Origin of the sequence: Anaeromyxobacter sp. Red801, from assembly GCF_049201065.2 — a bacterium.
Classification (GTDB): domain Bacteria; phylum Myxococcota; class Myxococcia; order Myxococcales; family Anaeromyxobacteraceae; genus Anaeromyxobacter.
On sequence record NZ_CM181236.1, the window covers coordinates 1,235,165 to 1,348,423 of the forward strand.

A 113,259-nucleotide genomic window follows, 5' to 3' on the forward strand; every position below is an offset into this window, starting at 1 on the left:
GCACGTTGTCGGCGTTCACCAGGATGCCGCCCGGGGCGAGCGCCTCGGCGGCGCGCGCGTAGAGCGCGCGCTTGTCGCCGTCGGAGAGGTGGTGGACGGACAGCGCCGACACGATCGCGTCCCAGGGGCCGCCGAGCGGATCGCGCAGGTAGTCGCCGGTGCGGAACGTCACCCGGGCAGGCCGGCCGGCGAAGCGCGCGCGGGCGCGGTCCAGCATCTCGGCCGAGAAGTCGAGCAGCGTCACCTCGGCGGCCGGGAAGCGCGCGAGCACCTGCTCCGCCAGCAGCCCGGTCCCGGCGCCGACGTCGAGGACCCGCACCGGCCTGCCCTCCTCGAACGGCAGCAGGTCCACCGCTGCGCCGTAGAAGCCGTCGAAGCACGGGATGAGCTGCCGGCGGAGCGCGTCGTAGCGCGCCGCCGCCCCGTCGAACACCTGCTTCACGTCCATCGGTCGCCTCCGGGCGCGCATCATACGGCGCGGCGCCCGTGCGCGGACACGGGCGCGCACGCGCTCGGCGCACCCGCGGAAGTCCTGGCCCGCGGCCGGCGGACCGAGCGTAGACTCGGGGCCGTGGCCCCGCGTCACCACGTCCTGCTCGTCCCGGGGTTCTTCGGGTTCGCCAACCTGGGCGACTTCACCTACTTCGGCCACGTCCGCGACCTGCTCGCCGAGATCGGCCCGGCGCACGGCCTGGACGGCGAGATCCGCGTCGTCCGCACCGCGCCCACCGCGACGCTCCGGAGGCGCGCCGCCCTGCTGGCCGAGGACGTCGCCCGCGTCCTGGACGGGCCCGGCGGCGAGGTGAGCGTGGTGGGCCACTCCAGCGGCGGGCTGGACGTGCGCCTGCTGCTCAGCCCGGAGGTGTCGCTCCCCACCGACGCCGACGTGGAGCGGTGCGCGCGCGCGGTGCGGTCGGTGGTGACGGTGTCCGCGCCGCACTACGGCACGCCGGTCGCGCACTTCTTCAACAACCTGCTCGGCCAGCAGGTCCTCAAGATCCTCTCCCTCGCCACCATGTACACGCTCCGCGCCGGGCGGCTGCCCGCGGGCGCCGCGCTCCGGCTGGCGACGTTCCTGCGGCGGCCGGCGGCGCCGCCGAGCGGCGTGGTGGAGCAGCTCTTCTCGGAGCTGCTGGCGGACTTCTCCGGCGAGCGCCGGCGCGAGATCGAGGACTTCTTCTCGAGCCTCGGCGACGACCAGGACCTGGTCACGCAGATCGGCCCGGCCGCGATGGACGTGTTCAACGCCACCACCGAGGACCGCCCCGGCGTGCGCTACGGGTGCGTCATCTCCCGCGCCCGGCCGCCCGGCCTCCGCTCGGTGCTGGCGGCGGGGCTGGGACCGTACGCGCAGGCCACCCACGCCATGTACGTCGGGCTCTACCGCATCGCCTCGGGCACGCCGCTCGACCGCGAGCCGCCGCTCTCGATCGTGCAGGCGCGGCCGCTCCGGCTCGCCTACGGGCGCATCCCGGACGCGCGCGCCAACGACGGCATGGTCCCCACCCGCAGCCAGGTCTGGGGCGACGTCATCCGCGCGGTCTGGGCCGACCACCTCGACGTCATCGGCCACTTCTCGCAGCCGCGCCACGTGCCGCCGCACTTCGACTGGCTGGCCTCCGGGACCGGCTTCACCCGCGGGCAGTTCGAGGAGACCTGGCGCGCGGTGGCCGCGTACCTGGGCGGCGGCTCGCGGCGGGTGCGCGCCGGCGGCCGCTGACCGCGGGCGCCGGTCAGCCGACCAGGAACACGGTGCAGGAGCGCGCGCCGTGCGCGCCGATCACCAGCGCCTGCTCGATGTCGGCCGTCTTGGACGGCCCGGCCACGAACAGGCCGAAGCCGGGGCCGTCGAAGCGGATGCGCGCGTAGGCCTCGTGCAGGTCGTTCACGATCTCCGCGGCGGGGACCACGAGCGCGAGGTGCTGGGCGATCACGAACACCGCCCGGTGGCCGAGGTCCTCGCCGGCCACCCACACCGCGCCGTTCTCGGCCACCGCGAAGCGCCCCGGGACGACCGCCAGGTCCACGCCCTCGAGCTCGTGCGGATCGGCGACGTCCGCCGGGCCCGCTTCACCCGCCGTTCCCGCGCCCGCCTCCGGGACCCGCGACACCACCCGGCGCGCCTCGAGCCGCGCCGCGAGCGCCGCCACCGCCTCGCGCAGCGCGGCCGCGTCCGGCACCCGCTGGAAGGCCCCGCCCACCGCCTGCACCGCCTCGCCGAGCTGGAGCGCCAGGTCGGCGTAGGGGGTGCCGCGCACGGGCTCGGAGGGGAGCCCGGGATCGGGCGGAGCGGCGCGGCGGAGCGCGGCCAGGATCTCCTCGCGGCTACCCACGGCCGCCTCCCCGGGTGCGGCGCCAGGCGTCGCGGAAGCTCTCGGCCGGTGCAGCCGGCAGCTCGCGCTGCCGCCCCCACGCGTTCCAGCGGCCGTAGAGCAGCGCGCGCGGGAGGCGCCGGAGCGCGAGGCGCGCCAGGCGACCGGCCAGCTCGTACAGCGCGCGGTGCCCGAGCACCCACGCGCCGACGCGCATCGCCAGCCGCTTCGCGAGCGGCTGGCCGCCGGCGCGGACCACCTCGCGGCGCCGCGCCAGGAGCTGGTCGTGCAGCGGGATCTTCACCGGGCAGACCGCGTCGCAGGAGCCGCACAGGCTGGAGGCGAACGGCAGCGAGCCGTGCGCGGCCGGGTCGCGCCCGGGGGCGAGCACCGAGCCGATGGGGCCGGGGATGGTCCAGGCGTAGCTGTACCCGCCGCTGCGCCGGAACACCGGGCAGGTGTTCATGCACGCGCCGCAGCGGATGCACGCCAGCGCGCCGCGGAACTCCTCCTCCGCGAGCAGGCGCGAGCGGCCGTTGTCCACGATCACCACGTGCAGCTCGCCGCCCGGGCGCGGCGCGTGGAAGTGGGTCGTGTAGGTCGTCACCGGCTGGCCGGTGGCGGAGCGCGCCAGCAGGCGCAGGAACACCGAGAGGTCGGCGAGCCGCGGGACGATCTTCTCGACGCCCATGCAGGCGACGTGGAGCGGGGGCAGGTGCGTGCCCATGTCGGCGTTGCCCTCGTTCGTGCACACCACGATCCCGCCGGTCTCCGCGATCGCGAAGTTCACGCCGGTGAGGCCGGCCTGCGCCGCCAGGAACTTCTCGCGCAGGTGCGCGCGCGCGGCCTGCGTGAGGTAGGTGGGATCCGAGGCGCCGGCCGCGGTGCCGAGGGTGCGGTGGAACAGCTCGCCGATCTCCTCCTTCTTCTTGTGGATGGCGGGCAGCACGATGTGCGAGGGCGGCTCGCCGGCGAGCTGGACGATCCGCTCGCCCAGGTCGGTGTCCACCACCTCGATGCCGCGCGCCTGCAGGTACGGGTTGAGGTGGCACTCCTCGGTGAGCATCGACTTCGACTTCACCACCCGGGTGACGCCGCGCTCCGAGAGGATCCGGTGCACGACCGCGTTGTGCTCGTCGGCGTCGCGGGCCCAGTGCACCCGGAGGCCGCGGCGGGTGGCCTCGCGCTCGAACTGCTCCAGGTAGTCGGCCAGCCGGGCCCGGGCGTGCGCCTTCACGGCGGCGGCGCGCTCGCGCAGCGCCTCCCACTCCGGCACCGCCGCGGCCATGCGGTCGCGCTTCAGGCGCACGAACCAGAGCGCCTGGTCGTGCCAGTGGGCGCGCGGCTCGTCGGCCGCGAAGCGCGCGGCGCGCTCGGCGTGGCCGGTCACGCGGTCGCCTCCGCCAGGAGCTCCGCCACGTGCCGGAACCGGAGCGGCAGCCGGGTGCGCCGCGCCAGGCCGTCGAGGTGCATGAGGCAGGACACGTCGGTGCCGGTGACCACCTCCGCCCCGGCCGCCAGGTGGTCGGCGATCCGGTCGCGCCCCATCAGGCAGGAGACGGCCTCCTCGGCCACCGCGAACGTGCCGCCGAACCCGCAGCACTCGTCGGGCCGCGAGAGCGACACGAGCTCGATGCCCTGCAGCCGGGAGAGGAGCAGGCCGACCTTGCTGAAGCGCGGCTCCATCCGCTCGCTGGGGCTGCCCAGGCCGAGCTCGCGCAGGCCGTGGCAGCTCTGGTGCAGCCCGACCTTGTGCGGGTACCGGCCCGGCAGCTCGCCCACCTTCAGCACGTCGGTGAGGAACTCGCAGAGCTCGAAGGTCCCGCGCCGCAGCCGGTCGAAGCCCGGGGCGCCGGACAGGAACGCGCCGTAGTGGTTCCGGACCATCGAGACGCAGCTGCCGGAGGGCGCCACCACGTGGTCGAAGCCGCCGAACACCTCCAGGAAGTGCCGCGCCAGCGGCGCGGCGTCGGCGGCGAAGCCCGCGTTCGCCATGGGCTGGCCGCAGCAGGTCTGCTCCTCGGGGAACACGACCTCGACGCCGAGCCGCTCCAGCACGCGCACGGTCGCGTGCGCGACCTGCGGGTGGAGCTGGTCCACGTAGCACGGCACGAACAGCGCGACCTTCACCGGGACCTCCCGGGCCACTCTGCCCGGATCCCGCCCTTCGGTGAAGCGGGGATCCGGGAGGGCCCCTGCTAGTGCGGGATCGGCACCATCCCGGTGAACACGTACGCCTGGAGGAACACCACCACGCCCACCAGGCAGGCGAGCACCAGCGAGTGCCAGAACACGTAGCGGAGGATGATCCCCTCGTGGCCGTGCTGGCCGGTCGCGACCGACGCGACCACGATGCTCTGCGCGTCGATCATCTTGCCCATCACGCCGCCCGAGCTGTTGGAGGCCGCCGCGAGGATCGGGTTCATGCCGATCTGCTGGGCGCTCACCACCTGCAGGTTGCCGAACAGCACGTTGGACGAGGTGTCGGAGCCGGTGAGCGCCACGCCCAGCCAGCCGAGCAGCGGCGAGAAGAACGGGAACAGGTGGCCGGTGGAGGCGAACGCGAGGCCCATGGTCGAGTCGGAGCCCGAGAAGCGGGTGGTGAAGCCGAGCGCCAGCATGGCCGCGATGGTGAGGAGCGAGAAGCGCACGCGCTTCAGCGTGCCGAGGTAGGTGCGGAGGAGGTCGCCCGGGCCGAGCTTCAGGATGAGGCCGGAGACCACGCCGGAGAGCAGCAGGCCGGTGCCGGTGGCCGAGAGCATGTTGAGGCTGTACTTCGCCGCCTCGGGCGCGAGGACCTTCGAGACCGGGGGCGCCTTGTGCACCAGGTTGTGCAGGAACGGCACCTCCCAGGTCGGGTTGAAGATGCCGTTCATCCAGGTCTTCACCGACGGCAGGCCCCACGCGAACACGAACACCGAGAGGATGATCCAGGGGAGCCACGCCACCAGCCCCTCGGCGGCGGTGGGCCCCCGGCGCGCGGCGGCGGCGCCGACCGACTTGCGGGCGGCGGCCAGGGCCGCGTCGGCGTCGCGCTCGTCGTGGAAGCGCCACACCGACCGCGGCTGCCAGACCTTGAGCAGCACGTACATGGCGAGCAGCGACACCGCCGCGGCCACGATGTCCACCAGCGAGGGGCCGTAGAAGTTGGAGACCACGAACTGCGGGACCGCGAAGAACAGGCCGGCGACCAGGCAGGCCGGCCAGACCTCGACCATGCCGCGGAAGCCCGCCATGGCCCACACCAGCCAGAACGGGACGATGAGCGAGAACAGCGGGAGCTGGCGCCCGGTCATGGCGGACAGCGCCAGCTCGTTCAGGCCGGTCACCTTGGCGAGCGTGATGATGGGCGTGCCGAGGGCGCCGTACGCGACCGGCGCGGTGTTCCCGATGAGCGCCAGGCCGGCCGCCGGGAGCGGCTTGAAGCCCAGGCCGATGAGCATGGCGGCGCTGATGGCGACCGGCGTCCCGAACCCGGCGGCGCCCTCGATGAACGCGCCGAAGGAGAAGCCGATGAGCAGCACCTGGATGCGCCGGTCGGAGGCGAGGCCGGCGATGGTCTCCTTCACCACCTCGAACTTCCCGGTCCTGACGGTGATGTCGTAGACGAAGATCGCGTTCAGCACGATCCAGCCGATGGGCAGCAGGCCGAACGCCGCGCCGTTCAGCGCGGCGGCGCCGGCCATCGACGCGGGCATGCCGTAGACGCCGATCGCGATCCCGAGCGCCAGCACCAGGCCGATGAGCGCGGCCCAGTGGGCCTTGACGTGGAAGAAGGCGAGCGCGCCCAGCAGCGCGACCACCGGGAGGGCGGCGACCAGCGCCGAGACGATCAAGCTGCCGGCGACGGGGGTGTACGTCTGGGTCCAGCTCATCGGGCGATCTCCTTCACGGTAGGTGCGTCCGGGGGAACGGAAGGCTCCGGGTCTCGGGCGGCGCGCGGGGAGGCGCAGCGGTCCACCAGCCAGGCCAGCGGGCGGTACGGCACGCCGGCGTGCAGCGACAGGCCGATCTCGCAGGTCCGGCTGGAGGAGAAGCCCGCGGCGCAGCCGGCCGGGAGCGCCGCGGCGAGCGGCGCGAGCGCGGAGGCGTTCAGCTCGGGGTGCGTGAAGCCGCGATCGCCGGCGAAGCCGCAGCAGCCGACCTCCCGCGGGATCACCACCTGCTCGGCGCAGGCCTCGGCCACGGCCCGGAACGCGGGCCCGAGCCCGAGCTTCACCGCGCTGCAGGGCACGTGCACCGCCACCGGGCCGGGCACGCGGGTCAGCGACACGCGCGGCAGCACGAGCCGCTGGATGAGCTCGACCGGATCGTGGATCGCGATCCGGCCGCCGGCCGCCTTGCGCATGCGGTACACGCAGGGGCTGGTGTCGAACACCACCGGGTGGCGCCCGCCCTCGCTCGCCTCGAGCAGCGCGGCCTCCAGCTCCCGGCTCTTGCGGTCCGCCTGGGCGGGCCAGCCCTTCGACTCGAAGGGCATGCCGCAGCACAGCCCCTCCATGCCGGCGGGGAAGGCCACGTCGAACCCGGCCTTGCCCAGCAGCGAGAGCATGGCGGCGTGGACCTCCACGCCCTCCGCGTCGCCGCGCGCCGGGCCCATGGTGCGCGAGACGCAGCTCGGGAAGTACACCACCCGGTCGCCGCCGCGGCGCGTCCCGTCGAGGCGCGGCGCGCGGGCGGCGCGCGGCGTGGCCTCGTTCCAGACCGGCAGGCGGCCGGCGCTGAGCCGGTGCAGGCCGCGGGTCAGCCCGGAGAGCGCGGCGGTGCCGAGCACGGCGTGCGCCGCGGACGCGAGCCGCAGGCCGGCGCGCGCGCCCGCGGCCACCGCCGCGAAGCGGTCCGCGGCGAGATCCGCGGCCCCGCCGCCGTCGCCGTGGGCCTGGGCGCGCAGCCACTTGGTGTGCTCGCCGGTGTCGATGCCCACCGGGCAGGCGGTGGCGCACAGGCCGTCCACCGCGCAGGTCTCCTCGCCCAGGTAGACGTAGTCGCGCTCCAGCCGCTCGCGCGCCGCCGGGTCCTCGCCGGTGACGCGCAGCCGGGCGATCTCGCGCTGCGCCACGATGCGCTGGCGCGGGGTGAGGGTGAGGTCGCGCGACGGGCAGCGCGGCTCGCAGAAGCCGCACTCGATGCAGCGGTCGAGGATGGGGTGCGCGTGCGGGAGCGCCTTCAGGTGCCGGAGGTGCGCGTGCGGGTCGTCGTTCAGCAGCACGCCCGGGTTGAGCAGCCCGACCGGATCGAGCAGCCGCTTCACCCGCCGCATCAGCCCGGTGGCCTTCGCGCCCCACTCCAGCTCCACGAACGGCGCGACGTTGCGGCCGGTGCCGTGCTCGCCCTTCAGTGAGCCGTCGTATTTGCGCGCCACCATGGTGCAGACGTCGTCCATGAAGCGCGCGTACCGCTCCACCTCGCCCTCGGCGCCGAAGTCCGGCGTGAAGACGAAGTGCAGGTTCCCGTCGAGCGCGTGGCCGAAGATGATCCCGTCGTACCCGTGGGCCGCGAGCAGGCCCTGCAGCTCGACGGTCGCGTCGGCGAGGTGGCGGATGGGGAACGCCACGTCCTCGATGACCACGGTGGTGCCGATGGGCCGGGCGGCGCCCACCGCCGGGAACAGCCCGCGGCGCACGTCCCAGAGCCGCTCGTACTCGGCCTTCACCGCGGTGAAGCGGACCGGCGCGAGCACGGGGACCGGCGCCATGCGCGCGAGCAGGGCGTCCACCTGCGGGCCGAGCTCGGCGGGCGTGGCGGCGCGGGTCTCGATGAGCAGGGCCGCCGCGCCGTCGGGCAGCCCGGCCAGCTCGGGCGGCATGCCGGGCTTCGCCTCCACCGAGCGCAGCGAGGCCCGGTCCATCAGCTCGACCGCCGCCACCGGGCCGCCCTGGAGCAGCATGGTGGCGCGGGCGGCGTCGCCCACGCCGGCGAAGAGCGCCAGCGCGCTCGCCTTGTGCGCGTGCTCGGGGACGGTGTGGTAGGTGACCTCCGCGAGAAGCCGAGCGTCCCCTCCGACCCGATCATCAGGTGGAGCAGGACGTCCACCGGGTCCTCGAAGTCCACGAACGCGTTCAGCGCGTAGCCGGTGGTGTTCTTGATCCGGAACTTCTCGACGATCCGGCGGCGGAGCGCGGGGTCGGCCTCGATCTCGGCGCGGATGGACTGCAGCCCCGCCACGAGCTCCGGGTGCGCCGCGTGGAACGCCGCGCGCGAGGCCGGGTCGCCGGTGTCGAGCTCGGTGCCGTCCGCCAGCACCAGGCGCATCGACGCGACCGTCCGGTAGCTGTTCTGGGCGGTGCCGCAGCACATCCCCGACGCGTTGTTCGCGGCGATCCCGCCCACCATGCAGGCGCCGATCGAGGCCGGATCCGGGCCGAGCTTGCGCCCGAGCGGCGCCAGCACCGCGTTCGCGTCCGCGCCGATCACGCCGGGCTCGAGCGCGATGCGCGCGCCGCCGTCGAGCACGCGCATGCCGCGCCAGCCCCCGGTGACGCGCACCAGCACCGAGTCGGTGACCGCCTGGCCCGAGAGGCTGGTCCCGGCCGCGCGGAACGTCACCGGCGTGCCCAGCCGCGCCGCCTCGGCGAGCACGCGGCGGACCTCCTCCACCGTCCGGACCTCGACGACGAGGCGCGGGGTGAGCCGGTAGAAGCTCGCGTCGGTGCCGAGCGCGAGCCGCCGGAGCGGGTCGGTGACGAGCCGCTCGCCGGGGAGGTGTCGCGCCAGCGCCTCGTGGAGGCGGAGGTAGGGCTCGGGGAGCGCGCGCACGTCGTCTCGGTGGGCCATGGCGGGCGGACGCGCATCGCACCACGTCCGCGCGGGGCTGCGCGGGAGATCCCGCGACCGGCGCCGGGCGCGCCGCGACCGGTCGCCCGGCGGGGGCGAGCGGGGCGGCCCGAGGGGCCCGGCCGGGGCCGATCAGAACCCGAGGCGCTCGCGCACCTGCGCCAGGTGGCGGCGGCTCACCGGCACGTCGTGCCCGCCGCGCGTCCGGATCACCGCCGCGCCGGCCTCGACGTCGTCGCCGGGGCGGATCTCGTCCACGCGGTCCGGGTTCACGAGGTGCTGCTTGTGGCAGCGCAGCAGCCCGCCGCGCTCCTCCAGCACCTTCAGCGTGAGCTCGGTGAACAGCTCGCCCTGCGCGGTGACCACGTGCACGCCGGCGGGGCCGGAGCGGACGAGCTCGATCTCGCCGAGCGGGACCAGCTTCACCGCGCGGCCGGCGAGGCAGGGGACGCGCGTGAGCGGCGGCGCGAGCGGCGGCGCGGCGCGCGCGAGGCCGGCGCGGGCGCGCAGCCGCTCCAGCGTCCTGCGGAGCCGGTCGGGCGCCACCGGCTTCAGCAGGTAGTCGGCGGCGCTCTCCTCGAAGGCGCGCAGCGCGAACGCGTCGTGCGCGGTGACGAACACCACCGCCGGCTGGCCGTCCGGATCGAGCATGCCGAGCAGCTCGAACCCGTCCACCACCGGCATCTGCACGTCGAGGAACAGCACGTCCGGCCGCTCCCGCCGCACCGCCTGCAGCGCCTCGACCGCGTTGCCGCAGTCGGCCGCGACCTCCACCTCGCCGCTGGCCTGGAGCAGCGCGCGCAGCTCGGCCCGGGCGTTGGGCTCGTCGTCCACGATGACGGCGCGCATCACGCGGCACGCTCCTCGAACGGCACCCGCACCGACACGCGCGTGAGCGCGCTCGGCGTGCAGGAGACGGTGACCCCCCACTCGGCGCCGAGCAGGTTCTTGATGCGCCGGTCCACCAGGCTCATGCCCATCCCGTCGGCGCCGGGGCGCGGCGCGTAGGCGCCGGCGTCGTCCTCGATCTCGATCACCGCCGCGGCGCCCTGGCGGTAGGCGCGGATGCGGGTGGTGGCCTCGCCGAGCGTCGCGCCGAGGCCGTGCTTCACGGCGTTCTCGATGAGCGGCTGCAGCGTGAACGTGGGCAGCCGCAGGCCCAGCAGCGCCGGGTCCACCTCGGTGAGGACCAGCAGGCGGTCGCCGAAGCGGGCCTTCTCGATCTCGAGGTAGGCCCGGGCGTGCTCCAGCTCCTCCTCGAGCGTCGAGAGCGGGGCGGAGCGCTTCAGGTTCTTGCGGAACAGCGCGGAGAGGTGGCCGAGCAGCTCGCGGGCGCGCTCCGGGTCGGTGCGGGTCACGGCGTGGACGGTGTTGAGCGCGTTGAAGAGGAAGTGCGGGTCCACCTGCGCCTGGAGCAGCCGCAGCTCGGTGAGGACGAGCAGGCTCTTCTGCTCGTGGAAGCGGGCCCGCAGGAGCTGGTCGGAGAGCAGGTCGGCGATGCCCTCGCCGAGCGAGCGGTTCAGCCGGCGGAAGCGGGTGCGCGCGGTCTCGAGGAGCTGCACCGTCCCGATGGCGGCGCCGTCCACCACCAGCGGGATGACCACGGCCGAGTCGAGCGGGCAGTCCGGGGAGACCGCGCAGCGGTAGTGCGCGTGCTCGCCGTCGGCGAACACCACCTCGTGCCGCTCGATGGCGCCGCGGGTCAGCGGCGAGGCGATGGGCAGGCCGGGCCGGTGGTGGTCGGACCCGCGCCCCACGAACGCGAGCACCGTCTCGGTGTCGGTGATGGCGACCGCGCCCACCCCGGTCTCCTCCTGGATGATGGACGCCAGCTCGCCGGCCACCGAGCGGTCGAAGCCGCGCGCGAGCGGGCCGAGGGTCCGCTCGGCGATGCGGAGCGCCCGGGCGGAGGTGGCGGCCGCCACGCGGTCGTAGCGCTCGTGGCGGTCGCGCAGCAGCGTCATGAACAGCGCGGCGCCCACCGAGTTCGCCAGGATCATGGGCACGCCGATGCCCTGCACCACGTGCACCGACTCCTGGAACGGGCGGGAGACGGCGAGGAGCAGGCCCATGTGGAGGACCTCGCCGGCGGCGGTCACCGCGAAGGCGAGCTTCCAGGAGATGAGCCGGTCCGGCGCGGCCGCGGCGAGCCGGCGGTGCACCAGCCCCCCCATCAGCCCCTCCAGCGTGGTGGCGATGGCCCCGGCGCCGGCGGTGAAGCCGCCGAGGGTGAGCCGGTGCGCGCCGGAGAGCAGGCCCACCGCCACGCCCACCGCCGGCCCGCCCAGCATGCCCCCCAGCACCGCGCCCACGGCGCGCGTGTTGGCGATGGCGCCGCCGGCGAGCGGGAGGCCGAGGTAGGTGCCGAGGATCGCGATGCCGGTGAAGAAGAGCAGCAGCGAGAGCTTGGCGCGGGGCCGCAGCCAGTCGGTGCGGGCCGGCGTGAACGCCGGGGAGCGCGAGTACAGGTGGAACAGGACGAAGAAGACCGCCATCGCCTCGAAGAGCGTGAGCAGCAGGCGGCCCATCATCGCGTTCCGGTCCTCCGGGCCGCCGCGGCGGGCGGCGGGAGCCGGACGATAGCGCCCGGCACGCGCGGGGCGCAAACGAGGGCCGGGGAGCGGTCCGCCGCGAGCGTGGGAGCGTCCCGTTGCCGCGGCGCGCCCGCGGCGGCCCGAGGCCGGTTAACCTTCCGGTGCTTCGGGGGTACTCCCCGCGGCGCGCGATGCCGGCCCGCGGACCACGCGGAGGGGGTCGCGGGGCCGGCAACGACGACGCGGCGCGGCCTCCGGCCGCCCGGGAGACACGCACACCATGACGCGCCGGAACCTGATGTACGCCGCGGCGGCGGTCGCCGCCCTGGCCGCGCTGCTGGGCCTCTGGCGCTGGCGCGCCGCGAGGAGCGCCGGCGAGGTCCACTACGAGACGGCCCGGGTGGATCGGGGCCGGGTCGTGGCGAAGGTGACGGCCACCGGGACGCTCTCCGCCCTGGTCACCGTGCAGGTCGGCAGCCAGGTGTCGGGGCGGATCTCGGAGCTGCGCGCGGACTTCAACTCGCGGGTGCGCAAGGGCGAGGTGATCGCCCGCATCGACCCGCAGCTGTTCCGGGCCGCGGTGGCCCAGGCCCGGGCGAACACGGTCGCCGCCGAGGGGAACCTCGCCAAGGCGCGCGCCCAGGCGGCGGACGCCGACCGGCAGCTGGGCCGGACGCGGCAGCTCGCCGAGCGCAACCTCGTCGCGGCCGCGGACCTCGACACCGCGCAGGCGAACGCGGACGGCGCGCGCGCCGCGGTGCAGGCGGCGCAGGGCACGCTGGCCCAGGCGCGGGCCGCGCTGCAGCAGGCGCAGGTGAACCTGGGCTACACCGACATCGTGTCGCCCACGAACGGCGTGGTGATCTCGCGCAACGTGGACGTGGGCCAGACCGTGGCCGCCTCGCTCCAGGCGCCCATCCTCTTCGTCATCGCGGAGGACCTCGCCAAGATGCAGGTGGACACCAGCGTGGCCGAGGCCGACGTCGGCCGGCTGCGCGCGGGCATGCCCGCCAGCTTCACCGTGGACGCCTATCCGAACGAGGTGTTCTCCGGGACGGTCCGGCAGGTCCGCAACGCCGCCACCACCGTCCAGAACGTGGTGACCTACGACGCGGTGGTGGACGTGGCCAACCCCGAGCTGAAGCTGAAGCCGGGCATGACGGCCACCGTGACGTTCGTGTACGCGCAGCGCGACGACGTGCTCCGCGTGCCGAACGCGGCGCTGCGCTTCCGCCCGCCGGCCGGTCTGAAGCGCCCGGCGCAGGGGGCGCAGGCGCAGGAGGGGACCGCGCCGGCGGGGCAGGGGACGCGGGCCGGCGCGAGGCCGGATCGGAGCGGCGGGGACGGCGCGCGGGCGCGGCCGGAGGGCGGCCGGACGGTGTGGGTGCTCCGCGGCGAGGCGCGGGAGCCGGTCGCGGTCGCGGTGCAGACCGGGATCACCGACGGGAGCTCCACCGAGCTCGTCTCCGGCGACCTGCGGGAGGGCGACCCGGTCGTCACCGACGCGACCGGCGGCGGCGCGAGCGGGCGGCAGAACGGCGGCGGCCCCATGCGCCGCGGGCCGTTCTAGGGGGCGACGTGGCCGAGACCCCGCTCATCCGGCTCGAGGACGTCTGGAAGACGTACGCCATGGGCGACGTCGAGCTGCACGCGCTGAAGGGCGTGTCGCTGACCGTCGAGCGCGGCGAGTTCACCGCGATCATGGGGGCGTCCGGCTCGGGCAAGTCCACCCTCATGAACCTGCTCGGCTGCCTGGACCGGCCCACCCGCGGCCGGTACCTGCTGGAGGGGCACGACGTGTCCGGCCTGTCCGCCGACGCGCTGGCCGCCCTGCGCAACCGGACGCTCGGGTTCGTGTTCCAGAGCTTCAACCTCCTCTCCCGCACCAGCGCGCTCGAGAACGTGGAGCTGCCGATGATGTACTCGGGCACCCCGAGCGCCGAGCGCCACCGCCGCGCGCTGGAGGCGCTCGCGCAGGTGGGCCTCACCGGGCGCGCCGACCACCACCCCAGCCAGCTCTCCGGCGGCCAGCAGCAGCGCGTGGCCATCGCCCGGGCCCTGGTGAACCGCCCGCGGGTGCTGCTCGCGGACGAGCCCACCGGCAACCTCGACTCGCGCACCAGCGTGGAGGTGATGGCGATCCTCCAGGCGCTGGGCGCGACCGGGATCACCGTGGTGCTGGTGACGCACGAGAACGACATCGCCGCGTACGCGTCGCGCGTGCTGGTCATGCGCGACGGCAAGCTCCGCTCCGACACGCGGCAGGTGCCGGTGGCGGCGGTGCCGCCGCCCGCCGAGGAGGCGGGGAGCGCGGACGGGCGGGAGGGAGGCGCGGCGTGAACCTGCTCCAGACCCTGCGCGTGGCGCTGCGCGCCCTGCGCCGCTCCAAGATGCGCTCGTTCCTCACCGCGCTCGGCATCGTCATCGGCGTGGCCGCGGTGATCGCGATGGTGGCGCTGGGCGACGGGGCCCGCGCCCAGGTGGCGAAGACCTTCGAGTCGATGGGCTCGAACCTCCTCATGGTGCTGCCCGGCAGCACCACCGCGGGCGGCGCGCGCGGCGGCTTCGGCAGCCTCCCCACGCTGACCTGGGACGACCTGCGCGCCATCCAGAACGAGGTCCCCTCGGTGCGCTACGCCGCGCCGCAGCTCCGCACCACCGCCTCGATCCAGTCCGAGGACCTGAACTGGACCACCTCGGTGACCGGCACCGGCGCCGAGTTCTTCGCCATCCGGAACTGGCCGGCGGCGCAGGGCGCGCTGTTCGGGCCGTCGGACGTGGACTCCGGCACCAAGGTGATCGTGCTCGGCAAGACGGTCGCCGACGAGCTGTTCGGGGCGGGGGCGACCCCGGTCGGCCAGCAGGTCCGCGTGAAGAACGTGCCGTTCCAGGTGGTCGGCGTGCTCGCCGCGAAGGGCCAGTCGCCCATGGGCCAGGACCTCGACGACGCGGTGTTCGTGCCCTACTCGACCTACCTCGCGAAGATCCAGGGCGGCCTGAAGAACCTCATCCCCGGCGTCATCGCGGTGAGCGCGGTGGATTCCGCCTCGACCGCGCGCGCCGAGCAGCAGGTCCGCGCGCTCCTTCGCGACCGCCACCGCCTGTCCGACGGCGCGGACGACGACTTCTCGATCCGCAACCTGGCCGAGTTCGCGAGCGCGCAGAAGGAGGGCACCGCCACGCTCACCACGCTGCTGCTCGCCATCGCGGCGGTGTCGCTCGGCGTGGGCGGCATCGGGATCATGAACATCATGCTGGTATCGGTGACCGAGCGCACCCGCGAGATCGGCGTGCGCATGGCGGTGGGGGCGCGCGCGCGCGACGTCCTCCTGCAGTTCCTCGCCGAGGCGCTGGTCCTGTCGCTCGCCGGCGGCGTGGTGGGGGTGGCGCTGGGGCTCGGGATCTCGTTCTGGATGGCCCGGGCGTTCGGCTGGCCGGTCATGTTCCGCGCCGACGTGGTGCTGATCGCGGTCGGCTTCAGCGGGCTGGTGGGCGTGGCGTTCGGGCTCTACCCCGCCCGGCGCGCCTCCCGGCTCGATCCCATCCAGGCGCTGAGGTTCGAATGACGATCGTCCCCCGGCTCGCCGCCGTCCTCCTGCTCGGCCCGGCGCTGGCGCTCGGGCAGGCGGCTCCGCCCGCGCCCCCCGCCCCGCCGCCGTCGCCCGCCCCCTCCGCGGACGCGGCGGCCGCCCCCGCGCCGGAGGCGCCGGCGCACCGCGTCCTCACGCTCGAGGAGGCGGTGCGCACCGCCCGGGCGCACCAGCCGCAGCTCCGCTCGGCGCGCGCCGCCACCGACGCGGCCCTCGCTCGCGCCGACCAGGCCCGCGCGCCGCTCCTGCCGCAGCTCACCGGGAGCGCCGGGCTCGGCCGCACCACCGACAACTTCGCCGGGAAGCCGGGCGGCGCGAGCTGGAGCACGAGCGGCACGTTCGACGCGCGGGCGGTGCTGAGCCAGACGCTGCTCGACCTGGGGCAGCTCGCCCGCTGGCGCGCCGCCGGGGCGAGCGCCGACGCGCAGCGCGCCTCCGAGCGCGCCACCGAGCTCGACGTGGTGGCGGGCGCGCAGTCCGCGTTCTTCGTGGCGCGCGCCGCGCACGCGCTGGTGCGGGTGGCGCGCGAGACGCTCGACAACCAGGAGGCGCACCTGCGCCAGGTGGAGGCGTTCGTGCAGGTCGGCACGCGCCCCGCCATCGACCTCGCCCAGGCCCGCGCCGACCGCGCGACCGCGCAGGTCCAGCTGGTGCGCGCCGGGAACGCCTACGAGAACGCGCGGGCGCTCCTCGCCCAGGCCATCGGCCTCGACTGGCCCGCCGACATCGAGCCGTCCGACGAGGCCATCCCGCCGGTGCCCGGCGAGGACGGCCCGCTCGCGCCGCTGGTCGCCGAGGCGTCCCAGGCCCGCCCGGAGCTGGCCGCGCTCGAGGCGCAGCGGCGGGCCGGGGCGCTGTCGCTCGACGCCGCGCGCGCGGAGTGGCTGCCCACGCTCTCGGCGCAGACCGGCGTCTCGGACGCGGGCACGCGGCCGGACGCCGACGGCCTGAACTGGTCGGCCACGCTGAACCTCGGGTGGAACCTCCTCGAGGGCGGCGGCTCGCTGGCGCGGGCGAGGGAGGCGCGGGCCAACCTGGCGGGCGTGGACGCGCAGGAGTCGGCGCTCCGCACGCAGATCACCGTGGACGTGGACGCCGCGCGCCAGGGCGTGCAGACCGCGCGCGCGGCGTCGGCCGCGGCCGACGAGGCGCTGGTGAACGCGCGCGAGCGCCTGCGGCTGGCCGAGGGCCGCTACCAGGCGGGCGCGGGGAGCATCATCGAGCTGGGCGACGCGCAGGTGGCGGCCACCTCCGCCGGGGCGCAGGTGGTGCAGGCGGAGTACGACCTGGCGGCGGCGCGCGCGAAGCTGCTGCGCGCGCTGGGCCGCGGCTGAGCTCCTCGTCGGCCGCGGTCAGCCCGAGTGGCGCGCGATTCCGCGCGCCACCGCGTCCACCAGGTACGGCCGCAGGTCGGCCGGCGCGATGATCCGGTCGAGCGAGCCGACGCGCCGGGCGCGCTCCACGGTGTGGACCCCGTCGAACTCGTCCGCCACCTCGCCCACTTTCTCCGAGCGCACCGCCGCGACGATCTCGGCCAGCCGCCCGCGCGCGGCGCCGCCCGCGGCGGCGGCCTTCTCCGCCTCGACGACCCGCGGGTCCTTCCGCGTGCGGGTCTCCACCTCGCGCGAGAACACCACCGCCGCGGCGGGGGCGCCGCCGATCACCGAGGCGCGCGCGCCCTCCACCGCCACCACCTCGATGTCCTCGCGGAGCGCCTTCGAGAACACCACGAACGCGCCGCCGTGGTAGCGGGACACCACGCAGAACACGAACGGCCCGCGGAAGTTCACCACCGCGCGCCCGATCTCGGCCCCGTACTCGAGCTGGAGCCGCCGCATCGACTCCGGCGAGCCGTCGAAGCCGGAGAGGTTCGCCAGCACCACCACCGGCCGGTTGCCGCTCGCGCCGTTGATGGCGCGCGCCAGCTTCTTCGAGGACTGCGGGAAGAGCGTCCCGGCGGACCAGAGCTCGGGCCCGTCGGCCGGCACGAACTCGAGGCGGGGCAGCGGGCGGGACTCGATCCCGAGCAGGCACACCGGCCAGCCGCCCAGGTGCGCGTCCCACACCACCGCGGTCTCGCCGCCGCGCAGGTCGCGCCACCGCTCCAGCGGCGGGTGGTCCTGGTCCACCGCGGCCGCCATCACCCGCCGGATGTCGAACGGCTTCTTGCGATCCGGGTTCGTCGCGGCGTCGAACACGTCGCCCACCGTCTCGAACCCGGCGCCGCCGGCCGGGCCGTGCGGCGACGTCCGCACGTCGCGCGCGGCCGGGTCGGTGGTCGCGGCCCGCCGCGGGAAGCGCTCCCCCGGGACCACGTAGGTGTGCTCGTAGTGGCGGAGCAGGATCTGGATCGCCTCGCCCACGCTGCCGGCCCGGTACTGCGCCTGGCCGTTCGGGCCCATGATCCGGTCGTACCCGCCGATGCCCTGGTTGTCCTCGGCCGAGACGCTGCCCGAGTAGTCGAGGGCCTCCTTCCCGGTGAGCACCATGGCCGAGCCCGGCGTCATCACCAGGATCCCGCGGGTGTGCATGAGCATGGTGGCCTCGGCGTTCCAGTACGGCTGCGCGCCGACGTTGATCCCGCAGACCACCACGTTGATCTCGCCGCCACCCTGCGTGAACGTCACGATCCGGCGGAGGACGCGCGAGATCCAGTCCATGTTCTCGGTGCCGCTGTCCATGGAGATCTTCGCGCCCGCCGAGACCGCGAACCACTCCGCCGGGACGCGCAGCCGCTCCGCCAGGTCGAGCGCGGCCTCGATGCGCCGGCACTCGGGCTCGGCCAGCGCGCCCATCGAGCGGCTCGGGTCGCCGAGCAGCACCACGCGCTGCATGCCCTCCGCGTGGCGCGCCGTGAACGTCCGGACCACGCCCACCACCACGTTGGCGCCGTTCTGGCCGGGCGGGCGCGACACCGGCGCCAGCGCGCCGGAGGCGTCGAGATCGTGCTCCACGAACTCGCCCGGCGGCACGCCGGCCTGCGAGTCGCGCGTCGGCGCGAGCATGCGCACCAGCTCGAACGGGTGGACGAGGCCGCGCCGCCGGAGCTGCACCACGCGCAGGTGGTACTCGGAGAGCGGCTCCAGCGGGCGGTCGGTGGGCGCGTCCCAGCGGACCGCCACGGTCCGCCCGTCGGTGGTGACGCGGACGAGCGCGTCCTTCAGCTCGCCGGTGTCCGGGTGGGGGACGCGGGCCGCGAGCAGCACCATCTCGAGGCCGAGCCCCTGGGTGGCCGGGCCGATCCGCTCGGCCACCCCGCGCACCTCGTCCCGCGACAGGAGCAGCGGCGGCTCCACCGTGAGCAGCACCCGGTTCCACTCGAGCCGCTGGTGCGGCGCGCGCCGCGCCTGGAAGCGGCGCATGCCCGCGAGCGCCTCGTGCAGCATGCGCTCGAGGTGCGGGAGCTGGACCACGCGGCCGCGGGCGTCGTGCAGCGGGGTGAGGTCGCGCACCTCGGCCACCGCGAACAGCCGCTCGTCGCGCGGGTTGTCGCGCGCCACGCCGCGGTACAGGTAGACGTCCTCCGGCGAGGGCAGGCGGGTCAGCTCGAACTTGGAGAGCCGCGCGAGCTGCATGCGCCGGAAGATCATGGGGTGGACGCCGCGGTAGCGCGGCTCCTCCACGAACTCGGCCGGCCCGCCCCGGAACGTGAAGTGGAGCTGGCTGGCCTGCCGGCCCAGCCCGCGGGCCGGGTACGCCACCAGCACCGAGGCGCGGCGCAGCGGCCGCCGGAACCCGGCCTGCGAGAGCGCGGCGCGCAGCTCGGCCGCGATCGCGTCGGGATCGCCGCCCGCCCCCTCGCGCCACAGGTACAGGTCCACCGACGTCTGGGCGCCCTCCGGCGTGCGCTCGGCCAGCCGCGCCGCGGCGGCGGCGGCGCGGGGCAGCTCGGCGGCCGGCGCGAACGCGGCCACGAGCTGGATGCGCCGCGACTCGGCGGCGTACTCGGTGAGCGTGCAGGCGATCCCGTCCACCTCCTCGACGGTGGCGGGCGCGGTGGCGCGGTGGCGGTAGTAGCGGCGGGTGAGGGTCTGGGCGAGCAGCCGCCGGAAGTCGGGCCGAGCCCGGGCCATCCTCGCCAGCATGAGCGTGCTGAGCGGCTGCGGGCAGGCGATGAGCCGGGAGACCAGCGTCTCGCGCGCGATCCCCTCGGCGCGCGCCAGCTCGGCGAGGTCCGCCTCGGCCTGCGCGTACACCGCCGCGCGGACCTGATCCAGCTCGGGCTTCTCGAAGCGGCGGTAGCGCAGCTCGCGGGCGAGGTCGCCCAGCGCGGGGAAGCGCTCCTGGCCCACCGCGGCGAGCCGGTCGAGCAGCTCGCGCGCGCCGGCGTCCTCCAGGCCAGGCGGGACGCCCTCGCCGGCCAGGCGCCGCTCCAGGATCCCCAGCACCGCGGCGAGCGGCGCCTCGGCGCGGTCGTGCGCCTTCTGGATCCGCAGCAGCGCCAGCTCGAGGTCGCGCCCCGGGGCGTCGAGGGAGACGTGGTAGAGCGCGAGCGCGCGGCGGAGCTGCGCCAGGAAGCCGGGCGAGAGCCCCTCGCCGCGGGCCTCCGGCTCGTGGAGGTAGCGCCAGAGCTCCTCCAGCGGCGGCGGCGCGTCGGCGGCGGCGTCCGGCGCGCGGCCGCGCGAGAACAGCGCCTGCACGTCGCCGAACGCGGCGAGCGCGCGCTCCTCCTCGCGCAGCGCCCCCGGGTCCTCCGGGGCCACGCCGGCGGCGCGGTCGCGCCAGCCGGCGGTGAGCGCCCGCGCGTCGGCGTCGGAGAGGTCGAACCCGAGCAGCAGCCGGTTCAGCTCGCGGAGGCCGGCGAGGTACCGCTCGTGCGCGGTGGACGGCTCCGCCGGCGGCTCGCCGCCCAGCGCGAGCGGCGCGCCCAGCGCGGCGGGCGGGCCCTCGCCCTCGGGGTCGATGCGCAGCAAGGGCGCGCCGGCGTCGACCTGGCCGTTCGGCACCGCCAGCACCTCGCGGACGACGCCGGCGGCCGGCGCGGGCACCGCCAGCTCGACCTTCATCGACTCGACGCGGGCGACCGGCTCGCCCGCGGCCACGCGCTGTCCGGGCACCACCGGCAGCGCCACCACCATGCCGGGCAGCGGGGAGGTGATCACGCCGCCCGGGTCGCGGGTGACGAGGTGCGGGACCCCGTCCACGTCCACCAGGTGGCGGATGCCGTCCACCGCCGAGAGCACGCGCGCGCGCCGGCCGCCCCAGGCCAGGCGGCGCTCGCCGCGGGCCAGGCGATCGACCTTCACGTCCACCGGCGCGGCGCCCGCCGGCGAGACCCGGTACGCGTCCGGAGCGGTCTGGCGCACCTCCAGCCGGTGTCGCTCGCCGGCGTGGAGCAGCTCCACCGCGCGGCCCGAAGAGGGGCCGACCCGCGGCCGCCCGCGGCGCGCCTCGGCCAGGAAGCGCGCGCGCTCCAGGTCCAGCTCCAGCTCGTACGACTCCAGCGCGGCGGCGAGCAGCGCCACCTCGGGGCTGGGCGCGACCAGCCGCTCGCGCGCGGCGGCGAGGCGGGGCAGGAAGCCCACGCCGGCCGTCCCGGCGCGCACCTCGGCGCGGGCCAGCAGCGCCAGCAGCCAGGCCTTGCTCGAGCCGCTCCCGCGCGCCAGCGCGTCGGTGTCCGAGAGCGCCTGGGCGAGGCGCCCCAGGGCGCGGCCGCGGTCGGTGCCGAGGGCGACGATGGTGGCGATGGGCTCGGCGCCGCCGCGCGCCTCGTCGCCCTCCTCGACGGCGGCCTCGGCGTGCACGTCGGGGTCGGAGGGCAGCCGCAGCCGCTCCAGCCGCCCGGGCGCGGGCGCCGGCTGCGCCGACTCGGGATCGCGCGCCAGGAGCCGGGCCGCGACGCCGTGGCCGCGCGGCGCCGGCACCGGGCGGAGCGGCGCGCCGGCGGCGAGCCGGACCGCCTGCCGGACCAGGTCCACCCCGGCGGCGGCCTCGACCGCCGCGGCCGACCGAGGGAAGGCGTCCACGCCGGCGAGCGCCAGCCGGCGCGTGGCCGGGTCGAACAGCAGCTCCACGCTGGCGATCCCCACCCAGCGGGCCGCCGCCGCGATCGCGAGCCCGAGCATGCGGGCGCGCGCGTCCTCCTGGGCGCCGAGCGCCGGCGAGGGGGACTCGGCCAGCACCGCCACGTCCGCGAGCCGCAGCGAGGCGTCGCCCACGCCGACGGCCTGCGCCTCGCCGTTCCGGTCCCGCGCCACCACGATCTCGAGCAGCCGCGCCGCGGGATCGGCCGCGCCGGCGGCGGCGAGCGGCACGCCCACCTCGTCCGCGATCGCCGCGAGCCCCTCCGGCGTGCGCACGCGCTCGAGCACCGAGGAGGACGGGCCGAGGAACAGCACGCCGAGCTGCTCGCAGGCCTCGGCGAAGGCGGCCCGCTCCGCCAGCGGCGCGGGGCCGAGCCAGGCGGCCTCGGCGCCGGCCACGTGCAGCGCCAGCTCCGGCGACCCCTCCACCTCCACCGCGGCGTCGGCGTCGCGGACGAACGGCAGGCGCCGGTCGCGCGGGGCGTGGACCGCCACCGCGAGCGCCGACTTCCCCTCGCGCGCCAGCTCGCGGATGGCGCGCACCGCGCGCCGGCCCGCCTCGCTCCGATCCAGCACCGCCACCCGCCCCAGCGACACCGCCTCCGGCATGCTCCGCTCCTCGCGCCCGCCGCCCCGGAGGGCCCAGGCGCGGCAAGGGACGGGGCCGCGACGGCGCGCGGCCCGTCCCGGACCTCCGCCGCGGGAAGGATCGCCCATTCCGGCCCTCGGGGGGAAGAAGCGTGCGCGCCCGGCGGACCGGGTGGGCCGCCGGGCGGTCCCCTGCGGGCGTGCGGACGTGCGCAGGCCCCGGCCGCCGCCCGCGCCGGAGCGCGGGGGCGACCGGGGCCCGGTGCCGGCGAGCCGTCGGCGCTAGCGGGCGGCGGACTGCGCCGGCGGGATCGGCGCCGGGACGCGGTTCTTGATGGCCGGGATCGACTGCAGGAACGCGAACATGGCGGACAGGTCCGCGTCGGTGAGGTGCGCCGCGTTCGGCCACGGCATGGGCGGGAGGATCTGGCGGCCGCGGCCGAGGTGGCGCCCGGTGCGGAGCGTCTCCTTGAACTCCTTCTCGGTCCAGGCGCCGATCCCGGTCTCCCGGTCCGGCGTCAGGTTCGCGGCGAACGTCGTGCCCCACGGGCCGGACGCGGCGGTCATGGTCAGCGAGAACACGGCGCCCCAGGGCCCCTCGGGCAGCGCGGGGGCGGGCGGCAGGACGAGCTGCTCCGGGTGGCCGGAGAGCATCCGGGTCATGTCGGGCTCGGCGCCGTTCGGCCCCATCTTGAACGGCGTGTGGCAGTCGTTGCAGCCGGCGATGGTGACGAGGTACTTGCCGCGGGCGATCGCGGCGTCCTTGCCGGCGGCCTGCGGGGCGGTGGCGGCCGCGAGCAGCGCGAGGGCGGCGGCGGCGAGTGCTGCGGTGGCGATGCGCTTCATCGGTTCTTCTCCTGGTGATCGGGTGCTGCCGGGTGGGTCGTCGCCGGTCCGAGGTCATCCCGGACGAAGGCGGCGACGAGGTCGAGGGCCTGCGGGTCGGCGAGCTTCGTGCCGAACGGCGGCATCTGGAGGAGCGGGTCGCGCGAGGCCATGCGCCGGACGAGCACGCTCGCCCCGGGCTCGCCGGGCGCGATGCGCAGCGGCGCCTCGCCCATGCCGGGCGGGTGGGCGCGGCTGGGCCGGCCGACCGCGGTGGCGAGCGGCGCGCGCGGGTCGCCGCCGCGCACGCGCTGGGCGAGGTCGAGCCCGAGCGAGGCGAGCTCGCCGCGGGCGTCGTGGCAGCTCGCGCAGTTCGCGTGGAGGTAGCCGAGCGCGGCGCGGGCGCGCGGGGAGGGCGCCGCGATCCGGGGCGGCGTGGCGAGCAGGTCCTCCGGGAGCCCGCGCAGCCGGCCGGTGCGCGCCAGCGCGGGCAGGTCCACGTCGCCCGGCGCGGCCGGCTCGGCGTGCGGCGCCAGCGGGTCGCGATCCGGGGAGAGCTGCAGCGCGGAGAAGCCGAGCACCGGCGTCGGGCCGCCCTCGTGGCAGGCGCGGCAGTCGGCGGCGGACGGCAGGTCGTGGCGCACGCCCGGCGCCACCTCCGCCACGCCGGGCAGGCCGCGCTCCGGCGCGCGCACCGCGTCGCTGCCGTCGGGCAGCCAGCGGTAGGTCGCGTACGTCCAGGCGCCGTCGCGGCCCAGGACCATGTAGCGCGTCTCGACGCGGCGGCCGCCGAACGAGAACTCCTTCCAGAGCCGCGTGCCCGGCGGGAACCGCCAGGCGTCCGGGTCCGAGGCGTCGATCGCCTGGCCGGCCGGGAGCCGGATCCAGCGCGCCTTGGCGGCGCCGTCGCTCCAGAGCGGGTACTGCGGCGTGTAGCGGAGGACGCCCGGCGCGACGACCCCGTGCGCGGCGTCGGCGAACAGGCCGGTGGCGGAGAGCCGCTCCGGCGCGGCGCCCGCGGCGCGCGCGCCGGCCGGCGCCGTCCACAGGGCGGCCGCGGCGGCGCCCGCGAGCGCCGCCGCGACCTTCCCGATGCGCTGCCACTTCCCCCCCGCCATCGCGCTCCCCCGGTGCGTCTCGAAGACGGGCGGAGGATGCCCGGGCGCGCGGGGCGGGGTTCCTAAAACATCGCTCGGCCGTTCCTAAGAAGTGCCTAAGCCGCCCGGCGCCCGTCCGGGGCGCCGGGGCAGCTCACGGCGTCGCGTACAGGAACGTCGTGTCCGGGAAGCGCCGCCAGCGCTCGGTGATCACGCGCCGGAGCTCCGCGTTCTTCCCGGTGGCGGCGTCCACGTGCGCCTGCACCAGCGCCTCCGCCGCGGCCCGGTCGCCGCGCGCCTTGATGCCGAGCGCGAGCGTCTCCAGGCGCTCCACCGACGCGCCCAGCCGCGCCCGGTCGAGCTCGAGGCAGCCCGCGTCGTCGCCGTTCGCGGCCTTCGCGTCCGGGCGCCACACCAGCGCGCCGTCGTCGGCGAGCGCGGCGAGCTGGATCGCGGCGAGCGCCGCGTACGGCCGCAGCCGCCCGTCCGAGGTGCGGACGCCGCCGCTCACCTGGCCGAACGCCCAGACCACGTTCTCGAGCAGCGCCCGGTCCGCCTGCGCGGGCGGGATGACGCCGCGCCCCGCCAGCCAGCCGGCGAGGTACAGCGCGCTCTGCTGCGCCTTCAGCTCCTCCAGCATGGCCGCCAGGTTCCCGCCGAAGATCTGCGGCGCGGTCCGGCCGTCCACCGCGTACTCGTGCGACGGGCCGAGGTTGTGCGCCGCCTCGTGCAGCACGAAGCCCATCCGCTCGGCGTCCGGATCCGGCGTGCGCCGGGCCATGGTGTCGGGGCACAGCACCGAGGCCGCGCGCCGGCGCCGGATCTCGAGGCTCTCCGGGTCGGTGTAGAAGTTCGTCATCGCCACGGTCCGGCCGCGGCCCTCGTTCGCCACCTTCCCCCAGTTCGGCAGGGACTGGCCCACGGTGGCGCCGCGGGGCGAGCGCGCGTCGCCGGCGTTCAGCACGACGGCGATGAAGTCCGGCAGGTGGAACGCGACCGGGCGCGCCGCGTAGGGCGGCCCCGCGAGCCGGGCCAGCGCCGCCTCCATGTCCTGCTTCACCGGCTCGAGCCGGCGCTGCCACGCCAGCGAGCCCGGGTCGATGCGCGCGAGCGCGAGCTCGAAGCCGGCCTTCAGCGCGCAGGGATCCGAGTACGTCTCGTCGGGCGCCACCCGCAGGAACCAGCGCGAGTTCTCGGCGTTCATGCGGGCCCAGGCCTCGTCGGCGCGCTCCCAGCCGCCGTCGCGGAACGCGCGCGCCGCCGCCAGCAGGTACGCGTGGAGCGCCCGCTCGTCGTCCGTGGCCCGGATCGCCGCGGCGGCCCGCTCCAGCGCGCGGGCGACCGCCTCCATGTCCTCGGGCCAGGCCTTCGGGTACGGCACCGCCGCGAGCCCGCCGCGCGCGTCGCGCACCACCGCGGTGAACGGGTTCGTGAGCGCGGCCGCGGCCGGCGCGCGCGCCAGCTCGGCGCAGAAGCCCGCGTCCGCCTGCAGGTCGGCCGGGTACAGGCCGGAGCGGCGCGGCGGCACCGGGGAGAGCGCGCCGCACGCCGGGTCGCCCTCGGTGGCGGGCGCGGTGCACCACGGCCCCTTGTTCACCAGGAACGCGAGCCGGGAGGGGCCGTCGCCGGGCGGGATGCGCGCCGCCATGCCGAGGGTGCCGAGCTGCCGCGCGCTCAGGCGCTCGATGATGCGGGCCGCGTCCACCAGGTGGCGTAGCATCTCGCGCTCGGCCGGGCGCAGGCCCGAGAGGTCCGCCTCCACCACCGCGAACAGCCGCTGCGACAGCTCCCGCGCCAGCGCCGTCTGGCGCGCCGCGTCGCGACCGGCAGGCTCCGCCGCCGGCGCGGACGCCCGGGCCTCGACCCGCGCCCAGGCGGCCCGGAACGCCGGGGTGAACCGGCCGCGGCGGATCCAGTGGTCGCGCGGCAGCTCGTCCAGGCCGAACACCAGCGCGAGCTCCGGCGGGTCGATGGCGCCGTTCGCGTTCGCGTCGCCGCGCCAGTGCAGCGGCAGGCCGAGGTCGAGCGCGGCGCGGTTCAGGCGCGCGCGGGCGCCCTCGTCCGCGGCGCGGGCCGGAGCCGGCGCCGCGGCGGCGCGGGCGGGCGAGGCGGTGGCGGCGGCGAGGAGGGCGAGCGCCGCGGCGAGGCGGCCGAGCGTCTTCATGGCGGGAGCTCCGGGGCTGGACGGGCGAGGAGGTCGGCCCATGGAGGCGCCGGGCGACCGGGCGTGACCCGGCGGCGCAGCGCCGAGGGGAATCCCCAAAAGCCGAAGGGGCCCACTGGTCCGGGCCCCTTCGATTCACCTTGTTGGTAGCTCGTCATCGCGAGCGTTGCGGCCGGCTCACCCGGCCTCGACTGCATTCGATGTGTCCTGCAGTTGCTCCGCTGCTATGCGACCTCCTTGGAAGGTGCTGCGTGCTTCACCTCGCATCGTGGCGATCCTCCGGGTCCGGCTCAACGCCCATTAGGGGGCTCATGACCGCTCGTGAAATCGCAGGGCTGCGCCGGGTGTGGGCGCCGGGTGCGCGCCGGCGCGCAGCGGCCCGCCGATGCGCTACGCTGGACGACCATCCTCCCCGGAGCCCGCATCCATGACCTTCGAGCCCGCCCGCGAGATCGCCCCCGGCGTCCACCTCATCGACACCGGCTACGTCCGGCCCCGCCTCGCGGCCGCGTACCTGGTGCGCGGCCGTGACGCCGCCGCGGTGGTCGAGACCGGGACCGCCGGCTCCGTGCCCCGCGTCCTCGAGGCCGTGGCGTCGGCCGGGCTCCGGCCGGACGACGTGTCGCACGTGGTGGTGACGCACGTGCACCTCGACCACGCCGCCGGCGCCGGCGCGCTCCTGCGCGCGCTGCCGCGCGCGCGCCTGGTCGTCCACCCGCGCGGCGCGCGCCACATGATCGATCCTTCGAAGCTCATGGCCGGCGCCTCGGAGGTGTACGGCGCCGAGCGGGTCCGCGCGCTGTACGGCGAGGTGGTCCCGGCGCCGGCCGAGCGCGTGATCGAGGCGGCCGACGGCTTCACGCTCGACCTCGGCGACCGGCCCCCGCGCGCTGGACGCGCCCGGGCACGCGAAGCACCACCTGGTGCTGCACGACCCGCGCTCGCGCGGCTTCTTCACCGGCGACGCGTTCGGCATCTCCTACCGCGAGACCGACTCGGCCCGCGGCCCGTTCCTGTTCCCCACCACCACGCCGGTGCAGCTCGACCCGCCCGCGCTGAAGGCGACGCTCGCGCGCATGCTGGCCGAGGCGCCCGAGCGCGTCTACCTCACCCACTACGGCATGCTGGAGGGCGACGTGGCCCGGCACGCCGAGGAGCTGGGGCGCGCGCTCGACGAGCACGTGCGCCTGGCGCGCGCGGCGCCCGCCGGGCCGGGCCGCCACGCGGCGCTGCGCGACGCGCTCGCGGGGCAGCTCCTCGCCGGGCTGGCCGCGCACGGCGCGCCGCTCGACCGCGCCGCCGCGCTGGACCTGTTCGGCGTGGACCTCGACCTGAACGCCCAGGGGCTCGAGGTCTGGCTGGACGCGCAGGCGGCCGGGTAGCGCCGCCGGGTGCCCGCCGCCTCGCGGCGCGACGCTCCCGGGTCGACATCGACGTTGAGTGAACGCAGGACGGCGCGCGCGGCCGCGCCGCATCCATTGGCGGGTCGAGACGATTTGCCCACGCCTCACGCGCGTGCCCGGCGACTAGGGTCGCGCACGGTTCGGATCGTTTGAATTCCACCGAACGAGAGGGAGCAGGGCATGCAATCCACGTGGATGTCGAGGGCGGGCGCCGCGGCGATGGCGCTCGCGCTGGCGGCGGTGACGGCCCCGGCGTCCGCGGCGGAGAAGGAGGCCACACCGGCGGCCTCCGGCTCCCCGCGCACGCTCCAGGGCTACGTCGAGCAGGAGAAGGCCTTCTACGACTACCTGAGGAAGGTCCACCCCATCTTCAAGTACGAGAAGGACGGCCGGCTCGTCGGCAAGTACACGATCAGCGACCGCGAGGAGGAGTTCGTCGAGTTCGGCGGCGGCAAGGCCTACGCCGAGAAGACCGGCGAGCACGCCTCCATCACCTACCGCCTGGGCCAGGAGTCGATCCTCGACCTTCCCAACAAGTTCGTCGGCTCGAAGAAGTGCGGCGAGTGCCACCCCGCCCAGTACGAGAAGTGGAAGCGCTCCCGCCACAACCTGGTGGTCCGGTTCCCCGACGAGATGGTGGAGACGAAGGACCTGACCAAGCCGCAGTTCGGCGAGGCGCCCATCCTGCCCCCGGGCATCACGCCCGACGCGGTCTACGCGATCATCGGCACGCCGCGCACCAAGTACGGCTTCCTGGACGCGTGGCTGGTCCGCGGCACCTACCACGTCGAGGGCGGGCTGCTCCGCGACGGCACCGGCACGCTGGTGGCGGGCGGCAACCAGCACTCCCGCACCTGGGCCGAGTCGCTCACGCCCGAGGTGGCGAGGCAGATCGCGACCTGGGTCCCCGGCTTCCCGACCAAGCTCGAGGAGTTCGGCGACAACGGCAGCAAGACCTGGGGCCTCACGTCCTACGGCTCGAAGAACCGCAAGACGATGATGTTCCAGCCGGCCACCGCGTACTGCGAGGTGTGCCACTCGTTCAAGTTCGACTTCAAGAGCCAGGAGGAGCTGATCCAGGCGCTGGGCAAGCCGGAGGAGCTGCGCAAGCACACCATCAACAAGGGCATCAGCTGCGAGGAGTGCCACGGCGCCGGCGCGCACCTCATGGGCGCGCGCGCCTCGGCCTCCTCCAACTGCGAGCGCTGCCACCAGCGGTTCGTCTGGAACGCGGACGAGGCGGCCAAGGATCCGCGCCAGGCGTTCAACGCGTACTTCAAGAGCCGCTGCCCGTCGTGCGGCACCGAGGGCTCGCAGGCGTACTACACCGCGCACTGGGAGTCGGGCATGACCTGCTCCACGTGCCACGATCCGCACGAGGTGACCGCGAACGACTGGCGCGAGCGGGTCACGGTGCCGGGCCTGAAGAAGGAGTGCCAGGACTGCCACCAGGCGCAGGCGTCCATGTTCGTCCACAACGACGTCCACGGCGCGAACAAGTGCTCGAGCTGCCACATGCCGAGCATGATGAGCTGCGAGAACTTCGGCGCGATCCAGTACACGGACGTCGCCGGCTTCGACACGCAGCGCACCTCGCACATCTTCAAGATCCTGGTGGACCCGAAGGCGAAGACGCTCGACCCGCCGCCGGGGAAGGACCGCAACTGGAAGGAAGGCGCCTGGCGGCTCGCGAAGAAGGACGGCAAGCCGTTCGTGGACCTGATGTGGGCCTGCGGCCGGACGAGCTGGGGCGACGACGACCTGGAGAGCGCCGGCGGCTGCCACAGCCCGGTGCGGTCGGAGCTCTCGAAGGACCTGCACTTCACCAACCAGCAGCAGATCTACGACCGGCTGATGGGGTGGCAGAACCCGGTGAAGCAGGGCGTGGCGGAGGCGAAGCGGCTGCTCGACGCGGCGCGCCCGGCCATCGCGAAGGCGAAGCTGCCGGCCGCCAAGCTCGGCCAGGCCACGCTCATGGCGAACCAGGCGCAGGCGATCCTCGACACCGTCGCGGCCGACGGCTCGTCGGGCGTGCACGCGCCGAAGTACACCATCGAGAAGGTCAAGGAGGCGCAGGTCCTGGCGCAGGGCGCGCTCGACGTGGTGGGCGCGAAGGCGCCGAAGAAGGTGTCGATGCGGTAGCGGACCGCGGCGGTCGGTCGTGATCGCCCGCGCGCCGGACGCGGGGCCCCCCGGGGCTCCCGTCCGGCGCGTCCCGTTCTCCCCTACGCCGCGGTCGGCGGCGGGGGAGGGCCGGGTGCGCCGGCGGGCTCGTCGGCGAGGTAGCCCAGCACCTCCTGCGTGACGCAGCTCGCGTAGAGCTGGAGCCGTGGCCCGCCGGGCGCCGCCGGGAAGTCGAGCACCCGCACCACGCCCGCCAGCCGCGCGTCGTCCGGGAGCAGCTCGGGCAGGCGGTTCGGCAGGGCGCGCAGCCGCTCGGCCTCGAGCGCGTGGCCGGGGTAGCCCGGGTACAGCGCGAGGTAGAGCATGTCCGCCTCGACGAGCTCGTTGAAGAAGTGCGAGCCGAGCGACACGTCGGGGATCACGTTGCCCATCCCGATGATCTCGCCCAGGGCCGCGACCCGGTGGATCTCGGCGAAGCTGACCGGCACGCCGAGGGCCGGCGTGGTGGTGCCCCAGCGCCCGGGGCCGAGCAGGAGGATCCGCCCGCCGTCCGCGGCCGTCGGGAGCCGCGCGGCGCGGCCGACCACCCGGGCGACCTCGTAGCGGTCCTGGGTGGAGAGCGTCGAGTAGGCGTCCGGGTCCACGAACACCACCCGGTCGACGGGCGCGTGCGTGCCCTGGCCCACCACCGGCCCGCGGCTCGCGAGCAGCACCGACTCGGCCCGCACCTGCGGCGCGGGCGGCAGCATCCCGCCCTCCTTCACCTGCAGCGGCCGGCACTGCACCAGGTTGACCCGCAGCTCCCCGCCGGAGAGCTGGTTCGCGGTGAACTCGACGTCCACCGGGTACCGGTAGGCGTCGCGGAGGATCGCGAGCATGGCCCGCATCTCGGCCACGAAGGAGGTCGCCCACAGCAGCTTCTCGAACGTGAGCACCCAGCCGCCGCCCTCGCGCCGCTGCACCGCGAACAGGTCCACCGGCAGGTCCGGGCTGCCCCGCACCACCGCGTCGATGCGCTCGGCCGCGAAGCGGTTCGCCTCCAGGTCGATGACGTCCACGCGGCGCTGCGCGTACTCGGTGACCTCGTCGAGGCTCGTCTCCGGGCGGAGCTTGGGCGCGTTGAGCGCGACGACGCGGGTGTAGTCGTCGTCGGAGCGGTCCACCGCCCGCGTGCCCATGCCGAACACCAGCCGCAGCACCCCGGCCTGCGGGTCGATGAGGTGGCTCCAGACGTACGGGTTGTAGGAGAGCGCCACCCCCGCGCACTGCGGGTAGAAGTACTTCCCGTGCACGCCGCCGGAGACCCGCTGCACCAGGATGGCCATCTGCTCGTCGCGGTCGAGCAGCCCCCGGCGCTCGCGGTAGTGCAGCGCCTCCTCGCTCATGGCGCTCGCGTAGACCGTCTTCACCGCGGCGAGCAGCGCCTCGAGCCGCTCCTCCGGCGAGCCCTGGTTCGGGCAGAACACGCTCTCGTACTTGCCGGTGAACGCGTTGCCGAAGCCGTCCTCCAGCAGGCTGCTGGAGCGGACGATGATGGGCGACTGGCCGTACGACTCCAGCATGAGCACGAACTGCCGGACCGCGAAGTCCGGGAAGGTGCCCGCCAGGATCCGGTCCTGCGCCTCGGCGGCGCCCTCCAGGAACGCGCCGCGGGAGCGCTGCCCGCGCCGCGCCCGCCACAGCCCGTTCCGCACCAGGTACGTGTAGAAGACGTCCGAGCCCACGAACCAGGAGTCGTGCGGCTCGAGGCGCCGCTTCCAGCCGGGCTCGGTGCGCTCCAGCACCGCACGCGCCACCAGCATGCCCGCGGCCTTGCCGCCCACCAGCCCGGTGCCGACCATGCGCCGGCGGATCGCGAACAGGTCGTCGAGGTCGAGGTAGCGCGCCGCCAGCTCGGTGAAGCGCTCGTCGCGGGTCAGCATCATGCGCAGCAGCGTCCGGAAGGCCTCCTGGCCGTCCTCCCAGGTCCGCCGGCCGGCCACCACGTCGTCCGCCACCGCGCGCGCCTGCAGGAAGCGCCGCTCCCACACGTCGATGCGCGAGAACGGGTCGTGGCGGCGCTCGGTGGCGTCGGCGAGCGCCTCGGCGACCACCGCGCTCTCGGTGAGCGGCCGGAGGGCGTCGCCCTCCCAGCGGTGCGGCAGGTACATGGTGGGCGAGTGGCGCCCCTGCACCTTGAGCGGGTGGACGTGCAGCGCCGCCTGGTGGCGGAACACGTCCACCAGGAGCTGCGTGGTGCTCCGGATCGCGTCCACCGCCTCGTGCGAGTGCCCGTCGCGCAGCAGCGCGAAGTACGTCACGGTCTCCAGCTCGTAGAGGTACGGGCAGGTGACCATGAAGAAGTTGCCGAGCATGAGGTCGCTGTACCAGTCGGCGGCCAGCCCGGAGAGGCAGTCGAAGACGTAGTACGCGCCCTTGCCCTGGGCCTCGATCACGCGGTGGATGCTGGCGGTGAAGCTCTCGAAGCCGAGCGCGGGGCTGAGCCGGTGCACCTGCGCGCCGGCCGCGTCCGGCACGAGCTGCGCGTGGCGGGCGAACCGGAAGTAGACGAGCCTGCGCCCCTCGGCCAGCGCGCGCGCCACGAACGGCGCGACCAGCGGCGCGTAGTCCTCCACCGACTCGACCTGCCAGACCACGTTGTCCCCGGGGCGGAGCCCCTGGACCACGGCGTCGAGGGCGGGGAGGCCGGTGCTGGCGGGCGAGGAGGGCATGGTCGGGGCCGGCGCCCCGACTCTCGCATCTGGGCGGCGGGGTGTCGACCGGGACGTGCCGGCGCCGCGCGCCCGTGCGCGGCCGGCGTTCCCCGGTCCCCGCCCGCCCTCCCGCTCAGCCGGCGCGCGAGCCGGCCAGGTCGGCGCGGCCCGGGATCACGGACAGCGCGAACACGAGCGCCGCCACCAGCCCGTTGTTGAGGCGGGCCAGGCCGGACAGGTCCGGCATGAGCAGCGCCGCGGCCCCGAGCACCAGGGCCACCACCGCCATGGCCAGCCGCAGCCTGGGCAGGCCGCGCGAGGCGAAGGCGAGCACCGCGATGGCGAGCGCCGCGACGCAGGTGAGGAAGATCGACGGGCCGCTGTGGGAGAGCGCGAAGGCGGTGACGAGCAGCCAGGCGGCGAAGAACAGGTTCCAGCCGATGAAGCGCATGTGGCCTCCTCCCGTCCGGCACGGCGCGGCGCGGGCCGCGTCCGGACCCGCTCCGCGGCGCGCCGGGACCCCTCCAGCGTCCCGGAGGCGCGCGCGCGCGTCAACCCGCCGCCGCGGGGATCCCGCCGTGGAGGGGGGCGCCTCGCGCGACGGCCGGCCGCGTCACAGGTCGAAGCAGCCGACGAACAGGATCTCGTCGGCCCGGGCGCGGATCCGGTCCACCACGGCCTCGGGCGGCCGCTCGTCGAGGTCGATGGCGCAGCTCGCCGCCACCGCCTCGTCGAACACGGTGTTCCGGATCTCCTGGGCGTTGATGCCCGCCTCGCGGATGAGCGCCATCACGTTCGCGATCACCCCGACGCGGTCCACGTGCCGCACCACCAGCCGCGCGCGCGCCGGCGTCTTCCGCGCCACGTTCACGCAGTTCGGCACCTGGCCGCTGCGCACGAACGCCTCCACGATCCGCACCGTCTCGCGCGCGATGGCGTCCTGAGCCTGGGCGGTGGACGCGCCGATGTGGTGCGTGCCGTAGACCCCGGGCAGCTTCGCGAGCGGGCTGTCGAACTCGGCCTGGCCCTTCTCCGGCTCGCCGGCGAAGACGTCGGTGCCCACCCGCAGGCGGCCCGCCGCGGCCAGCTCGAGCAGCGCGTCCTGGTCCACCAGCTCGGCGCGGGCGGTGTTCACGAGCAGCGCGCCGGGGCGGAGCGCCTCCAGCACCTCGCGCGAGATCACGCCCCGCGTCTCGCGCGAGAGCGGGAGGTGCAGCGAGAGCGCGTCGCTGGCCCGCGCCAGCGCCAGGAGGTCCGGCGCGCGCTCCACCCCGAGCGCCCGCGCCCGCGCGTCGTCGAGCGAGCGCGACCAGGCCACCACCCGCATCCCGAGGGCGCGGGCCCGGCTCGCCACCTCGCGCCCGATGGCGCCGACGCCCGCCACCCCGAGCGTGCGGCCGAACAGCCCCTCCGCCTCGGAGAAGCGCTTCTTGTCCCACCGGCCGGCGCGCAGCGCGGCCACGTTGTCCGGGATGCGCCGGTCGAGCGCGACGAGCAGGCCGATGGCGAGCTCGGCCACGGCGATGGAGTTCTGGCCGGGGCAGTTGGTGACGTACACGCCGCGCCGGGAGGCGGCCGCCACGTCGATGGTGTTCACCCCCGCGCCGGCGCGGACCACCAGCGACAGCCCCGGCGCGCGCTCGAAGACCTCGGCGCTCACCTGCTTCGACCGCACCACCAGGATGGACGCGCCGGCGGCGGCGGCGGGCAGGTCCTTCGCCGGCAGGTCGGCGCGCACCTCGACCTCGAGCCCGAGCGCGGCGAGGTCCTGCAGGCGGTCGGCGGGGAAGGCATCGGCGACGAGGATCTTCACGGGTGGCCTCCGGTTCCGGGCGCGGGCGCGCGCCCCTGCGTGCGCGCCTCATTACCGCGGCGGCGCCCCGGCGCGAGCGCGCCTGCCGGGGCGTGCCCCGGAAGCCGCCGGGCGCCCGGCCGGACCGCGGCCCGTTGTGCCCCGGCCCGCCCCCCGGCTACCCTGCGCCGCATGCTCCGCCCCGCCGCCCCCGCCGCCGCCGTCCTGCTCGCGCTGCTCGGAATGCTGGGCCCCGGGGCCGCGCACGCCGAGGCCACCGGCGGCTGCCACTGCTTCCGCGACCGCACCTTCGAGCCGGAGCGCCCCGCCGCCGCCGACCCGTACATCCTCGCCACGGCCCGCAGCTCGCTCCTCTCGGCCGCGTACGGGCCGCCCAAGCGCGAGCTGGTCGCCGCGGTGATGGGCGGGCGCCCGGCCGAGGACCTGTGGATCGCGCACGGCGCCGCCGCCCGCACCGGCGCCGACGCCGCCGACCTGCTGGCGCTGCGCGATCGGTCCGGCGGCTGGAAGGCCGCGCTGGCCGGCAAGCCGGCCCTGGGCAAGGACCTGGAGGCGGCGCTCGCGCGCGGCGCCTCGGACGCGGAGCTGGCCGGCGTGATCGTGGACGCGACGCTGGTGAAGCGCCTGGGCGCGGATCCGGCGCGCCTCCGCGAGGCGCGGGCCGCGGGCGCCGGGAGCGAGGAGCTGATCGTGCTCACGCTGCTGTCGGCGCGGACCGGCCGGCCGGAGCTGGCGCGGCTGGTCCAGGTGAAGGCCGGGAAGGCGACCTGGGGGGGCGTGCTGCACGAGGCCGGCATCGCCCCGAAGGACCTCGACGCCCTGGTGCGGCAGTCCGTCCGCTGATCGCCCGGCGTTCGGGGGAGCGCGCTGGATCCGCGTCAGGCGGCGCCGCGGCATGCGGTCGCAGGAGGCGCCCGCGCGCGGCCGCGCGCGTGACATCGCGATCGAGATGATGCTCATATCGCGCTCAATCGAGGATCAATCTCGCGGTCAATCGGGGTCAGCGGGCCGCCCCGGCCGCGCCGTCCACCACGCCGGCGCGGCCATGGCCCGCCGGAGGCCGGACCATGCACCGACGCGGCTGGGTGGTCACGCTGGCTGGCATGGGGCTGAACCTCGCGCTGGGCATCCTGTACGCCTGGAGCGTGTTCTCGAAGCAGCTGGTCGAGCCGGTCGCGCGCGGCGGGTACGGCTGGACCAAGACGCAGGCCACGCTCCCGTACACGATCGCCATCGCCTGCTTCGCCCTGATGATGGTGCCGGCCGGCCGGCTGCAGGATCGCCTCGGGCCGCGGCTCGTGGCGAGCGCGGGCGGCATCCTCACCGGCATCGGCCTCATCGTGGCGAGCTTCGCGACGCCGGGCGCGCTCGCCCCGGCGCTGGTCGGGTTCGGCCTGCTCGCCGGCACCGGCTTCGGGCTCGGCTACGCGGCCGCGACCCCGGCCGCGGTGAAGTGGTTCCCGCCGGAGAAGAAGGGGCTCATCACCGGCCTGGTGGTGGCAGGGTTCGGCATCGCGCCGGTGTACATCGCGCCGCTCTCGAAGCACCTGCTCGCCACCTACGGCGTCAGCAACGCGTTCCGGATCCTGGGCGTCGCCTTCCTGGTGACCGCGACCGCGTTCTCGCAGCTCATCCGCAACCCGCCCCCGGGCTACGTGAAGCCGAGGGCGGCCGCGGCCGGGCCGGCGGCGCCGGCGCACGCGGACGTGGGCTGGCGCGACGCCATCCGCACGCCGATGTTCTGGACCCTCTACGCGCAGTACGCCTGCGCCGCCACCGCCGGCCTGATGATCATCGGCCACATGGCCAAGATCGTGGCGGTCCAGTCCGGGAACGCCATCCAGGCGGGCTGGTGTTCGTGGCGCTGCTCGCCAGCTTCAACGCCGGCGGCCGCGTCGTGGCCGGGGTGATCTCGGACTACATCGGCCGCGCGGTCACCATCGCGCTGGTGTGCGTGGTGCAGGCGCTCGCCATGTTCTTCTTCGCCGACCTCAACACCATCGGCGGGTTCGTGGTCGGCTCGGCGGCGGTGGGCTTCAGCTACGGCGCCTGCCTGGCGCTCTTCCCGGCCACCGCGGCGGACTGCTGGGGCACGAAGAACATGGGCGTGAACTACGGCCTGCTGTTCACCGCGTGGGGCGTGGGCGGGGTGATCGGGCCGACGCTGGCCGGCCGGATCGCCGACTCGACCGGCTCGTACGCCGGCGCGTACCACGTGGCCGGCCTGCTGCTGACGTTCGCGTTCGTGCTGGCGATGTTCAGCTACATCCAGGTGTCGGTGAACCTGCCCGGCCGCGAGCTGACCATCCGCCTCGGCAAGCGCGCCGCCTGACCGCGCGGGAGGCGAGGCGCGGCCGCGGGGCTCAACGCTCCCGCTCGCCGCGCTCGTCCTTCCGGCGCAGCCACCCCCAGCCCCACTTCTCGCTCCACAGCCCGGGGCCGGTGGCGAGCACGCCCAGCGCCGCCAGCAGGAGCGCGCCGACGATGGCCTTCGGGTCGATCTCCATCACGCCTCCGGGGGAAGTTCGGGTGCCAACGATAACGGGGCGGCCGCCGCGCCGCACGGGTACCCTCCGGGCGTCGAATTCGGGTTTCGCGAAGGGCGGCGCGGGAGTAGATTCCGCCCCCGCACCCGAAGGAGAAATCCGCACGATGTCCAGCTCGCCCGTACGCACCCACGCCGTCCTCGCCGTCCTCGTCGCCCTGGCCGCCTGCTCCCGCGGCTCCGCCGGCGGCTCCCTCGAAGCCAAGCTGCCCGTCTCGCCCGGCGCCCCCTGGGACGACGCCCGCGGCCAGCTCGAGAAGCTCGATCCCAACGCCCGCCTGATGGAGGGCCTGGGCGGCCGCACCGCCATCGCGCACACCCAGCTCGAGATCGCCGGCTACCGCTTCCAGGAGCTGTCGATCGCCGGCGCGGTGGCGCGCCCCAGCGTGCGCACCGTCACGCTGACGGCGCCGCCGCCCGAGGCGGGCTGCGACCGCGCGCGCGACGACCTCCTGAAGGCGCTCGGCTCCGACTGGACCGCGGGCGACCTGCGCCTCGGCGCCGTCACCGCGACCAAGGGCACGACGCGCTCCGCCCGGATCGTCTGCACCGGGTCCGAGCTGTCCGTGTCCATCGTCGGCTGAGCCGACCGCCTCCGGCGCGCCGCTCGCGGCCGACCGCTCGCCCCGGCCGTGTCGCGGGCGCGGCCGCGTGCGGTGACATGACGCTGGGTGAAGCCCCGCCTGAGCGTTGGAGCGTGCCGCACCGCGTCCTATCCGTCTCGGGTGCGGTCCCTTCGCCTCCGAGCGCGCCTGCGCCGCCCCGCCCGGGCGATCCCGTTCCGGTGGCGCCTCGTCGGCCTCACCGCGGGCGCGCTGCTGCCGGTCGCGCTGTTCGCGGCCGCGATGCTGAGCCGGCTGGCGGCGGGCGAGCGCGAGGCGAACCGGCAGCGCCTGGTGGCCGACGCGCGCACGCTCGCCGAGGGGGTGGACCGCGAGACCATCGCCACGTTCCGGGCGCTGCAGGCGCTGGGGGGATCGGGGCGGCTGGAGCGCGGCGACCTGGACGGCTTCCGGGAGGACGCGGTGCGCGTGCTGCGCACCCAGCCCACCTGGCACGCGGTGCTCCTGGCACGTCCGGACGGACACCGCCTGCTCGACACGCGGCGATCGCCGGCCCCGCCCGCGGCGCCCCCGCGCGACCCGCGCAGCCTGGAGGAGGCGGTCCGGACCGGCGAGCCGGTGCTGGGCGACGTCTTCGCCAGCCCGGACGGCGAGCTGCTCGTGGCGGCGCGGCTCCCGCTGCTGCACCAGGGGCGGGTGCGCTACGTGCTGAGCGCGCTCGTGCCCGCCGACGCGCTGCGCGACCTGGTGCGGGTGCCCGGCAACGGCGAGAACCCCTGGATCCGCACGCTGGTCGATCGGTCCGGCACGGTGGTGGCGCGGAGCCGCGCGCCGGAGCGCTTCGTGGGCCAGCGCGCGACGCCGCGGTTCCTCGCGGCCGTCCGGGACCGCGGCGAGGGCGTGTACCCGGACATGCCGCTGGACGGCGGGCGCTCCTACGTGGCGTTCGTCCACTCGTCCCACGCCGGGTGGACCGCCGCGGTGGTGGCGCCCGTCGAGATGCTGGACGGGGCGACCCGCCGGTCGGTGCTGACCATCGCGGCGCTGGGCGTCGCGGTGGTGCTCCTGAGCGCGGGCGGCGCGTTCCTGGCCTCCGGCCGCTTCACCCGCGCCATCGCCTCGGCGGCCGCGTCCGCGGAGGCGCTCGCCCGCGGCGACCGCCCGCGGGTGGAGGCCGCCGGCATCGTGGAGGTGGCGCGGCTGGGCGAGGCGCTCGAGCGCTCCGCCGATCTGCTCGCCGCGCGCGAGCGGGAGCGCGACCAGCACCTCGCGGTCGCCGAGGCCGCCCGCGCCGAGGCCGAGGCGGCCAGCCGCACCAAGGACGAGTTCCTGGCCATGCTCGGCCACGAGCTGCGCAACCCGCTGTCGCCCATCGTGACCGCGCTGGAGCTGCAGGACCTGGGCGGGCGGGGCGGCACGCGGGAGCACGCGGTCATCCGCCGGCAGGTGGATCACCTGGTGCGGCTGGTGGACGACCTGCTCGACGTCGCGCGGATCACCCGGGGCAAGGTGGAGCTGCAGCCGGAGCGCGTCGAGGTCCGGTCGTTCGTCGCGCGGGCGGTGGAGATGGCGACCCCGCTCGTGGAGGAGCGCTCGCACCGGCTCACGGTGGACGTGCCGGAGGGGCTCGCGGTGGTCGGGGATCCGCACCGCCTCGCGCAGGTGGTCGCGAACCTGCTCACCAACGCCGCCCGGTACACGCCGCCGCGCGGCCGCATCGAGGTCCGGGCGGCGCTGCGCGGCGGCCGGGTGGAGCTGCGGGTCCGGGACGACGGGCGCGGGATCGCGCCCGAGCTCCTCTCGCGCATCTTCGAGCCGTTCGTCCAGGCGCCGCAGGGGCAGGACCGCCGCCAGGGCGGGCTCGGCATCGGCCTCGCGCTGGTGCGGAGCCTGGTCGGGCTGCACGGGGGCCGGGTGGAGGCGCGCAGCGACGGGCCGGGCAGGGGGAGCACGTTCGTGGTGGAGCTGCCCGCCGCGCCCCGCGCCCCCGCCGCCCCGGCGCCGGCGCCGCGCCACGCCGCCCCCGGCGGCGCGCCCCTGCGCATCCTGGTGGTGGACGACAACGAGGACGCGGCCGAGCTGCTCGCCGACGTGCTCGCGCACGCCGGGCACGAGGTGCGGGTGGCCGCCGACGGCGGGCGCGGGCTCGAGCTGGCGGTGCGCCTCCGGCCCGACGTCGCCATCCTCGACATCGGGCTCCCGGTGCTCGACGGCTACGAGCTGGCCGTCCAGCTCCGGCGCCGCCTGGGCGACGCGGCCCCGGTGGTGATCGGGGTCAGCGGCTACGGGCAGCCGAACGACCGCGAGCGCAGCGCCGCCGCCGGGTTCCGGCACCACTTCGTCAAGCCGGCCGACCTGGAGGCGCTGCTCGCCGCCGTGGCGGCGGTCGGGCGGGATCGCGGCCGCGCGCCGGTGGCGCAGGAGCGGACCTAGCGGCGCCGCTTCGGTCCCCACGAGCCGACGCGGCGGGGCTTCGACCCGGCGCCGGCCGCGGGGGGCGCGCTCCGTCGCGAGGCGGACGCGGCGGGTTGCGCGCGCGGTGCCCGCTCGCCCGACGTCGCGGCGCGCTCGGCGCCCTGGCCGCCCGTCAGCCGATCGCGGTGCGCGGCGGCGCGGCGGCGGTTGCGGTTCATGCCCGCCGGGCGGGCGCCGGGGCCCGGGTTCGCCTGGGCCGCGTCCGCCCGCTGGAGCTCCGCCTGGAACGTGGCGTGCTCGCGCGGCACCTCGGCGCGCGGGATGGGGGCGCGGGTGAGCCGCTCGATGTCGCGGAGGAGGTCGAGCTCCTCCGGCGAGGCGAAGGCGGAGGCGCGGCCGCTCGCGGCCATGCGCGCGGTGCGCCCGACCCGGTGCACGTAGTCCTCCGGCACATGGGGCAGGTCGAAGTTCACCACGTGGCCGATCTCCGCCACGTCGATGCCGCGCGCCGCGATGTCGGTGGCGACGAGCACGCGGTACTGGCCGTCGCGGAAGCCCTCCAGCGCCATCCGGCGCTGCGCCTGCGAGCGGTCCGCGTGGATGCGTGCCACCTTGTGCCCGGCCCGCTGCAGCGCCTTCGCCACCTTGTCGGCGCGGCGCTTGGTGCGGGTGAACACGAGCGTGGACAGGTCGTCGTCCTCCAGCAGCGCCAGCAGGAGCGGCAGCTTCTCCCGCTGCTCCGGCAGGAACACCCGCTGCTCGGCCCGCTCGGCGAGCGTGCCGCTCCGCGCCACCTCCACCCGCACCGGGTCGCGCAGGTGCGCGCGCGCGAAGTCGGCCACCTCGCCGGCCATGGTCGCCGAGAACAGCAGCGTCTGGCGGACCTTGGGGACGCGGGCGAGGATGCGCTTCAGCTGGGGCGCGAAGCCCATGTCCAGCATGCGGTCGGCCTCGTCGAGCACCAGCACCTCCAGGCCGTCCAGGCGTGCGGTGCCCTGCTGCAGGTGGTCCACGAGGCGCCCGGGCGTGGCCACGATCACCTCGTGATCGCGCAGCGCCGCGCTCTGCGCGCCCATGCCCACGCCGCCGATCACGAGCGCGCCGCGGACGTGGCGCCCGCGGCCGAACCGCTCCAGCTCGCCGGCGATCTGGACCGCCAGCTCGCGCGTCGGGGCGAGCACCAGCGCGCGCGGCCCGGGCTTGCCGTGCGCGGAGGCCGGCCGGTCCTTCGACGGCGCCCCGGACAGCCGCTCGACGATGGGGAGGAGGAAGGCGGCGGTCTTGCCGGTCCCGGTGGCGGCGGCGCCGATGACGTCGCGGCCCTCCAGCGCGGGCGGGATGGCCTGCGCCTGGATGGGCGTGGGGTGCTCGAAGCCGGCGCGCTCCAGCGCGTGGAGCGTCTTCTCGGAGAGGTTCAGGTCTGCAAAGGTCGGGCTCAAGCGCGGCACCATAGCCGTTCGGCGGCCGCCGCGCATGGAGGATCGCGCGCCTCCGCCGCGCGGGGGATCAGGCGGGGGCGGCCTCGGAGCCGCCGTTGAAGCCGGCCTCCTTCACCCGCCGATCGCGCACGGCCGCCGCGAGGCCGTCCAGCACGCGGACCGTGTCCTCCCAGCCCAGGCAGCCGTCCGTGACGCTCTGCCCGTAGTTGAGCGGCTTCCCCACCTTGAGGTCCTGCCGCCCGGCCACGAGGTGGCTCTCGATCATGACGCCGACGATGCGGACCTCCCCGCCGGCCACCTGCGCCGCCACGTCCGCGCAGACCGGGACCTGGTTCTCCGGCTTCTTCTGGCTGTTCGCGTGGCTCGCGTCGATCATGAGCCGCTGCGCCAGCCCGGCCTTGCCGATCTCCTGGCAGGCGGCGTCCACGCTGGCGGCGTCGTAGTTCGGGGTGCGCCCGCCGCGCAGGATGATGTGGCAGTCCTCGTTCCCGTTGGTCGAGACGATGGCGGAGTGGCCGCCCTTCGTCACCGACAGGAAGTGGTGCGGCTGCTGCGCCGCCTTGATGGCGTCGATGGCGATGGCGACGTTGCCGTCGGTGCCGTTCTTGAAGCCCACCGGGCAGGACAGGCCCGAGGCGAGCTCGCGGTGCACCTGGCTCTCGGTGGTGCGCGCGCCGATCGCGCCCCAGGACACGAGGTCGGCGATGTACTGCGGCGTGATCATGTCGAGGTACTCGCAGCCGGCCGGCACGCCGATCTCGGCCACGTCCAGCAGGAGCTCGCGCGCGACGCGCAGGCCGCGGTTGATGTCGTAGGTCTTGTCGAGGCCCGGGTCGTTGATGAGCCCCTTCCAGCCCACCGTGGTGCGCGGCTTCTCGAAGTACACGCGCATCACGAGCTCGAGGTCCTCGGCGTGGCGCGCGCGCTCGTCCAGGAGCCGCGCCGCGTACTCCTTCGCCGCCCTGGTGTCGTGGATCGAGCAGGGCCCGACCACCACCACCAGGCGGTCGTCCATCCCGTGGAGGATGCGGTGGATCGCCTGGCGGGCGCCGTGGACGACGGCGGACGCCTTCTCGGTGCACGGAAACTCGCGGATCAGGTGCGACGGCGGGGCGAGCTCCTTGATCCCGCGGATGCGGAGGTCGTCCGTTCTGTAGGGCATGCGTTCCTCGGTGGCCGGAACGCACATCCTACCGCAGCCCGGGCGGGGGTGCCGCCCGGGCTGCGGAGGGGCCGCCGCGCGGTCGGCGCGCAGCCCCGCAGCGCGGCGAAGCCGCGCCCGCGGGCGCTAGAAATCGATCCCGACGCGGCCGGTGGCGCCGAACGTCACGCCGCCGAGCTCGTACTCGGCGCTCGTGTCCGGGCCCCCCTCGGACGGGCGGACGGTCACCGGGACGTTCTTGCTCGTCACGTCCCACCGCGCGAAGCCCCAGACGCCGATGAGGAAGCCGAGGCCGCCGCCCAGCTCGGCCCGGTAGGCGATGCCGGGGCGCAGGCCCACGTAGGCGAGCCACTCGGCGTTCGAGCCCCGGGTGATCACCGCGGGGTCCTTCAGGAAGTCGCCGTAGCGGCGGCCGCCCGCCTCGCCGAGCGCCTCGAGGCGGATCGCGCCGAGATCGAACCCGAGGCCGGCGAGCCCGCCGACCGCGGTGATGCTCGGTCCGTCCTTCTTCCAGGTCCGGTCCGCCACCGCGCCGAGCTCGAGGAAGCCGAGCTTGAGCGTGGCGAGCCCGCCGACGATCTGGGCGGAGTTCTTGAGGCGCGCGGTGTCGGACAGCGCGGCGTCGAGGCCGTGCTTCAGGCTGGTGGCGTCGGCGCGCTCGATGCCGTAGTGGAGCTCGAGCGAGAAGAACGCCCGGGCGGGCGCGGGGGCGGCGAGCAGGACGGCGGTTGCCAGGACGGATGCGAAGGCTGCGAGGGCTCGGTGCATGTAGGTTCCTCCCGGACGGACGGTGCGCCCCGGCCGGCGGGCGCGCCACCCCCCGTCCAGCCCGGGGCCGGGCGGCGCCCGGTCAGTCCCGCTGCGCGCCCGTCAGGTAGGAGAGCAGCCAGCCCTTCGCGCTGCGCTCCTCCAGCCCGCGCAGGTCGCGGCGCGCGGCCAGGTAGCGCGCGTCCTCGGCGTAGTCGGAGGGGTGCAGCGTGGGCACCGGCACCGGCCGCAGGTCGCGGTCGATGTTCACGAACGTGAAGCGGCACGAGTTGGAGAGCGCGCGGGCGCTGCGGTCCCGGCTGATCCGCTCGATGCCGGTCTCGATGCAGACCATGGCGCCGTCGGTGTAGACCACGCGGCTGGTGAGGTGGAGCTTGTCGCCGATCTGCACCGGGTGGAAGAAGTTCACCCGGTTCACCGCGGCCATGACCGGGCGGTCGAGCGCCACGCGCTCGGCGCAGATGGACGCCAGCTCGTAGGCGCGGCGCATGATGTAGCCGCCGAAGATCACCGCCGAGAGGTTCTCCTGCTCGGGGTAGGTGCGCTCCCAGGTCTCGGTGACCACGTCGCGCGCCCGGACGCCGGCGAAGCCGGGCTCCTCCTGCTCGCGGTGCAGCGCGGACAGCAGCAGGAACTCGTCGCGCGAGGGCGGCTCCACCAGGCTGTCCTGCTCGCGCCGGTAGGCGGCCCGGCGCGCCGCGGCGCGGGCGGCCCGCACCCGCTCCACGTCGTCGCCCAGCTCCAGCGGCGGGACCGCGACGCTGCGGGCGCCCGGCCCGTCGCCGTCGCGCGCCACCATGGTGAAGTAGCAGGAGGCGAGGTGGGCCTGGTCCGGCGCGGACTCCACCCGGATGCCGACCTCCATCGAGGTCCGGCCGACGTGGTTGATGCGCGCCAGGCACCGGACGTCGCGCGTCACGTCGGCCACGCGCCGGACCACGATCTCGTCGAGCGCGGCGGTCACCACCCGCGCCTCGGGCTGGAAGCGCTGCGCGTACGCCATGGCGGTGTCGGCGGCGAGCCGGTCGAGCACCTCCAGCAGCACGCCGAACCGGAAGTTCCCGGGGATGGGGTCCTTCAGCACCATGAAGCGGCGCCGCAGCGCGGCGTCGGTGGAGAGGGGGAGGACGTGCTCGCAGGTGGTGTCGGTGGGGCGCATGGGGCTCCGGCCCGGGCACGGCGCCCGGCTCGGATGCGGATACCGCAGGGCGCCCGGAGCGTCCAGCGCCCGGTGCCGCGGGGGCCGGCGGTGCGCATCACTGGAGGGGATGCGCGCCATCGAGAGGCTCCAGGCGGTCGGCCTCCGCCGCGCCGGCACGCCGCGGGCCGGCTTCCGCTGGGTCCGCCCGGACGGCCGCCCGGCGGCCGCGGCGGACGCCGAGCGCGCGCGGCGGCTGGCGCTGCCGCCGGCGTGGACGGACGTGCGGGTCAGCCCGGTGGCCGGCGCGAAGCTGCAGGCGATCGGCCGGGACCGCGCCGGGCGCTGGCAGTACCGCTATCACCCCGAGTTCATGCGCCGCCGCTCCGGCGCCAAGTACCGCCGGCTGCTCCGCTTCGCCGCGGCGCTCCCGCGGATCCGGGCGCGCGTGACCCGCGACCTGCGCCGCCGGGACCTGGGGCGGGCGCGCGTGCTCGCGGCCATGGTGCGGATCCTCGCCACCTGCCCGATGCGGCCGGGCAGCGAGGCCTACGCGCGCGAGCACGGGAGCTACGGGCTCACCACGGTCCGGCCGCGGCACGTGCGCGTCCTGGGCGACCGGGTGGTGTTCGACTTCCGCGGCAAGTCCGGCCGGCGGCAGGTGCGCGAGCTGGAGGACGCGCCGGTGGCGCGGCTGGTGCGCGCGCTGCTCCGGGTGCCGGGCCGCGACGTGTTCAAGTTCGAGGAGGACGGCGAGGTGGTGGACGTGCGGCGCCGCCACCTGAACGCCTACCTGCGCGAGGCGGCCGGCGCGCCGTTCACCGCCAAGGACTTCCGGACGTGGGCCGGCACGGTGCTCTGCGCGAGCGAGCTCGCCGTGCGCGAGCGGGAGATCGTCCCGGGCCGGACCAGCCGCCGGCAGCTCGAGGTGGCGGCGGTGAAGGCGGTGGCGGGCCGGCTCGGCAACACGCCGGCGGTGGCGCGCGCCTCGTACGTGAGCCCGGCGGTGCTGCACGCCTTCGGCCAGGGGAGGGTGATCGGCTGCTGCTACGCGCCGGAGGAGCTCGGGGTGGCCGTGACCCGCGGGCTGCACCGGGTGGAGGCGGCGCTGGTCCGCCTCCTGCGCGAGGAGGCGCCTGCCCCGAGGGCCGCGGCGCGGCGGGCGGACCGCGGCGGGGGCGCGCCCCTCACCCGCGCGGCCCGCCGGCCCGGGTTCGCGCCGCGCGATCGGCCCCGCGCGGCGGCGCGTGCTCCGGCGCCGTGAGGCGGCGGCGCGTCACGGCGCCGGCTGCCAGGCGCGCACCCAGTCCACCTCCATGAAGTCCTCGCTCGCCGCGGCGGGGCCGTAGCCGCCGGACGGGATCGTCCCGGCCCAGCTCCGGTCCTTCACCTCGCAGGTGAGGTAGATGGGCTGGGACCGGTGCGACACCGCCGCCGAGGTGCTCCAGAGCGGCTGCTGGTCCACGTAGAACGTGTAGCCCGCGGGCGTCCACAGGACCGAGAACGTCCGCCAGGCGCCCCACACCGGCCCGCCGTCGGGCGGCGGCTGCGTCCGGTGGGCCTTCTTCCAGTCCGCGCCGAACCCGTCCCAGTTGATGCCCGACATCACCAGGTCGCGCACGTTCCAGCCGCCCCCGTCCACCACGCGGTGCTCCACCACGTCGATCTCCACGCCGGCGGCGCCGGGATCGCCGATGGGCTGGCCGTAGGTCTCCGGGTACAGCCAGAACGCGCACCAGGTGCCGGGCACCTCGTGGAAGCGGATGCGCGCCTCGACGTAGCCGTAGGTCAGCTCGAACAGGCCGACCGTCTCGAGATAGCCGGTGTGGTGCACGCCGGCCTCGTCGGTGAACGTCGTGATCCGCAGCAGGCCGTCCTGCACCGTCGCGGAGGCCGGGTCGTTGAGCGCGTCGCGGCGGCGCCGGGCCTCGACCACCCAGCGGGCCGGGTCCACCGCCGTCCCGTCGAACTCGTCGCGCCACACGAGCGCGTAGCCGGGGAGCGGCGGCGACGGCGCCACGCCGGCGGGCGGCGGCGGGGCGGGGATGGGCGCGTCCGGCGGCGTCCACCCGGGCACGGGCGCGGACGGCGTGGCCGGCGGCTCGCCCGGCGAGAGCAGCCCGCACCCGCACACCGCCGCGAGCGCGGCGGCGATCGCCGGCCGGATCAGCGCGTCCACAGCGCCCCCGCCATGAGCGCCCCGCGCCCCTGCCGATCCTTCACGCCCGGCGTGCGCAGCCGGTCCAGCGCCAGCTCGTCCCGGTAGGTGACGAACAGCGCGCCCGTCCGCCCGCTCCAGCGGCCCACCGACCAGCCGAGCCGCCACGCGGGCGCCGGCGCCGCGTCGCGGGCGCGCTCCAGCACGCCGGGCACCGTCCGGCCGAAGCCCCCCATCACGTACCAGCTCCCCCACAGCGTGAGCGCCGCGCGCGCGCCGGCGTACGGCCCGCCCTCGAACGGCACGGTCGCGTACACGGCGGGTGCCAGGCAGAGCGGGCCCAGGCACCCCGCCGGCAGCTTGTACCCGGCGCTCGCCTCCGCGTGACGCAGCGTGAACCGCTCGCCGGGGCGCACCGGCCCCCAGTCGTGCACGTGCAGGAAGGCGCTGCCGGGGCGGGCGGACTCGAGGCCGGCGCCCCACAGCAGGCGCACGCCGCCGTCCTGGGACCACGGCGTCAGCTCCCCGCCGGCCCGGAGGAACACGGCGCGCCAGGGCGCGAGCGTGAGCACCGCGCCGGTGGACTGGCCGTCGCGGCCCCGGTAGCCCATGAACGCGGCGCCGGCCACCCGCGCGCCGCCCTCGGGGAGCGGCGCGACCACCGGGCCGCCGAACGCGCCGGTGACGGCCCCGGCCGCCCCGCCGTCGTCCGCGCCGGCGCGCGCCGCGCTCCACCCGAGCGCCCCCGCCGCCGCGAGGCCGAGCGCCATCCGCCCTGCGTGCACCCCCGGCCTCCCCTCCGGGCGCGCCTCCTCGCGCGCCCGCCCTCCGAAGCTTCGTCCCGGCGGACGCCGGCGGCACCTCCCCGACGGCGAGCCGGGGTACCTCCCGGCGGCGAGCCGGGGGAACGGGGAGAGGGCCGCCGGGCGCCCGCTGCGCAGCCGGCCGGCCGGGCGCCGCCGGGGGGCGGGGGCGGGCGCTCGCGCGAGCAGGTGGCGCGCCGCCGGTGGCGGCCCCAACGTCCAGGCGGGCGCCGCGCGCGCGGACGCCGGCCACCGGAGCACCGCCGCCATGATCGCAGCCCTCGCCGCCCTGCTGGTCGCCGCCCAGCCGGCGCCGCCGGCGGCCGTGCCCGCGCCGCCTGCGGACGCGGGGCCGTCCGGGCGAACCGCGCCCGCGGGCCTGGTGCTCGAGCTGCACAGCGACTTCGGGCTGCGCCGGTTCATCGCGCTCGAGTACACGACCGGCCGGCGCTTCGGCCTGGCGCTGAACGACGGGATCTCCGCCGCGGCCGGCGCGAGCCTGCTCCGCCTCGCCGGCGGCCGGCTCTCCACGCGCGTGACGGCCGGCTTCAAGCTGCAGCTCGTCCGCGCCTCGAACGGCTCGGCCACGTTCACCGCGTTCCCGGTGGAGCTGGCCGAGAGCCTGGAGCTCGGCCCGCTCCGGCTGGGCGCGGGCGCGTCGGTGCTGCTCGCGCCCAGGCTGCGCGGCCGCGGCTTCCTGGAGGGCGCCCGGATCGACTTCGGTCCCGCGCCGGGCGCGGTGCTGGACGCCGAGTGGCTGGTCTCGCGCCGCTCGCGGACCGGCATCGGCCTGCGCGCGAGCTGGCACCGCTACGACGGCGGCGGCGTGCGCCGGGGCGCGCCGGCCGTCGGCCTGGTGGTGCGGTCCGAGCTGGGGACGGGCGGGCGCTGAGCGCGGCCGCGCTCAGCCGGCGCGCTGCACGGTCTTCCAGGGCGCGGCGTGGCCGTTCTCGTCCACGCGCACCCGCTCGTGCCCCGGCCCGCGCCAGACGCTGCCCGCGATGACGCGCGGCGGGACCCAGGGGTAGCGCTGGCGGCTCTCCTCGGAGACGAACACCACCGGCGAGACCGGCGGCGCGTCCGGGATGGCCGCCGGCGTGCCCTCGTCGGTGAGCGGGATGTGCGGGTGCGGGGACCGGGGGCCGTGCGCCATGCGGCGGCCGCCGCCGCCCTTGCGGCGGCGCCGGCCGTTGGCGCGGTTGTCGTGGCGGGAAGGTTCCAACGGTGCTCCTGTCTCGGAGTCGCCGGCGCCGTCGTGGGCGCGGCTGCTCGGAAGATGCGTCCGGTGCTGGCCGGCGCTCGCGCCGGGGGCCGCGGCTGCCGCGCCGCGGATCGGGTCCAGGATCGCTTGCAGGCGATCGGCCGCTCCGCGGACCTCGCGCGCGGCCTCGGGCCCGGGGCGCCCGCGCGAGGCGGTCTACCCTGGGCGGAGGCATCAATAGCGGCGGAGCGCGGCCCGGTCAAGCCGCGGCGCGCCCCGCGCGCGTCGCGCCGGCGGGGGCTGTGGTCGCCCGACGCACGGTGGATCCGCAACGTTCCTGGCGGCCCGCCGGAGCGCGGGAGGGGGAGGGGGCGATGAGGAACGTGATCCTGGTGCTCGGGGCGCTCGCATCCGCGTGCACCACCACGCGGGTGCTGCAACGCGACGGGTGCTTCGTCCGGCGCACCGAGCGCGCGGGCAGCGCGAGGGAGGAGATCGGGCCCTGCGCGCGCCCGCCGCCGCAGTGGTCGTCGGACCGCGCCACGCGGCTCGCGCAGGAGTGCATGGCGTCGGAGGAGAGCCGCTGGATGAGCCGCGCGGTGGTCGCGTGGGGGCGCGGCGAGCCGCTGCCGGCGCGGGCCACCGAGGCCGAGCTGATGCGCTCGTGCGTGCTCGAGCCGGCGCGGCTGGCCGACCAGAGCGAGGCCGCGAAGGCGCGCGCCGAGGCCGAGCGCGACCGGGCCAGGCTGGAGCGCGAGGCGTCGGAGGCGGCGCTGCGCGGCGAGTCGGCCGCGCTGAAGGCGCGCCTCGACACCCAGGGCGAGGCGCTGCGGGAGCGGCTCGCCGAGCTCGCCGCCGACCGCGACGCGCTCCGGGCGCAGGCGGACGACGACCGCAAGCACATCAACGGCTCCGCCGACCGGCTCGCGACGTTCCTGGGCGACACGGCCACGCGCTCGGCCGAGTCGCTGGGCCAGGCGGCGCGGAGCGCGTCGGAGTCGCTCGGCGAGGCCGCGCGCAAGCCGGCCGCCCCGGCGCTCGCGTTCGCGGCGTCCACGAGCGACAGCGACGGCCGGGCTGGGAGCGAGCACCGGTCGAGCCGCGACGAGGCCGCCCCGCAGGCGCTCGCCCCCGCCGCGCTCCTCGGCCTCGGCGCACCCGCCTGCGCGGCCCCGCTCGCCGCCTGCACCGCCCCGGCCGTCCCCGCGGCGTCGGCCGCCCCGCCTCGGCGCGCCGCGCGGACGCCCGCGCGCCTGCCGCGCAAGCCGGCGCGGGCGGCGCGGGCCGCGGAGGGCGCGTGCGAGACGTGCGCGCCCCCTGCGGACGCGGCCCGCCCGCGCCCGGGCCCCGGCGCGCCGGGCGGCACCGTGGAGGCGGAGGCCGCCGCGTCGCCGGCCGCGCCGGCGGCGCCCGCGGGTCCCCGGCCGGCCGCCGCGCGCTGACCGGTCGCGCCCGCCCGGTGCGCGGTTCGGCCGCGCACCGGCGGGCCCCCGGGGCCTCCGGGCTCCGCTATCCTCCGGCAGGCGCGAGCGCGGCGGCCGACGCCCGCGCCGCCGGGGGAGCCGATGGCGCTCCGGATCGACGAGCGGTACGAGGTCGCGGCGCCGGTCGACGCCGCCTGGGACCTCCTCGTGGACCCGCGCCGGGTGGTGACCTGCGTGCCGGGCGGCGCGCTCGACGCGGTGGTGGACGCGCGCACCTACGACGGGCACCTGCGGGTGCGCCTCGCCGGGATCACGTTCGCGTACCGCGGACGCGTCCGCCTCGCGGAGGTGGACGTCCCGGGGCGGCGCGTGCGCATCGTGGGCGACGCGCGCGCGCGGGCCGGCGACGGCACGGCGCGCCTGTCGCTGGAGAGCTGGCTGGTGCCGCGCCCGGGCGGTCGCACGGAGGTGGTGGCGGAGGCCACGGTCAACGTGGGCGGCGCGCTGGTGGCGCTGGGGCGCGGCTTCCTCGAGGCGCTCGGGCACGAGGTGTTCCGGCTGTTCGCCGCGCGGGTCCGGGCCGCGCTGGAGGGGGCGGCACCGCCCGCGGACGAGCCGCTGCGGGCGCTCCCGCTGCTGGCCGGCGCGGCGCGCGCGTGGCTCTCCGGCGGCGGCCGCGCCCGGGGCTGACCGGCGCGCCGGATCAGGGCGCGCGCGGCGGTGCGGTCGCCGCGGCCGGGAACGCAGCTCCCCGCCGCGCTGGACGCCGCGCTGCTGCCGGGCCGGCGACATCCGGTCGCGCCGCTCCGGCCGACCGCCGAGGCGGCAGGGGAATGCCGCCCCAGCGCCCTCGAAATCCGCGGGCGTGGCGCGCCCGCGAGCCCTCGCCCGCCCGACCCCCAAGGCCGCGCTCCAAGGGAGCGCGCCCGTCCGCCAGCGCGTCTCCTAGGCTCGTCGCGCGCCCCGGGAACGGCGCCGCTGGGGCCGACCTGCGGTGCGCGGATCGGAGGAAGGCGCATGAGGACGGCACTCAGGATCGTGGTCGCCCTGGCGATGGTGCTCGGCGCACGGCAGGCGCTCGCCTGCCACCTGGACGGGAAGGTGGTCTGCTACGGGACCGAGGCGCCGGTGGAGGGCGTTCGCATCGTGGTGGGCGGGGTGGGCGAGGCGGTGACCGACGGGAGCGGCGGGTACCTCGTGTACCTGCCTGGCTACGGCACGTACACCGCCAGCATCGACCTGTCGGGCCTCCCGGGCAGCTGGGAGGTGATCAGCCCCGGGACCTCGGCGACGTTCACGGGCGAGTTCGTGACGCAGGACTGGGTGATCGACGGGCCGGCGTGCCACCGGGCGGCGTGCTGGCTCACCGGCGGCGGCGCCAAGTTCAGCACGCTGACCGGGACCACGATGGCCGAGCACGGGCCGCAGGTGAGCTTCGGCGGCAACGTGAACCCGTCGTGCAGCCCGATCCCGGGCGACGGCGGGCAGTGGAACCACGTGGATCACGGCAACAAGCTGTTCTTCCACGGTGAGTCCATCGTGGTGGACGACTGCGGGCCGATCTTCGAAGGCGGCTCCGAGTCGCCGGACACGCCGTACAACTACATCGAGTTCCACGGAACGGGCACCATCAAGGGCCTCCCGGGCAGCAAGTTCGGCACCAAGACCGACGTGTGCTTCACCGGGCGCGCCGAGGACCGCAACGAGCCGGGCAGCAGCGGGCAGCGCGACGGTGCGTACAAGGACCGCTACTTCATCAGCATCACCAACTGCGCGGGGCTCGAGTACCTGTCGCTGGAGGACGAGGGGGGTGGGCCGATCACGATCACCGACGGCAACCTCCAGATCCACGTGAGCAGCTGCACGCAGTGAGCGGTTCGCCGGGCGGCGCCCCGGTCCTCGGCGGCGCCGCTCGCACCCTCCCACGCCAGCGACGCGGCTTCCTGGAGGCGCTCGGGCTCGAGGTGTCCCGGCTGTTCGCCGCGCGGGTCCGGGCCGCGCCCGGGGCCGACCGGCGCGCCGGATCAGGGCGCGCGCGGCGGTGCGGCCGCCGCGGCCGGGAACGCCGCGGCCAGCGCCAGCAGCTCCCGCCGGGAGGCGCAGCGCAGCCGCGCGCGCGCGCTCGCGAGGTGGAGCGAGACGGTCGCGCGGGTCACCGCCTGGAGCGCGCCGACCTGCGGCGCGCCGAGGCCGTCCAGCGTGGCCCGCAGCACCGCTCCCTCGACCGCGTGCAGCGCGGCCGGGTCGCCGGGCTCGTCGCAGCGGCGCGCCAGGACGTGGCCGGCGCCGCCCTCGCGCCAGTGATCGACGAGCGCGTACTCACCGTGCAGCAGGGCGCCCCATCGCCGCCGGGCGCCGGCCGGCTCCTCCCGGACGATGGCCCCGGCGTCCCGGAGCGCCGCGATCGCGGCCGGCGCGATGCTGCGGCGCGCCCGCGGCCCCGCGCCGCCCCACGCCGCCTGCGGAGGGAGCCACCCCCGCAGCCGCCGGGCGGTGCCGAGGTGCCGGGCCACGGCGCGGAGCAGCCCCACGGTGCGCGACGGCGGGCGGACCCCCGCGTCGAGGCGCAGCCCGAGCGCGAGCGCGAGGCCGTCCAGCTCGCCGGCCGAGAGGATCAGCGCGTCGGGCGTCCCGTGCCGCAGCAGCGCCTCCAGGGCGCGGCGCTCCACGGCCGGCGGCAGCAGCGCGCGCAGGCGCCGCGAGAGCAGCTCCACCGGCGGCCGGGGCTGCGACAGCGCCCGGTAGCACTCGACCCCGACCACCTGCAGCAGCTCGGCGGCGGCCAGGTCGGGGCGCGACGGCGCCCCGCCGGGCACGAGGATCCCGGCGCCGCGACCCGCGGCGAGCCCGTCGAGGCGCGCGAACCAGCGCCCGTCGCCGGGCACCATGGGGACGAGCGCGTCCAGCACGTCGCGCAGCCACGCCTCCGTGCTCGCGGCCGGCGCGTAGCACGCGTGGATGGCCCGGAGGCCGCGGAAGCGCGCTCCCTCGGGGCAGGCCGCCGCGCCCCCGGCGGCGGGCGGCGCGGTGAACAGCACCAGCTCGTCCGGGCCGAGGTGGATCACGCCGGCGCGCGCCGGCGGCGGGACGAGCGCGAGCCCGGGCGGGGGCGGGGACGGGGAGGAGGGCTGGACGCGAAGGAGGTGGGCTCGGGGGGACATGGGCGCTCCGGGGGAAGGCGGCCCGCGGTCGTCCACGGGCGCGAGCGTGACCGTCCTGCACGTCGGCGGCGAGGGCGTGACCGCACCGTGACGAAGCGTTCGCGACGGCGCCTGCGACGCGAACAATCCGTCACGCGGCGGTCACCCGGACGCAGCGCCGCGGGGGCACGTTGCAGGACCATGGACGCGCTGCGCTCTCCCCGCGACCTCCAGCCCGGGAGGTGGCACCATCCGGCCATGACCGGCCTCGACCCCGAGCGCTTCCGCGTCCTGTTCGTCGAGGACGACGAGCGGCTCGCCGCGCTGACCACCCGCTACCTCGAGACGCACGGGCACACGGTGACCTGGGTGGCCGACGGGCAGCTCGGGCTGGCCGAGGCGCTGAAGGGCCAGCACGACGTGGTGATCCTCGACCTGATGCTGCCGCGGAGGTCCGGGCTGGAGGTGTGCCGCGAGCTGCGCGCGCGCCTGCCGGTGCCGATCATCATCCTCACCGCGCTGGGCGAGGAGGCCGATCGGGTGCTCGGCCTGGAGACGGGCGCGGACGACTACCTCGCGAAGCCGTTCTCGTCGCGCGAGCTGCTGGCCCGCCTGCGCGCGCTGGTCCGCCGCGGCCGCGGCGCGCTGGGCCCGCCGCGCGAGGCGATCCGCGTCGGCGATCTCGAGCTGACCCCGCGCGACTGGTCGGCCACGCGCGCGGGCCGCCCGCTGCGGCTCACCACCGCGGAGTTCGTGCTGCTGCGCGTGCTGGCGGAGCGCGCCGGCCGCGTGCTCACCCGCGAGCAGCTCCTCGACCTCACCAAGGGGAGCGCCGACGAGGCCTTCGATCGCTCGATCGACGCCCACATCTCGCGCCTGCGCCACAAGCTCGGGGACGACCCGCGCCAGCCCGCCCTGCTGAAGACGGTGCGCGGCGCCGGCTACATGCTCGCGGCCGGGCCGGAGGACGCTTGAGCGGCGCGCGGCGAGGGCCGTTCCGGCTCGGGCTGCGCATCTACCTGGTCACGGTGGTGGCGGTGCTCGCGACCGGGGTCGCGGTGCTGCTCGCGCTCGCGCTGGCGAGGGATCGCCGCGATCCGGTCCGCCGCGACGTCCTGCACGCCATCGCCCGCGACGCGGCGGCGCGGGTGGCGGCGCAGTGGGGGACGGCCGGCGGGGTCGAGGAGGTCATCGCCCCGCTCGCCTCGGCGCTGCGCGTGAGCGTCGCCGTGTACGACGCGGCCGGCGCGCAGGTCGCGAGCGCGGGCGAGGCCATGCCGCCGCCGCTGCCCCCGCCGCCGGAGCGGGAGCGGCTCATGGAGGGCCCCGGCCCCGGCCCGCGCCGCGCGATCGGCGGGGCGGTCCGCGGGCCGCCGCCCGCCGGCGACGGGCCGGGCGCGCCCTCCGGCCCCCGCGTCGGGCACCTGTTCCTGCGCGACGGCGGGCCGCCGGGGCCGGAGGGGAGGGAGCGTCACCTGGTGTCGGTGATCGCGGCCGTCGAGGTCTCCGGCGAGCGCGTGGGGTACCTGGTGATCGCGCAGCAGCTCCCGGCCGGCCGGCCGCCGCCGCTCCTGCTGGTGCTCGTCGCGCTGGTGCTGGTGGGCGCCGGGATCGCCGCGCTCGTGCTGGGCGGCTCCCTCGCGCGCCCGCTCGACCGGCTGGCGCGCACGGCCCGCGCGCTCGGCTCCGGGGACCTCGCGGCGCGCACCGGGATCGCGCGCGGCGACGAGCTCGGGGCGGTGGCGCGCGCCTTCGACGAGATGGCCGACCGCGTGGGCGCGCTGCTGCGCTCGAGCACCGAGCTCATCGCCAACGTGGCCCACGAGCTGCGCACGCCGCTCGCACGGATCCGCGTGGCGCTCGACCTCGCCGCGGAGGGGGACGCCGAGGTGGCGCGCGCGTCGCTGGCGGACATCGCGGAGGACCTCTCCGAGCTCGAGCGGCTGGTGGACGACGTGCTCGCCTCGGCGCGGCTCGACCTGGCCGGGAACGCCGCCTCGTCGGCGGGCGGGACGCCGCCGCTCCGCCGCGCGCGGCTCGATCCGGCGGGCGTGGTGCGGCAGGCGGCGGAGCGCCTCGGCCACCGCCACCCCGATCGCACCGTGCGGCTCGAGCTCGGGGCGGACCTGCCGGAGATCGAGGCCGACGCGGTGCTGCTCCGCCGCGCGATCGACAACCTGCTCGACAACGCGCGCAAGTACTCGCCGCCGCCGGCGCCCATCCGCGTGGCGGCGGAGCGGCGCGGCGGGGACCTGGTGGTCGAGGTGACGGATCGGGGGGAGGGGATCGCGCCGGAGGACCTGGAGCGCGTGTTCTCGCCGTTCTACCGGGTGGACCGCAGCCGCGCCCGCGCCACCGGCGGCGTCGGCCTCGGGCTGCCGCTCGCGCGCCGCATCGCCGAGGCGCACGGCGGCACGCTGACCGCGCGCAGCGCGCCGGGTGAGGGCACCACCCTGACGCTGACCATCCCGGCCGCCCGGTGATGGTCCGCCGCCGCCCGGATCGCCCGGGCGGGAGCGGCCGAATGCCACAGCCCCGGCGGGGACGAACGGGGAAGGGAACCGTTCGGGCTCGGAGGTGCGTCACCGCCCGATCGGGCACGGTGCGTCGGGTAGAGTCCGGGTCCAGCGTACCGGACGAGCGGCCCACACCGGGAGGACGCATGCCAACGGCCAACGGACCCCTCACCCCGCGTGCCGCCACCGGCGTCGCCGGTCTCGACGACGTGCTGGGCGGCGGATTTCCGCGCCGCCGGATCCACCTGATCTCAGGGATCCCCGGGCGCCGGCAAGACCACGCTCTCGCTCCAGTTCCTGATGGAGGGCGTGCGCCAGGGCGAGTCCTGCCTCTACATCGCCATGTCGGAGTCGCGGGAGGAGGTGGCGAGCGTGGCCGCCTCGCACCGCTGGGACCTCGGGGGCGTCACGGTGTTCGAGGCGTCGGAGATGGACGCGGGCGACGAGAACACCATCCTCGAGCCGTCGGAGGTGGAGCTGGGCGAGCGCATGGGGGCGATCCTCGCCGAGGTGGAGCGCGTGCAGCCGAACCGCGTCGTGCTCGACTGGTGCACCGAGCTGCGCCTGCTCGCCCAGACCCCCATCCGCTACCGGCGCCAGCTGCTCGCGCTGAAGCGCCAGCTGGTCGAGAAGGACCGGACGGTGCTGCTGCTCGACAACCCCTCGCCGGACGCGCCCGACGTGCTGGTGCAGAGCCTGGCGCACGGCGTGCTGCTGCTGGAGCAGCTCAGCCCGGAGTACGGCGCCGCGCGGCGGCGCCTGCGCGTCCTGAAGATGCGGGCGGCCGACTACCGCGGCGGCTTCCACGACTTCGCGATCCGCACCGGCGGGCTCACGGTGTTCCCGCGGCTGGTCGCGGCCGAGCACCGCGGCATCGTCGCCGAGCCGGAGCGCTGCTCGAGCGGGGTGGAGGCGCTCGACCGGATGCTCGGCGGCGGGCTCGACCGGGGGACCAGCACCCTGATCGTCGGGCCGGCCGGCGCGGGCAAGTCCACGCTGGCGACGCAGCTCGTCCACGCGGCGTCGCAGCGGGGGGAGCCGGCGGCCGTGTTCGCCTTCGACGAGCCCCGCGCCACGCTGCTGGCGCGGGCGCGCGCGACCGGGCTCGACCTCGTCCCGTTCCTGGAGTCGGGGACCGTGCAGATCACGCAGGTCGATCCCGCGGAGATGTCCGCCGGCGAGCTGGTCCACCTGGTCCGCGCGGCGGTCGACCGCGGCGCGCGCCTCGTGGTGATCGACAGCTTGAACGGCCTGCTCCAGGCCATGCCGAGCGAGGGCTCGCTGGTGCTGCAGGTGCACGAGATGCTCAGCTACCTGGCCGAGAAGCGCGTGGTCACCGTGGTCACCCTGGCGCAGCATGGGGTCATCGGCGACATCCTCGCGCCCGCCGACGTGACCTACCTCGCCGACACGGTCGTGCTCCTGCGGTACTTCGAGGCGGGCGGCGGCGTCCGCAAGGCGCTCTCGGTGCTGAAGAAGCGGCTCGGGGCCCACGAGACCACCATCCGCGAGTACATGCCCACCGCCACCGGCGCCCGGCTCGGCGGGCCGCTGACCGACTTCCGGGGCGTGCTCACCGGCGTGCCCGAGTTCGAGCCGGACGCGGCCGGGGAGCACCTGCTACCCATCCCGTCGCCATGATCCGACCGCACCGCTCCGAGCGCGTCCTGGTGCTGGCGCCCATCGGGCGCGACGCGGAGGTCGCCTCGGCGGTGCTGCGGGGCGCCGGCCTCTCGGCGCTGGTGTGCCGCGACATCGGGGACGTGGTGCAGGAGCTGCGCGCGGGCGCGGCGGTGCTGGTCATCGCGCAGGAGGCGCTGGCCGACGCCGCCCGGGACGGCATCGGCGAGTGGATCGCGCACCAGCCGCCCTGGTCCGACCTGCCGGTGTTCGTCGTCACCGGCAACCCGTCGCGCCTGGATCACGCCCGCACGCTGCGCCAGCTGTCGTGGCTCGGGAACCTGCTGCTGCTGGATCGGCCGCTGCGCCGCGCCACCCTCGTCAGCGTGGTGCGCTCCGCCATCCGCGCGCGCCAGCGCCAGTACGCGGCGCGCGAGGTGCTCGCCGCGCGCGAGCGGGAGGTGGAGGCGCGCGACCAGTTCCTGGCGATGCTCGGGCACGAGCTCCGCAACCCGCTCGGCGCGATCGTCCTCGCGCTCGACGTCATCGACCGGCGCGGCACGGCCGAGCCGCGGCAGCTCGACGTGGTCCGCCGGCAGTCGCGGCAGCTCTCGCGCCTGGTGGACGACCTGCTCGACGTGTCGCGCGTCACCTCGGGGAAGATCGCGCTCCACCGCCACCCGGTGGAGCTGGCCGTGCTGACCGGGCGCGCCGTGGAGGCGATGCAGCCGCCGGCCGCGGCCGCGGGGGTCTCGCTGCGCGCGGAGATCGCGCCGGGCGAGGTGCCGGTGCTGGGCGATCCGGTCCGGCTCGAGCAGGTGATCGCGAACCTGGTCGGGAACGCCGTCAAGTACAACCGGCCCGGCGGGCACGTGGTGGTCTCGCTGGAGACGTCGGGCGGCGACGCGGTGCTGCGCGTCCGCGACGACGGCATCGGCCTGGCCGAGGCCGACCTGGAGCGCGTGTTCGACACGTTCGTGCAGGTGGACTCCGGGCTCGACCGCGCCCGCGGCGGCCTGGGGCTCGGGCTCACGCTGGTGAAGACGCTGGTGACCATGCACGGCGGCCAGGTGCGGGCGGACAGCGCGGGCGCGGGCAAGGGCAGCACGTTCACGGTCCGGCTGCCGCTCGCGGCGCCGGCGGATCGGCCCGCCGGCCCCCGCCGCGACGCCGCCGCGCCCGAGGTCCGCCCGCGGCGCGTCCTGGTCATCGACGACAGCCCGGACAACCGCGAGGTGGCCCAGTCCGCGCTCGAGATGCTCGGGCACAAGGTGAGCCTGGCGGGGGACGGGCCGAGCGGGATCGAGGAGGCGTTCAGGTACGACCCCGAGGTGGTCGTGATCGACATCGGCCTGCCCGGGCTGGACGGCTACGAGGTGGCGCGCCGCCTGCGCGCCGCGCGCGGCCGGGGCATGGTCCTCATCGCGCTGACCGGCTACGGCCAGCCCGACGACCGCCAGCGCGCGCTGGCCGCAGGCTTCGACCTGCACCTCACCAAGCCGGTGGAGATCGAGGCGCTCCGCCGGGCCATCGAGCGGTTCGACCCGGGCGTGTGAGCCGCCCCGCGCGCCGCGGTCAGCCGCGCTGCCGGCGCACCCCGGCCAGCAGGGCTTCGATCGCCTCGAAGCGCGCCGGCTTCGCGAGGTGCGCGTCGAAGCCGGCCTGCGCGGAGCGCGCAAGGTCGTCCGGCAGGGCGTAGCCGGAGAGGGCGACGAGCAGCACCGACGCCAGCTCCGGGTCGGCGCGCAGCGTGCGCGCCAGCTCGTACCCGTCCATGTCCGGCAGGCCCAGGTCGCACACGATCGCGTCCGGGCGCGCGGTGCGGCAGCGCTCCAGCGCCTGCCGCGCGTCGAGCGCGATGTCGGCGTGGTGGCCGGCCAGCTCGAGGAGATCGCGCAGGGTCTCGGCGGAGTCGCGGTTGTCCTCGACCACGAGCACCCGCCGGGGCGCGGCCGGGCGCGGCGTCGCGGCCTCGGTGACCCGGACCGGCACGCCGTCGAGCGGCAGCTCCAGCGTGAACGTCGCCCCGCGGCCCGCCCCGGCGCTCGCCGCGTCCACGGTGCCGCCGTGCAGCTCGACCAGGCCCTTCACCAGCGCGAGCCCCAGCCCCAGGCCGCCCCGGGTGCGCGCCAGCGTCCCCTCCGCCTGCACGAACGGCTGGAACAGCCGCTGCAGCACCTCCGGCGGCATCCCGATGCCGTCGTCGCGCACCCGGACCCGGGCACGCCCCTCCGGCGTGGCGTCCACCGCGACCGTGACCGTCCCGCCGCCGTCGGTGAACTTGGCCGCGTTCTGCACCAGGTTGCCCACCACCTGCGCGATGCGCGCCGCGTCGGCGTGGACCCACAGCTCGCGCTCCGGGACCTCCAGCGCCAGCCGGAGCCCGCGCGCCTCGAGCAGCGGGCCGAGGTCCTCCGCGGCCTGGCGCACCGCCGTGCCCAGCTCCAGGTGCGTCCGCCGCAGCTGGATCTTCCCCTGCGTGATGCGGGCCACGTCGAGCAGGTCGTCCACCAGCCGCGCCAGGTGCGCCACCTGCCGCGCGATGACCTGGCGCGCGTTCCGGCCCTGCTCGCCGGCGGGGTCGCCGCGATCGAGGACGGTGAGCGCGTTGAGCACCGGCGCGAGCGGGTTGCGCAGCTCGTGCGACAGCACCGCCAGGAACTCGTTCTTGCGGCGGTCGGCCTGCGAGAGCGCCTCGACGAGCTGGGTGAGGCGCGCGTCGCTGGCCCGGAGCGCCTCGCCCTGGGCCTGGAGCTCCTCGTTCTGGGCCTGGAGCTCCTCCTGCTGCGCCTGGAGCTCCTCGTTCTGGCCGTACAGCTCCTCCTCCTTGGCCTGGAGCTCCTCGTTCTGGGCCTGCAGCTCCTCGTTCTGCGCGGCGACCCGCTCCTCGCGATCGCGCAGCTCCGCCGCCATCGTCGCGAACGCCCGCGCCAGCTCGGCCAGCTCGCTGCGCGGTCCCGTGTCCGGGGTCGGCGCCTCCAGGTCCGTCGCGGCGGAGTAGTCGCCCGCGGCCAGCCGCCGGGCCGCGTCCACCAGCCGCTTCGCCGGGCGGCGCACCTCGGTCACGACCACCCACGCGATCGCCGCCAGGAGCAGGGCCACGGCGACGAAGGCGAGCACCAGCGTGCGGACGGTGTCGCGCTGGTAGGCGAGGATGGTGTGGCTCGCGCCCGCGTCGTGCCGCTGCTGGATCGCGCCGAAGCCCCGGAGCAGCTCGAGCAGCTCCTCGCGCATGGGCGGCAGGGTCGCCTCGCGCGCGCGGATCGCGGCCTCGTCCCCGCCGGTCGCGACCACCGTGCCGAGCGCCACCGCCGCCTTCTCGAAGGGCGGGACGGCCGCCAGGATCCGGTCGGCCAGGGCCGCCCCCTCGCCCTGCTTCGGCACCGCCGCGAAGCGCGCGGCCGCCCCCTCCAGCCGGCGCAGCGCCGCCTGCAGCGCGTCCATCCGCGCGGGCTCGGGCGTGAGCGCGTACGCGCGCGCGGTGAGGCTCACGTGCAGCACCGCGCTCTCCAGCGACGCCGCCGCCACGGCGCGCGGGCCGATCACCTCGAGCTGCGCGTCGGCGCTGGCCGCGATCCGCCCCTGGAGCGTGACCGCCAGCGCCACCAGGCCGGCCAGGAGCGCCCCCGCGATCGCGAACCCGAGCGACACCCAGGTGCCGATGGACAGGTCCGGCCTACGCATCGGCGCCCCCTCCCGCCGCGCGGAACAGGCGGGCGCGCCGGTCGAGCACCTCCAGCCGGCCGCCCGCGAGCGCCGCGGGCCACTCCGCCGCGCCGAGCCAGAGCAGCCCGCCCGGCGCGAGCGCGTCGAGCAGCAGCTCCAGCGCGCGCCGCTGCAGCGGCGGCTGGAAGTAGATGAGCGTGTTGCGGCACGCGACGAGATCGAAGCGGCGCCGGCCGGGGGGCGCGCGCGCCGCGGAGAGGTCGTGGCGGAGCGCCCGGACCCGCGCCCGGATCGCCGGGTGGACGCGGAAGGCGGCGACGCCGCCCCCGAGCACCGGCGTCAGGTAGCGGTCGCGGTACGCCCGCGGCAGCTCGGCGAGCGCCGCGGCGGGGTAGGTCGCGGCCTCCGCCGCGGCGAGCGCGTCCGGCGCCACGTCGGTCGCGACCACGTCCGGCCCGGCGGGCGCGCCCAGGTCGTCGAGGAGCATGGCGAGCGTGTAGGGCTCCTCCCCGCGGGCGCAGCCCGCGCTCCAGACGGCCAGCGGCCCCGGCGCCGCCGCCAGGCGCGCGGCCAGCGCCTCGCGCAGGCGCTCCACGGCCGCGGCGTCCCGGTAGAAGCGGCTCACCTTCACGGTCAGGCGCGCGAGCAGGTCGCCGGCCAGCCGCCGATCGGCCCGGAGCCGGTCCAGGTAGGCCGCGCTCGAGCTCGCCCCGGCGGCGATCATCGCCGTTCGTACGCGCCGCTCCACGGTGCCGCGCCGGTAGCCGGTGAGGTCGAGGCCGCACCGCGTGCGGACGATCGAGAGGATCTCCGCGAGGTGGGCGTGCGGGAGCCGATCCGCACATGCGCTGGAGCGCGCGAGATTCGTCATGTCGCCTCGGGTGAGCGCGGCGCGCCGCCGGAGCGTGCGGCGGCGCGGCCTGGACGGCGAGCATACCCGAGCCGCCGGGCCGCGTGACCGGCCGGCGCGTTCCCTCGTCGGGGCCGTGCCCCGGCGCGGCGCGGGCGGGCGCACCGCGCGGGGCGAGCGCCGCACCCCTGCCGGCCCGCGGCGCTCAGCGGAGGAAGTCGAGCAGCGCGCGCTCGAACGCCGGGAAGGCCTCGACCTGGGGCACGTGGCCGATGCCGGGCAGCTCCACCAGCTCGGCGCCGGGGATGCGCCGCTGCGCCGCCTTCCCGAGGCGCGTGTAGTCGCCCATCGCCTCGCGCAGGCCGGCGGGCGCGAGCGGCCGGCCGATGGCGGTGCGGTCGCGCAGCCCGATCACCAGGCGCGTCGGCACCCTCAGGCGCTCGAGCTCGTGCACCACCGGCTGCGTGACGATCATGTCGTAGGTGAGCGCGCTCACCCACGCGACCCGCGGCCAGCCCGGGTGCAGCGTCCACCCGGCCAGCAGCCGCGTGTGCGCCTCGTACTCGGGCTTCCACGCACCGTCGTAGTACGCCTGCCGCTGGTAGTCCCGGACCGAGTCCGGCGTCTGCTTCAGCTCCTGCGCGTACCACTGGTCCACCGTGCGCGGCGGCAGGAAGGCGGCGTAGTCCTCGAGGCCGATCGGGTTCACGAGCAGGAGGCGCTCGGTGGCCTCCGGGTACTCGAGCGCGTAGCGCACCGCGAGCATCCCGCCCATCGAGTGCCCGACCACCGCGGTGCGCTCGACGCCGAGCGAGGCGAGCAGCGCCCGGGTGTTCGCGGCGAGCTGCGCGAAGGAGAACTGGTAGCGCTCGGGCTTGCTGGACTTGCCGAACCCGATCTGGTCGGGCGCGATCACGCGGAAGCCGGCGCGGTTCAGCGCGGCGATCGTCTCGGCCCAGGTGCCGGCGTGGAAGTTCTTGCCGTGGAGGAGCAGGACGGTCCGGCCGTTCGGCTTCGCGGCGGGCGCGTCGACGTACGCCATGCGCAGCCGCTGGCGCTGGCTGTCGAGCTCGAACGTGGAGACCGGGAGCGGGTACTCGAACGCGGCCGCGTCCGGGTCCACGGCGCCGGCGGGGAGCGCCGTCGCGGGCGCACGCGGCGGCGCGCCGGCGCAGGCGAGCGCGAGCGCGGCGAGCGGCGGCAGCAGGCAGGGGAGGGCGGCGGTGCGGCGTGGCGAGGGCATGGGTGCGGGCTCCGGGGGTGGCCACGGCGCAGCGGGGCGCCGCGCGGCGCGGGAGAGCTTAAGGACGCGCCCGGGGCCGCGCACGCGCACGTGGGACTTGCCGTGTCCGCGCGGGCGGGCACAATCACGGTCCGTGCGCCCCGCGATCGGTCCGCCGGCGCTCCCGGAGAACGCCACCATGACGACGCCCCGCCGCACGCTCCGCCTCGCGCCCCTGCTCGCCCTCGCGCCGCTGCTGCTGGGCGGCTGCGCCACGATCTTCACCGGCACGCACGACACGCTCACGTTCGACGCGAACGTGCCCGGCGTGCGGCTCACCATCGACGGCCAGTACCGGGGTGAGCTGCCGCTCACGCTCGACATGTCGCGCAACTTCATGGGCGGCCGGCAGTTCCTGGCGCGCTTCGAGGCGCCCGGCCACGCCACCCAGGAGTTCACGCTGGAGCGCGCGTTCAACCCGGTCGCGATCCTCGACGTGAGCAGCACGATCGTGTCGGGCGGCGTGGACGTGCTCACCGGGTCCCTCATGAAGTTCTCGCCGCGCGAGTACCACGTGCAGATGGTCCCGGCGGGCCAGGCCGCCGGCGCGCCCGCGGCCCGGCGCAGCGCCGAGCTGCACCGCTTCGCGCTGAACGGGTTCCGGGACCTGCAGAAGGACCTCGCGCGCGGCGGCGGCGAGTCGCTCTCCACCTTCGCGGCGATGGTCGGCGGCGACGGCGCGAGCGCCCGGCGCGTGGTGGAGGTCTCGGTGCGCGGCGCGCCCGCGCTCCTGGCCGCGGCCACCGCGCCCGAGTTCGTGCGCCGGTTCGACGCGCTGCTGGCCGGGACCCCGGACCTGGCCGGCTGCCGGCTGTAGCCGCGCGGGGCTCGACGCGCCGCGCCAGCAGGGGCCCGCGCGCACCCGGCGTCCGCGAACCGGCGGGCGCCGCGCCACGTGCTGGTGCGGAAGGCGTGACCTGCCCGGGCCCTGACCATCCCGGGACCATTCCCCCGCCGCCCTCGCACGGCTATTGGCAAGGGTCCCGGGCCGCGGCGCGGCCGCGCACGACGCGGCCGTGCCCGGGCCCGATCCAGCGGGGGTTCGCCATGCGTGATGCAGTCGGTCCAAGTCTCCTGGTCCGCGCCGCCGTCGGCTGCGCGCTCGCTCTCCTCCTGGCCGCGCCGGACGGCGCCGACGCCGCGCCCGGCGCGCGCGTGTACCGCGCCGGGGCCGGCGGGGCGCTCACGCCGCCGTCGCGGGCGCCCGCGACCCAGGTGGTGGCGGGCTTCCTGCGGTCCCACGGCGCGGCGCGCGCCACCGTGGACGGGCTCGCGGTCGCGGCGGAGTCGCGCGGCCGGGGCGGCGTCGCCCACCTCCGCCTCGAGCAGCGCGCCGGAGGCCTGCGCGTCGCGGGCGGCTACGCGCGCGCGGCCGTGGACGCCGGCGGGCGGCTGATCCACCTCGTGGACGGGCTCGTCCCCGTGGCCGGGGGCGGCGTCGCGCCGGCGCGCGTCGGCGAGGCGCAGGCGCTCGAGGCCGCGCTGCGGCGCCTCGGGTACCAGCCGGCCGCGGCGCCCGCGGTGACGGGCCGCGACGGCGACCTCACCGTGTTCGCGCGCGACCCCGCGAGGTTCCACGCCGCGCCCACCGTGGAGCGCGTGGCCGTGCCCGAGGCGGGCGGGGCGCTCCGCGCGGGGTTCCTGGTCGAGACCTGGAGCGAGCGCGGGAACCTGCTGCACCACACGCTCGTGGACGGCGACGGCGCGGTCCGGTCGGTCGAGCTGCGCACCGCGAACGACAGCTACGCCGTGTTCGTCGAGGATCCGTCGAAGACGCCGCAGGCGGTGGTGAGCGGGCCGGCGCCCGGCAGCGCCGAGTCGCCCATCGGCTGGCTCTACGCCGGCACGCAGTCCACCATCGACATCGCCGGCAACAACGTGAACGCGTACCTGGACGCGGACGCGAACAACCGGCCCGACCGCGGCGGCACCTCGGTCACCGACGGGAACTTCCTCACCGCGGCCGACCTCGGCGCGCAGCCGTCCACCGCGGGGAACCGCGCGGTGGCGGTCCAGAACCTCTTCTACCTGAACAACGTCATCCACGACGTCCTGTACGTCCACGGCTTCGACGAGGCGGCCGGCAACTTCCAGGACTCCAACTTCGGCCGCGGCGGCAAGGAGCGCGACTCGGTGAACGCGGAGGCGCAGGACGGCGGCGGCACCGACAACGCGAACTTCGCGACGCCCACCGACGGGCGCTCGCCGCGCATGCAGATGTACCTGTGGAACGGCCCGGTGCCGCCGCTCGAGGTGGTGGTGAACGCGCCCGCCGGGATCGCCGGGAGCTACGACGCCGCCGGCGCGGAGTTCGGCCCCTCGCTCACCACGGCCGGCGTCACCGCCGACGTGGTGCTCGTGGACGACGGCACCGGCACGGCCACCGACGCCTGCGAGGCCATCCAGAACGCGGTCTCCGGGCGCATCGCGCTGGTGGATCGCGGGAGCTGCAACTTCACCGTCAAGGTGCTGAACGCGCAGTCGGCCGGCGCGGTGGCGGTGATCGTCGCGAACAACCAGGGCGGCGACGCGATCTTCACCATGGGCGGCACCGAGCGGAAGATCCGCATCCCGGCGGTGATGATCTCGCAGAACGCCGGCGCGACGCTGAAGGGCGCGACCGGGGTGAACGCCACCGCCCGGCGGAAGGATCCCGCCCCGCTGATGGTGGACGGCGACCTCGACTCCGACGTCGTGTTCCACGAGTACGGGCACGGCCTCACCTGGCGCATGATCGGCGGCATGAGCGGTCCGCTCGCCGGCGCGGTCGGGGAGGGCATGAGCGACGTGCTCGCGGTGGTCATGAACGAGGACGACCGGGTGGGCGAGTACGCCGCGAGCAACCCGCTCGGCATCCGGACCGCGCCGTACACCGGCTACCCGCGGACCTACGGCGACGTGGCCGGCACGGAGGTCCACCTCGACGGCGAGGTGTACGGGGCCATCGGCTGGCGCCTGTTCCAGGCGTTCCAGACGGCCGGGCTCGGCAAGTCGCTGCTGCTCGACTACCTGGTGGACGGCATGAACTACACGCCGTCCACGCCCGCGTTCGAGGACATGCGCGACGGCATCCTCCAGGCCGTCACCGCGGCCGGGAGCCCGGACGCGGCGGCGCACGCGTGCCTGGTGTGGGACGCGTTCGCGGCGTACGGCGTGGGCGTCGGCGCCCAGGGCGTCGTGGACGCGTCGGGCGCGGTGACCGTGACGGAGTCGTTCGCGAAGCCGGCCGGGTGTCCGTAGCCGGATCGTGCGGGGCGGGGGCCGCGCGCGATCCGCGCGCGCCCGCCCCGCGCGTCGAGCACGTTCAGCCCGCGAGCTCGCGGTCGAACTTGCCCTTCAGGAACTCCCGCACCTGTTCGGAGGGCTCGCGCCGCTCCATCGACGCCGGGAGCGGCGCGCTGCGCTCGCGGGGGGCATGCGCCGGGGCCGGCGCGCGCGCGATCTCACCGTGCGCGTTCACCGAAGGGAAGCGCTTGAGCTCGTTCCGCGCGAGGCGCCACGCCTGCTGCACGGTCCACGAGAGCGACCGATCGAGGCGCACCGCCTCGCTCATGATCTCGCGGAGCGTCTCCTCCGGGAAGTAGAGCGACTGCTTCTGCTTGTCCGTTGCGGCCATTCCTGCGTCCTCCCACAGTGGGCCCCATGGTACGCACGCCGGCAGTTTCCGCAAATTCGGCGCGACCTTGACATCCGCGACCCCATCTGCCGCGCCGGACGGCGGCGTGCGCCGGGGTGAGGGCAGCGCGCACATCGCGCGACACCGAGGCCCGCGGGAGGCGCACCCTTCGGAATGTCTCGCGCCGTGCGGGACGTTCGAGGGGAGCGCGCGGGGCCCTCGCCCCGGCCCTCCGCACCGATGCGTCCCGCCCTGCTCCTCCCGCTCGCCGCGCTCCTCGCGCTGGCCTCCCCGCTGCCGGCGGCGAACGCCTCCGGGCCGGCGCCGGCGCCCGGACCGTCGGCCTGCGACGCCGCGCCCGGGCCGGCGTCCGCGGCGTGCGACGGGGACGGGCCGCTCTGCCCCGCGGCCGAGCGCGTCCGCATCGCCTGCGAGCTCCGGCAGGCCATCGAGGCGCGGTACGTGTTCCTCACCACCAAGCCCTTCACGCTCGCCGCCGCCGGCCACCCCGGGTTCGACGCGCGCGCCCACCTCGAGGCGTGCGTCGAGGGCGAGCGCGCCGTCGCGGCCGAGCGCGATCCGCTCCGCTTCTACGACCGGATGCGCCGCTGCGTGGCCGCCTTCGAGGACGGGCACCTGCTGCTGCGGGTGCCGTCCGGCGCGCCGCAGGTCGCGCTCGGCGTCGGCCTGCGCCTCGCCGCCGACGGCCGGGTCTACGTGGCGAGCCGCTCGCCGGCGCTGGGCCAGGCGCTGGCGCGCGCCGGCCTCCAGGATCCGGCGGCGCTGCTCGCGCCCGGCACCCGCGTGGTCGCGATCGACGGCCGGCCGGTGCGCGCGGCGATGGACGAGCTCGCCGCCCACCTCCCGGGCAGCTCGGCCGCGGCCCGCGCCGAGCGCGCCGTGGACGCGCTCACCCGCCGCGACTTCCTGCACCCGGCCCGCGCCACCGCCGAGCTGACGGTGATCGCCCGCGGCGCCCGCCGCACCGTGCGCCTGCCGTGGTGGGCCTCGCCGGGCGCTGGACGCGGCGCGCTGGGCCGCGCGCTCCTGGCCCGCACCGGGATCCGGACCGCCGACCTGGGCGAGGCCGCGGCCGCGCTGGTGGACGGCGGCGACCTGGCCGGCGGGGTGCGCCGGACCGACTCGATCTTCCCGCCGGACGAGGCGGCCGCGCTCCGGACGTACACCGGCGACGGCGGCGGGCCGGCGGCGCGCCTGGGCGAGGTGGCGGCGCCCGGGGGGCGGCGGGTGTGCTACGCGCAGCTGCTCTCGCTGCACACGGAGGCGCTCTCGGCCGGCGGCGAGCGGCGCCCGTTCACCGACGTCCTCGGCGAGTTCCTGCGCGGCTGCGACGCCCGCGGCGCCGACCTGGTGCTCGACCTGCGCCAGAACGGCGGCGGGTACCTCTCGCACTCGACCGCGCTGGCGCGGATGCTCCTGCCGGCGGGGGCGTCGTCGCCGGGGGGCGCCCTGGTGCTGCGCGCCACCGAGTTCAACGAGGGCGTGTACCGCGAGCGCGCGCCGATGCTGGGCGGCGCGCCCGCGGTGGGCGTCCGGTCGCGCTCCGAGCCGGAGCGGGTGCTCGAGTCGATCCGCGGGGCGCGGAAGGCCGGCGACGACTTCACCCCCGCGCTGCTGGAGCCGCCGCTCCGCCCCGACCCGGCCGAGGGCGGGTTCCGCGGCCGCGTGGTGGCGCTCACCTCGCCCTCGTGCATGAGCGCGTGCGAGCGGCTCGCCGGGCTGCTCCGGAGCGGCGGGCGCGCGGTCCTGGTGGGCGGCCCGACCGAGGGCGCCGGCGGGAGCCAGCAGGAGGCGAAGGGGCTCGCGGCGCGCTGGACCGACTCCCGCGGGCGGCTCTCGGTGTCCATCCCGAACGCCGCCATGGGCGTCCAGCCGCCGGACGGCGCCGGCGACGACGCCTCCGCCGACCGGTTCTTCGCCGCGCTGGCGCTGGAGAACCGCCCGGTGGAGCCGCACCGGCGGTACGCGACCACGCGCGCCGACCTCGTGGATCACGGCCAGGGCTGGCGCGAGCAGGCCTGGGCGGCGCTCGAGGCCGGGCACCCGATCCGGGACCCATGACGGGCGCCTGCCCGATCCGAGCGCTGGGGCTCTAGGACCCTGCCGGGATCGCCGGGCAAGGGATCGCCCAACCTTGCGACAAAACCGACTTCTCCCGTCCTTGACGTGCCCCAAGGGGTCGCAGCTATGGTGCCATTCCGCGCACTCCTGTTCAGGGCGCGAGGCGACACCGTCTCGGCGGCGGAAGCTCATCCACGAAGAAGGGATACGGCTCAATGCGACTGTTCTCGGACTCGATTGGCAGGAAGATCGTGATGGCCGTCACCGGCCTGATCATGGTCCTGTTCGTCGTCGGTCACCTGCTCGGAAACCTCTCGATCTTCAACGGGCCGGACGGCATCAACGCGTACGCGGAGAAGCTCCACCAGCTGGCGCCGCTGGTGTGGGGCACCCGGATCGTCGTCGGCCTCTCGGTGGTGCTGCACGCGGTCCTCGCGGTGCAGATCACGCTCGAGAACAGCGCCGGAACCCGACGCGCTACGCGGTCCAGCGCAGCCTGAAGGCCACGTTCTCCGGCAAGACGATGATCTGGACGGGCCTCATCCTCGGCGCGTTCATCGTCTACCACCTGCTCCAGTTCACGCTGCGCGTGACCCCGGGCCTGGTGCGCGGCCAGGACTCGCTCGGCCGCTTCGACGTGTTCGGCATGGTCGTCCAGCAGTTCCGGATCGTGCCCATCGCCGCGATCTACGTGGTCGGGATGATCGCGCTGTTCCTCCACCTGAAGCACGGCATCCAGAGCACGCTGCAGACCCTCGGCTGGAGCAACGAGACGCTGCTGCCGCGGTGGGGCGTGCTCGGCAAGACGCTCGCCGGGATCCTGCTCGTCGGCTTCGGGGCCATTCCGCTGCTCATCCTCGCCGGCATCGCCGGGAACTAAGGGAGACACCGTGATCCTCGACGGAAAGGCACCTACCGGCCGCATCGAAGAGTCGTGGGACAAGTACCGCTTCGAGCTGAAGCTGGTGAACCCCGCGAACAAGCGGAAGTTCAAGATCCTGGTGGTCGGGACCGGCCTCGCCGGCGCCTCGGCGGCCGCGACGCTCGGTGAGCTCGGCTACAACGTGGAGACGTTCTGCTACCAGGACTCTCCGCGGCGCGCGCACTCCATCGCGGCGCAGGGCGGCATCAACGCCGCGAAGAACTACCCGAACGACGGCGACAGCATCTACCGCCTGTTCTACGACACCATCAAGGGCGGCGACTTCCGCGCCCGCGAGGCCGACGTGTGGCGCCTCGCGCAGGTCAGCAACAACATCATCGACCAGTGCGTCGCGCAGGGCGTGCCGTTCGCGCGCGACTACGCCGGCTACCTCGACAACCGCTCCTTCGGCGGCGCGCAGGTGTCCCGCACCTTCTACGCCCGCGGCCAGACCGGCCAGCAGCTGCTGCTCGGCGCGTACTCGGCGCTGTCCCGGCAGATCAAGGCCGGCACGGTGAAGCTGTTCCCCCGCACCGAGATGCTGGACCTGGTGGTGGTGGACGGCGAGGCGAAGGGCATCACCGTCCGCGACCTGGTCACCGGGGAGATCCGCACGCACGTCGGCGACGCGGTGGTGCTCGCGACCGGCGGCTACGTGAACGTGTTCTACCTCTCCACCAACGCGATGGGCTGCAGCGTCACCGCGATCTGGAAGGCGCACAAGAAGGGCGCCTACCTCGCGAACCCCTGCTTCACGCAGATCCACCCGACGTGCATCCCGCAGGCGGGCGACTACCAGTCGAAGCTGACGCTCATGTCCGAGTCGCTCCGCAACGACGGCCGGATCTGGGTGCCGAAGAAGAAGGAGGACTGCAACAAGCCGCCGAACGAGATCCCCGAGGAGGATCGCGACTACTACCTCGAGCGGAAGTACCCGACGTTCGGCAACCTCGCCCCCCGCGACATCGCGTCCCGCGCCGCCAAGGAGCAGTGCGACGAGGGCCGCGGCGTCGGCCCCGGCGGCCGCGGCGTCTACCTCGACTTCGCCGCCTCCATCAAGCGGCTCGGCGAGAACGTGGTCCGCGAGCGCTACGGCAACCTGTTCGAGATGTACGAGCGGATCACCGACGAGAACGCGTACAAGCAGCCGATGCGCATCTACCCGGCCCCGCACTACTCGATGGGCGGCCTCTGGGTGGACTACAACCTGATGAGCAACGTCCCCGGCCTGTTCGTGCTCGGCGAGGCGAACTTCTCGGTCCACGGCGCGAACCGCCTGGGCGCCAGCGCGCTGATGCAGGGCCTGGCGGACGGCTACTTCGTCATCCCGAACACGATCGCCGGCTACCTCGCGACCACCAAGCCCGGCAAGGTCAAGGCCGACCACCCCGAGTTCAAGAAGTCGGTGGAGGAGGTGCAGGGCGCCTCCAAGAAGCTGCTCGGCATCAACGGGAAGAAGACCGTCACCGAGTTCATCCGCGAGCTCGGCACGACGATGTGGGAGGACGTCGGCATGGCCCGGAGCAAGGAGTCGCTCACCAAGGCGCTCCAGAAGATCCCGGCCATCCGCAAGGAGTTCTGGGAGAACGTGAAGGTCTCCGGCAAGGGTGAGGAGCTCAACCAGCAGCTCGAGAACGCCGGCCGCACCGCCGACTTCCTCGAGTTCGCCGAGCTGCTCGCCCGCGACGCCCTGCACCGCGAGGAGTCCTGCGGCGGACACTTCCGCGTCGAGCACCAGTACCCGGACGGCGAGGCGAAGCGCGACGACGCGAACTTCTGCTACAGCGCCGCCTGGGAGTTCAAGGGAGTCGGCAAGGAGCCCGAGCTCCACAAGGAGCCGCTCAAGTTCGAGAACGTCCACCTCGCGGTGAGGAGCTACAAGTAATGAGCGCGCACGCTTCCGAGCACGGGACGATGAACCTGAAGCTCATCGTCTGGCGGCAGGCCGGGCCCAACGAGCCTGGACGCTTCGAGACCTACGACGCCAAGGGCATCACGCCGCATCACTCCTTCCTGGAGATGCTGGACGTGGTGAACGAGGACCTGATCAAGCAGGGCAAGGAGCCGATCGTCTTCGACCACGACTGCCGCGAGGGCATCTGCGGCGCCTGCTCGGCCGTGGTCAACGGCGTCCCGCACGGCGGCTACAAGCGGACCACGCTCTGCCAGCTGCACATGCGGAAGTTCAAGGACGGCGACGCGATCTACCTCGAGCCGTGGCGCGCCCGCGCGTTCCCCATCATCAAGGACCTGATGGTGGACCGCGGCGCCCTCGACCGCCTCATCCAGGCGGCCGGCTGGACGTCGGCCCACACCGGCGGCGTCCCCGACGGCAACTCGACGCCCATCCCGAAGCGCGCCGCCGACTACGCCATGGACGCGGCCGAGTGCATCGGCTGCGGCGCCTGCGTGGCGGCCTGCCCGAACGGCGCGGCGATGCTGTTCGCCGGCGCCAAGGTGTCCCAGCTCGCCGAGCTGCCGCAGGGCCAGGTGGAGGCGCCGGAGCGCGTCGCCGCCATGGTCCAGGCGATGGCCGAGAACGGGTTCGGCAACTGCTCGAACCACTACGAGTGCGAGGCCGCCTGCCCGAAGGGCATCGACGTGAAGTTCATCGCCCGCCTGAACCGCGAGTTCCGCAAGGCGCTGGTGCTGGACAAGGTCGGCGCGCTGAAGAAGTCCGCCAAGGCGGAGTAGCCGACGCGGACCGCATGACGGCATGAGGCGGGGCAGGGGCGCGCGCGTCCCTGCCCCGCTGCGTTTTCCGGCGCCGGAGGGCGCATGAGCCTCGACCCCGAGCTGATCGAGCGGCTGAAGCGGGTGCTGGCGGCGGTGGAGCCGCTGCTCCCCCGGCCCGCGGTGCCCATCGACTGGGCCGCCTGCCACGCCGCCAACTGGCACCGCAGCACCTTCGCCGGGACCATGGAGCCGGTCCCCGGCGTCGAGGGCATCCACCTCGACGACCTGCTCGGCATCGAGCCGCAGAAGAAGGCGCTCGAGGACAACACCCGGCAGTTCCTGGCCGGGCTCCCCGCCAACAACGCGCTGCTGTGGGGCGTGCGCGGCACCGGCAAGTCGTCGCTGGTGCGCGCGCTCCTGCACGCCTACGCGGACCGGGGCCTGCGCATCATCCAGGTGGACAAGGACGACCTGGTCAGCCTGCCCGCCATCGTGGACGCGGTGAAGGGCCAGCCGTACCGGTTCGTGCTGTTCTCCGACGACCTGTCCTTCGAGTCCGGCGACGCGAGCTACAAGGTGCTGAAGAGCGCGCTCGACGGCTCGGTGTACGCGCTGCCCGAGAACGTCCTCATCTACGTCACCTCGAACCGCCGGCACCTCGTGCCGGAGTACGAGAGCGACAACCGCGGCGCCATGATGGTCGAGGGCGAGATCCACCACGGCGAGGCGGTGGAGGAGAAGATCTCGCTGTCCGGGCGCTTCGGCCTGTGGGTCGGGTTCCACACCTTCAGCCAGGACCTCTACGTGGACGTGGCGCGGCGCTGGGTGGGGAAGCTGTGCGAGCGCACCGGCGTGAAGGTGCCCTGGACGCGCGAGGCGGAGACCGCGGCGGTGCTCTGGTCGCAGCGCAAGGGCGACCGCAGCGGCCGCATCGCCTACCAGTTCGCCTGCGACTGGGTGGGCCGCAGCGCCATGGAGCAGCGCACCGCCTGACGCCCGCTCGCCGGGCCGCCGCTCCCCCCGGGGCGGTGCCCGCCGCGCCCGGCGAGGCGAAGTCTTTGGCGATGGGCCTCGCCTGCTTCGTCGACGGCTTCGGCCGGGTGCTCCGCGATCGCGCGCGGGCGGAGGGGAGCCTCCCCTCGAGCACCCGCTACCTCACGGTGGAGGGCGTGGGCGGCTGGCTCTTCCCGATCGTCAGCGAGCTGGGGGACCCGTACCAGCTGTTCCTCTGGTTCGACGGGGGCGGCTACCAGGTGAAGCTCGTCGAGCCGCAGGTCCTGGGGCGCTTCGATCCCCACGCCTGCCACGTCTTCCCCGACGGGCGCCTGTGCCTCTCGAGCGACCCCGGCGGCGGGATGCCCTCGCTGGAGGACGCGTACGCGCGCAGCGTCCTGTGGTGCAACGGCTTCAGCGTGTTCGCGCGCGAGGGGCGGTTCCCGTTCTAGCCTCCCGCGCACGCGGGGGCACCGGAGGAGGCAGCCATGTCGCAGACGGTACTCGAACGACTTCGCGAGGCGATGCGCGACGAGCGGCGCGACGCGGCCCCCGGGGCGCCGGAGGCGCGCGGCCGGGTGTGGGTGACGCCGGACGGCCGCGTGGTCATCGGCGTGGAGCAGGGCGACGCCGAGCAGCGCATGCTGTCGAAGGTGCACCCGGCGGTGTTCGCCTAGCCGCGGGGCCGCGCGTGTGGTGCGTGGCCGACTGGGTCCTCCGCGCCCTCGACGCGGAGCTCGGCGGCCATCCGCCGGAGCGCGGGGGCGCGCTGCTCGGCCCCCCGGGGCGGCCGCTCCTCACCCACTTCGCGCCGGACCCCGGGGCGCGCGCCAGCGCGTGCCAGTGGGCGCCGTCGCCGGCGCTGGGCGAGCGCGTCGCCGCCCTGGAGCGCGGCGAGGGGCTGGAGCTGAAGGGGCTGGTGCACTCGCACCCCGGCGCCCTGGACCAGCCCTCGGCGCAGGACGCGCGCGAGCTCGCCGCCGGGCTCGCGCACAACCCGCACCTCGGCTGCTACCTCGGGCCGGTCGTCTCGCTCGCGCCCGCCGCCGCGCCGGGCGCGCACGAGGTCGCCCTGCCGCGCGGGAAGCTCTCGCTGTTCGCCGCGCGCCGCGCCCGCGGCGGCGGCGCCGAGGTCCGGCCCGAGCCGCTCCGCGCCGTGCCGCTGCTCCGCGACCTCGAGCGCGCGGCGGCGGCGCTCGGCGGCGGGCGCGCCGAGGGGTTCGTCACCGAGAGCGGCGAGGGGCCGCTGCTGGCCGGGCGGCTGCGCCTCGACGCCGGAGGCGAGGTGCTGGTGCTCGCCGGCGAGCACTACCCGGCGCTGCCGCCGGTCGCGCTCGGCGCCGGTGAGGGCGAGGGCGAGGCCACCGCCCAGCTCGAGCTGGCGTGGCCGCTCGCGCTCGCCGAGGAGGAGCGGCTCGCCGCCGCGCTCGCGGCGGTGCTGGAGGGGCACGGCCCGCGCCGGCGCGCGTACGGGCCGCCCGGCGGGCCCGCGCTGACGCGCGACGCGGGGCGGGCCGCGCTGGCGGGGTGGTCGGCGCGGCTCGCGGACGGCGGGCCGGAGGCGCGCGAGGCGGCGCGGCGCGGCGGGCTGCGGGCGCGGAGCGCGGCGCGGCTCCCCGAGGCGTTGCGCGAGCGCGCCGTGCTGGTGGCCGGGTGCGGGTCGGTGGGCTCGTACCTGGCCGAGGTGCTGGCGCGCGCCGGGGTGGGGCGGCTCGCGCTGCTCGACCCGGAGCCGGTGGAGCCCGCGAACCTGTCGCGCACCGTCTACGCGGCCGAGGACGTGGGGCGGCCCAAGCCGGAGGCGCTGGCCCGGCGGCTGCTCGCGGTGGAGCCGTCGATCGCGCTGGCGCTCGAGCCGCGGGCGGTGGACGCGCTCCCGCCGGCGGCGCTGGACGCGCGGGTGCGCGAGGCGGACCTCGTGCTCGCCGCCACCGACGATCCCGCGGCGCAGCGCGCCCTCGACCGCTTCGCCTACGCGCGCGGCCGCCCGGCGCTGTTCGTGGGCCTGTACGCGGGCGCGCGGGGCGGCGAGGTGATCCTCACCGTCCCGGACCGGACCGCCTGCTACCTGTGCGCGACCCGGAGCCGGCACGGGCTGGAGCGCGCCGGGGGCCGGGTGGCGCGCGAGCTGGACTACGGCACCGGGCGGCTGCGCGGCGAGGTCGCGCTCGCCGCCGACGTGCAGCACGTGGCGAGCGCCGCGGCGAAGCTGGCGCTGGCGCTGCTCGCGCCGGAGGGCGAGCCCGGCCTGCGGCCGTTCGCGGAGGAGGTGGTCGCCTCCGGCGCCACCTACCTCACGCTCTCGACCGTGCCCGGCTACTGGTTCTACCCGCAGGTGTTCGGGGACACGCCGGGCCAGGGCGCGTACCAGTCGGTGTGGCTCACGCCCGCGCGCGCCGCGGACTGCCCGGTGTGCGGGCCGCCCGAGGCGCGCTGCGATCCGCTCGAGGTCCCGCGCCGCGCGCCCGACGCCGCGGCCATCGCCCGCGCGGTGCGCGAGGCCGGCGATGGCGTCTAGAAGACGTCGTCCGGCGAGACGCGCACCGGGACGCCCGCCGCGTCGCCCTCGCCGAAGACGGGCTGGCGCGCCAGCTTCGGCTGGAAGCGGCACGGCGAGCCGGGCGCGATGAGGTTGCCCTCGCCGTCGTCCAGCGGCTCCCACACCATCCAGGCGGCGTAGACCCCGTCGCCGTCGGCGTCGCTCTCCGCGCAGGCCGCGAACGCCTGGCGGCCGTCCTGCGTCCGGCCCACGCCCACCGTGTACACGTGGTGCCCGCCCGCCGGGGGCTGCCACCCGAGCTCGCGCGCGGCGGCCAGCTCCGCCTCCGCGAACGCGGCCGGGGTCCGGGAGGCGGCCTCGCCGAGCTGGAGCTCGCGGAAGGCGCCGTCCTTCTCGTGCGCCGCCACCTCGGCGCGGTACAGCGCCTGGAGGGCGGCCTGGGCGCCGGCGTCCTTCGACTTCAGCTGGTAGCGCACGAAGTTCGGGATGGCGACGGCGGCCAGCATGCCGACGATCGCCACCACCATCACGGGCGCCGCGCCGGCGCCGCCGCCCAGCGCGCCCAGCGCCGGGGCGAAGATCCAGCCCGCCACGCTGCGGCGCACCGGCTGCGCGGACCCGGGGGCGTTCAGCTCGTGCAGGGCGGCCACGCGCTTCGAGAGGAACGGGTGGTACGAGGTGAGCTCGAGGACCGTGGGCCAGAACGCGCCCGCCTCGTGGCGCTGCGACGCGAACGCCGCCAGGTCCACCCGGGCCGCGATCCGGCCGCCGGCCGACAGCACCACCAGGCCGCGCATCGACTGCTCGAGGTCGCCCGCCGCGGCGAGGCCGCAGCGGTCGCACGTGTACTCGCGGGCGCGCGAGTACGCGGCGCCCAGCCAGGGCACGAGCGCGTAGGGGAGCAGGAACGCGTTCCACTTCAGGTGCCCGGCCGCGAAGTGCCCGAGCTCGTGGCCCACCACGAAGTCCACCTGGCGCGGGTCCTCGCAGTGGTCCACCAGGTCCGAGAGCAGGATCACGTAGCGCCGCGAGAGCAGCTTGGTGGCGAAGGCGTTGAGCAGGCCGCCGCCGTTCATCACGTAGACCGCCGGGACGTCCTGGAGGCCGAGGCGGGCCGCGGCCGCCTTCACGCGCGCGTGCAGGTCGGGGAGCTGCCGCTCGTCCACCCGCACCGCGTTGGTGCGCACGTGCGCGAGGAACAGCGCGTGCGCGCCGAGGACGAACAGGGCGCCGAGCAGCGCGTACAGCAGGCCGACGATCGAGACGACGACCACCAGCCAGGCGAGGGCGGAGAAGATCGCGCCGGCGACGAAGAGCGGCTTCTCCTTGGGGGACACGAGACGCGGGTCGAGGGCCATGTGCACTCCACGTGATGGAGCGCGCACGATAGCAGACCGTCGGTGAACGGCGCGCCCTGCCGGTGTGCGGCGCGCCCGGCGCGTGGACGCGGATGTGGGAGGGGCGCGCCCCCGGCGCCGCAGCGTGCGGCGCCGGGGGACGGCCGGCCTCCGTCAGGCGCGCCGCGTCACGGGCCGTTGTGGCAGTGGAAGCAGCCCACCGGCGTGCCGGCGGTCAGCGTCCGGCCCATCAGCGTGCGCGTCGCGAACATGCGCGAGAGCACCGTGCCGCGGTAGTCGGTGCCGTGGCACGCCTGGCAGGCGGCCAGATCCGCCTCCGCGACCGAGCTGTGGGCCCGCACCCAGGCGTCGCCGACCGGGTGCATGCCGTGGGGACCGCCCAGGCCCATGGTCGGCGGCGACAGGTGGCAGGTGCTGCACTCGCCGATCGTGCCGGCGTGGCCCTGGAGCTGCGTGGCGGCCACGTCGTCGTTCGCGTTGCCGGACCAGATCGCGTGCGTGCTGCCGTGGCACGCCTCGCAGGCGAGCCCGCCGTGGCCCTTGCTGTGCCGGTACAGCTTCCCGGGCTCCTCGGCGAAGCGCCGGTTCGACGCGAGGATGGGCGACGCGGAGGGATCGCCCGCGCGGAACGCCTCGTTGAAGCGCAGCCCGTCCGGCGCCAGCGGGGGCGCGCTCGCCAGCGTGGTCTTCGAGACCGCGTCGTTCGCGTGGCAGCTCTGGCAGCGCGGCTCGTCCCTCCACGGCCGGCGGGGGGCGCCGTCGCCGGTCCCGTCGACGCTGCCGCCCGCGAGCAGCGGGAACGCGCCGCCCACCGCGGCCATGTCGCCGTGGCAGTTCTGGCAGGCGAGCTTCGAGCTCATGGCGCCGCGCAGGCACTGCGTCTGCGCGCCGGGGTGGCACTGGTAGCAGGCCTGCTGCGCCGCCGGCGGGACGGTGCCGCCCACCGGGACCGGCGCGTCCCAGAGCCCGGCCACCTTGTCGGCGTGGAAGCCGTGCATGACGCTCGACATGGTCGGGTGCGCCGCCTGCTGCGGCGAGGGCCCGGTGCCGGCGAGGTCGAGCGCGGGCGAGTAGTGGCAGGAGGCGCAGAGCACCGGCGCCTGCTGCCGGAGCGCGGTGCCGTGCTCGGCGTCGTGGAGCGCGAGCACGTTCTGGCGCGCCTGCGCCTCCAGATCGGGATCCGCCGACCAGGCGATCCCCGGCTCCGTCGCGGCCACCTTGCCGGTGGCGTGGCAGTTCTGGCAGGAGGTCTCGTCCGAGACCGGCAGCACCACGTCGGTGGCGGCGAGCGCGTTGCCGGCCTTGTCGTACGCGGAGAAGCGCAGGAGCGGGTAGGGGTTGGTCCGCCCGGCGTCGTCGATCGGCAGGATGGGGATGCCCGGGGCGTGGAACAGGCCCAGGCCGGCGTCCCACGAGAGCGTCGTGCCGCTCGCGTCGGGCGCGTCGGCCGGCATCCAGAGGCCCATCAGGCCGGCGCCCTCCGGCAGCGCGGCGCCGTACAGGGTGGCGGCGTACGTCCAGAAGTCGGTCTTGCCCTTGCTGGTGGAGTTGACGGAGCCGGTCGCGTCCGCGATCGCCGCGTAGCGCAGGTCCACCTGCGACGCGTCGAGGAGCACCGGCTTGCCGGTCGACTGCAGCGCCACCACCTGCGCGTTCACCACGTTGTACGGCGGCAGGATCGAGAACACCGCGAAGCTCCGGTCCACGCAGTGCATCCCGAGGTCGTTGTTCGCGAAGACGCGGTACGCGCCCCCGGACGGCGGCGGGGGCGCGGTGGGCGCGAGCGCCCAGTCCACCTGGACGCCGCCCCGCTTCGGCACGCTGACCGTCTGCGTCGCGCTGGCGTAGCCCGCCTTCGACGCGGTGAGCGTGTACGTGCCCGCGCGCTCGGCGAGCGCGTAGGTGCCGTCGGCGGCGCTGGTGGCGGAGCGCTGCCCGTCGCTGACCGCCGCGCCCGCGATCGGCGCGCCGGCGGTGTCGCGGACGGTCCCGGTGACGCCGGTGGCCGCGTTGCGGGCTGCGTCGGCGGCGCTGGCCGCGTCGGAGCCCGAGCCGCCGCCGCAGGCGGACGCGAACGCGCCCGCTGCGAGCGCGGCCAGGATGATGCCTCGTCTCATGGAACCTCGCCCTTCACCCCTCGTGTGGACGCCGGGCGCCCCGCCGGCAGAGGGGATGGAGCGCGGTTCCCGCGAAACGGTTCGCGCGTTCGTCGTATGTTCGTGGGACAAATTGGGGCCGCGATCTCGGGCGATGGGAGGCCCCCGCACATGCGCGCCGGGTCACCCACCTGCGCGCCGCGCGCGCTGGGACGGGCCGCGGACGCGCCGTTGAATACGCGCCGGCGCCCGGCGTCCGATGGCCAGCGCCGCGGAGCGGATCGGCGGTCGCCCGGCCGTCCGCGCGCGTCCTTGACGCCTCTCGATCAACCTGCTGATCATGCCGGCCCGCGGGAGGCCTCCTCCCGCCAAGGGGCGAGCGCCGTACGCCGCCCGGAATTCCTCGCCCCCGCCGACGTTCCCGACCCGATGACCCTGCGACCCGTGTCACTCCCCGCCGCGGCGCTGCTGCTCGCCATCGCCGCGCTGCCCGCCTCGCCGGCCCGGGCCGCGACCGAGGAGGAGCTCACCATCCTCAGCTACCACGAGGTGGCCGAGCGCGCGGAGGCGCTGGTCCCGCAGTACGCGGTCTCGCCGACGAGCTTCCTGCGGCAGATGGACTGGCTCCGCAACCACGGCTACCGCTTCGTCTCGGTGGACGACCTGCTGGCCGCGCGCGAGGGGCGCCGCCCGCTGCCGCCGAAGGCGGTGCTGGTCACGTTCGACGACGCGTACCAGTCCGTCTACCGGAACGCCTGGCCGATCCTGAAGATGTTCCGAATCCCGGCGGTCATCAACGTGGTGGCCGGGTGGCTCGAGGAGAAGGGGACCGTCGACTTCGACGGCAAGAAGCTGCCGCGCGAGCGGCTCCTCTCCTGGAGCGAGCTGCGCGAGCTCGCCGCCAGCGGGCTCATCGAGGTGGGCAGCCACAGCTTCGACCTGCACAAGGGCATCCAGGGGAACCCGCAGGGCAACCTCGAGCCGGCCGGGACCACGCGCCGCTACGACGCCGGCGCGCGGCGCTACGAGGACGAGGCCACCTACCGGCGGCGCATCCAGGCCGACCTGGAGCGCAGCGTGGCGCTCATCCGGCGCAACACCGGCCGGGCGCCGCGCGTCATCGCCTGGCCGTACGGGCGCTACAACGCGATCACGCGGGAGGCCGCCGAGCGGCTCGGGATGCGCGTCGGCCTGACGCTGGACGACGGCGCCAACACCCGCGACACGCCGCTCTGGGGCCTGCGCCGGATCCTGGTCGAGGGCGGCATGGCGCTCTGGGACGTGGAGCGCGAGATCGCCATCCGCAACGCCGACCTGTCCGACAACGACCGGCCGCAGAAGATCATGCACGTGGACCTGGACTACGTGTACGACCCCGACCCGGCGCAGCAGGAGCGCAACCTCGGCCACCTGCTCGACCGCATCGCGGCCATGGGCGTGAACGCGGTGTACCTGCAGGCGTTCTCGGACCCGGACGGCAACGGCTCGGCGGACGCGGTGTACTTCCCGTCCCGCCGCATGCCCATGCGCGCCGACCTGTTCAACCGGGTGGCCTGGCAGATCCGGACGCGCACGCCGGTGAAGCGGCTGTACGCGTGGATGCCCCTGCTGGCGTGGGAGCTGCCGAAGGCCGATCCGGCCGCGCAGGACCAGGTGGTGACGCTGGCCGGCGACCGCACCGACCGCGTGAACATGGGCTACCACCGGCTCTCGCCGTTCTCGGCGCGGGCGCGCGAGGCCATCCGCGAGCTGTACCAGGACCTGGCGCGCTCGGCCGCGTTCGACGGGCTGCTCTTCCACGACGACGCCACGCTCTCGGACTTCGAGGACGCCAGCCCCGCGGCGCTGGCGCAGTACCGGGCCTGGGGGCTGCCCGGGAGCCTCGAGGAGATCCGCCGGAGCGACGACCTGCTGGGCCGCTGGACCATCCTCAAGATCAACGCCATCGACGACCTCGCCATGGAGACCGCCGCGGTGGTGCGCGCGCAGCAGCCCGCGCTGGTGGTGGCGCGCAACCTGTACGCGCGCGTGGCGCTCAACCCCAAGGCGGAGGTCTGGTACTCGCAGGCGCTCGACAACTCCATCGCCCGCTACGACTTCACCGCCATCATGGCCATGCCGTACATGGAGAAGGCCGCCGACCACGCGGCCTTCTTCCACGAGCTGGTGCGGGCGGTCGAGTACCGCGACGCGATGAAGAAGGTGGTGTTCGAGCTGCAGGCGGTGGACTGGCGCGACGGCAACAAGCCCATCCCCAGCCACGAGCTCGCCGACACCATCCGGTCGCTGTACGGGATGGGCGTCATGCACGTCGGCTACTACCCCGACGCGCTGTTCGCCGGGCAGCCGGATCCGCGGGTCCTGAAGCCGGTGCTCGACTCGAAGCCGAACGCCCCCGCGGTACGCTGAGGCCGCCCGCGTGACCGCCACACTCGACAGCGCGTGGCACGGCCTGCTGGCCTTCGTGTTCTATTACCCGCTGTTCATGTCGTTCCTCTGGATGACCGGGGCGGCGCTGTTCTACTGGCGCTTCGAGCGGGCGGAGCGCGCCCTCGACCTGCCCCCGCCGCTGCCGCACTGGCCGCCGGTGACGGTCCTCATCCCCTCGTACAACGAGGGGGAGAACGCCGAGGAGACGGTGAGCCACGCGCTCGCGCTCGACTACCCGGACTTCGAGGTGGTCGCGATCAACGACGGCAGCAGCGACGACACCGGCGCGGTGCTGGAGCGGGTGGCGGCGCGCGACCCGCGCCTGCGGGTGGTGCACCTGGCGGAGAACCAGGGCAAGGCGATGGGGCTGCAGGCCGGCGCGCTGCTCGCGCGGCACGAGATCCTCGTCTGCATCGACGGCGACGCCCTGCTCGACCCGAACGCCGCGCACTGGCTGGTCCGCCACTTCGTCGAGTCGCCGGACGTCGCGGCGGTGACCGGCAACCCGCGCATCCGCAACCGCTCCACGCTGCTCGGCCGGGTCCAGGTGGGCGAGTTCTCGTCGATCGTCGGCATCATCAAGCGGGCGCAGCGCGTGTTCGGCCGGATCTTCACGGTCAGCGGCGTCATCACCGCGTTCCGCAAGTCGGCGGTGCACCAGGTCGGCTACTGGAGCGCCGACATGCTCACCGAGGACATCGACATCACCTGGAAGCTGCAGCGCGCCGGGTGGGACGTCCGGTTCGAGCCGCGGGCGCTCACCTGGATCCTCATGCCCGAGACGCTGCGCGGCCTCTGGAAGCAGCGGCTGCGCTGGGCCATGGGCGGCGCGCAGGTGCTCCTCAAGAACATCGACGCGGCGCTCGAGCCCGCGCAGCGGTCGCTGTGGCCGCTGCTCCTCGAGATGGTGGTCAGCGTGGCGTGGTCGTACGCCATGGTGCTGGTCACGGCCGCCTGGCTGATCGGGCTGGTCCTGCCTGCGGGGGCCCTCCCGGCGGTCGGATCGCCCCTGGGGCTGCAGCAGAGCGGCGTGATCCTCGGCGCGGCCTGCCTGGCCCAGTTCGCGTTCAGCACCTGGCTCGACAGCCGGTACGACCGCGGGCTGTTCCGGAACCTCTTCTGGATGATCTGGTATCCCTTCGTATTCTGGGTGATAAATTGCGCGGCCACGGTGGTCGCCTACCCGAAGGTCGTGGCGCGGCGCCGCGGCTCGCGGGCGCGCTGGGTCAGCCCGGACCGAGGGTTCCGTCCTTGAATAGACCGGGGTGCCGGCACGTCAACTTGCGGCCCCCGGGCCGGCGCAGCGTCCGGCCCGGCGGACGGAGACGGCAGCACGCGGAGCAGAGGGCGCGCCGCAGCGAAGGCGAAGGATCGACATGAGCGGATCACTCATCATCAACGCGCGTCACCGGCTGGCCTGGTACCAGCGCCTGCTCTCCGACGCCTCCACCGCCCTCATGTGGGGCGCCTGGCTCTGGCTGTGGGTGCCGTCCTCCGCGCCATCGCCGAGCTCGGGATGCGCTCCTCGCCCGTGCTGGTGAAGCTGGTGACGAACGGGACGGGCGGGGATCTCCCCAGCTCCGTCATGGCGCTGGTGGGGACCTCCGGCACGCTGCTGGTGTGGAAGGGGCTCCCGGCGCGCAAGGCGCTCGCCGACGGGGAGGCGCTCTCGCTCCGCGACTACGCCCGCCACTTCGCGCTGTCCGAGTCCTCGCTCCTGGCCGGCCGCCGCGCCGCCGTCTGCGTCGTCCACCACGACGACGACGGGCGGATCGTCCGCCTGGAGTGCCGCGAGCCGGTGGCCACCCCCGCGCCGGCGGAGCGCCGCGCTCCGGCCGTGGTGGAGTCGCTCGAGCCCGCCACCTGCGGCGCGGCCCTCGCCTGCGAGCCGGTGGCCCGCGGCCAGGCGGTCGCGGCGTAGCGCCTCGCGCGACCGGCGGCGCCGCTCAGCGGCGCGCCGGCGCGAGCAGCGCCTGCAGCCCGGCGAGCTGGTACCGCCAGAACGCGCCGAACGCCGCCGAGATCGCCTCCGGCGTCTCGTGCGCGGCCAGCACGTCCACGATCATCCCGAGCGTGCCCTCGAAGATCCGCTCCAGCACGAACCGGGTCTCGCGCGGCACCGGCCGCGCCGAGTGGTCGCGCAGGTAGCGCGCCGCGGCGCGCGTCAGCTCGCCGGCGACGAGCGGGCGGACGTGGGCGAGCGGCGAGCCCTCGGCCCGCCCCAGCAGCACCACCACCTCGCGCCGGTGGGCGATCCAGAACGCGAGCAGGGCGGCCGCGCGCTCCGAGCCGGCCGCGTCCCCGAGGCGCCAGTCGCCCATCGACCCGAGGGCGCGCACCCGGCCGCGGAGCAGCCGGAGCAGCTCCGCGGCCAGCTCCGGCGGCACCGCGGCCCGGAGCAGCGCCTCCTTGTCCGGGAAGTAGCGGTAGACGTTCCCGATGGACGCGCCCGCCGCCGCGGCGATGTCCACCAGGCGCGCCCCGCGCCAGCCCTGCCGGACGAACTCCGACAGCGCCGCGTCCACGAGGCGCGCGCGCACGTCCTCCTTCAGGCGCTGGGGCACGGGACCTCCGCGGCGGCGGACGAGCAGGGCGGCCAGCGATCCGCCCAGGGCGCCGCCTCCTCCAGGGCGTACGCGAGCTGCAGCAGCAGGGCCTCCTCCCCGGGGCGGGCCACGAGCTGCATCCCCACCGGCAGGCCGCCGGCGGTCCAGTGCAGCGGCACGGACATGGCGGGCGCGCCGGTGACGGAGTGGACGGCGGTGTAGCCGGCGAGGTCCTCGGTGAAGGCGAGGTTCCGGTCGGCCGGGTGGCGCGGCGAGAGCGTGCCGAGCGGGAACGGGAGCACGGCGGTGGTGGGGCTGAGCGCGGCGTCGAGCCCGTCGAGGAACGCGAGGCCGTCGCGGGCCGCGCCGTCGAGCGCGGCGCGCGCCGCCGCGATCGCCGCCGGCCCGCCGGCCTCGGCGCGGCCCACCAGCTCGAGCGTGAACGGCTCGAGGAGGCCCGGGAGCGCGTCCTCGCCGGCGGCGGCCCGGACCTGGCGGACCACCGGGAGGAGCGCGGCGCCGAACAGGAGGAAGATGGCGTCGCGGGCGGGGGCGGCGTCGAAGCGCGGGCCGGCGATCTCGACCGTCTCGTGGCCGAGCCCCTCGCAGAGCCGGCGCGCCGCGTCCAGGCCGGCGCGGACCTCCGGGGCGGGCGCGCGGCCGAACGCGGTCCGCGCGTACACGCCGAGGCGGAGCCGGCGCGGGCGCGCGGCGGGCGCGAGCGCCTCCGGGCCGAGCGGCGCGTAGGGCGCGGTCGCGTCGCGCCGCTGCGTCAGGCCGAGCAGCGCGGCGCTGTCGCGGACCGAGCGGCTCACGCAGTGGTCCACCACCAGCGCGGCGAGCGGCGCGTCGAGCGGCATCCCGACGTCGCGCTGCCGCCCGCGGCTCGGCTTGAGCCCGAACACGCCGCACACCGAGGCCGGGATGCGGATCGAGCCGCCGCCGTCGGAGGCGTGCGCCACCGGGACGATGCCCGCGGCCACCGCGGCGGCCGAGCCCCCGGACGACCCCGCCGGCGAGCGCGCCGGGTCCCACGGGTTCAGGGTGGCGCCGCACGCCAGGGTCTCGGTGGTGCCGAGCAGGCCGAACTCGGAGGTGGTGCTCTTGCCGAGCACCACCAGGCCCGCCTCGTCGAAGGCGCGCGCGAGGTCCGGCGCCGGGGGCGACGGCTGGCCGGCCAGGAGGCGCGAGCCGCAGCCGAAGGGCAGGCCGGGGTAGGGGAGCACGTCCTTGATCAGGAACGGCACCCCGGCGAAGGGCGCGCCGCGCCGGACCTCGCGGGCGGCCCGCCGGGCGCGCTCCGGGTCCACCGCGGCGGTGACGTTGAGGCGGCCGAGGCGCTCGAGGCGGGCGAGCGCCGCGTCCACGAGCTCGAGCGGCGTGGCGCGGCCCTCGCGCACCAGCGCGGCCTGGGCGGTGGCGTCGAGCGCGGCGAAGGGATCTGCGGGCACGGGGCCTCCACGGGCGTGAGATGCGTTGAAACGCGAATACGCTATTCGCGTTTCCGGCTCCGCGCAACCGCGTCGCGCCGGCTCAGCGCCGCTCCGGGAGCCCGAGCGCGGCCAGCCGGGCCCGGATGCGCGCGGCGAGCGCCGGGACGCGGCCCGCCGCGCGGAGCACGACCGGGAGGCAGACCTCGCAGCGGCCGGGCGCCCGCCGGGCCGGGTACTCCGCCGGGAGGAACTCCCCCACGACCGTGTGCACGGGCGGATCGACGCCGGGGCCGAGCGCCGCCGCGATGCCGCGGAGGTCGCGCTCGGCGGCGTCCAGCGCCGCCGGATCGGGCCGGCCGCGCGGGTGCGCCGGGAGCAGGCCCCAGAGGCGCAGGGCGACCGTGGTCGGCTCGTCGGTGCCCGGGCGTGGCAGCGCCAGGCCCAGCAGCTCGGCCGAGGCGCCTCGCCCGGCGGCCACGGCCTGGATCGGCGCCTCCTGCGCCGGCGGTCTCTCCCGGTCCGACATCCGCTTCACCCAGCGCGCGCGTGCGCGCACCGCCGAGAGGAGCATCGGCCGTGCCACCGGGGCGCGCCGCCGGGAGGGGCGCGGAATCGGGCCCGCATCCGGTGCGCGCGCCGGCGCGGTGTCGGGATCGAGGCCAGCGGCCGCGATCCCGGGGAGACAGCGGCGTTGGGCGTCCGTCAGTTGCAGCGGAGCAGCGCGGCCATGCGCTCGCCGGAGAAGGCCGGCTGAAGGTGGGAGACGAAGGCCCACAGGGCGACGAGCGCCGCGAGCGCGAGGAGCGCGGCCCGGAGCACGGTGCGCGTCACGCGGCCGCCTCCGGCGCCGCCGCCGGGCGCGCCACCGGCGCCTCGCGGACCGGCACGTTCACCAGCGCGGCCAGCAGCGCGAGCGCGATGGAGAGCCACCAGACCACGTCGTAGCTGCCGGTCGCGACGTAGATCCGCCCGCCCAGCCAGCCGCCCAGGAACGCGCCGACCTGGTGGAAGAAGAAGACCACCCCGCCCAGCATGGCCAGGTGCCGGGTGCCGAAGAGCGTCGCGATGGTGCCGTTGGTGAGCGGCACGGTCGAGAGCCACAGGAAGCCCATGGCCGCGCCGAACGCGTACGCGGAGCCCTCGGTGACCGGCGCGAGCACGAACGCCGCGATCACGGCGGCGCGGAGCAGGTAGAGGCCCACCAGCAGGCCGGGCTTGCTCATGCGGCCCCCGAGCAGCCCGGCGCAGTACGAGCCGCCGATGTTGAACAGGCCCACCAGCGCGAGGACCGCGGCGCCCGCGCGCGGCCCGAGCCCCCGATCGGCGAGGAACGCGGGCAGGTGGGTGGCGATGAAGACCACGTGGAACCCGCACACGAAGAAGCCGAAGGAGAGCAGCCAGAACCCGCGGTGGCGCAGCGCCGCGGCGAGCGCCTCCCGCGCCCCGGCGCCGGGGGCGCCAGCGGCGCCGGCGGCCGCCGGGCGCTCGCGGAGCGCCGCCGAGAGCGGGGCCATGGTCGCGCCGAGCCCGGCCAGCGCCACCAGCGCGCCCGCCCAGCCGACGGCGTCGATGGCCGCGAGCGCGCCGGGCAGCATCGCGAACTGCCCGAGCGATCCCACCGCCATGGCGATGCCGGTGGCGAGGCTGCGCCGCTCCGGCGCGGTGCACCGGGAGATGGCGCCGAAGACGATGGGGTAGGAGGTGCCCGACAGGCCCAGGCCCACCAGCACGCCCGCCGACACCGCCAGGGTGGACGCGCCGTGCGCGGTCGCCATGAGCAGCAGGCCCGCCACGTAGAGCACGCTCCCGCCGAGCACCGCCCGGCCCGCGCCGTGGCGGTCCGCGAGCCGTCCGGCGAACGGCTGGGCGGCGCCCCACACCAGGTTCTGCAGCGCGATCGCGAACGCGAACACCTCGCGCGTCCAGCCGTTGTCCCGGCTCATGGGCTCGAGGAACAGGCCGAACGCGTGGCGGATCCCGAGCGACACCGTCAGCGTGAGCGCGCCCGCGGCGAGCACGAGCGCCGGCCCGCGCCAGCCCTGCGCGGCGGCGCGGCTCACGCGGCCTCCGACGTGCCCGGGAGCGCGGCGAGGCGGCGGGCGAGGTCGGTGAGCTGCTCCGCGTTCGCGCCGAGCACGCGCTCCACCGCGTGCTGCGCCGAGGTCCAGGCCGGCGCCGCCGCCCGGAGCCGCGCCCGCCCCTCCTCCGTCAGCGCGGCGACGCGGTCCCGCTGGTCGTCGCCGGGCGCGAGCGCCACGAGCCCCATGCCCTCCAGCACCCGCAGGTTCCGGCCGAGCGTGCTGCGGTCGAGCCCGGTCGCAGCCGCCAGCGCGGTGAGGTTCGGCCGCCCGTGCCGCTTCACCGCGTGGAGCAGCGAGTACTGCGTGACCTTGAGGCCGTGCGGCGCGAGCGCCGCGTCGTAGAGCGAGGTCAGCGCGAGCGCGGCGCGCCGGACGTTCGCGGCGTAGCAGGGGACGGAGTCCATTGCGGGCATCTACCCGCATCGCGCGGCGGGCGCAACGCGCTCGCCGGGCTCGGAAGGGGCAGTCGGCCGGGAAGCTCTCAGCGGTCGCGCGGGTCCTGCCAGACGAACTGGTGCCAGTACACCGGGAACACCGCCCAGTTGCCTGCGAGGAGCACCAGCGCCCAGCCGCGGCGGAGGCCGCGGGTGAGCTGGTCGTTGCCGGCGAGGTGGCGCAGGTAGATCCCGAGCAGCACGGCGACGACCGCGACCTGCGCCGCGACCGCCGAGGCGGGCAGGTCGCCGTGGCGGTAGACCGCCACGGCCATGAAGCCGATGGGCCCCAGGTTCACGATGCCCAGCAGCAGCTTGCCAACACGGCCCATGCTCCGCGCCCTCCGGCGGACTTCGAGCCCCCCGTGTCTGGAACGGCCGGCGCGCGGGATGTGACGCCGGGGGGCGGGCGGCCAGGCCCGGCGAGCGCTACGTGCCGCCGTGGCCGGAGCAGGGGTCGAGGGGATCGTCCGAGCAGAGGTGCGTGCCGTCGCTGTCGTAGCAGTTCCCGATCAGCGGCAGCCCCTCCTTCTCGCAGTCCACCACGGTGCGCCACCCCGGGTCCGAGCCACCGGAGGGATCGACGCAGACCTGGAGGTCGTGGCCGCTGCAGCGCAGCTCGCCCTCGTCGCACTCCTTGTGACAGGCCACCGAACCCAGCGCGAGCAGCATCGCCACGATCGCGATCCGCATGGGCGCACCCCGGGCAGAATGGTAGCGCGCGGCGCGGTGGCCGGTGGTGGCGCGGCGGTCACATCCACGGGGTGGCACCGAGGGTGGACCAGCGCCGCGCCGCCTCGAACGCGTGCGGCAGCGCGACCGGCCCGGCTACTCCCCCGCGGACGGGAGCCGCACGCGGAACGTGGACCCTTGCCCCGGCGCGCTCTCCACCGAGATCGACCCCCCGTGCGCCTCCGCGACGCGCCGCGCCAGCACCAGGCCGAGGCCCGTGCCACCGGTGCCGCGCTCGCGGCTCCGGTCGGTGCGGAAGAACGGGGTGAACAGGCGCGGCAGGTCGTCGGCGGCGATCCCGATCCCGCGATCGGTCACCTCCATCACGGCGGCGCCGGGCTCGGTGCGCACCGAGAGCCGGACCGGGGCCGGAGGCTCCGAGTACTTCGCCGCGTTGTCGAGCAGGTTGTCGAGCATGCGCCGGAGGAGCGCCGCGTCGCCCTGGACCCGGGGCAGCCCGTCGGCCACGTCCAGCTCGAGCGCGCGCCCCTCGTGTCCGCCCTGGAAGCGCGCCGCCGCCGCGCGCGCCACCTCCCCGAGGTCCAGCGGGCCGGCGTCGAGCCGGAGCGCGGCGGCGCCGCGGGCCTCCAGGCGCGCGGCGTCGAGCACGTCCTGCACCAGCGCGTCCAGCTCCGCGAGGTCCTGCCCGATCTCGCCGAGGTAGCGGCGGGCGCGCGCCGCGTCGCCCTCGGCCGCCAGCTCCAGCGCGACCCGGATCCGCGCGAGCGGGGTGCGCAGCTCGTGGGAGACGTTCGCGAGCAGCTCGCGCTCGCCGCGCACCAGCGCCTCCAGGCGCGCGGCCATCTCGTCGAACGAGCGGCCAAGCTCCCCGAGCTCCCCGTGCGCGCGGACGTTGGCCCGCGCGGCGAGGTCGCCGGCGCCGAGCGCGCGCGCCGCCGCGGTGAGCCGCTCCACGGGGGCGACGATGGCGCGGGTGAGCGGGTAGGAGGCGACCGCGAGCGCCGCCAGGACGGCCCCGATGAACAGCAGCCCGCGCGCCGGATCGTGCGGGGGCGAGTGGACCACCAGCGTGCCGCCGCCCCGGAGCGGCACCGTCCACCCGCGCCGCCGCCCGTCGGCGCGCGCCGCGGCGGCCGGGTCGCGCGCGCTCGTGGCGACGAGCGCGCCGCCGGGCCCGTACACCGACGCCTCCACCCCGAACGCCTCGCGCACGCGCGAGAGCTCGGCGGCGAGGCGGGGCGGATCGCCGGCCAGCTCGCCCACGCGCTCCGCGGCGTAGCGCCCGGCCCCGCGCTCCGACCACCAGCCGCTCCCGCGGCGCAGGGCGAACCCCACCCCGCCCACGGCGACCGCCACCACCAGCAGCAGGAGCACGCCGTGCAGGTAGACGCGCCAGAAGAGCGGCCCGTGCCCGCGCCGGCTCATCCCGGCTCCCCGGCGAGCAGGTACCCGGCGCCGCGGACCGTCTTGATGAGCCGGGGCCGCCGGGGATCGTCGCCGAGCTTCTGCCGCAGCCGCGAGACGTGCACGTCCACCGAGCGGTCGAACGCCTCCTCGGCGCTCCCGCCCGCCAGCTCGATGAGCTGCTCCCGGGCGAGCACCCGGCCCGCGCGGCGCGCCAGCGCATACAGCAGCGCGAACTCGTACCCGGTGAGCGTCACCTCGCGCCCGTCCAGCGTGACCCGGCGCGCCGCCGGATCCACCACCAGCGCGCCGACCCGCACCGTCTCGCGCGCCGGACCGGCGCGTCCGGTGGCCCGCCGGACCACGGCGCGGATGCGCGCGAGCAGCTCGCGCGGCGAGAACGGCTTCGCCAGGTAGTCGTCCGCGCCGAGCTCGAGCCCCATCACGCGGTCCGCCTCCTCGCCGCGCGCGGTGAGGACGATGACCGGGACGTCGGAGCGCGACCGCAGCTCGCGGCAGACCTCCAGGCCGTCCTTCCCCGGCAGCATGAGGTCGAGGAGCACCACGTCGAAGCGCCCGCCGAGCGCCTCGTCGAGCCCGCGGCGCCCGTCGGTCTCGTGGACCACCGCCACGCCGTGCCCCTCGAGATACTCGCGGGTGAACGCGGCGAGGCGGAGGTCGTCCTCGACGAGCAGCGCCAGGAGCGGGGTCGCGGCGGTCACCGCGGCATCATAGCGTGGGGCTCGCGCCGTCACCGCGGGTCCGCTCCGGGGCGCCGGGCTAGCGATGCAGCCGCTCGATCTTGCGGGTGAGCTTCTCGCGCTGCGCCGGCGTGAGCGCGTCGTGGACCTCGACGCCCGCGTCCACCGCCTCGTGCGCGAGCTTGCGGAACGCGTCCGCGCGCGCGTCCACCAGCGCGTGGAGCCGGGCACGGTCCGGCGCGTCCGCCTTCCACTCCGCGAGCAGCGCCTGGTGGGCCTCGTCCTGCCCGGCGCGCAGCTCGGTGGCCGCGGCGAGCATGCGGTCCTTCACCGCGTGGATGCGGGTGCGCTGCTCCGGGCTCGCGTCCACGTCGTCGAGCAGGTCGTCCACCCGGTCCGTCACGAACGCCGACATCCGGGCGGGATCGTGCCCGTGCCCGCGCCAGCCGCACCCACCGTGGAACCCGGTGAGCGCCACGACCCCCACCGCCAGCACCCCGAGCGCCGCGATCGCGCCGATGATCCGCTTCATGTCCCGTCTCCTTCCGGCCCGTCCACCGCGGGCGGGCACGGTGGGAGGATGCGGGGCGGAGATGTCCGGGGCCTGTGCGGTTCGTGAAGAAGCGTGAAGCGCGGCGCCGGGGCGGGGCGCCGGCCCGCTCAGCGGATCACGAGCCGCGGCCGCCGCGCGCGCACGAACGCGGCGATGGCGTCCACGTCCTCGTCGCTGCCGGTCGCGATGCAGCCCTGCGTCCAGTCCACCTCGGTGACCGGGTACCCGGCGCCCTCGGTCCCGCGCGGCGGCCCGTGGATGCCGACGGCCGTGCCGGTGAAGCCGCGGGCGGCCTGCGCCGGCGTCGGGTAGGCGATCGGGATGAACGTGCCGTACTGCGGGGACGGGCGCGGGTCGCCGAGCGGATAGGTCCCGAGCGGCGTCCGGCCGTCGCCACGGCGCCGCTTCCCGACGCCGCTGCGCCCGAGCGCCACCGCGTACTGCGCCGCCGGCGTGCCGCCGCTGCACAGCCACAGCTCCCGGCGATCCGTCATCACCACGACCGCGTCGCGCGAGCGAGGGCACGGGGACGGGGACGGGTCGAGCGCGCCCGCGGCCGCCGGCGCGAGCGCCGCGGCGAGCGCGAGCGCGAGCGCGCCCGCGGCGTGCCGCCGGCCGTCTCCGCTGCAACGCGCGCCCCTCCCCATCGACCCCACATCCTATGCGCGGCGGAGCGCAGCGGCCAGCGGGCGGCCGCGCGCACCCGGCCGGCGCAGTCCTCCAGGGCGGTCGCGGCGCGGCGCGGCTCGCGCGATGGTGGGACGGGGGAGTCCGCCCGCCCGCGGGAGCCGACATGTGGTTGCCGCTCCTCGCCGTGCTGCTCTCGGGGCCGCCCGCCACCTGGCCCGGCGGCGACGAGGTGATCGGCGCGACCGGCGCCCACCGCATCGGCCGGGGCGAGTCGCTCATCGAGATCGCGCGCCGGTACGACCTCGGCTTCGGCGAGATCGCGGCCGCGAACCCGCGCCTCGACGCGTTCGTCCCGCCGCCGGGCGAGCTCGCGATCCTCCCGACCGCCTGGATCCTCCCGTCCGCGGTGGAGGAGGGGACGGTGGTGGTGAACCTGTCGGAGATGCGGCTGTACTACCTGCGGCCGGGGCCGACGCTCCTCACGTTCCCGGTGGGCGTGGCGGTGGAGGCGGGCGCGACGCCGCTCGGCGTGCTCACGGTGGAGCAGAAGCTGGTGTCGCCGAGCTGGTACCCGACGTCGTCGATCCGGCGCGAGGACCCGGAGCTGCCGGTCGCGGTGCCGCCCGGGCCGGACAACCCGCTCGGCAGCCACGCGCTCCGGCTCTCCGTGCCGACCCTCCTCATCCACGGCACCAACCGGCCGTTCGGCGTCGGTCGCCGCGTGTCCCACGGCTGCATCCGGCTGTACCCGGAGGACATCCCGCAGCTCTACCGCGCGGTGCGGCTCGGCACGCCGGTCGCGATCGTGCGCGAGCCGGTGAAGGTGGGCGTGCGGGACGGGCGCGTGCTGGTCGAGGTGCACGCCGACGAGGCGGCCGCCGCCGATCCGGCGGAGCTCGCGCAGCGGCTGCTGCGGGACCGGGGCGTGCTGGAGCAGGTGGACCCGCGGAAGCTCGCGCGCGCGCTCGCGGCGCGGAGCGGGATGCCCGTGGACGTGACCGCCGATTGACGGGGCGCGGCGGCCGGCGGCCGCCGCGCGCCCCCCAGCGTACGCCGCTACATCTTCCCCTTCACCTGCGTCAGCTCGAACGCCTTCGCGGACTTCTGGGCCGCGACCTCGGCGCGCTCGGCCGCTTCCTGGGCCGCCTTCACGGCCTCCTGCGCCCGCGCCGACGTGGCCGCGGAGTCCGCCACGTCCTTGCGCAGCGCCTGGAGCTCGGCCGTCTGCGCGTCGAGCTTGGCGTTCGTCGCCGCCTGCTGCCGCTCCACCGCCGAGATCCGATCGGCGAGCGGGTCGATCTGCTGCTTCACGGAGCCGTTCGTCGCGCAGCCCGCGGCGAGCAACCCGAGCACCAACAGTCCTGCCATCCGCATCATGGCGCCTCCTCCGAGTCGGGGTTCGACACCACTTTTCACGCTCCGGACGAACTCGCGGAAGGGCCGTTGGGGACGGACGTCGTGGTGCGACCGAGGGCGCCGCCGGCGGATGGCCGGCGCCGTGCCTCGGGCGCCTCCCGGTTCACGCTCCGTGCGTAATCGCGCCCCGCGCGGAGCCGACGGTGCCGACGTCGGGGGGCTCGAGGCAGGGATCTCGCGGGAATATGTGCCCAACGGGGACGGTGCGGAGCTTGGCGGGCCGCGTCATGGACGTTTTGACGCACCGCACGCCCACGCCAGGAGAGCCCCGCCATGGAATCCCCGAGCACCGAATCTTCCGCCAGCCCGCACCCACTCCACGACGAATCCCACGGCCGCTGCGACTTCTGCGGCTGCTCCGTGACCCGCGAGACCGCCGTCCAGCGCGTCGAGCGGCGCGACGAGGGACCCGAGGTCGTCGTCCTCTGCGCCGACTGCGCCTTCGGCAGCGAGTAGCAGGCGCGCCCGCTCGCCGGCCGGTGGCCCTCGCGCCGGCCGGCGGGTGGGGACAACGCGCGTCATCGTTCGATTACCGACGTCCGGCGCCGTCCGCCGGCGCGCCAACCCCTCGGCGCCACGAGCGCAATCCCCGGGCGCGGCCCCGCCCCTCGCCGGAGTGCGGCAGCGGGGACAACGCGCGGGCGACGGCCGGCGGCGAACCTGCCGCACCCGCTCGGCGCCGGTCGCTCCGTGCGCGTCGATCGACCACCGGGCGGGCCACACTGACAGTGGTAATCCGGGATCGAACCGTCTCCGGGGGGAGACCATGCAGATCGATGCGATCCGGGATGCGCTGGACGTCCGCGTGGGCAGGACGTTCGGCGCGGACGACGTGCGGCGGCTGCAGGAGACCATCGAGGTGCTCGGGCCGTTCGCGCGCCTCAGCATCGACTTCGGCGCCGTGCGCCAGTGCGACGACGCGGCGCTGGCGCGCTTCGCGAGCCTGCTGGCGTGGGTGCCCGGCGCGCAGATCTCGGTGCGCGGGCTCACGCTGCACCAGTGGCGGCTGCTCACGTACCTGGGCGTCCACCCGGGCGACGCGGCCGGCGCCGCCGCGACCGCGGGCGCCGCCGCGTCCTGACCGCCGCGTCGGGCGGTGCGACCTCTCCGGTCGCTGCGCGTGGCGCGCGTGCCCGGCTAGGCTCGGCGGCATGGCGATCCGCATCGTCCGGCTCGGCACCCCCCGCGCACGCGGGGAGGGGCTTCGCATCGGCACCGTCCGCCGCCCGCCGCGCGGCGTGCCCGCGTCGCGCTTCGCGGCCGACGACTGGTACGACGTCTGGTTCCCGAACCTCGCGCCCACCGTCCCGACCATGAAGCTCGCGCAGGCGGCGCGGAGCGACCGCGAATGGGCGGCGTTCAAGCGGCGGTTCCGGGCGGAGATGGCGGAGCCGGCCGCGCGCCGGACGCTCGACCTGCTCGCGGCGCTCTCGCATGGCGCCGACCTCGCCGTCGGCTGCTACTGCGAGGACGAGGCGCGCTGCCACCGGTCGGTGCTGCGCGAGCTGCTCGCGGAGCGCGGGGCCCGGCTGGCCTGATCGTCGCCGTCCCCGCGACCGCGGACTACATCGCGGCATGCGCGCAATGACCGCGATCAAGCGCGATTGGGTCATATCGCGCAAACGCCAATGATTGACCTGGGCATGTTGTCGCAGGGGCCGCCCTGCGCGGGGAAATCCTGCGGCGCTTTGGTAGGGTCCCGCCCGAAGTCAGTCTTCGGGCCTAGGCCCATCAACGCGGAGAGGTTCAACACATGCACAAGTGGACGATGCGGACGACCGGCGCGCTGTTCTTCGCCGGCGCGCTCGCGATTGCGGGGTGCTCTGGCGAGGACGGCAAGACCGGTCCCCAGGGCCCCGCGGGTCAGGACGGGCAGCCGGGCCTTCCCGGGCAGCCCGGGCAGCCGGGGCAGGACGGCCAGGATCTCACGGCCTCGGCCAAGCCCGAGTCGTGCGCGGTGTGCCACGGCAGCGCCGGCGCGCAGCACCAGGGGATCTACAACCAGTACACGGACGCGAGCCAGCTGAACGTCGTCATCAACGACGTCTCGACTGTCGCGAACGCGGGCGGCACGAACTACACGTCGACGATGACGTTCACGGTGACCCGGAACGGCGCGCCGTACGTGGACGCGGGCCTCGCCGGCCTCGACCAGAAGCGCTTCTACGCGGCGACCTACGACAGCGCGACCCGCAAGTTCGTCACCGCGTTCGCGTACGGGAACATCACCAGCCAGGGCAACGGCGTGTACACCGCGACCTACGCGACCGCCACGTTCCAGCCCGAGGTGTCGAACGCCCAGGTCTACGCGTACGTGGCCGACGGCCCGCTCTCGACCGAGGGCATGCAGCTCTACACCGACGTGTCGAACACGGGCGTCGCCTACGGTAACGCGGGCACCTACGCCTCCTCGGCGAACGTCTCCGGCTGCGAGAAGTGCCACGGCTCGCCGTACCTGAAGCACGGCTACCGCGGCGCCGCCGTCGCCGGCCTGCCCGACTTCGCGGCCTGCAAGGCCTGCCACACCGACGAGTCCGCCGGCGGCCACGAGGGCTGGCAGCTCCTCGCCGACGACCCGGCCGCGTACGCGGCGCAGGGCGGCACGCCGACCGCCGAGCAGAAGGCGAAGTACGCCTACAAGAAGACGGTGATGAACGACACGCACATGTCGCACGCGATGGAGTTCGCCTACCCGCAGTCGATGGCGAACTGCGTGACCTGCCACGACGGCAAGCTCGACGTGATCCTCGCCGACGCGAACTTCACGCTGGCGACGTGCAAGAGCTGCCACCCGGTGACCGGCCTCAACGGTGACCCGAAGCGCGCGCCCGCCCTGAAGGACGTCGTCCCGCACAACCTCGACCTGTACACGTACACGGGCGCCTGCAACACCTGCCACAAGGCGCAGGCGGCCGGCGGCATCGGGCCGACGTTCGCGCAGGTCCACGCCGGCTACAACAAGGCCATCTACAAGGACGCGACCACCAAGTTCTCCAGCGTGGTCACGACCAAGGTGGACTCGGCGTCCTTCGACGCCGCCACCAACAAGCTGACGGTCGCCTTCAGCGTGGCCGGCGCCGACGCGTCGGCGCTCGTGAAGCCCACGGTGGTGGTCAGCCTCTACGGCTACGACACCAAGGACTTCATCGTCTCCGGCCACGGCAGCCAGGCGGACACCCTGCGCAACCTCGAGTGGACCGAGGCGTCGACGAAGAACAGCAACCGCCTGACGGTGGATCCGGCCGTCGCGGTGGCCGGCGGGACGACGTGGACGGCGACCGCCGACCTCTCGACCTGGGCCAGCATGGTCGCCGACGGCACGGTGAAGAAGGTGCAGGTCGCCGTGCTCCCGGCCGTCGGCCTGAACCAGGCGCAGCCCGTGAGCACGACCAACCCCGCCATCGCGATCGCCGGCGCGACCGCGACGGTGGACCTCGTCGGCAACGCGATCGTCCCGGCAGCGTACGGGACGGCCATCGTGGACACGGCGAAGTGCAACAAGTGCCACGAGGCGCTCGGGACGACGTTCCACAGCCCGTCCTACGGCAGCGCGACGGTGGTGGCCTGCCGCACCTGCCACACCGTCCGTGACGGCGGCTCGCACCTCGAGATGCAGTCGCGGTCGATCGACTCGTACGTCCACGCGATCCACTCGATGCAGCCGTTCGACATCCAGAGCATCGACTTCTCGGATCCGGTGGCCTCGATGCGCTACGACCACCACGTGGAGTCGACCTACCCGAACTTCACGATCCTGAACTGCGAGTCCTGCCACAACCCGAACACCTACGAGGTCCCGGACCAGTTCCGGACGCTGCCGGGCGTGCTGTCGGCGGCGCGGACCCTCACGGGCAAGGATCGCAACATCGGCGCGGTGCCGTCGTACGTCACCGGCCCTGCGTCGCGCGCCTGCGGCTCCTGCCACCGCGCGGAGATGATCAACGAGGACCTCGCCGGCGACCTCGCCTCGTTCAACGCGCACACCGCGACGTTCGGGTTCGCGATCGAGAACGGCACCGGCGTCTTCGACGAGGCCGTCGCGAAGATCATGGCGATCTTCAAGTAGCCCCGGCCGGCGGGGCGGGCTCCGGCCCGTCCTGCCTGCCATGAGGTGAAGGAAGCAACCGGGCGAGGCGAGCGCAACCTGCTCGCCTCGCCCTTCTCGTGTCCGGGGCCGGTGCGCGTGCGGAACACCGCCGGCCCGCGCGGCGTTGGTCAGGCGATGCACGCCGACCTGCCCCGTCCACCCGCCCGTGGTTCGACGGGCTCACCACGAGCGGGCGGCGCCGGAGGGCCACCCGCCCGTGGTTCGACGGGCTCACCACGAGCGGGCGGCGCCAGAAGGCCACCCGCCCGTGGTTCGACGGGCTCACCACGAGCGGGCGGCGCCAGAGGGCCACCCGCTCGCCTGGCCGCGGTCCTGGCGCTCCTCTGCATCGCGCCGCTCCGCGCCGGCGCCGACGTCCGGCCGGATCCAGACTGGTACCGCGGCGCGGTGATCTACGGCGTCGTCCCCCCGCGGTTCGGCCCCGAGCCGCTCAGGGCGGTGACCGCGCGCCTCGACGCGCTCCGCGACCTCGGCGTGGACGCGCTCTGGCTCGCGCCGGTCAACCCGACCGACGACCCCGGCGACGTCAGCTACGCCATCACCGACTACTTCGGCCTGCGCGCCGACTTCGGCACGCCCGAGGACCTGCGGGCGCTGGTCCGCGAGGCGCACGCGCGCGGCATCCGGGTGCTCCTCGACTTCGTGCCGAACCACACCTCGACCGGCCACCCGCACCACCTGGACGCGGCGGCGCGCGGCCGCGCCTCGCCGTGGTGGGGCTGGTACGACCGCGATCCGGCCGGCCGCGAGACGCACTACTTCGACTGGAAGCACCTGCCGAACCTCGACTACGGCAACCCGCTCGTCCGCCAGATGATGCTGGACGCGTTCGCGTTCTGGGTCCGCGAGTACGACGTGGACGGGTTCCGCGTGGACGCGGCGTGGGGCATCCGCCAGCGCGCGCCGGCGTTCTGGGGGGCGCTGCGTCGCCGGCTCGACGCGGTGAAGCCGGGGGTGTTCCTGCTCGCCGAGGCGAGCGCGCGCGATCCGTTCTACGTCCGCAACGGCTTCGACGCGGCCTACGACTGGACCGGCGAGCTGGGCCACTGGGCCTGGGAGAAGGTCTTCGACGATCCCTCGCGGATCGGGCCGGCGCTCGACGCCGCGCTCGCCTCGCGGGCGACGCCGATGGACCGGGTGGCCCGCTTCCTCAACAACAACGACACCGGCGAGCGCTTCGTCACCCGCCACGGCCTCGCCATGACCCGCGTCGCCGCGGTGCTCCTGCACGCGCTGCCCGGCATCGCCGTCGTCTACACCGGCGACGAGGTCGGCGCGGAGTTCCAGCCCTACGAGGAGGGGCCGCCGGTCTCGTGGGTGGACGTGCACGGGCTCCGTCCCCTGTACCGCCGCCTGGCCGCGCTCCGCGAGGACCTGCCCGCGCTCCGCCGCGGCGCGTACCGGCGGGTCGCCGTGCCCGGTCAGCCGGAGGCGTTCGCGTTCCTGCGGGACGCCGGGGCGGCGGGCCGCGCGCTGGTGGTGCTCGACTTCGGCGGCCCGGCCCGGCTCCGGCTCGCGGCGCCGCCGGGCCCGCTGCCGGACTGGGACGCGATCACGGAGCGCCCGGCGGCCGTGCGCCGCGCCGGCCCCGGCACGATCGAGGTCGAGCTGGCCGCGCAGCAGGCCGTGATCCTGGTGGACCGCGCCGGCCGCCGCTGACGCGGCCTACGCCTCCTCCGACCCGGGGCCGCTCCCCTCCGGCGGCGTGCCGCGCGTGCGGCGCCGGTCGAGGAGGTCGGCGGCCAGCCAGCAGGCCACCGCCCAGCTCCCGCCGACGGCCCACCCCGCGATCACGTCGGTGGGCCAGTGCACGCCCAGGTACACGCGGCTCGCGCCGGTGAGCAGGGTGGCCCCGAGCGCGCAGGCCATGACGAGGAGCTTCATGCGGCGGCGCGGCAGCACGCGGGCGAGGAGCGCGCCCAGCGTCAGGTAGACCACGGCCGACATCATCGAGTGGCCGCTCGGGAAGCTCGCCGTGTACACGTAGGAGCCGTGCGGCACGAGGTCCGGCCGCGGCCGGGCGTAGCCGTGCTTCAGGACCAGGCTCAAGGCCTGTCCGCCGGCGATCGCCACCGCGAGCAGCGCCACCGAGCGCGGGCGGCGCGCCATCCACAGGAACAGCACCGCGGCGAGCGAGACCAGCGTGAGCACGGCGGTGCCGCCCAGCGCGGTCAGGTCGCGGCCCATCTCCTCCACCCAGCGCGGGCCGAGCGGCTCGGCGGGGTCCGCGGGATCGCGCAGGGCGAGGAGCACCGCCCGGTCGAGCGAGCGGACCTCGTCGTGGCGGATCGCCTCGGCCACCTCGAGGAAGAGCCAGAGCCCGCCCGCCGCCAGCGCCACGAGCGCCACCGTGACGAGCTCGCGCGCGCGGAGCAGGCGCCGCAGCGACCATCCTCGGGGGCCGGCCGGGCGCGGGGCTCGCATGCGCGGCATCTTCGCCCCGGCCCGCGGCGATGTCGACCTCGCGCCCGCGGCGCTCGCCGGGCCGCCCGGATTGCGCTAGAACGCCCCGCCATGAAGACCGCCGCCCAGGACCAGGCCTGCCGCGACCGCGCGGCGCGGCTCCCGGAGAACATCGCCGATCGCGTCGCCGAGCACGCGCGCCGCGCGCCCGGCGCCGTCGCGCTCCTCGAGCACAACACCGGCGAGACCGTCACCTGGAAGCAGCTCGACACCGCCGCCGACGCGTTCGCGGCGCGCCTGCTCGCCGCGGGGTACCGCAAGGGCGACGTCGTCGCCACCAGCCTGCCGCTGCTCAAGGAGCACGTCTTCCTGCTCGTCGCCTGCTACCGCGTCGGCGTGATCCTCGCCCCGCTCGACCTGCGGCTGCGCGCGGGCGAGCTCCGGGCCGCCTTCGAGAAGCTCCGGCCGAGGGGCTACTTCTTCGTCGGCGCGCCCGCGCTCCTGCCGGTGCTCCAGGAGGTGGTCGGGAAGTTCCCCGGCGTGCGCGACTGGGTGCAGTTCCAGAAGGAGCCGGACGGCATCCCCCCGGCGCCACCTGGGTGAAGGACTTCACCCGCCGCATCAAGCTCGACTACCTGAAGGCGAAGCTCCTCGGCACGGTGCGGCGCGCGCGCGCCCGCGTCGGCAAGCGCGACGGGTGCCTCATCATCTTCACCACCGGCTCGACCGGCTCGCCCAAGCCGGCCCTGCTCTGCCACGAGAGCATCCTCGTCCAGAACGTCGGGCTCACCGTCGGGTTCGACCTCCGGGAGGACGACCGGCTGCTGGTGAACCTCCCGCCCTCGCACGTGGGCTGCACCACCGAGCTGCTCGGCACCGCGCTGTACGAGGGCATCACCTCGGTGCTCCTGCACGTGTTCGACGCGCTGAAGAGCCTGGAGGCCATCGCCGAGCACCGGGTCACCGTGGTCGGGCAGATCCCGGCGCTGTTCAACGCGGAGTGGAGCCACCGCCGCTACGCCGAGCTCGACCTCTCCAGCCTGCGCGCGGCCATCTACGGCGGGCAGGGCGTGCCGCGCGCGTTCCTCGACCGGCTCCGCACCATGGCGCCGGAGATCGGCACCGGCCTCGGGCTCACCGAGACCTCCGGCTTCTGCACCTACACCGCCGTGGGCGCGAGCGCCGACGACCTCGCCGGCGGCATCGGGTTCGAGTCCCCGCTCTGCCCCATCTCGATCCGCGGCCCCATGACCGCGGACGGGCACGCCGGCCCCGTGCTGCCGGCGGGGACGGTGGGCGAGATCTGCTTCTCGGGCCCGCAGGTGTTCCTCGGCTACCTGAACGACCCGGCCGCCACCGCGCAGGCGGTCACGAGGGACGGCGTCTGCTACACGGGCGACCTCGGCAGCTACGACCCGGCGCGCGGGCTCCGGCTCGCCGGCCGCGCCAAGCTCGTCATCAAGCCGAAGGGCTTCCAGGTGTTCCCGGGCGACGTGGAGAACCACGTCGTCTCGGCGCTGCCGGGCAGGGTGGCCGCGGCCGCCTGCGTGGGCGTCGAGCACGCGCGCTGGTCGGAGGCGATCGTGCTGTTCGTGGAGGCGGCGCCCGACGCGACCGTCACGCCCGAGGACGTCCACGCCGCCTGCGACGGCATCGCCTCGTACGCCCGCCCCAGCCACGTGGAGGTGGTGTCCACCGGGACGCTGCCGCTGAACCGCGTCGCGAAGGTGGACTACGTCGTCCTGCGCGAGCGCGCCCGCGAGCTGGTCGAGGCGCTCCGGCGCGAGGGGAAGTGGGACGCCCGGGCGAGCCGCTGAGCACCCGGGCCGCCGCGCGGCCGCCCCGCGGACCGCCCCGCGGACCGCCCCGCCGGGGAACCCCTGCGTCCCTTTTGCGCATCCCCGACTGAAGCACCCGTCTCCGGGCCCGAGGCGCGCTACGTTGCGGGCAATCGCCGGATGCGTGCGCCCACCGGAGGGCGACGTTCGAGGGTCCATGCCATCGAGCCGCGGACTGTCCGTGTTCCCGCTGTCGCTCGTGCTGGCGGCCACCGCCGGGCTGGCGCTCGGGCTCGGCGCCTTCGCGTTCGACTACGCGAAGGGCTCCTCGTACCTCGGGAACGACCCGAGGACCTGCGCCAACTGCCACGTGATGGAAGGCCACTACGCCGGGTGGCTGGCGGGCACGCACCACGCCGTCGCGACCTGCAACGACTGCCACACCCCCGCGGCCTTCGTCTCGAAGTACTGGGTGAAGGCCACCAACGGCTATCACCACTCGATGGCGTTCACGATGGGGGGATACCCCGACGCCATCAAGGCCCGCCCCGAGAGCGCCCAGGTGGTGGAGGACAACTGCCGCCGCTGCCACGCCGCCGTGGTCGAGGACATCGCGCACGGGGGCGACGTCTCCTGCGTGCGGTGCCACCGCAACGTGGGCCACCTCCGCTGATCCGCCCGTCCGTCCCGCAGCCCCGGAGAAGGAGCACGCCATGCCCGCCGAGACCCAGCCCACCAAGAACCGCGCGCTGCTCATCGCGCTCGTGGCCGGGGTGTTCGCCCTGGTCGCGGTGGGCGTCGCGATGCTGCTGGTGAACATCAGCGAGAAGAAGTCCGAGGCGCGCTTCTCGTACGTGCGGGTGGTCGAGGTCGGGGAGGACGACACCGACCCGGCCAAGTGGGGCAAGAACTGGCCCCGCGAGTTCGACGACTACAAGCGCACCGCCGAGCGGACGAGCACGAAGTACGGCGGCGCGATCGGCACCGCCGAGGGCGAGATGGCGCCGCAGAAGGCGGAGCGCGATCCCTGGCTGAAGCGCGTCTTCGCCGGCTACCTGTTCGCGGTGGACTACCGCGACCGCCGCGGCCACGCCTTCATGCTGAAGGACCAGGAGATCACCAAGCGCAACGTCCCGGGCGAGGGGAAGCAGTCCGGCAACTGCCTCCACTGCCACGGCTCGATCATGCCGCTGTACCGCAAGCTCGGGAAGGAGGCGGCGCCGCAGGGCTCGCCGGCCGAGCAGCTCCAGGCCGGCCTCGCGAAGGTGGCGGAGATGGGCTACTGGGACGCGCACAAGGCCCTGGAGGACATGGGCGGCGGCAAGGCGCACCCGGTCTCCTGCGTGGACTGCCACGATCCGGCGTCGATGGAGGTGCGGGTCTCGCGCCCCGGCTTCATCGCCGGCATCCAGAAGCTGGCGGCGGGCTCGGCGGAGGTGCCGCACCTCCCCTCGATCGAGCGCTGGCGCAAGGGCGACCGGTCGAAGCCCTACGATCCGAACCTCGACTCCACGCGCCAGGAGCGCCGCGCCTACGTGTGCGGCCAGTGCCACGTCGAGTACTTCTGCGGCAAGGGCATGACGCTGCTGTTCCCGTGGGCCGAGGGGCTCAAGGTCGAGAACGCCGAGCACCTCTACGACAACCTGCAGGTGAAGGGGCAGCGCTTCAAGGACTGGGTGCACGCCGAGACCGGGTTCGAGGTGCTGAAGGCGCAGCACCCCGAGTTCGAGGTGTGGAGCCAGGGCATCCACGCGCGCAGCGGCGTCACCTGCGCCGACTGCCACATGCCGTACAAGCGCGAGGGCGCGCAGAAGTACTCCGACCACTGGGTGCGCAGCCCGCTGCTCCAGCCGAACCGCGCCTGCGCGACCTGCCACCCCCTGACCGACGACGAGCTGAAGGCGCGCGTGCTCGCCATCCAGGACCGGCACTTCGCGCTGCTCACCCGCGCCGGCAACGCCGCCGTGGCGATGATCGACGCCATCGTGGCGGTGCGGAAGCCCTACGACGAGCGGAACCTCGCCGCGGCCACCGCCAAGGCGAAGGAGACGCTCGAGAAGCAGGACGCGTTCCAGAAGGCGCCGAAGGAGGAGCAGGACAAGAAGATGGGGGCCGAGGTGAAGGCCAACCTGCTCGCCTCGTGGCGCGAGGTGATCGCGAAGACGCCGGCGCTGCAGGAGCTCGAGAACCTGCAGCGCGCCGCGCAGTGGCGCCTCGACTTCGTGGCGGCCGAGAACTCGATGGGCTTCCACGCGCCGCAGGAGCTGGCCCGGATCCTGGGCGAGTCGATCGACCTCTCGCGCGAGGCGGAGGTGAAGGCCACGCGGCTCGCCGCCGGGACCACCGCGTCGGCGGCGGCCGTCCCCGGGACGCAGCGCAGGTAGTCGCGGCGCGCCCGTGCGCCGTCACGCGTCGCGGTGCACGAGCCCGGGGGCGAACGCCGGCGCGCAGACGGCGACGTACTCGGCCCCCTCCGCGGCGGGCGTGCTGTAGCGAACCCATTCGCCGCGGGGGACGACCACGGCCTGCCCGGCGCCGACGTCGATCACGCCCGAGGCGCTCTCCACGCGCAGGGACCCCCGGAGCACCAGCGTGTACTCGTCGAACTCGGGCGTCTGCCCGGGCTCGCGCCAGCCCTCCGGGCTCACCATCCGGGCGATGCTCACCGCCTCGGTGCCGCTGTTCACGCGGCCCACGAACTCCTGGATCACCTTCGGCTTGCTGCCCGCCGCCGGGACGACCGTGGGCGCGCGGATGAGGGTCGGCATGGGTGTCTCCTGGCGCCCATGCTGGTGCCGGGCGCCCTCCTGGCCGGGAGGCTCTAACCGGCCGCGCGCCCCGCGTCGCGGGCCTCGCGAGGGGGTGGTCGCGCGACCCCGGCTCGCGCGGCGATGGACGGCGTTCGACGGCAGGGCGCGGGATCCCTGGCGATCCCGCCGATCGCGCGTTGACCGGGGTCAATCCGGCCCCGAGGCTTCCGCCGCGGGCTCGAGACGAGCCCTCGAGGAGGAAGCCGGTCATGCGAGAGGCCCCTGAGCTGGTTCCGTGCAGCATCGCGCAGCGTGGTCCCCGGACGCCTTCGCCCGCCGTCGCGGGCGCGGCCCCGCCGGGGAAGAAGGCGAGGACGATCGCCCGGCGCCGATGTGCGGCGCTCGCGCTCGGCTGGCTCGCCACCGCGTGCCTCGCCGCGGACGAGGCGGCGGCCGGGCCGCCGGCGGCGAGCCGGTCCGCCGTGCTCGCCGCGAACGCGGTCACGACCTGGCACGCCTACGCGCAGGACCTGGTCGCCGGGTTCCCCGGCCGCGGGAACGCCGCGCAGGCCTACACCGCGTCGCTCATCCAGGTCGCGGTGTACGACGCCGTGGTGGCGATCCGGGGGCGGTACCCGCCGTTCCTCGCGCCGGTCCCCGCGCCGGCGGGCGCGGACCTCGACGCCGCCGTCGCGACCGCGGCGTACCGGGTCGGCATCACGCGCGTGAACGCGGGAACGTCGCGCACCGCGTTCCAGGACCGGTACACGGCGTTCCTCGCCGCCATCCCGGACGGCGCGGCCAAGGCGGGCGGCGTCGCGGTGGGCGAGGCGGCCGCCCAGGCGGTGCTGGCCGCGAGGAGCGGCGATCACTTCTACGACGCGGCGGTGTTCGCGAACCCGCCCGCCGACCCCGGCGTGTGGCAGGCGACCCCGGTCGCGAACGCGTACGCGACCGCCGGCGCCTCCGACTACGCCATGGCGTTCGTGATGCCGCTGACCGCGGCGTCGCCGGGGGCCCGCCGGGCGCCGCCGCCGCCGAACCTGCGCTCGGCGAGGTACGCGGACGCGCTCGCCGAGGTGAGGGAGTACGGGCGCAAGGAGAGCGCCGCGCGAACCGCCGCGATGACCGACGTCGTCCAGTTCTGGACGGAGAGCGGCTTCACGCTCTGGCAGCGCAACACCCGCGACCTGGTGGCCGCGCGGAACCTCGACGAGCTCGAGACGGCGCGGGCGCTCGCCGCCATCGGCGTGGCCGGGGGCGAGGCCATGCTCGCGTGCTTCGAGAGCAAGTACCACTACCTGAGCTGGCGTCCGTTCCAGGCCATCCAGCGCGCCGACGAGGACGGCAACCGGCGGACCGAGCCGGAGCCGCTCTGGACGCCGCTCGTCCGCGCGAACCACCCCGAGTATCCGGCCGGGCACGGGTGCTACGGGAGCGCCATGGCCACCGCGCTCCGGCTGCTGTTCGGCGAGATGCCGGTCACGCTGACGAGCACCGGCGGCCAGGTCGCCGGCTGGCCGCAGGTGCCGTCGCGCAGCTATGCGTCGCTCGCGGCCATCCCCGACGAGAACGCCGACGCGCGGGTGTGGGGAGGGCTGCACCTCCGCACGACGATGGAGCAGTCGGCGCGCTGGATCCGCGACGTGACGGACGACGCGCTCTGCGGCCGCTTCGGCATCGCCTGCGAGTGACCCGGGCCCGTCTCGCGCGGCGCGGTCGCCGGGCCGCGTCGCGCGAGCCGCCGATTGCGGCGCGCACCGCCCCCCGACTACATACCCGGGCGCCGGCTCGCCGTCGGTGCGGCCGGCGGATGCGGGGGGTGGCCATGCCCGACTCGACTCCCGGAGGGGCCTCCGGCGCGGCGCGTCCCGCGTCGGACCGGCTCGAGTCGTGGAAGGAGATCGCGGCCTACCTGCGCCGCGACGTCACCACCGTGCAGCGCTGGGAGCGGCGCGAGGGCATGCCGGTCCACCGGCACCTGCACGACAAGCTCGGCTCGGTCTACGCGTTTCGCTCCGATCTCGACGCGTGGGCGCGCCGCCGGAGCGCCGGGGCGGCGGGCGGCGCACCGGGCGAGGGGACGCTCCCGGGCGCCGGTCCGGAGGGGGAACCCGCCGGCGACGCGGGGACGGCGGCCCCCCTCGAGCCGGCCGGCGGCGGGCCGGCGGCGAGCGGGTTCGCGGGGGCCTCGCGGCCGGCGGTCCTGCTCGCGGCGGCCGTCGCCGCGGCCGCCGCGGTCGGAGCGGGCGCGACCTGGCTCGTCCAGCGGCGCGCCGCCTCGACGCGCGATCCGCTGGCCGGCGCCCGCTTCGTGCCGCTGACCGACTTCGGCGGCGTCGAGCAGGCGGCCGCGATCTCCGCCGACGGGCGCTTCGTCGCGTTCCTGTCGGACCGGGCCGGGCGCGTGGACGTGTGGCTCACGCAGGTCGGCTCCGGGCAGTTCCTGGACCTGACGCGCGGCAGCGCGCCCGAGCTGGTGAACCCGTCGATCCGGGCGCTGGGCTTCTCGCCGGACGGCTCGCTGGTGACCTTCTGGGCCCGCGGCCGCACCGGCTCGGACCCGCCGGACATCGGCATCTGGGCGGTGCCGCTGCTGGGCGGTCCCCCGCGGCCGTACCTGGAGGGCGCGGCGGAGTACGCCTGGACGCGCGACGGCACGCGCCTCGTCCACCACACGCCGGGCCCGGGCGATCCGATGTACGTGAGCGAGGCCGGCCGGCTGCACGAGGGTCGCCGGATCTTCTCCGCGCCGGCGGGGCTGCACGCGCACTTCCAGACCTGGGCGCCGGATCAGGCGTTCGTGTACTTCGTGCAGGGGGCGCTCCCGGACCGCCTCGACCTGTGGCGGATCCGGCCGGACGGCAGCGCGCCGGAGCGCCTGACCCACCACGACGGCGTGGTCAGCCACCCGGTGTTCGCGGACGCGCGGACGCTGCTCTACCTCGCCACCGACGCCGACGGCTCCGGGCCGTGGCTGCACGCGCTCGACGTCGAGGGCAGGGTGGCGCGGCGCGTGGGGACGGGCGCCGAGCGGTACACCTCGCTCGCGGCGAGCGCGGACGGGCGGCGCCTGGTCCTCACGCAGGCGAGCCCGAAGCGCACGCTCTGGCGCGTGGCGCTCGGACCGGAGCACGCGGACCTCGCCGACGCGCGGCCGATCCCGCTGACCACCGGGACCGGGTGGGCTCCGCGGCTCGGCCCCGGCTACCTCGTCTACGTCTCGGCGAAGGGCGCCGGCGACGGCCTGTGGAAGCTGCAGGACGGCGCCAGCACGGAGCTCTGGAGCCAGCCCGGGGCGCGGATCGCCGGCGCACCGGCGGTCCGCAGGGACGGGCGGCGGATCGCGTTCTGGACGCGCGAGGGCGGGCGGACCCGCCTCCGCGTGGTGGACGCGGACGGCACCGGCGGGCGCGTGGTCACCGACGCGCTCCAGCTCGCGGGCGCGCCGGCGTGGATGCCGGACGGGACCTCGCTCGCGGTCGGCGCCATCGTGGACGGCGCGCCGAGGCTGTTCAGGGTGCCGCTCGAGGGCGGCGCGCCCGCGCCGCTGGTGGCCGAGCCTTCGGCGGATCCGGCCTGGTCGCCCGCCGGCGATCTCCTCGCGTTCACCGGCGCGGACGTCGGCACCACCTTCCCGCTGAGGGCGGTGAACGCCGACGGGAGCGCGCACCGGATGCCCCCGCTCACCCTGACGCGCGGGGAGCGGCACGTCGCGTTCCTCCCCGGCGGGCGGTCGATCGCGGTGCTGCGGGGCGAGATCCGCCGCAAGCGCCTCGCCGCGGTGGACCTCGCCTCGGGCGCGTCGCGCCCGCTGGTCGTGCTGCCGCCGGACTTCGACGTCCGCGACTTCGACGTGTCGCCCGACGGCCGCGAGCTGGTGCTGGAGCAGGTGCAGGAGCGCTCGGATCTGGTGCTGGTCGAGCGGCCCGCGCGGTGAGGCTCAGCGCCCCAGCGCGTGCAGCCGCTCGCTCTCCACGACGCGGACGGGCTCCGCGGCGTCGTCGAGCGCGAGCCGGACGAGCGCGCGGGCGACGGCGTCGGCCGGGACCGGCGCGTGGCGGCGCTCCCGGCCCAGCACGGCGAACGCCGCGCGGGCGAGCGGGAGCGCGAGCCGCTCGCCGAGCCGGGGATCCTTCCGCGCGCCGCCGTCGTCGAGGAACGAGGGGCGGAGCACGGTGAGCTGCCGGTAGCCGAGGCGCGCCAGGGCCTCCTCGGCCTCGCCCTTGGTCCGCAGGTAGAAGCTCCTCGAGCGCGGGCTCGCGCCGACCGAGCTCACCAGCACGAACCGCTGCGCGCCCCTCGCCCGCGCGGCCTCGCCGAACGCGACCACCGCCTCGAGGTCCACCGCGCGGAACGCCTCCCGCGATCCGGCCTGCTTCATGGTCGTGCCGAGGCAGCAGACGGCGACGTCCACCGCCTCCGGCAGCGCCCGCCGGATCGCGGCCGGATCGCGGAGGTCCGCGATCCGGGAGGTGAGCCTGGCGTGCTCGACCGGCAGCGCGCGCCGCCCGACCGCGACCACGCGGCCGACGTCCTCGCGGGCGAGCAGGTGCCGGAGCGCGAGGGAGCCGACGAGGCCGGAGGCGCCGGCGATGGCGAGGGTCCGCATCGCCTACGGATAACCCGGCACGCCGCGCGCCGCGACGCGTCAGCGCGTGGCCGTGACGCCGATCAAGCGCGGGCGCGTCCGTGCGCGGAAATGCCGCGAGTGGCCCTTGCGCGCCGCGCGCCCCACATGAGACCGTGACCGCTCCGAGGCCATCGCGTCCGCGAGGCTTACGGCCCCAGCCCATGTCCCGTCCAGACTCCGTGCCCGTCGGCGCGACGGAGCCCTCGTCTCGTGGAGGTAGGTGGCGTGATCGTTCTGGTGCTGAACTGCGGAAGCTCGTCGGCGAAGTTCGCGGTGATCGACGCGGTGACCGGCCGTGAGCTGGTCTCCGGCGTCGCGCAGCGGGTCGGCTCGGCGCAGGCGACGCTCGACTTCAAGGTGGACGGCAGGAAGGAGTCGCGCCTGCTGCACGGGGCCGGGCACGAGCGCGCGCTGCGCGCCGTGGTCGAGCTCCTCGACGAGCTCGGGGTGGCGGGCGAGATCGCCGGCGTCGGCCACCGCGTCGTCCACGGCGGCGCCAAGTTCTCCGGCTCGATGCCCATCACGCCCGCCGTCGTCGCCAAGATCGAGGAGTGCATCCCGCTCGGCCCGCTCCACAACCCGGCCAACCTGCTCGGCATCCGCATCGCGCAGGAGCTGTTCCCGGCGCTGCCGCAGGTGGCGGTGTTCGACACCGCCTTCCACCAGACCATGCCGTCCCGCGCCTACCTGTACGCGGTGCCGTACGAGTGGTTCGCGAAGCACGAGGTGCGGCGGTACGGCTTCCACGGCACGAGCCACCGGTACGTCTCGCAGCAGGCGGTGAAGCAGCTCGGCCTCGACCCCGAGGACCACGCGGTGGTCACGGCGCACCTCGGGAACGGCTGCTCGCTCGCCGCCGTCCGCAACGGCGCCAGCATGGACACGACCATGGGGCTCACGCCGGTGGACGGCGTGGTGATGGGCACGCGCAGCGGCAACATCGACCCGTCGATCATCGCGCACATGAAGAAGGCGCTGCACTGCACCGCCGACCACGTGATGGACGAGCTGAACCGGAACTCCGGCCTGCTCGGCATCTCCGGCCTGTCGAACGACATGCGCACGCTGCAGGAGGCGGCCGCGAACGGGCACGAGCGCGCCGCGCTCGCCATCGACAAGTTCTGCTACTCGGTCGCGAAGGCCGCGGCGGGCATGTTCGTGTCGCTGGGGCGGGTGGACGCGCTCGTGTTCACCGGCGGGATCGGCGAGAACGCGGTGGACGTGCGGGCCCGCATCGTGGAGCTGCTCGGCTTCGCCGGCTTCGCGCTCGACGCCCACGCCAACGCGTTCCACGGCAAGGCGCTCCGGGGCCGGATCACCCGGACCACCAGCCCGATGGCGGCGGTGATCGCCACCAACGAGGAGCTCATGATCGCGATGGACACCGCCGAGATCGCGGGCGCCCATGCCCACGCCCACCCCCACGGCCACGCGGACGCGCCCCCGGATGCGGCCGCGGACGCGGAGCCGCCCGCCGCCGAGCGGCGCGCCTTCGCCTAGCCCGGGAGCGCACGCAGATGGCCCACGTCCTCCTCCTCGCGCCGGCCGGACGCCAGGTCGGCCTCACCACCGCCTGTCTGGGCCTGGTGCGCGCCCTGGATCGCCAGGGCGTGCGCGTCGCCTTCGCGAAGCCCATCGCCGCGCGCGGCGAGGACCGCGTCTCGGCGCTGGTCCGGCTCGGCTCCAGCCTGAGGCCGCCCGACCCGATCCCGCGCGCCGAGGCGGACGCGCTGCTCGCCGCCGGGGACGACCAGACGCTGATGGAGCGGGTGGTGGCGCTCTGCGCCGGCGCCGCGGAGGGCGCGGACGTCCTGGTGGTCGCCGGGATGTGGCCGGAGCCCGGGATGGTGCACTCGACGCGCGTCAACGCGCTGATGCTCAAGGCGCTCGACGCCGAGCTGGTCCTGGTCGGCTCGCCGCGCGGCGAGACGCCGGCGGAGCTGGCGGACGCGATGGCGATCGCGGCGCGCGGGCTCGGCGGGTTCGGCGACGGCGAGCCGGTGAGCTGCTTCCTGAACCGCGTCGCCCCCCGGGCGCCGGCCGCCCGCGTCGGCGAGTCGCGGCCCATCTGGCTGGAGGCGGGCGAGGAGGGCGAGCTCCCGGCGGCGGAGATCGACGCCTACCGCGCGGCGCTGGAGGCGGAGCGCCTCCGGCCCATCGCGGTGGTGCCCGCGAGCGGCGACCTCGCCGCCCCGCGCGTGAAGGACCTCGCCCAGGCGATCGGGGCGCGGGTGCTCCGCGCCGGCGACCAGGAGGGCCGGCGCATCCGGCACGTGGCGCTGTGCGCGATGGCGGTGCCGGGGTCGATCAAGACGTTCCGGCCCGGCACGCTCGTCATCACGCCGGGCGACCGGAGCGACATCCTGCTGGCCGCGGCGCTGGCGGTGCTGAACGGCGTCCCGCTGGCGGCGGTGCTGCTCACCGGCGGGGTCGAGCCCGAGCCCCACGTGTTCGAGATGTGCGACTCCGCGCTCCGCGCCGGGCTGCCGGTCCTCGCCGTCGACCAGGGCAGCTACGCCGCCGCGAACGCGGTGGCCGGCATGAACCTGCAGGTGCCCCCCGACGACCCGGTGCGCGTGGAGCGGGTGATGACGGCGGTGGCCGACCTCATCGACCCCGCCTGGCTGCGGTCCCGCGCCGCGACCACCCGCGTGCGGCGCCTCTCGCCGCCCGCGTTCCGGCAGCGGCTGGTGGAGGCGGCGCGCGCCGCGAACAAGCGGATCGTCCTGCCCGAGGGCGCCGAGCCGCGCACGGTGGCGGCGGCGGCCATCGCCCAGGAGCGCGGGATCGCGCGCTGCGTGCTGCTCGGCGACGCGGACGAGGTCCACGAGGTCGCGCGCCGGCAGGGGATCACGCTGCCGCCGTCGATCGAGATCGTCGATCCGGCCCGGGTCGCGCCCTGGTACGTGGCGCCGCTGGTCGAGCGCCGCGCGGCCAAGGGGATGACCGCGGCGCAGGCCGCCCAGGAGCTGGGCGACGCGGTGATGGTCGGCACCATGATGATGGCGCTCGACGAGGCCGACGGGCTCGTCTCCGGCGCGCTCCACACCACCGCCCACACCATCCGGCCCGCCCTGCAGATCGTGAAGACGGTGCCCGGCTGCAACCTGGTGTCGAGCGTGTTCTTCATGTGCCTGCCGGAGCAGGTGCTGGTGTTCGGCGACTGCGCCGTGAACCCGACGCCCACCGCCGAGCAGCTCGCCGACATCGCCGTCCAGAGCGCCGACTCGGCCGCCGCGTTCGGCATCGAGCCGCGCGTGGCGATGCTGTCCTACTCGACCGGCACGAGCGGCGCGGGCGAGGAGGTCGAGAAGGTGAAGCGCGCGACCGAGCTCGCGCGCGCGGCGCGGCCGGACCTCGCCATCGACGGGCCGCTGCAGTACGACGCGGCGGTCATGCCGGACGTGGCGCGGCAGAAGGCGCCGAGGTCGAGCGTGGCCGGCCGCGCGACGGTGTTCGTGTTCCCGGACCTCAACACCGGGAACGTCACCTACAAGGCCGTGCAGCGGAGCGCGAACGTGGTCAGCATCGGCCCGATGCTCCAGGGGCTCGCCCGGCCGGTGAACGACCTGAGCCGCGGGTGCCTGGTCGAGGACATCGTGTTCACCATCGCGCTCACGGCCATCCAGGCCCGGCAGCTGGCGGCGCGCCGGGCGCGCTGACGGGCCGGGACGCGCTCGCGGACGGATGCGCCGGCGTCCCGCCGAGGGCGCGCCGCGGCTCCCGCGGTCGAATCCGAGGCGGCCCGGGCCGCGGGCGCTATGCTCCGCGCCCGGCGTCCCGCCGCCAAGGAGCACCGCATGAGCCAGCCCGTGCCGCCCATCGCCATCGAGGCCGCCTCCGCCCCGTCGCGCCAGGGCGCCCAGCTCGTCCCCGAGCCGTTCGCGACGCGCCTCTCGCGGCGGGTCAAGCACGCCCTCGGGGATCCGTTCGGCCTGAGGGCGTTCGGGGTCAACCTCATGCGGCTGCCCGCGGGCGACACCTCGGCCATCCACCACCGCCACACCGTGCAGGACGAGTTCGTGTACGTCCTCGAGGGCCACCCGACGCTCGTCACCGACGACGGCGACGTGCAGCTCGCCCCCGGCATGTGCGCCGGCTTCCCCGCGAGCGGGCGGGCGCACCACCTGGAGAACCGCACCGAGCGCGACGTGGTGGTGCTCGAGGTGGGCGACCGCGCCGGCGGGGACCAGGTGATCTACCCGATGGACGACCTCATGCTCGTGCCCGGGCCCGACGGGCGGCGCCGGTTCGTGCACAAGGACGGGACGCCCTACTGACGGCCGGCGCCTGGCGGTCCGGGCGCGGCGAGGGTAGGGTCGGGCCGATGCCGCCCGAGCGCCACGTCCTCCTCGTCCGCCACGGCGAGACCGACTGGAACGCCGCCGGGCGC

At 75.9% G+C, this 113,259-nt stretch carries 96 protein-coding genes and 2 pseudogenes (2 of these 98 only partly in view); 51 read left to right on the plus strand and 47 right to left on the minus strand.

The window, feature by feature from the left end:
• Positions 1-448, minus strand: partial view of a class I SAM-dependent methyltransferase gene (locus ACOQFB_RS05610; RefSeq protein ID WP_059437574.1) — the 5' portion only. The gene continues 242 nt to the left of window position 1, outside the view; the window shows 448 of its 690 coding nt (coding positions 1-448); the start codon lies at positions 446-448; its stop codon lies off the left edge, out of view.
• 123 nt (positions 449-571) lie between these two features.
• On the opposite strand from ACOQFB_RS05610, the gene ACOQFB_RS05615 reads away from it, so the two are divergent.
• Positions 572-1,720, plus strand: a complete 1,149-nt coding sequence (locus ACOQFB_RS05615; RefSeq protein ID WP_421608915.1) for an esterase/lipase family protein — start codon at positions 572-574, stop codon at positions 1,718-1,720.
• A gap of 13 nt (positions 1,721-1,733) precedes the next feature.
• On the opposite strand, the gene ACOQFB_RS05620 is transcribed toward ACOQFB_RS05615, so the two are convergent.
• The 8 genes from ACOQFB_RS05620 to ACOQFB_RS05655 form a co-directional block, all read right to left on the minus strand.
• Positions 1,734-2,333 carry a LutC/YkgG family protein gene (locus ACOQFB_RS05620; protein WP_059437572.1) on the minus strand — a complete coding sequence of 200 codons (600 nt, stop codon included), beginning with the start codon at positions 2,331-2,333 and terminating at the stop codon, positions 1,734-1,736.
• Complete coding sequence (locus ACOQFB_RS05625) at positions 2,326-3,702, minus strand: lactate utilization protein B (protein ID WP_421608916.1); 1,377 nt, start codon at positions 3,700-3,702, stop codon at positions 2,326-2,328. Before ACOQFB_RS05625 ends, ACOQFB_RS05620 begins: the two co-directional genes overlap by 8 nt.
• A complete protein-coding gene (locus ACOQFB_RS05630; protein WP_059437570.1) occupies positions 3,699-4,442 on the minus strand; it encodes a (Fe-S)-binding protein in 744 nt (247 codons plus the stop codon). Before ACOQFB_RS05630 ends, ACOQFB_RS05625 begins: the two co-directional genes overlap by 4 nt.
• A 68-nt stretch (positions 4,443-4,510) precedes the next feature.
• Positions 4,511-6,187, minus strand: a complete 1,677-nt coding sequence (locus ACOQFB_RS05635) for an L-lactate permease (protein WP_059437569.1) — start codon at positions 6,185-6,187, stop codon at positions 4,511-4,513.
• Positions 6,184-8,223, minus strand: coding sequence for an FAD-linked oxidase C-terminal domain-containing protein (locus tag ACOQFB_RS05640; protein WP_494492490.1), 2,040 nt, complete (start codon positions 8,221-8,223; stop codon positions 6,184-6,186). Before ACOQFB_RS05640 ends, ACOQFB_RS05635 begins: the two co-directional genes overlap by 4 nt.
• On the minus strand, positions 8,160-9,086 hold the full coding sequence (locus ACOQFB_RS05645; RefSeq protein ID WP_494492491.1) for an FAD-binding protein: 927 nt from the start codon (positions 9,084-9,086) through the stop codon (positions 8,160-8,162). Before ACOQFB_RS05645 ends, ACOQFB_RS05640 begins: the two co-directional genes overlap by 64 nt.
• A 132-nt stretch (positions 9,087-9,218) precedes the next feature.
• A complete protein-coding gene (gene btsR / locus ACOQFB_RS05650) occupies positions 9,219-9,935 on the minus strand; it encodes a two-component system response regulator BtsR (RefSeq protein ID WP_237757913.1) in 717 nt (238 codons plus the stop codon).
• Entirely contained in the window at positions 9,935-11,617 is a 1,683-nt protein-coding gene (locus tag ACOQFB_RS05655) for a sensor histidine kinase (RefSeq protein WP_059437566.1), read from the minus strand. Before ACOQFB_RS05655 ends, btsR begins: the two co-directional genes overlap by 1 nt.
• Positions 11,618-11,900: 283 nt before the next feature.
• On the opposite strand from ACOQFB_RS05655, the gene ACOQFB_RS05660 reads away from it, so the two are divergent.
• From ACOQFB_RS05660 to ACOQFB_RS05675, 4 genes are read left to right on the plus strand one after another with little or no spacing between them, the layout of a single operon-like run.
• A complete protein-coding gene (locus ACOQFB_RS05660) occupies positions 11,901-13,190 on the plus strand; it encodes an efflux RND transporter periplasmic adaptor subunit (protein ID WP_421608918.1) in 1,290 nt (429 codons plus the stop codon).
• Positions 13,191-13,198: 8 nt separating this feature from the next.
• Positions 13,199-13,960 (plus strand): ABC transporter ATP-binding protein, encoded by a 762-nt coding sequence (locus ACOQFB_RS05665; RefSeq protein WP_059437564.1) that lies wholly within the window; start codon positions 13,199-13,201, stop codon positions 13,958-13,960.
• Entirely contained in the window at positions 13,957-15,186 is a 1,230-nt protein-coding gene (locus tag ACOQFB_RS05670) for an ABC transporter permease (RefSeq protein WP_059437563.1), read from the plus strand. The genes ACOQFB_RS05665 and ACOQFB_RS05670 overlap by 4 nt, the downstream gene beginning before the upstream one ends.
• A complete protein-coding gene (locus ACOQFB_RS05675) occupies positions 15,183-16,544 on the plus strand; it encodes a TolC family protein (RefSeq protein ID WP_421608919.1) in 1,362 nt (453 codons plus the stop codon). Before ACOQFB_RS05670 ends, ACOQFB_RS05675 begins: the two co-directional genes overlap by 4 nt.
• A gap of 18 nt (positions 16,545-16,562) precedes the next feature.
• On the opposite strand, the gene ACOQFB_RS05680 is transcribed toward ACOQFB_RS05675, so the two are convergent.
• The 4 genes from ACOQFB_RS05680 to ACOQFB_RS05695 all read right to left on the minus strand — a co-directional run bounded on the left by ACOQFB_RS05680 (position 16,563) and on the right by ACOQFB_RS05695 (position 25,907).
• Positions 16,563-21,842, minus strand: a complete 5,280-nt coding sequence (locus ACOQFB_RS05680) for a carboxyl transferase domain-containing protein (RefSeq protein ID WP_494492492.1) — start codon at positions 21,840-21,842, stop codon at positions 16,563-16,565.
• Positions 21,843-22,103: 261 nt separating this feature from the next.
• Complete coding sequence (locus ACOQFB_RS05685; protein ID WP_059437873.1) at positions 22,104-22,667, minus strand: c-type cytochrome; 564 nt, start codon at positions 22,665-22,667, stop codon at positions 22,104-22,106.
• Positions 22,664-23,764, minus strand: coding sequence for a hypothetical protein (locus tag ACOQFB_RS05690; RefSeq protein ID WP_059437874.1), 1,101 nt, complete (start codon positions 23,762-23,764; stop codon positions 22,664-22,666). Before ACOQFB_RS05690 ends, ACOQFB_RS05685 begins: the two co-directional genes overlap by 4 nt.
• A gap of 133 nt (positions 23,765-23,897) precedes the next feature.
• Positions 23,898-25,907 carry a hypothetical protein gene (locus ACOQFB_RS05695; protein ID WP_421608922.1) on the minus strand — a complete coding sequence of 670 codons (2,010 nt, stop codon included), beginning with the start codon at positions 25,905-25,907 and terminating at the stop codon, positions 23,898-23,900.
• Between the two features lie 427 nt (positions 25,908-26,334).
• Between ACOQFB_RS05695 and ACOQFB_RS05700 the strand changes: the two are divergent.
• From ACOQFB_RS05700 to ACOQFB_RS05710, 3 genes and pseudogenes are all read left to right on the plus strand, one after another.
• Positions 26,335-26,718, plus strand: a pseudogene (locus ACOQFB_RS05700) (MBL fold metallo-hydrolase); the annotation flags it as partial.
• 112 nt (positions 26,719-26,830) lie between these two features.
• Entirely contained in the window at positions 26,831-27,289 is a 459-nt protein-coding gene (locus tag ACOQFB_RS05705; protein WP_494492493.1) for a hypothetical protein, read from the plus strand.
• A 201-nt stretch (positions 27,290-27,490) separates the two neighbouring features.
• A complete protein-coding gene (locus ACOQFB_RS05710) occupies positions 27,491-29,452 on the plus strand; it encodes a cytochrome c3 family protein (RefSeq protein ID WP_421608923.1) in 1,962 nt (653 codons plus the stop codon).
• Between the two features lie 83 nt (positions 29,453-29,535).
• Here ACOQFB_RS05710 and ACOQFB_RS05715 read toward each other — a convergent pair whose 3' ends face one another.
• From ACOQFB_RS05715 to ACOQFB_RS05725, 3 genes are all read right to left on the minus strand, one after another.
• Positions 29,536-32,145: a PEP/pyruvate-binding domain-containing protein gene (locus tag ACOQFB_RS05715; protein WP_059437878.1), complete on the minus strand. Its 2,610-nt coding sequence runs from the start codon at positions 32,143-32,145 to the stop codon at positions 29,536-29,538.
• 115 nt (positions 32,146-32,260) lie between these two features.
• Positions 32,261-32,578 carry a hypothetical protein gene (locus ACOQFB_RS05720; protein ID WP_059437879.1) on the minus strand — a complete coding sequence of 106 codons (318 nt, stop codon included), beginning with the start codon at positions 32,576-32,578 and terminating at the stop codon, positions 32,261-32,263.
• A gap of 162 nt (positions 32,579-32,740) precedes the next feature.
• A complete protein-coding gene (locus ACOQFB_RS05725; protein WP_059437880.1) occupies positions 32,741-33,940 on the minus strand; it encodes a 3-phosphoglycerate dehydrogenase family protein in 1,200 nt (399 codons plus the stop codon).
• A gap of 171 nt (positions 33,941-34,111) precedes the next feature.
• On the opposite strand from ACOQFB_RS05725, the gene ACOQFB_RS05730 reads away from it, so the two are divergent.
• From ACOQFB_RS05730 to ACOQFB_RS05740, 3 genes are all read left to right on the plus strand, one after another.
• On the plus strand, positions 34,112-34,783 hold the full coding sequence (locus tag ACOQFB_RS05730; RefSeq protein ID WP_059437881.1) for a hypothetical protein: 672 nt from the start codon (positions 34,112-34,114) through the stop codon (positions 34,781-34,783).
• Positions 34,784-35,007: 224 nt separating this feature from the next.
• Positions 35,008-35,850, plus strand: a complete 843-nt coding sequence (locus tag ACOQFB_RS05735; protein ID WP_494492494.1) for an MFS transporter — start codon at positions 35,008-35,010, stop codon at positions 35,848-35,850.
• Entirely contained in the window at positions 35,793-36,272 is a 480-nt protein-coding gene (locus ACOQFB_RS05740) for an MFS transporter (RefSeq protein ID WP_494492495.1), read from the plus strand. Before ACOQFB_RS05735 ends, ACOQFB_RS05740 begins: the two co-directional genes overlap by 58 nt.
• A gap of 31 nt (positions 36,273-36,303) precedes the next feature.
• Here the strand turns inward: ACOQFB_RS05740 and ACOQFB_RS05745 are convergent, their stop codons facing one another.
• Entirely contained in the window at positions 36,304-36,447 is a 144-nt protein-coding gene (locus ACOQFB_RS05745) for a hypothetical protein (RefSeq protein ID WP_012527042.1), read from the minus strand.
• A 145-nt stretch (positions 36,448-36,592) separates the two neighbouring features.
• On the opposite strand from ACOQFB_RS05745, the gene ACOQFB_RS05750 reads away from it, so the two are divergent.
• The gene (locus tag ACOQFB_RS05750; RefSeq protein ID WP_421608925.1) at positions 36,593-37,069 is read left to right on the plus strand and encodes a hypothetical protein; all 477 of its coding nucleotides are present in this window, start codon (positions 36,593-36,595) and stop codon (positions 37,067-37,069) included.
• A gap of 141 nt (positions 37,070-37,210) precedes the next feature.
• On the plus strand, positions 37,211-39,481 hold the full coding sequence (locus ACOQFB_RS05755; protein ID WP_421608926.1) for a hybrid sensor histidine kinase/response regulator: 2,271 nt from the start codon (positions 37,211-37,213) through the stop codon (positions 39,479-39,481).
• Here the strand turns inward: ACOQFB_RS05755 and ACOQFB_RS05760 are convergent.
• The 4 genes from ACOQFB_RS05760 to ACOQFB_RS05775 form a co-directional block, all read right to left on the minus strand.
• A complete protein-coding gene (locus ACOQFB_RS05760; protein ID WP_082100321.1) occupies positions 39,478-40,938 on the minus strand; it encodes a DEAD/DEAH box helicase in 1,461 nt (486 codons plus the stop codon). The genes ACOQFB_RS05755 and ACOQFB_RS05760 overlap by 4 nt on opposite strands.
• A gap of 31 nt (positions 40,939-40,969) precedes the next feature.
• Positions 40,970-42,064 (minus strand): 3-deoxy-7-phosphoheptulonate synthase AroG, encoded by a 1,095-nt coding sequence (gene aroG, locus ACOQFB_RS05765; RefSeq protein ID WP_059439199.1) that lies wholly within the window; start codon positions 42,062-42,064, stop codon positions 40,970-40,972.
• A 126-nt stretch (positions 42,065-42,190) separates the two neighbouring features.
• Positions 42,191-42,832 (minus strand): hypothetical protein, encoded by a 642-nt coding sequence (locus ACOQFB_RS05770; protein WP_421608927.1) that lies wholly within the window; start codon positions 42,830-42,832, stop codon positions 42,191-42,193.
• A gap of 82 nt (positions 42,833-42,914) precedes the next feature.
• On the minus strand, positions 42,915-43,991 hold the full coding sequence (locus tag ACOQFB_RS05775; RefSeq protein WP_059439201.1) for an acyl-CoA thioesterase: 1,077 nt from the start codon (positions 43,989-43,991) through the stop codon (positions 42,915-42,917).
• 109 nt (positions 43,992-44,100) lie between these two features.
• Here ACOQFB_RS05775 and ACOQFB_RS05780 point away from each other — a divergent pair, with 109 nt between their 5' ends.
• Entirely contained in the window at positions 44,101-45,234 is a 1,134-nt protein-coding gene (locus ACOQFB_RS05780) for a DNA topoisomerase IB (protein ID WP_059439202.1), read from the plus strand.
• A 12-nt stretch (positions 45,235-45,246) separates the two neighbouring features.
• Here the strand turns inward: ACOQFB_RS05780 and ACOQFB_RS05785 are convergent, their stop codons facing one another.
• Positions 45,247-46,149, minus strand: coding sequence for a glycoside hydrolase family 16 protein (locus ACOQFB_RS05785; protein ID WP_059439203.1), 903 nt, complete (start codon positions 46,147-46,149; stop codon positions 45,247-45,249).
• The gene (locus tag ACOQFB_RS05790) at positions 46,137-46,913 is read right to left on the minus strand and encodes a hypothetical protein (RefSeq protein ID WP_421608928.1); all 777 of its coding nucleotides are present in this window, start codon (positions 46,911-46,913) and stop codon (positions 46,137-46,139) included. The genes ACOQFB_RS05785 and ACOQFB_RS05790 overlap by 13 nt, the downstream gene beginning before the upstream one ends.
• A 286-nt stretch (positions 46,914-47,199) precedes the next feature.
• Here ACOQFB_RS05790 and ACOQFB_RS05795 point away from each other — a divergent pair, with 286 nt between their 5' ends.
• Entirely contained in the window at positions 47,200-47,823 is a 624-nt protein-coding gene (locus ACOQFB_RS05795) for a hypothetical protein (protein WP_421608929.1), read from the plus strand.
• 12 nt (positions 47,824-47,835) lie between these two features.
• Here ACOQFB_RS05795 and ACOQFB_RS05800 read toward each other — a convergent pair whose 3' ends face one another.
• Entirely contained in the window at positions 47,836-48,153 is a 318-nt protein-coding gene (locus ACOQFB_RS05800; RefSeq protein ID WP_421608930.1) for a hypothetical protein, read from the minus strand.
• A gap of 353 nt (positions 48,154-48,506) precedes the next feature.
• Between ACOQFB_RS05800 and ACOQFB_RS05805 the strand changes: the two genes are divergently transcribed.
• From ACOQFB_RS05805 to ACOQFB_RS05815, 3 genes are all read left to right on the plus strand, one after another.
• On the plus strand, positions 48,507-49,574 hold the full coding sequence (locus ACOQFB_RS05805) for a hypothetical protein (RefSeq protein ID WP_494492496.1): 1,068 nt from the start codon (positions 48,507-48,509) through the stop codon (positions 49,572-49,574).
• 123 nt (positions 49,575-49,697) lie between these two features.
• The gene (locus ACOQFB_RS05810) at positions 49,698-50,246 is read left to right on the plus strand and encodes an SRPBCC family protein (RefSeq protein ID WP_059437523.1); all 549 of its coding nucleotides are present in this window, start codon (positions 49,698-49,700) and stop codon (positions 50,244-50,246) included.
• Between the two features lie 327 nt (positions 50,247-50,573).
• On the plus strand, positions 50,574-51,428 hold the full coding sequence (locus ACOQFB_RS05815; protein WP_421610015.1) for a hypothetical protein: 855 nt from the start codon (positions 50,574-50,576) through the stop codon (positions 51,426-51,428).
• A gap of 152 nt (positions 51,429-51,580) precedes the next feature.
• On the opposite strand, the gene ACOQFB_RS05820 is transcribed toward ACOQFB_RS05815, so the two are convergent.
• A complete protein-coding gene (locus ACOQFB_RS05820; protein WP_421610014.1) occupies positions 51,581-52,717 on the minus strand; it encodes a hypothetical protein in 1,137 nt (378 codons plus the stop codon).
• Between the two features lie 237 nt (positions 52,718-52,954).
• On the opposite strand from ACOQFB_RS05820, the gene ACOQFB_RS05825 reads away from it, so the two are divergent.
• The 4 genes from ACOQFB_RS05825 (at position 52,955) to ACOQFB_RS05840 (ending at position 58,388) form a co-directional block, all read left to right on the plus strand.
• A complete protein-coding gene (locus ACOQFB_RS05825) occupies positions 52,955-53,671 on the plus strand; it encodes a response regulator transcription factor (RefSeq protein WP_059437519.1) in 717 nt (238 codons plus the stop codon).
• Positions 53,668-55,179, plus strand: coding sequence for a sensor histidine kinase (locus tag ACOQFB_RS05830; protein ID WP_421610013.1), 1,512 nt, complete (start codon positions 53,668-53,670; stop codon positions 55,177-55,179). Before ACOQFB_RS05825 ends, ACOQFB_RS05830 begins: the two co-directional genes overlap by 4 nt.
• A 333-nt stretch (positions 55,180-55,512) precedes the next feature.
• A complete protein-coding gene (locus tag ACOQFB_RS05835; RefSeq protein ID WP_494492497.1) occupies positions 55,513-56,853 on the plus strand; it encodes an ATPase domain-containing protein in 1,341 nt (446 codons plus the stop codon).
• Entirely contained in the window at positions 56,850-58,388 is a 1,539-nt protein-coding gene (locus ACOQFB_RS05840; RefSeq protein WP_421610012.1) for a hybrid sensor histidine kinase/response regulator, read from the plus strand. The genes ACOQFB_RS05835 and ACOQFB_RS05840 overlap by 4 nt, the downstream gene beginning before the upstream one ends.
• A 19-nt stretch (positions 58,389-58,407) precedes the next feature.
• Here ACOQFB_RS05840 and ACOQFB_RS05845 read toward each other — a convergent pair whose 3' ends face one another.
• From ACOQFB_RS05845 to ACOQFB_RS05855, 3 genes are all read right to left on the minus strand, one after another.
• A complete protein-coding gene (locus ACOQFB_RS05845) occupies positions 58,408-60,516 on the minus strand; it encodes an ATP-binding protein (RefSeq protein ID WP_421610011.1) in 2,109 nt (702 codons plus the stop codon).
• Complete coding sequence (locus tag ACOQFB_RS05850; RefSeq protein WP_421610010.1) at positions 60,509-61,369, minus strand: CheR family methyltransferase; 861 nt, start codon at positions 61,367-61,369, stop codon at positions 60,509-60,511. Before ACOQFB_RS05850 ends, ACOQFB_RS05845 begins: the two co-directional genes overlap by 8 nt.
• Before the next feature lie 184 nt (positions 61,370-61,553).
• Positions 61,554-62,591, minus strand: coding sequence for an alpha/beta fold hydrolase (locus ACOQFB_RS05855; RefSeq protein WP_059437514.1), 1,038 nt, complete (start codon positions 62,589-62,591; stop codon positions 61,554-61,556).
• A gap of 178 nt (positions 62,592-62,769) precedes the next feature.
• Here ACOQFB_RS05855 and ACOQFB_RS05860 point away from each other — a divergent pair, with 178 nt between their 5' ends.
• Positions 62,770-63,447 (plus strand): peptidase associated/transthyretin-like domain-containing protein, encoded by a 678-nt coding sequence (locus tag ACOQFB_RS05860; protein WP_421610009.1) that lies wholly within the window; start codon positions 62,770-62,772, stop codon positions 63,445-63,447.
• A 230-nt stretch (positions 63,448-63,677) separates the two neighbouring features.
• Entirely contained in the window at positions 63,678-65,870 is a 2,193-nt protein-coding gene (locus tag ACOQFB_RS05865; protein ID WP_421610008.1) for a M36 family metallopeptidase, read from the plus strand.
• Between the two features lie 64 nt (positions 65,871-65,934).
• Here ACOQFB_RS05865 and ACOQFB_RS05870 read toward each other — a convergent pair whose 3' ends face one another.
• Positions 65,935-66,246, minus strand: coding sequence for a TIGR04563 family protein (locus ACOQFB_RS05870; protein WP_059437512.1), 312 nt, complete (start codon positions 66,244-66,246; stop codon positions 65,935-65,937).
• 240 nt (positions 66,247-66,486) lie between these two features.
• On the opposite strand from ACOQFB_RS05870, the gene ACOQFB_RS05875 reads away from it, so the two are divergent.
• The 9 genes from ACOQFB_RS05875 to ACOQFB_RS05915 all read left to right on the plus strand — a co-directional run bounded on the left by ACOQFB_RS05875 (position 66,487) and on the right by ACOQFB_RS05915 (position 75,437).
• Positions 66,487-68,328 (plus strand): S41 family peptidase, encoded by a 1,842-nt coding sequence (locus tag ACOQFB_RS05875; RefSeq protein WP_421610007.1) that lies wholly within the window; start codon positions 66,487-66,489, stop codon positions 68,326-68,328.
• 215 nt (positions 68,329-68,543) lie between these two features.
• Positions 68,544-68,828, plus strand: a complete 285-nt coding sequence (locus tag ACOQFB_RS05880; protein WP_494492498.1) for a succinate dehydrogenase/fumarate reductase transmembrane subunit — start codon at positions 68,544-68,546, stop codon at positions 68,826-68,828.
• Positions 68,829-68,851: 23 nt separating this feature from the next.
• Positions 68,852-69,208 (plus strand): succinate dehydrogenase/fumarate reductase transmembrane subunit, encoded by a 357-nt coding sequence (locus tag ACOQFB_RS05885; protein ID WP_494492499.1) that lies wholly within the window; start codon positions 68,852-68,854, stop codon positions 69,206-69,208.
• A 10-nt stretch (positions 69,209-69,218) separates the two neighbouring features.
• The gene (locus ACOQFB_RS05890; RefSeq protein ID WP_059437510.1) at positions 69,219-71,135 is read left to right on the plus strand and encodes a fumarate reductase/succinate dehydrogenase flavoprotein subunit; all 1,917 of its coding nucleotides are present in this window, start codon (positions 69,219-69,221) and stop codon (positions 71,133-71,135) included.
• Complete coding sequence (locus ACOQFB_RS05895) at positions 71,135-71,944, plus strand: succinate dehydrogenase/fumarate reductase iron-sulfur subunit (protein ID WP_082100202.1); 810 nt, start codon at positions 71,135-71,137, stop codon at positions 71,942-71,944. Before ACOQFB_RS05890 ends, ACOQFB_RS05895 begins: the two co-directional genes overlap by 1 nt.
• An 84-nt stretch (positions 71,945-72,028) precedes the next feature.
• Positions 72,029-72,919, plus strand: a complete 891-nt coding sequence (locus ACOQFB_RS05900) for an ATP-binding protein (protein WP_421610006.1) — start codon at positions 72,029-72,031, stop codon at positions 72,917-72,919.
• Positions 72,920-72,954: 35 nt separating this feature from the next.
• Positions 72,955-73,371, plus strand: a complete 417-nt coding sequence (locus tag ACOQFB_RS05905; protein ID WP_494492500.1) for a hypothetical protein — start codon at positions 72,955-72,957, stop codon at positions 73,369-73,371.
• 36 nt (positions 73,372-73,407) lie between these two features.
• Positions 73,408-73,596, plus strand: a complete 189-nt coding sequence (locus ACOQFB_RS05910; RefSeq protein ID WP_421610005.1) for a hypothetical protein — start codon at positions 73,408-73,410, stop codon at positions 73,594-73,596.
• Positions 73,597-73,619: 23 nt separating this feature from the next.
• Positions 73,620-75,437, plus strand: coding sequence for a ThiF family adenylyltransferase (locus ACOQFB_RS05915; RefSeq protein ID WP_421610004.1), 1,818 nt, complete (start codon positions 73,620-73,622; stop codon positions 75,435-75,437).
• Here ACOQFB_RS05915 and ACOQFB_RS05920 read toward each other — a convergent pair.
• Both ACOQFB_RS05920 and ACOQFB_RS05925 read right to left on the minus strand, forming a co-directional pair.
• Positions 75,434-76,777, minus strand: a complete 1,344-nt coding sequence (locus ACOQFB_RS05920; protein ID WP_059436127.1) for a M48 family metallopeptidase — start codon at positions 76,775-76,777, stop codon at positions 75,434-75,436. The two genes, ACOQFB_RS05915 and ACOQFB_RS05920, sit on opposite strands and share 4 nt — an antisense overlap.
• A 167-nt stretch (positions 76,778-76,944) precedes the next feature.
• Entirely contained in the window at positions 76,945-78,894 is a 1,950-nt protein-coding gene (locus ACOQFB_RS05925; protein ID WP_421610003.1) for a carboxypeptidase-like regulatory domain-containing protein, read from the minus strand.
• A gap of 423 nt (positions 78,895-79,317) precedes the next feature.
• Here ACOQFB_RS05925 and pgaB point away from each other — a divergent pair, with 423 nt between their 5' ends.
• The 3 genes and pseudogenes from pgaB (at position 79,318) to pgaD (ending at position 83,224) form a co-directional block, all read left to right on the plus strand.
• Positions 79,318-81,282, plus strand: a complete 1,965-nt coding sequence (pgaB, locus tag ACOQFB_RS05930) for a poly-beta-1,6-N-acetyl-D-glucosamine N-deacetylase PgaB (protein ID WP_421610002.1) — start codon at positions 79,318-79,320, stop codon at positions 81,280-81,282.
• Positions 81,283-81,292: 10 nt separating this feature from the next.
• Positions 81,293-82,558, plus strand: a complete 1,266-nt coding sequence (gene pgaC / locus ACOQFB_RS05935) for a poly-beta-1,6-N-acetyl-D-glucosamine synthase (RefSeq protein WP_059436124.1) — start codon at positions 81,293-81,295, stop codon at positions 82,556-82,558.
• A 121-nt stretch (positions 82,559-82,679) separates the two neighbouring features.
• Positions 82,680-83,224 (plus strand): annotated as a pseudogene (gene pgaD, locus ACOQFB_RS05940) (poly-beta-1,6-N-acetyl-D-glucosamine biosynthesis protein PgaD).
• A gap of 25 nt (positions 83,225-83,249) precedes the next feature.
• On the opposite strand, the gene ACOQFB_RS05945 reads toward pgaD, so the two are convergent.
• The 12 genes from ACOQFB_RS05945 to ACOQFB_RS06000 all read right to left on the minus strand — a co-directional run bounded on the left by ACOQFB_RS05945 (position 83,250) and on the right by ACOQFB_RS06000 (position 91,795).
• On the minus strand, positions 83,250-83,867 hold the full coding sequence (locus ACOQFB_RS05945) for a TetR/AcrR family transcriptional regulator (protein ID WP_421610000.1): 618 nt from the start codon (positions 83,865-83,867) through the stop codon (positions 83,250-83,252).
• Positions 83,852-85,300, minus strand: a complete 1,449-nt coding sequence (locus ACOQFB_RS05950; protein WP_421609999.1) for an amidase — start codon at positions 85,298-85,300, stop codon at positions 83,852-83,854. Before ACOQFB_RS05950 ends, ACOQFB_RS05945 begins: the two co-directional genes overlap by 16 nt.
• An 82-nt stretch (positions 85,301-85,382) precedes the next feature.
• On the minus strand, positions 85,383-85,808 hold the full coding sequence (locus ACOQFB_RS05955; protein ID WP_059436132.1) for a hypothetical protein: 426 nt from the start codon (positions 85,806-85,808) through the stop codon (positions 85,383-85,385).
• Positions 85,809-85,984: 176 nt separating this feature from the next.
• On the minus strand, positions 85,985-86,113 hold the full coding sequence (locus ACOQFB_RS05960) for a hypothetical protein (RefSeq protein WP_272946320.1): 129 nt from the start codon (positions 86,111-86,113) through the stop codon (positions 85,985-85,987).
• Entirely contained in the window at positions 86,110-87,342 is a 1,233-nt protein-coding gene (locus tag ACOQFB_RS05965; protein ID WP_059436120.1) for an MFS transporter, read from the minus strand. The genes ACOQFB_RS05960 and ACOQFB_RS05965 overlap by 4 nt, the downstream gene beginning before the upstream one ends.
• Positions 87,339-87,767: a MarR family winged helix-turn-helix transcriptional regulator gene (locus ACOQFB_RS05970; RefSeq protein ID WP_059436119.1), complete on the minus strand. Its 429-nt coding sequence runs from the start codon at positions 87,765-87,767 to the stop codon at positions 87,339-87,341. Before ACOQFB_RS05970 ends, ACOQFB_RS05965 begins: the two co-directional genes overlap by 4 nt.
• A 77-nt stretch (positions 87,768-87,844) precedes the next feature.
• On the minus strand, positions 87,845-88,129 hold the full coding sequence (locus tag ACOQFB_RS05975) for a hypothetical protein (protein ID WP_059436118.1): 285 nt from the start codon (positions 88,127-88,129) through the stop codon (positions 87,845-87,847).
• A 97-nt stretch (positions 88,130-88,226) separates the two neighbouring features.
• Positions 88,227-88,490: a hypothetical protein gene (locus ACOQFB_RS05980; RefSeq protein WP_494492501.1), complete on the minus strand. Its 264-nt coding sequence runs from the start codon at positions 88,488-88,490 to the stop codon at positions 88,227-88,229.
• A gap of 135 nt (positions 88,491-88,625) precedes the next feature.
• The gene (locus ACOQFB_RS05985; RefSeq protein ID WP_421609998.1) at positions 88,626-89,915 is read right to left on the minus strand and encodes a HAMP domain-containing sensor histidine kinase; all 1,290 of its coding nucleotides are present in this window, start codon (positions 89,913-89,915) and stop codon (positions 88,626-88,628) included.
• A complete protein-coding gene (locus ACOQFB_RS05990; RefSeq protein ID WP_421609997.1) occupies positions 89,912-90,616 on the minus strand; it encodes a response regulator transcription factor in 705 nt (234 codons plus the stop codon). Before ACOQFB_RS05990 ends, ACOQFB_RS05985 begins: the two co-directional genes overlap by 4 nt.
• 58 nt (positions 90,617-90,674) lie before the next feature.
• On the minus strand, positions 90,675-91,127 hold the full coding sequence (locus ACOQFB_RS05995) for a Spy/CpxP family protein refolding chaperone (protein ID WP_421609996.1): 453 nt from the start codon (positions 91,125-91,127) through the stop codon (positions 90,675-90,677).
• A 128-nt stretch (positions 91,128-91,255) separates the two neighbouring features.
• Entirely contained in the window at positions 91,256-91,795 is a 540-nt protein-coding gene (locus ACOQFB_RS06000) for a L,D-transpeptidase family protein (protein ID WP_059436113.1), read from the minus strand.
• A gap of 146 nt (positions 91,796-91,941) precedes the next feature.
• On the opposite strand from ACOQFB_RS06000, the gene ACOQFB_RS06005 reads away from it, so the two are divergent.
• A complete protein-coding gene (locus ACOQFB_RS06005) occupies positions 91,942-92,787 on the plus strand; it encodes a L,D-transpeptidase family protein (protein ID WP_421609995.1) in 846 nt (281 codons plus the stop codon).
• 47 nt (positions 92,788-92,834) lie between these two features.
• On the opposite strand, the gene ACOQFB_RS06010 is transcribed toward ACOQFB_RS06005, so the two are convergent.
• Positions 92,835-93,146 (minus strand): hypothetical protein, encoded by a 312-nt coding sequence (locus ACOQFB_RS06010; RefSeq protein ID WP_237757797.1) that lies wholly within the window; start codon positions 93,144-93,146, stop codon positions 92,835-92,837.
• 814 nt (positions 93,147-93,960) lie between these two features.
• Here ACOQFB_RS06010 and ACOQFB_RS06015 point away from each other — a divergent pair.
• From ACOQFB_RS06015 to ACOQFB_RS06030, 4 genes are all read left to right on the plus strand, one after another.
• On the plus strand, positions 93,961-94,275 hold the full coding sequence (locus ACOQFB_RS06015; protein ID WP_059436109.1) for a hypothetical protein: 315 nt from the start codon (positions 93,961-93,963) through the stop codon (positions 94,273-94,275).
• 70 nt (positions 94,276-94,345) lie between these two features.
• Positions 94,346-94,732, plus strand: coding sequence for a DUF488 domain-containing protein (locus tag ACOQFB_RS06020; RefSeq protein ID WP_059436108.1), 387 nt, complete (start codon positions 94,346-94,348; stop codon positions 94,730-94,732).
• A 215-nt stretch (positions 94,733-94,947) separates the two neighbouring features.
• Positions 94,948-97,260, plus strand: coding sequence for a multiheme c-type cytochrome (locus ACOQFB_RS06025; protein ID WP_421609994.1), 2,313 nt, complete (start codon positions 94,948-94,950; stop codon positions 97,258-97,260).
• 429 nt (positions 97,261-97,689) lie between these two features.
• Positions 97,690-98,961, plus strand: coding sequence for an alpha-amylase family glycosyl hydrolase (locus tag ACOQFB_RS06030; RefSeq protein WP_421609993.1), 1,272 nt, complete (start codon positions 97,690-97,692; stop codon positions 98,959-98,961).
• A gap of 6 nt (positions 98,962-98,967) precedes the next feature.
• Here the strand turns inward: ACOQFB_RS06030 and ACOQFB_RS06035 are convergent, their stop codons facing one another.
• Entirely contained in the window at positions 98,968-99,726 is a 759-nt protein-coding gene (locus ACOQFB_RS06035; RefSeq protein WP_421609992.1) for a phosphatase PAP2 family protein, read from the minus strand.
• A gap of 90 nt (positions 99,727-99,816) precedes the next feature.
• On the opposite strand from ACOQFB_RS06035, the gene ACOQFB_RS06040 reads away from it, so the two are divergent.
• From ACOQFB_RS06040 to ACOQFB_RS06055, 4 genes are all read left to right on the plus strand, one after another.
• Positions 99,817-100,308: an AMP-binding protein gene (locus tag ACOQFB_RS06040; protein WP_494492502.1), complete on the plus strand. Its 492-nt coding sequence runs from the start codon at positions 99,817-99,819 to the stop codon at positions 100,306-100,308.
• Positions 100,305-101,522, plus strand: a complete 1,218-nt coding sequence (locus tag ACOQFB_RS06045; RefSeq protein WP_494492503.1) for an AMP-binding protein — start codon at positions 100,305-100,307, stop codon at positions 101,520-101,522. Before ACOQFB_RS06040 ends, ACOQFB_RS06045 begins: the two co-directional genes overlap by 4 nt.
• Before the next feature lie 178 nt (positions 101,523-101,700).
• The gene (gene nrfH / locus ACOQFB_RS06050; protein ID WP_059436104.1) at positions 101,701-102,156 is read left to right on the plus strand and encodes a cytochrome c nitrite reductase small subunit; all 456 of its coding nucleotides are present in this window, start codon (positions 101,701-101,703) and stop codon (positions 102,154-102,156) included.
• A gap of 40 nt (positions 102,157-102,196) precedes the next feature.
• Positions 102,197-103,867, plus strand: a complete 1,671-nt coding sequence (locus ACOQFB_RS06055; RefSeq protein WP_059436103.1) for an ammonia-forming cytochrome c nitrite reductase subunit c552 — start codon at positions 102,197-102,199, stop codon at positions 103,865-103,867.
• 21 nt (positions 103,868-103,888) lie between these two features.
• Here the strand turns inward: ACOQFB_RS06055 and ACOQFB_RS06060 are convergent, their stop codons facing one another.
• Complete coding sequence (locus ACOQFB_RS06060; protein WP_421609990.1) at positions 103,889-104,251, minus strand: cupin domain-containing protein; 363 nt, start codon at positions 104,249-104,251, stop codon at positions 103,889-103,891.
• 251 nt (positions 104,252-104,502) lie between these two features.
• Between ACOQFB_RS06060 and ACOQFB_RS06065 the strand changes: the two genes are divergently transcribed.
• Both ACOQFB_RS06065 and ACOQFB_RS06070 read left to right on the plus strand, forming a co-directional pair.
• Positions 104,503-105,927 (plus strand): vanadium-dependent haloperoxidase, encoded by a 1,425-nt coding sequence (locus ACOQFB_RS06065; RefSeq protein ID WP_421609989.1) that lies wholly within the window; start codon positions 104,503-104,505, stop codon positions 105,925-105,927.
• Between the two features lie 134 nt (positions 105,928-106,061).
• Positions 106,062-108,173 (plus strand): DNA-binding protein, encoded by a 2,112-nt coding sequence (locus ACOQFB_RS06070; RefSeq protein ID WP_421609988.1) that lies wholly within the window; start codon positions 106,062-106,064, stop codon positions 108,171-108,173.
• A gap of 3 nt (positions 108,174-108,176) precedes the next feature.
• Here ACOQFB_RS06070 and ACOQFB_RS06075 read toward each other — a convergent pair whose 3' ends face one another.
• The gene (locus tag ACOQFB_RS06075) at positions 108,177-108,845 is read right to left on the minus strand and encodes an NAD(P)H-binding protein (RefSeq protein WP_421609987.1); all 669 of its coding nucleotides are present in this window, start codon (positions 108,843-108,845) and stop codon (positions 108,177-108,179) included.
• Between the two features lie 246 nt (positions 108,846-109,091).
• Here ACOQFB_RS06075 and ACOQFB_RS06080 point away from each other — a divergent pair, with 246 nt between their 5' ends.
• The 4 genes from ACOQFB_RS06080 to ACOQFB_RS06095 all read left to right on the plus strand — a co-directional run.
• Positions 109,092-110,366 (plus strand): acetate/propionate family kinase, encoded by a 1,275-nt coding sequence (locus tag ACOQFB_RS06080; protein ID WP_421609986.1) that lies wholly within the window; start codon positions 109,092-109,094, stop codon positions 110,364-110,366.
• 17 nt (positions 110,367-110,383) lie between these two features.
• Positions 110,384-112,528, plus strand: a complete 2,145-nt coding sequence (gene pta, locus ACOQFB_RS06085) for a phosphate acetyltransferase (RefSeq protein ID WP_059436098.1) — start codon at positions 110,384-110,386, stop codon at positions 112,526-112,528.
• Between the two features lie 138 nt (positions 112,529-112,666).
• Entirely contained in the window at positions 112,667-113,146 is a 480-nt protein-coding gene (locus tag ACOQFB_RS06090; RefSeq protein WP_059436130.1) for a cupin domain-containing protein, read from the plus strand.
• Positions 113,147-113,193: 47 nt separating this feature from the next.
• Positions 113,194-113,259: the start of a histidine phosphatase family protein gene (locus ACOQFB_RS06095; protein WP_059436097.1), read on the plus strand. Its footprint extends 546 nt past the window's final position; only the first 66 of its 612 coding nucleotides appear in the window; the start codon lies at positions 113,194-113,196; its stop codon lies beyond the right edge, outside the window.

Bases quoted from the DNA above. Each gene is read 5' to 3' on its own strand.
- ACOQFB_RS06000 (WP_059436113.1), bottom strand. From the start codon at position 91,795: ATGGGGAGGGGCGCGCGTTGCAGCGGAGACGGCCGGCGGCACGCCGCG.
- ACOQFB_RS05695 (WP_421608922.1), bottom strand. From the start codon at position 25,907: ATGAAGACGCTCGGCCGCCTCGCCGCGGCGCTCGCCCTCCTCGCCGCC.
- ACOQFB_RS05635 (WP_059437569.1), bottom strand. From the start codon at position 6,187: ATGAGCTGGACCCAGACGTACACCCCCGTCGCCGGCAGCTTGATCGTC.
- ACOQFB_RS05760 (WP_082100321.1), bottom strand. From the start codon at position 40,938: ATGCGCGGCGGCCGCCGAACGGCTATGGTGCCGCGCTTGAGCCCGACC.
- ACOQFB_RS05920 (WP_059436127.1), bottom strand. From the start codon at position 76,777: ATGGCCCTCGACCCGCGTCTCGTGTCCCCCAAGGAGAAGCCGCTCTTC.
- ACOQFB_RS05925 (WP_421610003.1), bottom strand. From the start codon at position 78,894: ATGAGACGAGGCATCATCCTGGCCGCGCTCGCAGCGGGCGCGTTCGCG.
- ACOQFB_RS05985 (WP_421609998.1), bottom strand. From the start codon at position 89,915: ATGAGCCGGCGCGGGCACGGGCCGCTCTTCTGGCGCGTCTACCTGCAC.
- ACOQFB_RS05815 (WP_421610015.1), top strand. From the start codon at position 50,574: ATGAGGACGGCACTCAGGATCGTGGTCGCCCTGGCGATGGTGCTCGGC.
- ACOQFB_RS06025 (WP_421609994.1), top strand. From the start codon at position 94,948: ATGCACAAGTGGACGATGCGGACGACCGGCGCGCTGTTCTTCGCCGGC.
- ACOQFB_RS05835 (WP_494492497.1), top strand. From the start codon at position 55,513: ATGGAGGGCGTGCGCCAGGGCGAGTCCTGCCTCTACATCGCCATGTCG.
- ACOQFB_RS06020 (WP_059436108.1), top strand. From the start codon at position 94,346: ATGGCGATCCGCATCGTCCGGCTCGGCACCCCCCGCGCACGCGGGGAG.
- ACOQFB_RS05675 (WP_421608919.1), top strand. From the start codon at position 15,183: ATGACGATCGTCCCCCGGCTCGCCGCCGTCCTCCTGCTCGGCCCGGCG.
- ACOQFB_RS05685 (WP_059437873.1), bottom strand. From the start codon at position 22,667: ATGAAGCGCATCGCCACCGCAGCACTCGCCGCCGCCGCCCTCGCGCTG.
- ACOQFB_RS05730 (WP_059437881.1), top strand. From the start codon at position 34,112: ATGCTCCGCCCCGCCGCCCCCGCCGCCGCCGTCCTGCTCGCGCTGCTC.
- ACOQFB_RS05845 (WP_421610011.1), bottom strand. From the start codon at position 60,516: ATGCGTAGGCCGGACCTGTCCATCGGCACCTGGGTGTCGCTCGGGTTC.
- ACOQFB_RS06065 (WP_421609989.1), top strand. From the start codon at position 104,503: ATGCGAGAGGCCCCTGAGCTGGTTCCGTGCAGCATCGCGCAGCGTGGT.
- ACOQFB_RS06075 (WP_421609987.1), bottom strand. From the start codon at position 108,845: ATGCGGACCCTCGCCATCGCCGGCGCCTCCGGCCTCGTCGGCTCCCTC.
- ACOQFB_RS06015 (WP_059436109.1), top strand. From the start codon at position 93,961: ATGCAGATCGATGCGATCCGGGATGCGCTGGACGTCCGCGTGGGCAGG.
- ACOQFB_RS05855 (WP_059437514.1), bottom strand. From the start codon at position 62,591: ATGCCCTCGCCACGCCGCACCGCCGCCCTCCCCTGCCTGCTGCCGCCG.
- ACOQFB_RS05810 (WP_059437523.1), top strand. From the start codon at position 49,698: ATGGCGCTCCGGATCGACGAGCGGTACGAGGTCGCGGCGCCGGTCGAC.
- ACOQFB_RS05865 (WP_421610008.1), top strand. From the start codon at position 63,678: ATGCGTGATGCAGTCGGTCCAAGTCTCCTGGTCCGCGCCGCCGTCGGC.
- ACOQFB_RS06070 (WP_421609988.1), top strand. From the start codon at position 106,062: ATGCCCGACTCGACTCCCGGAGGGGCCTCCGGCGCGGCGCGTCCCGCG.
- ACOQFB_RS05780 (WP_059439202.1), top strand. From the start codon at position 44,101: ATGCGCGCCATCGAGAGGCTCCAGGCGGTCGGCCTCCGCCGCGCCGGC.
- ACOQFB_RS05975 (WP_059436118.1), bottom strand. From the start codon at position 88,129: ATGGGCCGTGTTGGCAAGCTGCTGCTGGGCATCGTGAACCTGGGGCCC.
- ACOQFB_RS05955 (WP_059436132.1), bottom strand. From the start codon at position 85,808: ATGTCGGACCGGGAGAGACCGCCGGCGCAGGAGGCGCCGATCCAGGCC.
- ACOQFB_RS05795 (WP_421608929.1), top strand. From the start codon at position 47,200: ATGATCGCAGCCCTCGCCGCCCTGCTGGTCGCCGCCCAGCCGGCGCCG.
- nrfH (WP_059436104.1), top strand. From the start codon at position 101,701: ATGCCATCGAGCCGCGGACTGTCCGTGTTCCCGCTGTCGCTCGTGCTG.
- ACOQFB_RS05745 (WP_012527042.1), bottom strand. From the start codon at position 36,447: ATGGAGATCGACCCGAAGGCCATCGTCGGCGCGCTCCTGCTGGCGGCG.
- ACOQFB_RS05820 (WP_421610014.1), bottom strand. From the start codon at position 52,717: ATGTCCCCCCGAGCCCACCTCCTTCGCGTCCAGCCCTCCTCCCCGTCC.
- ACOQFB_RS05885 (WP_494492499.1), top strand. From the start codon at position 68,852: ATGATCTGGACGGGCCTCATCCTCGGCGCGTTCATCGTCTACCACCTG.
- btsR (WP_237757913.1), bottom strand. From the start codon at position 9,935: ATGCGCGCCGTCATCGTGGACGACGAGCCCAACGCCCGGGCCGAGCTG.
- ACOQFB_RS05825 (WP_059437519.1), top strand. From the start codon at position 52,955: ATGACCGGCCTCGACCCCGAGCGCTTCCGCGTCCTGTTCGTCGAGGAC.
- ACOQFB_RS06035 (WP_421609992.1), bottom strand. From the start codon at position 99,726: ATGCGAGCCCCGCGCCCGGCCGGCCCCCGAGGATGGTCGCTGCGGCGC.
- ACOQFB_RS05850 (WP_421610010.1), bottom strand. From the start codon at position 61,369: ATGACGAATCTCGCGCGCTCCAGCGCATGTGCGGATCGGCTCCCGCAC.
- ACOQFB_RS05775 (WP_059439201.1), bottom strand. From the start codon at position 43,991: ATGCGCCCCACCGACACCACCTGCGAGCACGTCCTCCCCCTCTCCACC.
- ACOQFB_RS05710 (WP_421608923.1), top strand. From the start codon at position 27,491: ATGCAATCCACGTGGATGTCGAGGGCGGGCGCCGCGGCGATGGCGCTC.
- ACOQFB_RS05910 (WP_421610005.1), top strand. From the start codon at position 73,408: ATGTCGCAGACGGTACTCGAACGACTTCGCGAGGCGATGCGCGACGAG.
- ACOQFB_RS05660 (WP_421608918.1), top strand. From the start codon at position 11,901: ATGACGCGCCGGAACCTGATGTACGCCGCGGCGGCGGTCGCCGCCCTG.
- ACOQFB_RS06060 (WP_421609990.1), bottom strand. From the start codon at position 104,251: ATGCCGACCCTCATCCGCGCGCCCACGGTCGTCCCGGCGGCGGGCAGC.
- ACOQFB_RS06090 (WP_059436130.1), top strand. From the start codon at position 112,667: ATGAGCCAGCCCGTGCCGCCCATCGCCATCGAGGCCGCCTCCGCCCCG.
- ACOQFB_RS05870 (WP_059437512.1), bottom strand. From the start codon at position 66,246: ATGGCCGCAACGGACAAGCAGAAGCAGTCGCTCTACTTCCCGGAGGAG.
- aroG (WP_059439199.1), bottom strand. From the start codon at position 42,064: ATGCCCTACAGAACGGACGACCTCCGCATCCGCGGGATCAAGGAGCTC.
- ACOQFB_RS05655 (WP_059437566.1), bottom strand. From the start codon at position 11,617: ATGATGGGCCGCCTGCTGCTCACGCTCTTCGAGGCGATGGCGGTCTTC.
- ACOQFB_RS05900 (WP_421610006.1), top strand. From the start codon at position 72,029: ATGAGCCTCGACCCCGAGCTGATCGAGCGGCTGAAGCGGGTGCTGGCG.
- ACOQFB_RS06010 (WP_237757797.1), bottom strand. From the start codon at position 93,146: ATGGCAGGACTGTTGGTGCTCGGGTTGCTCGCCGCGGGCTGCGCGACG.
- ACOQFB_RS05840 (WP_421610012.1), top strand. From the start codon at position 56,850: ATGATCCGACCGCACCGCTCCGAGCGCGTCCTGGTGCTGGCGCCCATC.
- ACOQFB_RS05995 (WP_421609996.1), bottom strand. From the start codon at position 91,127: ATGAAGCGGATCATCGGCGCGATCGCGGCGCTCGGGGTGCTGGCGGTG.
- ACOQFB_RS05970 (WP_059436119.1), bottom strand. From the start codon at position 87,767: ATGGACTCCGTCCCCTGCTACGCCGCGAACGTCCGGCGCGCCGCGCTC.
- ACOQFB_RS06055 (WP_059436103.1), top strand. From the start codon at position 102,197: ATGCCCGCCGAGACCCAGCCCACCAAGAACCGCGCGCTGCTCATCGCG.
- ACOQFB_RS05980 (WP_494492501.1), bottom strand. From the start codon at position 88,490: ATGCGGATCGCGATCGTGGCGATGCTGCTCGCGCTGGGTTCGGTGGCC.
- ACOQFB_RS05770 (WP_421608927.1), bottom strand. From the start codon at position 42,832: ATGCACCGAGCCCTCGCAGCCTTCGCATCCGTCCTGGCAACCGCCGTC.
- ACOQFB_RS05875 (WP_421610007.1), top strand. From the start codon at position 66,487: ATGCGTCCCGCCCTGCTCCTCCCGCTCGCCGCGCTCCTCGCGCTGGCC.
- ACOQFB_RS05720 (WP_059437879.1), bottom strand. From the start codon at position 32,578: ATGCGCTTCATCGGCTGGAACCTGTTCTTCGCCGCCTGGCTGCTCGTC.
- ACOQFB_RS06005 (WP_421609995.1), top strand. From the start codon at position 91,942: ATGTGGTTGCCGCTCCTCGCCGTGCTGCTCTCGGGGCCGCCCGCCACC.
- ACOQFB_RS06040 (WP_494492502.1), top strand. From the start codon at position 99,817: ATGAAGACCGCCGCCCAGGACCAGGCCTGCCGCGACCGCGCGGCGCGG.
- ACOQFB_RS05680 (WP_494492492.1), bottom strand. From the start codon at position 21,842: ATGCCGGAGGCGGTGTCGCTGGGGCGGGTGGCGGTGCTGGATCGGAGC.
- ACOQFB_RS05805 (WP_494492496.1), top strand. From the start codon at position 48,507: ATGAGGAACGTGATCCTGGTGCTCGGGGCGCTCGCATCCGCGTGCACC.
- ACOQFB_RS05735 (WP_494492494.1), top strand. From the start codon at position 35,008: ATGCACCGACGCGGCTGGGTGGTCACGCTGGCTGGCATGGGGCTGAAC.
- ACOQFB_RS05895 (WP_082100202.1), top strand. From the start codon at position 71,135: ATGAGCGCGCACGCTTCCGAGCACGGGACGATGAACCTGAAGCTCATC.
- ACOQFB_RS05880 (WP_494492498.1), top strand. From the start codon at position 68,544: ATGCGACTGTTCTCGGACTCGATTGGCAGGAAGATCGTGATGGCCGTC.
- ACOQFB_RS05860 (WP_421610009.1), top strand. From the start codon at position 62,770: ATGACGACGCCCCGCCGCACGCTCCGCCTCGCGCCCCTGCTCGCCCTC.
- ACOQFB_RS05645 (WP_494492491.1), bottom strand. From the start codon at position 9,086: ATGGCCCACCGAGACGACGTGCGCGCGCTCCCCGAGCCCTACCTCCGC.
- ACOQFB_RS05750 (WP_421608925.1), top strand. From the start codon at position 36,593: ATGTCCAGCTCGCCCGTACGCACCCACGCCGTCCTCGCCGTCCTCGTC.
- pta (WP_059436098.1), top strand. From the start codon at position 110,384: ATGGCCCACGTCCTCCTCCTCGCGCCGGCCGGACGCCAGGTCGGCCTC.
- ACOQFB_RS05690 (WP_059437874.1), bottom strand. From the start codon at position 23,764: ATGGCGGGGGGGAAGTGGCAGCGCATCGGGAAGGTCGCGGCGGCGCTC.
- ACOQFB_RS05715 (WP_059437878.1), bottom strand. From the start codon at position 32,145: ATGCCCTCCTCGCCCGCCAGCACCGGCCTCCCCGCCCTCGACGCCGTG.